Below are 111,094 nucleotides of genomic sequence, written 5' to 3' on the forward strand. Positions count from 1 at the left end.
CGGATGTAGGCGTCCTCGTCCAGCCCGGCGCGATGCGCCTTGGAGGCAGTGCGTTTCTTCATGCGGTCGTCGTCGAGCGAGGCGATGGAGAAGTCCGGCGAAAGCTCGAAGGCGCGGTCCTGGATCGGCACGTCATAGGCGCGCATCGTCATCGAGGTGTGGTCGTTGAAGGCAATGGCGGGCATGAGCGGCCCCGCGAGCGCCCACTCGATGGTCTCGAGCGCCTCGAAGGCGAAGGTCTCCCACCGCAGCTGCACGCGGTTCTCGACCGTGAGGCGCGGCGCGAGATCGCGCATGACCTGCATGAGCTGGCGCCCGCGTGCCACGTCGCGCAGGCCCGGCTCCCAGCCCAGCGTGATCGCGTGATAGGCGGTGGCGATGCCGTTGGCGGCAAGCTGGCGGTCGGTGTCGATCACCGCCGCCTCCTGCGGAAAGAAGACGCCGGGGCGGGGCATGAGCTGGCGCTCGAAGGCATCGCCGTGCAGGTCGATCAGCGCGGGCGCGAGGATGCGGCCGCGCGCGTCGATCACCTCGCCCTGCGCCGGGCCGCCGATCTCGGCGATGCGGCCGCCTGCGACGGTCACGTTGGTCTCGGCGATCTCGCCGGGCAGGTAGACGCGGGCGCCCTGGAAGGTGACGGTCATCAGAGGCGCTCCATCGTCAGGTGCCAGTGCCACGAGCCCGGCTTGTCGTGTTCGCGATCCTCGAGGCGCAGCACCTCGAAGCCCTGGAAGAGCGCCAGCAGCTCGGCGGCCGAGCAGAAGTAGTGCGGGTGGATCTTGTCGGTCCCGGGCGCCTCGAAGACCCAGGCGTTGCGGCCGATCTCGCGGCCCGGGTATTTCGCCTGTTCGTGCGGCAGGCGGCGTTTCGACAGCATGGTGCCGAGGTAGGTGCCGCCGGGCGCCAGCACGCGGCGGATCTCGGCGATGGTGCGCAGCAGCACGTCCTCGTCGCCGTGGTAGATCACGTTCCAGCTCAGCACGTGGTCGAAGCGCTGGTCCTCGAAGGGCAGGGCGTCCATGCGGGCGGTCACGGTCTCGACCCCGCCGGCGCGGTCGATCTCGGCCAGCCCGTCGGGCGCGGCGTCGAGCGCCACGACCTCGAAGCCCTGCCGCGCGAGCCAGAGCGCGTGCCGCCCCACACCGGCGCCAAGATCGAGGATGCGCGCGCCGGGCGCCAGCGTCTCCGCCCAGTCGAGGACATCGGCCTCGGGGCTCAGCCACTTGCTGCCGGCCTCGAGGCCGGCCCATTCGTCGTTCCAGTGCTGGTCTGCGGTATCGGTCTTCAACGTTGGTCTCCGATGATCTGCGTGCGGGCGCGCCCGCTGAGTTGTTCGATGGCGATGACCACCACGGCGATCATCAGGATGACGGTCATGGCGGTGGGGTAATCGAACAGGTCGAAGCCGACCTTGAGTTCGATCCCGATGCCGCCGGCGCCGACGAGCCCGAGGATGGTCGATGAGCGCACGGCCTTTTCCAGCGCGTAGAGGCCGGTCGAGATGAAGGCTGGCATGGCGCCGGGGATGGTGGCGCAGGCCACCACGTCGATGCGCCGCGCGCCGGTCGCGGTGAGGCTCTCGGCCGGGCCCTTGTCGGTGGCCTCCATGTCGTCCGCGAAGAAACGACCGCAGAAGCCGATGGTGTCGACCACGATGGCGAGCATGCCTGCGAAGGGGCCGAGCCCGACGGCGACGACGAAGACCAGCGCCCAGGCGATGTCGGGCACCGCGCGGACGAAGCCGAGCGCGACGCGCACCGCCTGGTTGACCGCGGGGCCGGCGATGAGGCCGCGGGCGGCGAGCAACGCCACTGGCAGCGACAGGATCACGCCGATCACGGCGCCCGCGACGGCGATCTGCAGGGTCTCGACCATCTTCCAGCCCAGCCGCGCGAGCACGTCGGGCGCGAGGTTCGGCGGAAAGGCGCGCGAGGCGAAGTCGGCGAAGCGCGGCGGCGCGGTCGCCACCTTCTCCAGCGAGAAGCCGGCGCCGGCGAGGCACCACAGGACAAGCGACAGCCCCAGCGCGTAGCCCAGGAAGGCCAGCGCCGAGGGACGTTCGTAACGGGCGGGGGAGAGGTCAGTCATAAAGCCCTCGCAGGTCGCTGGTCGAAAGCGAGGCCGCCGTCGCGTCGAGCTTCATGCGGCCGCCCGCCAGGCCCAGCACGCGGTCGCCGTAGCGCAGCGCGTGGTCGGTGTTGTGCGAGGTGAAGACGACAGTCACGCCCTCGTCCCGCGCAAGGCGGAAGAAGAGCTGCATCACGTCCTCGCCCGCCGCCGGGTCGAGCGAGGCGCAGGGTTCGTCGGCAAAGAGGATCTCGGGCGCGCCGACGATGGCGCGGGCGATGGCCACGCGCTGCGACTGGCCGCCCGAGAGGCGGTCGGCGCGGCGCAGGGCGAACTCGGCGAGGCCCACCTTGTCGAGCGCCGCCATCGCCGCCTCGCGCGAGGCGCGCGGCGCCAGCGCGTGGCTCCAGTGCGCCACGCCGGGGTGGCGGCCGAGCAGCCCGTGCAGGACGTTCGACAGCACCGAGAGGCGCGGCACGAGGTTGTGTTTCTGCGAAACCAGCCCGGTGCGGGCGCGCAATGCGCGCAGCCGGGCGGCGCGGGCGGCGGTCGCATCCTCGCCCAGCAGGGTGACGGTGCCCTCGCTCACGGGAATGAGGCCCATGAGGCAGCGCAGCAACGTCGACTTGCCCGCGCCGTTGGCGCCCACGAGCGCGACGGCCTCGCCACGCGCGAGGCGAAAGCCCACATCCGCGAAGATGGGCGTGTCGCCGAAGCGCTTGGCCACGCCGCGTGCCTCGATGTCGACGGGCGAGATCGTGACGCGAGGCGCGCCGGGCGGCTCCGGCCGCGCATGGCGCGCGGCCGGGTCTTTCAGCGCCAGATCAGTCACCGATGAACCGGTCGAACTGGGGGTAGCCGGCGTTGGCATACATGGCGCGGACGTAGTCGTAGGCATCGTCCTCGATCGCGACGAGGTCCATGCCGACGTACTTGTCGTTCTCGGCGTGGGCCGTGATGCCGGCGATGATCTCCTGCTTGTTCTCGAGGATCGCGTCGCGCACCATCGTGGCGGCCTCTTCGGGCACGTGGGCGCCGACCATGATCATGTCGTTGGGCAGGTCGCCCGAGCGCGCGATCATCTTGAAGAAGCCGTAGGGCAGGTCGGTCTCGGCGTTGCGCACGTTCAGCCAGCTGCCGGCGTTGGAGCCGATGGCGTCGACGTCGCCCGCCTTGAGCGCCTCGTGGGCGATGTTGCGCGAGGTGTGGGTCTTTTCGATGTCGTTGACCGGGTCGATGCCGTGGTCGGCCAGCACCTGCATCGGGCAGAGCATGTTCGAGGTCGAGCCGATGTCGCCGAAGGCCACCTTCTTGCCCTTCAGGTCGGCGGGCACGTTGATGCCGCTGTCGGAGCGCACGATGATCGCGCAGTGATAGTCGGGGCGGCCGAGGCCGATCAGGGGCCTTGCTTCGGTCAGCTTGTTGATGACGACGTATTCGGCGGGGCCCGAGACGACGAAGTCGACGGTCTCGCCGCGCAGGGCCTCGGCGGCGGCGGTGCGCGAGTTCACCGGGAAGAACTCGAAGGTCTCGCCGGTGGCGGACTCGAGCGCCTCCTTGAAGGGGCCCCACTCGGTCTGCAGGCGCTCCATGCCCTCGACGTCGGTCACGGCGAGGTTCCAGGTCTCGGCGGCGGCGCCCAGCGCCGACGCGGTGGCCAGTCCAAGGCCAAGGATCAGGGATTCGAATTTCATGACAGCCTCCATGGGAAATTCATTCGGATGAATCGCCGAGGGCTGTGGCAGTGGTGCAAAGCCTGCGTGAACTGTTTGTGACAGATGGCGGCGCCGGCGGACCGCGCGGGCTCAACCCTGATCAGCCCGAGACGCCGCCGCGCCTCGCGCACGACATTGTTCTCCATGCCGAAATACGATCTCCCCCTCGAATTTGGCACACTCCCGGGATCAGGCTGCGGGACAAATGACCGGCTTGGCCAGAGAGGCGGGGGCGGTGCGGCGAGGGTCCGGGTTGCGCCGGGATGACCGCCTGCCGGCCCCGCAGGTTGTATGCCGCTCATCCGGATTGTGTGGCGCCTACGCCTTTTTGCCGACCATACTTCGCCGAATGGAATGGTATCAATTGGGGGCCCGCGTAAGCGGTATTTCAACCCGGTTTTCATCAAGAGGGTGGATTGATGCCTGACCTTTATTTCGATCTTTCGGAACGCATCGTGGGAGGGGAATCCGGCTCCGGCCAGCCGATCACGCTGCGCCTGTCGGAGGCGGCGCCGCGTGACGTCACCGTGACCGTGCAGGTGCTGGCCGGTACGGCGTTCCCGCAGTCCGACATGGATTTCAACTTCTACTCGGCCGTCCAGCAGATCACGACTGTCACCATCCCGACGGGCGAGACCTCGCACACGTTCTATATCGAACACAATTCGAACGAAGCCGGCGAGCTTGACGAGAACTACGTTCTCGAGCTGACCGATCCGGTCAATGCGACCCTGACCGGCGGGGTCGACGTGCTGCGCGGCGACGGGCATCATTCTCGACGACGGACGCGGGCTTTTCGTGAGCGATCCGACGATCCTCGAGGGCGACGGCGCCGGACGCTTCGCCGAGTTCGAGGTGCAGCTGTCGCGCGCCGCGCTGGAGGATCTGACCTTCTCCTACGAGACGCGCGACGGCTCGGCCACCGCCGGCAGCGACTACACCGCGGAAAGCGGCACGCTGACCTTCGTGGCGGGTCAGACCGTGGCCTATGTGCGCGTGCCCATCCTGGGCGACACGGCCAGCGAGTCCTCCGAGACCTTCATGCTGGCGGTGACACCGGCGGATGCGACGACCCGAGGGGCCATCCTGAACGAGGCGCAGGACAACGTCGGAACCGCGCTTCTGCGCGACGACGACGGCGGCGATCTGCCGGTCGTCACGCTCGAGACCACGAACGGGCCAGAAAGCGGAGGCGGGCAGGTCCACGCGATCCGGCTCTCGGCGCCCGCGGCCCGCGACGTGACCGTCACGGTCCAGGTGATCGGCGGCACGGCGCTGCCGCAGTCCGACATGGACTTCAATTTCTACAGCGCGGTGTCCCAGGTCATCACCGTCACCGTTCCCGCCGGCGAGACGACCCAGACCTTCTCGATCGAGCACAACACGAACGAGGCCGGCGAGGTCGACGAGAACTACGTCCTCGAGGTCACGGACCCGGTCAACGCCACGCTGGCCGGGGGCACCGACGTGCTGCGCGGCACGGCGGTGATCCTCGATACCGAGCGGGGGCTCTTCGTGAGCGATCCGACGATCCTCGAAGGGGACGGCGGCGGACGTTTCGCCGAGTTCGAGGTGCGGATCTCGCGCACGAGCGTCGAGACGCTGACCTTCAGCTACGACACGATCGACGGCTCGGCCCGCGCGGGCGAGGACTATGTGGCGCGCAGCGGGACGCTGACCTTCGTGCCGGGGCAGACCGTGGCCCATGTCCGCGTGCCGATCAACGGCGACACCCGGCCCGAGAGTTCCGAGACCTTCATGCTCTCGGTCGTGCCGGCCGATACCGCCACCGAGGCGGCCATCTACAACGGGACCGAGGACAGCGTCGGCACGGCGCTGCTGCGCGACGACGACGGAGCCGGCACGCCGGTGCTGACGCTCGAGACCACGGACGGGCCGGAAAGCGGCGCGGGGCAGCTGCACACGCTGCGCCTCTCGGAGGCCTCGAGCCGCGATGTCACCGCCACGGTGCAGGTCGTCGCGGGCACCGCGGACCCGGCGTCGGACGTGGACTTCAACTTCTACTCGGCGGTGCAGCGGACGATCACCGTGACCATCCCCGCCGGGGAGACCACGCAGACCTTCGCCATCGAGCACAACTCCGAGGGCGGTGCCGAGATCGACGAGCATTACATCCTCGAGGTGACCGATCCCGAGAACGCCGTGCTTGCCGGCGGCGTGGATGCGCTGCGCGGCACGGCGGTGATCCTCGGGGACGGGCGGGCGCTTTTCGTCAGCGACCCGACCGTGCGCGAGGGAGACAGCATCGCGCCCTACGCGGAGTTCGAGATCCGCGTCTCGCGCCCGGCCGAGGTGCCGCTGGTCTTCAACGCGCGCACCTTCGACGTGAGCGCCGAGGCGGGGTCGGACTACACGGCCTACACCGGCACGATCTCCTTCGCCCCGGGCCAGACGGTGGCTTACGTGCGGGTGCCGCTGCTCGATGACGGCGATCTCGAGGCGGTCGAGACCTTCAGTCTCTCGGTGACGCCGAACCCGGCCACTGCCGCCCTGCTGCCGGGGGCCTATGTCGACAACGTCGGGTCGGCGACGATCCTCGACAACGACGCGGCGCCCACGACGATCGAGGGCGGCGCCGGCGACGATCCGCTCGACGGCACCTCCGGGCGCGACGTGATCCTGGGGCTCGGGGGCAACGACACGCTGGACGGGATGGCGGGCAACGACACGCTGGATGGCGGGCCGGGGTTCGACGTCCTGTTCGGCGGTACGGGCAACGACGTGCTGATCGGCGGGACAGGGGCCAACGTCCTCGACGGCGGGCTGGGCACCGACACCGCGAACTACGCGTCGGCTTCCGGACGGGTCCTGGTCGACCTGCAGCTCGACCTGACCGGGGCAGGCTTCCTGAAGTTCTTCGATGCGGGCTTCGTCCAGGGCGACACCTACGTCAGCATCGAGAACGTGGTGGGTGGTGACTATGCCGACAACCTGCGCGGGGATGCGGAGGACAACCGGCTGGCGGGCGGCGCGGTGTCGGACCGGCTCTATGGCCGGGCCGGCGACGACCGGCTGTTCGGCGGCACCGGGGCGGATGCGCTCTACGGCAACCTCGGGCGTGACGTGATGACCGGGGGAGGCGATGCGGGCCGACGCGACCGCTACATCTACTTCCAGCCCGAGGAGTCGCGACCGGGCGACGGAAACCGCGACGTCATCACCGATTTCGTTGCCGGCGAGGATCGGATCGAGCTGTCGCGCTTCGACGCCGATACCACGCAGGGATTCAAGCAGGCCTTCGTGTTCATTGGAGACGCGGCGTTCAGCGCGGCCGGTCAGCTGGGCTATCGCCACGAGGGGGGCAACACCATCGTGCAGGCCGACTTCGATGGCGACGCGGTGGCGGACTTCGAGATCGAACTGCGGGGGATCATGGACCTGACGGCCGACGATTTCCTCATCTGAGGCCCGCGGTCGCGGGGCGGCGGTGCCGCCCCGTGCCCTGGCGCTAGGCCTGTTCCGGGGGCACCCAGCCGAGCTGTTTCGAGATCGCCTCGGCATGGCTGACGACATAGGGCGCCAGTTCGTGCTGGCGTTCCTCGGACATGCGCTTGGCCGGGCCGCTGGAGGAGACCGAAGCGATGACCCGGCCGGCGGAATTCCTGATCGGCGCGGCCACGCAGCGGACGTTCAGCTTGTGCTCTTCGCGGTCGAGCGCGTAGCCGCATGCGCGGATCTCCTCGAGTTCGCGGCGCAGGGCCTCGGGCTCGACGAGGGTGTGCGCGGTGAACCTGTCCTGCCCTGCGGCGATCACGCGGTCGATGATGGGTTGCGGCTGGAAGGCGAGCGTCGCCTTGCCGACGCCGGTGCAGTAGCAGGGCGAGATTTCCATCACGATGGTGTCGTTCTGATCGCCGGTCGGCCCGCCGGTGGCGCGTTCGACGAAGACCATGCGCTCGCCGTCGAAGACGCAGAGATGCACGCTTTCCGAGGTGAGGCTGTTCAGCGTCTCGCAGAAGGGACGCGCCTTGCGCTGCAGGTCGAGGTTGTTCAGCACGGTCGCGCCCAGCTGGAACAGCCGCATGCCCAGCCGGTACTGGTCGCGCGAGCGTTCCTGCTCGAGAAAGCCGACTTCCTTGAGTGCCAGGATCGAGCGGTGGGCGGTCGAGCGGGGCAGCCCCGTGCGCTCGGCGATCTCGGAGACGCTGAGCGATCGCTCGGTTGTCGAGAAACAGTCGAGCACGCCGACCATCTTGCCCAGAGACTTCACGTTCTTGGTTTCCACGGCGCGCCCTCCTTGTTCCGCATTGCGGGATGTTAGTCGAGGAAGCAGGGTAGCTCAATAGCCGCGTGGTTCCGGAATGTGGGATAGATATTATCCACTTCGTGGAATTCAGTGTTTCTGCGTTGCAGAATACTGGAAATAATTTCGTTAATTATCAGTGTTGCGCATGCAGAAAGTGATGGACCATTCCACATTGCGGGACTGGTTTGAAAATTTCTTTTGACGAATTCTCACGCTGCGATCTAGCGTCTGTTCCGAGATACGGGAATGGAGGACCTACCCATGAGCAAGAAGATCTACGGCATCATCCCGCCGATCGTGACGCCCTTCGACAGCGCGGGCGATATCGACGAGGCGGCACTGCGCGAGAACGTGCAGTTCGTCATCTCCCGCGGGGTGCATGGCATCTGCTTCGGCGGCAGCACCGGCGAGGGGCACACGCTGACCTCCGACGAGCTCGAGCGCGTGGCCGAGATCTGCGCCGAGGAAGCGCAGGGCCGCGTGCCGGTGATCGCGGGCATCATCACCAACTCGACCCGCGACGCCGCGCACAAGGCGAAGCTGATGACGAAATACGCCATCGACGCGCTGCAGATCACCCCGGTGCACTACGTATTCCGCCCCGACGAAACGGCGACCTACAACCACTTCAAGGTCCTGAGCGAGACCACGGATCTGCCGATCCTGATCTACAACGTGGTGCCCTGGAACTACCTGTCGCCCCAGCTTCTCGTGAAGATCATGAACGAGATCCCGAACGTGAAGGGCGTCAAGCAGAGCGCGGGCGATCTCAAGCTCTTCGCCGACCTGATGATCACGGCGCCCGACGACGCGCTGATCTTCTCGGCCGTGGACGCGCTGCTCTATCCGTCCTTCGCCATGGGCTCGCACGGGACCATCGCGGCGAACCCGGCCGCCGTGCCGGGCGTCTGCGTCGCGCTCTGGGACGCCGTGCAGGCCGGCAACCACACGCTGGCCAAGGAGATCCACGAGGCGCTGCTGCGCTTCTGGAACACCATCTCGGACGACAACCTGCCCGCGAACGTCAAGTTCGCCCTGTCCGAGCAGGGCGTCTCGACCGGTCTGCCGCGTGCGCCGATGCCGGCCACCAACGCGGCCCAGGCCGAGCGCATCCGCGCGGCACTGCCCGAGGTGCTGAAGTACGAGAAGAAGGTGGCAGAGCTCGCCTGATCCGACGGAGCGGGCGCCCCGGAGGAGGGGGCGCCCGCGACCGATGACGACCACCGCGTAAGGGAGGACGCGATGCCCAAGCTGATGAATGACGCCGACGCCTACGTGGACGAGGTGCTGGACGGTCTGATCCTGACCGATGCCCGTCTCGCCCGCGAGGGGCGCGCGGTGACCCTAGCCGAGGGCGCGCGCAAGGGCGTCGCCATCGTCTCCGGGGGCGGCTCGGGGCATTTCCCGCTATTCGTCGGCTACACCGCGCCGGGCTTTATCGACGCCTGCGCCGTGGGCGACGTCTTTGCCGGCCCCTCGGTCGCCGCCTGCGAGAGCGCGATCCGCGCCGCCGACCGGGGGCAGGGCGCGCTGCTGCTCTACGGCAACTACGGCGGCGACAAGATGAATTTCGACATGGCCTCGGAGATGGTCGAGCTCGACGACATCCGCTGCGAGACGGTCCTCGGGACCGACGACATCGCCAGCGGCGGCGCCGAAGAGGCGGACAAGCGCCGCGGAGTTGCGGGGCTCGTGCTGCTCTACAAGATTGCCGGTGCTGCGGCCGACCGGGGTGACGACCTGGACACGGTGGCCCGCATCACGCGCGAGGCGGGCGCGAACCTGCGGACCGTGGGCATCGCCACCTCGTCCTGCACGCTGCCAGGTGCGCCGGGGCCATCCTTCACGCTCGAGGCCGGCAAGGTCGAGCTGGGCATGGGCATCCACGGCGAGCCCGGCCTCTGGCGAGACGACCTGCGAGGCGCCGATGCGCTGGCCGACGAGATGGTCGAGCGGCTGCTCGCGGATCCGGTGGCGCAGCGGTCCGGTCGGGTCTGCCTGATGCTGAATTCGCTGGGCGCAACGCCGCTCGAGGAACTGCTGATCCTCTACCGCCGCGCCGCCGCGCGGCTGGAGGAGGCCGGCATCACGGTGGCGCTGCCGATGATCGGGCATTTCGCGACCTCGATGGAGATGGGCGGCATGTCGATGTCGCTGATGCACCTCGACGAGGAGCGCGAGGCACTGCTGCGCGCGCCCTCCGACTGCCGTTACTGGAGGGTCTGAGCCATGGGCATCACCGTTTCCACCGTGAACGCGGCCATTGTCGCCGCCGCGCAGGCCGCGCGGCGGGCCGAGGTCGAGCTCAACGCCGCCGATGCGCGCATGGGTGACGGCGACACCGGCGTCACCGTGCGCCGCGTGTTCGAGGCGCTCGAGGCCGCGCGCCCGGGCGGCGAGGACCTGGGGCAGGCCTTCGCGGAGCTGGCCAAGGTCTGCTCGGGCGCGACCGGATCGAGCCTCGGGACGCTGGTGACCGTGGCGATGATGACGCTTGCCAAGCCGCTGAAGGGGCAGGTGGACCTGCCCTGGGCCGAGCTGCCGGCGCTGCTGGCCGATGTCCGTGACCGGATGCTGGCGCGCGGGGGCGCGCGCCTTGGCGACAAGACCATGGTCGACATGCTCGACGCCGTGATCCGCGCGACCGACGGGCTGGATGCGCCCGAGGCAATGGCGATCGCCGCGCTGCGGGCCGCCGACGAGACGCTGGAGGACTTCCGAGATCGTCCGAACCGCATCGGCCGCGCCCGGATGTTCGCCGACCGCACGGTCGGGATGGACGATCCCGGGATGCTGGCCTTTCACCGCCTGCTGCGCGCCGTGACCGGCGCGGAGGTGCCGCATGCCTGATCTCGCACCGCTCCCGACCCCGCTCGACGAGGCCACCGAGGCGCTGCGCGCGCTGCTGGGCGACCGGCTGGTGACCTCCGGCGGCGACCGCAGGCAGCACAGCCACGGCGAGGGCCTGCCGGATGCCGGGCTGCCCGACATGGTGGCCTATCCCGAGACCACCGAGGAGGTGGCGGAGCTGGCCCGCATCTGCACCGCGCACCGCATCGCCATGGTGCCCTACGGCGCGGGCTCGTCGCTCGAGGGGCAGGTCGCGGCGCTGAACGGCGGCGTGAGCGTGGACCTGACGCGGATGAACCGCGTGCTCGAGGTCTCGCCCGGCTCGCTCGACTGCCATGTGCAGGCGGGGGTGACCCGGATGCAGCTCAATGCGCACCTGCGCGACACGGGGCTGTTCTTTCCGCTCGACCCGGGCGCCGACGCGACGCTGGGCGGGATGGCGGCGACGCGCGCCTCGGGCACCAACGCGGTGGGTTACGGCACCATGCGCGAGGTGGTCCTTGCGCTGACGGTGGTCACGCCCGATGGGCGTATCATCCGCACCGGCAGCCGGGCCCGCAAGTCGGCCACCGGCTACGACCTCACGCGGCTCTACGTCGGCTCCGAGGGCACGCTGGGCTTCATCACCGAGCTGCGCCTGCGGCTGGTCGGCCAGCCCGAGGCCGTGGTTTCGGCGGTGAGCCAGTTTCCCTCGCTCGAGGCGGCGGTGAACACGGCCACTATGGCGCGGCAGATGGACCTGCGGGTCGTCCGTCTGGAGCTGCTGGACGAGGTCCAGACCGATGCCTGCATCCGCTACTCGAAGCTCGAGGGGATGGCGCCCAAGCCCACGCTCTTCGTCGAGTTTCACGGCACGCCCGCGGCGGTCCGCGAGCAGGCCGAGTTGTTTCACGAGCTGGCCCGCGACATGGGCGCGCTCAGCTGGGACGAGGCCGAGACGCCCGAGGCGCGCACCGCGCTCTGGACCGCGCGGCACCATGCCTACGAGGCCTGCATCGCGCTGGTGCCGGGCTCGCGCAACATGGGCACCGACGCCTGCGTGCCGATCGAGCACCTGGCCGCCTGCCTGATCGAGACGCAGGCCGACGTCCGCGACAGCGGGCTGACCGCGCCGATCGTGGGTCACGTCGGCGATGGCAATTTCCATCTTGGCATCCTCTTCGATCCCGAGGACAAGGACCAGCGCGCCCGCGCGGATGCGCTGGCCGAACGGGTCAGCCTTCGGGCGATCCGCTACGGCGGCACCTGCTCGGGCGAGCACGGAGTCGGTCTTCACAAGACCAGGTACCTTGCCGCCGAACACGGCGAGGCGCTGGAGATCATGCGCGCGCTCAAGGCCGCGCTTGACTCGCTGGGGCTGATGAACCCCGGCAAGCTCATTCCGGAGCGGGAGGCCCCGCCGACCGGATGATGGTGGCGCCGAGGCGGGAGAGGAGCCCGCAAGGCGCGCAACACAGACCTGCCGGAAAGAGAGAAACCGGCAAGAGGGAGGAACGACATGACCTACGGAATGAAAGCCGCACTGCTGGCCTCGGCCATGCTCGTCGCGGGGCCGCTGGCCGCGCAGGAGCGTCTCAAGGCCACCTGGACCGACCCGGACGACCCGACCACGGCGCCGGTCACCGCCTACATGCACGTGCTCGAGGACCAGGTCGAGCGCCTGACCGGCGACGCCTACGACGTCGAGCTCTACCCCAACGGTCAGCTGGGCGACCAGCGCGCCATGGTGCAGCAGGTTTCGCGCGGCTCGCTGCATTTCGCCAACATCGCCTCGGGCGTGCTGGCCTCGCTGGGCTACCCCGAGCTGGGCATCGTCGACATGCCGTTCCTCTTCAAGAGCCGCGCGCATTTCAACGCGACGATGAACCGCGACAATCCCTTCATCGCCAAGCTGCTCGACGACGTGGCCGCCGAAACCGGCGTGCGCGTGATCTCGCTGCATCCCTACGGCTTCCGCAACATGACGACCAAGGACACCGCCGTCATGGAGCCCGCCGACATGGACGGCCTGCGGATGCGCACCATGGAGGTCGTGCCGCACCAGAAGATGATGGAGGCGCTGGGCGCCACGCCCGTGCCGATCCCCTATCTCGAGCTCTACACCTCGCTGCAGACCGGCGTCGTGGACGGCCAGGAGAACCCGCCCTCGAACATCATCATGCAGCGCTTCTACCAGGTGCAGGGCCACATGACCGAGACGCAGCACGTCATGACCGTGGGCGCCGTCATCACCAACGAAGAGTGGTGGCAGGGTCTCGACGAGGGCGAGCGCAAGGCGATCCTTGCCGCCGACGCCGAGGCGAGCCTTGCGCATGACGGCATCGGCGCGGTGCAGGACCTGCTGGGCGTGCAGACGCTGCGCGACGAGGGCGTCGAGGTGCACACCCCCGGCCCCGAGCAGATGGAGGCCTTCCGCGCGGCCACCGTCGAGCCGACCAAGGCCTGGGCTTCCGAGCAGTTCGGCGAGGAATTCGTCAGCGAGTTCTTTGCCCACATGGCCGGGTTCGACGCGCGCTTCTGATTGCGCCCGCGTTCCGCCGCCCGCCGACCTGCGGGCGGCGTCCTTCATTCAAAGAGCAGGTGAAAGATGACTCCCAAGGGGCCGCTCAAGGCGCTGGACCGCGCGTTCCAGCTGGTATTCAGCAATCTGGTGGTGGTGGCGCTGTTCGTCATGGTCGTCGTCGTCCTGACGCTGATCATCGGGCGGTCCGTCTTCGGCGTCGCCTTCTTCTGGGGCGAGGAGCTGGCACGCTACACCATGATCTTCATGGCCTTCATCGGCGGCGCGGTCGCCCTTCGGGCCGACCAGCATCCGCGACTGACGATCTTCACCGCCTACCTGCCTGAGCGGGCGCGCGTCTGGATCGAGCGGGTGCTCGCCGGGCTGATGGCCGTCACGCTGGCGGTGCTCTTCTGGCAGGGGCTGGACGTCGCGATCCTTGATGGTCGCATGAAGACCCCCGCTCTGCGCATTCCCTATTTCTGGATCTTCCTCGCCGTTCCCATCGGGGCGGCCGCGATGCTGATCATGCTGTTCTTCAAGCAGATCATGCCGCCGCTCATCGAGATCGACGAGGAAGCCGACGTCAAGGAGGTCACCGAATGAACGCCGCCTTCGCCTGGATGCTGATCTCCTTCGGGCTGCTCACCGTCGGGGGCTTTCCGCTCTCCTTCGGGATGCTGCTCTCGTGCATCGTCTACTTCGTCTTCGCCGGCGAGCCGCTCTACCTCGTGGCGCAGCAGTTCTTCAACGGGATCGACTTCTTCACGATCATGGCGATCCCCTTCTTCATGCTGGCGGGCGAGCTGATGGTCGCCTCGGGCACGGCCGACCGGCTGCTGAAATTCGCCCAGCTCATCGTGGGCCGCCTGCGCGGCGGCACGGGCTATGTGAACATCCTCGCCTCGATGCTCTTCGGCGGCTGCTCGGGCTCGTCCATCGCGGACATCGCCGCGCTGGGACGGATGCAGACCGAGATGATGGAGCGCTCGGGCTTCAAGCGCGAGTTCGCGGCGGCGCTGACCGTCTCGACCTCGATCAAGGGCGCGATCATCCCGCCGTCGATCCCCATCGTCCTGGTGGGCGCGGTGACCGGCACCTCGATCGGCGGCATGCTCATCGGCGGTCTCGTGCCCGGCCTGCTGGTGGCCGTCGCCATGGTGATCGCGGTCTTCATGACGACGCGGCGCAACAACATCCAGGCCTCGGACCGGAAGACCTCGCGCGAGGCGGCCCGCATCCTGCTGGCCTCGATGCCGTTCCTGGCCATGCCGGGGATCATCCTGGGCGGCATCCTGTCGGGCATCTTCACCCCGACCGAGGCCTCGGCGGCGGCCGTGGGCTGGGGCTTCCTGCTGCTGCTGGCCGAGACGAAGATGCGGCCCGACCCCAAGCTGCTGTGGCGCATCTTCCTGCGCTCGGGCACGCTCTCGGCGGCGGTGCTGATGCTGACCGGTGCGTCGAACGTCTTTTCCTGGGTGCTCGCGACGGAGCAGGTGCCGGCTCTGGTGGCGCAGACGATCTTCGCGATCACCGAGAACCCGATCCTCGTGCTGCTGATCATCAACGTCTTCCTGCTGATCTGGGGGCTCTTCATGGACATGCTGCCGGCGATCTTCATCGTCCTGCCGATCCTGATGCCGCTCACCAACGAGCTGGGCATCGACCCGGTGCACTTCGGGGTCTTCGCGACCTTCAACCTGGTGATCGGGCTCATCACGCCGCCCTACGGCACGGCGCTCTTTACCGGGTCCATCGTTCTGGGGATCCCGATCGAGCGCATGGTCAAGCACATGCTGCCCTTCTTCCTGGCGGCGCTCGGGGTGCTGATGCTGATCACCTACGTGCCCGAGACGGTGCTCTACCTGCCACGGCTGATGGACCTGCTCTGAGCCCGCACATCCAGCACAAGAAGACGCGCGCCAACTGCGGTTGGCGCGCGTTTCGCTGTTCGGGCGCGGGGCGAGCGCGAGGTTTACCTCGCGCAGAAGGAGTTCGGCCGCGCCGACCCCAGGGTCAGTTTGTCGGTGGCCAGTAGCATCAGACGCGCTTGAAGCCTTGAGGATGCGACGCGGCGAGGTCCGGATCGCGATGCAGCAGAAGGCGGTCTCGGGCTTCCTGCGACAGGCGCTGAGCGGGTTCCTGAAGGAGAACCCGCGCATCGTCCCCTCGGTGCGCATGCTGGAGTCGGACCGCGTGCGCCAGATGGTGATCGAGAACGAGGCGGATTTCGGACCGACCTTCTGCCCGCGCCCCGTGCCCGGCGTGACCGTCCTGCGCGAGCTGCCCTTCCGCGTGCTGGCGCTGGTGCCGGACGCGGCCTTGGCCCTGCGCGCCGCCTCGCTGCCGAAGCTGACGCTCGCGCCGATTTCGGCAAACGACAATTCCGCTGCGCTGGCCTCGGTGCTGGCAAGGCGTCACTTCGAGCCGTTCGTCGACGAGGTGCGGGGCCGCGCCGGTTGACGCTGCGCCCGGCGGGGCGCGGGCTTTCACAGCGCGACCGCGATGCGTTAGGCTTCGTTCAGCGCAGTGGCGCGCCGTGCACTGGGAGAGAGCGACGATGGCGGACGGAACGGCGAGACGGACGAGGGTGACCTCGAGCCACTGGGGCGCCTTCGAGGTCGATGTCGAGGGCGGCCGGATCGTCGCGACCCGCCCCTTCTCCGAGGATCCGCACCCCTCGCGTATCCCCGACATCCTGCCGGCCGCCGTGCATCACCATACGCGCGTGGCGCGTCCCTCGGTCCGGCGCGGCTGGCTCGAGACGCGCCGGGGCGGCGGACGCGGCAGCGACGAGTTCGTCGAACTGCCCTGGGACGAGGCGCTGGACATGGCGGCGCAGGAGATCGACCGCGTCCGCCGCACCCACGGCAACGAGGCGATCTTCGGCGGCTCCTACGGCTGGGGCTCGGCCGGGCGCTTTCACCATGCGCAAAGCCAGGTGCACCGGTTCCTGAACAGTATCGGCGGCTATGTCGCCTCGGCCGGCAGCTATTCGACCGGCTGCGCGCAGGCGATCATGCCGCATGTGCTGGGCTGCAATTTCCTGACCTTCCTCTACGAGTACCAGGACGGCTGGCCGACGATCCACGACAACACCGAGACGCTGGTGATGTTCGGAGGGATCAACGCCAAGAACGCGCAGGTCAGCATGGGGGGCGTCACCGAGCACGAGACCACCGGCTGGTTCGAGCGCTTCGCGGCCAAGGACATGCGCTGCATCAACGTGGGCCCGCAGCGCGGCGACGCGCCCGAGGGCTGCGAGTGGTTGCCGGTCCGGCCCGGTTCGGATACCGCGCTGATGCTGGCGCTGGCCCATGTGCTGGAGGACGAGGGCCTGAACGACCACGCGTTCCTCGCGCGCTGCACGGTCGGGTTCGAGCGCTTCCGCCCCTACCTCATGGGCGAAAGCGACGGCACGCCCAAGAGCCCGGAGTGGGCCGCGCCGATCTGCGGCGTGGCGCCCGAGGCGATCCGCGAACTGGCGCGCCGGATGGCCGCGACCCGGACCTTCATCACGCTGGCGTGGTCGCTGCAGCGGGCGGAGCATGGCGAACAGCCCTACTGGATGTCGGCCGTGCTGGCCGCGATGCTGGGGCAGGTCGGCCTGCCGGGCGGCGGCGTCGGCTATGGCTACGGCGCCATCGGGGGCGTGGGCAAGTCTCTGAAGCGGGTGCGCGGCATGACGTTGCCGCAGTTGCAGAACCCGATCGAGACGGTGATCCCGGTCGCCCGCATCGGCGACATGCTGCGCCATCCGGGCGAGCCCTACGATTTCAACGGCCGGCGCGGGCCTTACCCGGATATCCGGCTGATCTACTGGGCGGGCGGCAACCCCTATCACCACCACCAGGACCTGAACGCGCTGCAGGAGGCCTGGCAGCGCCCCGAGACGATCATCGTCAACGAGCCCTGGTGGACCGCCACGGCCAAGCGGGCCGACATCGTCTTTCCCGCGACCACGCCCTACGAGCGCGAGGACATCGGGCGGACGAACCTCGACGACTATCTCTTCCACATGCCGCAGCTTGTGCCGCCGGTGGGCGAGGCGCGCGACGACTACGCGATCTTCGCCGGACTGGCCGAGCGTTTGGGGGCCGGTCCGACCTTCACGGAGGGGCGCGACGCGGAAGAATGGATCGCCGGGCTTTATGACGACTACCGGGCGAACGCCGCGCGCGAGGGGGTGGAGGTGCCCGACCTCGAGACCCTGAAGGAGCGCAACTGGGTGCGCCTGCCGGTCCGCGAGGACGGGCCGAACCGTCGCTACCTCGCGCCCTTCCGCGAGGACCCCGAAGGCGCGCGGCTTGGCACGCCGTCGGGCCGGATCGAAATCTTTTCCGAGGCCATCGACGGCTTCGGCTACGACGACTGCCCCGGCCATCCGGTCTGGCTGCCGCCCTCGGAATGGCTGGGCGCGGCCGGGGCCGAGGCGCCGCTGCACCTCGTCTCGCCGCAGCCCGGTGACAAGCTCCACAGCCAGCTCGAAAGCGCCTTGGCCGACGTCGAGGGCGCGCGGCCGGAAACGCTGGTGATCCACCCCGAGGACGCAGCCGCGCGGGGCGTTGCCACGGGCGACCTGCTGCGCGTCTTCAACGCGCGCGGGGCCTGCCGGGCGCGGGCGCTTGTCTCCGAGGGCATCCATCGCGGCGTGGTCGCGTTGCCAACGGGCGCCTGGTTCGGCGACCCGGGCACCAACATCGACCCGGACGGCAATCCCAACGTGCTGACCCGCGACATGGGAACCTCGCGGCTGGGGCAGGGGTGCAGCGCCCATACCGCCCTGGTCGAGGTCGCACGGCTCTCGGCCTAGTCCGGCTCGGATGAGGGGGGCGGGCAAGGCCGCCCGGGAAAAGCGACCCGGCGACGGCGCCCCGCGCGGCGCGTCGCGGTCGCCGCAAGGGGCATCAGTCCGACTGCCGGCGGAACTCCGAGGGGGTGACGCCGAAGGTGGTCTTGAAGGTGCGGCTGAAGAAGGCCGCGTCGCCGAAACCCGCGCGGTGCGCGATGTCCAGCACCGGCAGCCGCGTGTAGCTGAGCAGGCGCTTGGCCTCGAGCATGCGGCGACGGCGCACCAGCTCGTTTGGCGAGGTGCCCAGAACGCGTTTGCAGATGCGCGTCAGGTGCGGGGCGGAGACGCCCACCGCGCGGGCGTAGTCCTCGACCGTGACGCTTTCCGCGAAGCGCGCCTCGACCTCTTCGCAGAAGGCCTGCGCCTGCGCTTCATGCCGGCTGAGCTCGGTCCCTGCGCGCCCGGTGTCGACCTGCACGGTGCGGCGCAGCTCCTCGATCAGCGTCAGCACGAGGGCGTGGCTCAGCGCCCTGAGCAGCGGCTCGCGTTCGCTGCCGACCGAGTGGTAGGCCTGCCGCAACTGCCGCATCAGCGCGTCGACGTCGGCGAACCGGGGTGTCGCCGAGCGGGCGAGGAATCCCGCGAGCGGCTGCGTCACCTGGCGCACCCGGTCGAGCACGGGCGCCTCGATCTCGTCCAGGGGAATGGTCAGCACGTCGCCGTTGATGTCCTCGGGAAAGCGGAAGGCATGCGGCGTGCCGGGCGGCACGACGAGGATCAGAGGCTCGCCCGTGCGATGGTCGCCGTCGCCCACGCGAAAGCTCACGCCGGCGGTGCGGAAGAGGAAGACCTGCAACAGGCGGCTGTGGCGATGAAGTCGAATTGTCCAATCGAGCTTGCTGCTGCGCTCGAAGATCGTCTCGAGGTGAATCGGGTCCGAAAGCGCGCCGGACAGGAGCTCACCGTATAGCTCGTAGGTCGGAATCAGGCGCGCCATGGGGCCTCCAAAGCGGTGGCAGACCGGATGCATTGTCCGGATATGATCGAATAGTGCAAGTTTTTGTGGGTCGCGTTCATTTCCAGCGAGAGCCCAAAGGTTATTTTCACCTGCACCATTAAGGGAGGACCACCATGACCAAGACCCCTCGCACCATGTTTGGACTGGCCGCGACCGTGAGCGCGATTGCCGTCTCCGCGCCCGCCTTCGCGCAGGATTTCCAGTTCTCGATCCACCATTTCCTGAGCCCCAAGTCGCCAACGCAGACCATGCTGCTGGAGCCCTGGGCCGAGTCCATCGAGGAAGCCTCGGACGGGCGGATCGCCTTCGAGATCTTTCCCGCGATGTCGCTGGGCGGCGCGCCGCCGGAGCTGTTCAGCCAGGTGCGCGACGGTGTCGTCGACCTTGCCTGGACGCTTCCGGGCTACACCCCCGGCACCTTCCCGCATCTCGAGGTCTTCGAGCTTCCGGACGTGCATGGCGGTGACGCGCGGGCGACCAACCTCGCGATCAACGACATGATGGAAGACCTCGCCGCCGACTTCGAGGACGTCCACCCGATCCTCGTGCACGTCCACACCGGCAACGCGCTGCACCTCGCCGGCGACGCCATCGGCGGCATCGAGGACATGGAGGGCCTCAAGATCCGCAGCCCCTCGCGCACCGGCGCCTGGCTGATCGAGGAACTGGGCGCCGAGCCCGTTGCGATGCCGGTACCGGCCCTGCCACAGGCGCTGTCGAAAAAGGTCGTGGACGCCGCGCTCGTGCCTTTCGAGGTGGCCATCCCGCTGGGCCTGTCGGAGCTGACCAGCGCCTCGGTCGAACTGGAGGGCGGCCAGCGCTTCGGCACCTCGACCTTCATCTTCGCGATGAACAAGGACAGCTACGAGTCGCTGCCAGAGGACCTGCAGAAGGTCATCGACGATCATTCCGGCCGCGCGCTGGCCGAGGAGATGGGCGTCGAGTGGAACGACATCGAGCCGGTCGGCAAGCAGATGGCAAGGGACGCGGGCAACTCCGTGGTCGAGCTTTCGGCCGAGGCCTCGGCGGCCTTCGACGCGCCCTTCGAGGCGGTGGCCCAGCGCTGGCTCTCCGAGGCCGCGGACATGGGCATCGACGGCGAGGCGCTGCTCGAGAAGGCCCGCGACGCGGTGGCCTCGCACAGCGAGTGAACCCGACATGACCATGCGATCCCTGATTTCCGGGGTCATCGCGACATGGGCGCTGGCGGGCGGCATGCTGCTGCTCGTCATCGTCCTCGCGACGGCCGTCAACGCCGCCGGCTTCACGGCGGACATGATCGCCGGGCTCTGGGGCGGCGATGTCCCGGGCCTGTCGGGATACGAGGACGGGGTGACGATGCTGATCGGCGTCGCGGCCCTGGCCATGTTCCCTTACTGCCAGCTTCACAGCGGGCATGCCGCGGTCGACATCTTCATGGATCGGGCACCCGCCCGCGTGCGCCGCGGGGTGGCCATCCTCTCGGGGCTGCTGGTCACGGCGCTCGCGCTGACCATGGCGGTGATGCTGGTCTTCGGCACGCTCGAGACGCGCTCGGACAACGTCGAGACCGCCGTGCTTGGCTGGCCCGTCTGGATCTTCATGCCGACCGCGGTGCTGTCGTGCCTGCTCTGGGCCGTCGCCGCGTTGATGGAAACCTTCGGACCGGAGGCACGCCATGCATAACGAGATGATCGGCGTCTACGGGCTGATCGGGCTCTTCGCGATGATCATGCTGCGGATACCCGTGGCGCTCGCGATGATCCTGACCGGCATCATCGGCACCTGGGTGCTGAGCCTCGCCTCTCCATTCATCAAGTTCGCGCCCTACCTGCTGCAGTTCAAGACGGCGCTCTGGAACAGCGTGGCGAGCTACGATCTCTCGGTCGTGCCGCTCTTCGTGCTGATGGGCTTCCTGGCCGCGGAAACCGGGCTCAGCCGCGATCTTTTCCAGGGGCTCAGCGTGCTGACCCGCCGGATCCGCGGCGGCGTGGCCATGGCGACGATCCTGGCCTGCGGCGGCTTCGGCGCCGTCAGTGGCTCGTCCATCGCGACCGCCTCGACCATGAGCCGGGTCGCGCTGCCCGAGTTGCGGCGCCTCGACTACGACGAGGGCCTCTCGACCGGCGTTCTGGCGGCGGGCGGCACGCTGGGCATCCTGATCCCGCCGTCGGTTGCGCTGGTGATCTACGCCATCGTGGTCGAAGCCTCGATCCTCGAGATGTTCCAGGCCGCGATCATTCCCGGCATCCTCGCCGTGGTGCTCTTCCTGCTGGTCATCCGGTTGCGCATCGCCCGCAACCGGGGCCTTGCGCCGGACCTGACCCCGATCGACCCCGAGGAGGTGCGCCGTTCGCTGCGCCGGTTGTGGCCGGTGGGGCTGATCTTCGGCTCGATCATTCTCGGGCTGGGCATGGGGCTCTTCACGCCGACGCCGGCGGCCGCGGTCGGAGTGTTCCTGATCCTGGCCTACGGGCTGGTGCTGCGCTTGGGCACCGGCTCGGCGGACGGGCTGACATGGCCGCGCCTCAGGGACGCGCTGCTCGCCACAGCCAGGACCGCCTCGATGATCTACTTCATCCTGTTCTCGGCCGACATCCTCAAGGGCTTCTTCGCCCGCACCGGCCTTCCGGCGGCGATGTCGGACTGGGCGGCCGCCTCGTCGCTGGATCCCTACGTGATCCTCGTCGCGATGCTGCTGATCCTGATCCTGCTGGGCTGCTTCATGGAGAGCCTCTCGATGATCCTGGTCATCGTGCCCTTCTTCTGGCCGGTGCTCATCCAGCTCAACGGCGGCGACTACATCACCGCCGAGACCGCGGCCTTCGGAATGTCCAACGCCGACCTGCGGATCTGGTTCGGCATCCTCGCGCTGATCGTGGTCGAGCTGGGGCTCATCACGCCGCCCGTGGGCATGAACGTCTTCGTCATCAAGTCCTTCTCGCCGAAGACGCCGATCACGCGGATCTTCGGGGGCGTCGCGCCCTTCTTCGCCATCGAGCTGGTGCGGGTGGCCATCCTCGTGATGGTGCCGGGCCTCACACTCATCCTGACACGCCTGCTGTAGGGAATTCCGACATGACCAAATCCATCAAGACCAAGGTGTGCATCATCGGCTCGGGACCCAGCGGGCTGCTGCTGTCGCAACTGCTGGCGAATGCCGGGATCGAGAGCGTCGTTCTCGATCGCCGCGACCGGGCCTACATCGAGGGGCGCATCAGGGCCGGGGTGCTCGAGCAGGGCACGGTCGCCGCGCTCGAGGAAGCCGGGGTCGCCGACCGGCTGCACCGCGAGGGCCTGCCGCACGATGGCTTCGAGCTGGCCTTCGACGGTGCCCGTCATCGCATCGACCTTGCCGGGCTTACCGGCAAGTCGGTCATGGTCTACGGCCAGACCGAGGTGACGAAGGACCTCTTCGACAAGCGCGTCGAGCAGGGCCAGCAGTTCTTCTTCGACGTCGAGGAGGTGAGCCCGCGCGATCTGAAGACCGGAACGCCCGAGGTCCGCTTCCTGCACGCGGGCGAGGAGGTGATCGTCAGCTGCGACTACGTGGCGGGCTGCGACGGCTACCACGGCGTGTCGCGGCAGGCCATTCCGGACGACGTGCTGCGCACCTACGAGCGGGTCTATCCCTTCGGCTGGCTGGGCATCATGGTCGAGCAGCCCCCGGTGAACCACGAGCTCATCTACGCCAATCATCGGCGCGGTTTCGCCCTGGCCTCGATGCGCTCGGCGACGCGCAGCCGCTACTACATCCAGTGCGATCTTTCCGACAAGGTCGAGGACTGGAGCGACGCGCGCTTCTGGGAGGAGTTCGCGACGCGGCTCGGCCCCGAGACGGCGGACCATCTGCGAACGGGGCCTTCGTTCGAGAAATCCATCGCGCCGCTGCGCTCCTTCGTGGCAGAGCCCATGCGTTACGGTAACCTGCTGCTGGCGGGGGATGCCGCGCATATCGTGCCGCCGACGGGCGCCAAGGGCCTGAACCTCGCGGTCGCCGATGTGCGCCTGCTGGCCCGCGCGCTGACCGAGCATTACGCCGGCAACGACGCCTATCTCGAAAGCTACTCCGAGACGGTGCTGGCCCGGGTCTGGAAGGTCGAGCGGTTCTCTTGGCAGCTTTCGACGCTGATGCACCAGTTCCCCGAGAATTCGCCCTTCGAGGCGCGCATGCAGCGGGCCGAGTTCGACTATGTTGCGAGTTCCGAGGCCGCCTCGCGCAGCATCGCCGAGAACTACGTCGGCCTGCCGCTGGACTGACCTGCCGCCGCGGCAGGGGCAGGGGATCGGTGTGGCCCGGCGGCCGCGCCGATCTAGTCTTTCCGTCAGCGGGCCCTGGGCGGGGCCGACACGAGCGAATGGAAAGATGACTTCATGAGACAGATCACGATCAAGGCGCCCGGCGGGCTCGACAACCTCCTCCCGTCGGACGCTCCCGAGGCGCCGGCGCCCGGGGTGGGAGAGATCACCGTGCGCCTGCATGCGAACGCTCTGAACTTCCATGACTACATGGTCGCGAAGCGTGAAAACGGCGCCGCCGACGGGCGCATCCCCATGGCGGACGGCGCTGGTACGGTCGAGGCCGTGGGCGAGGGTGTCGAGAGCCTCGCGGTCGGCGATCACGTCGTGTCCTGCTTCTTCCCCGACTGGCAGGAGGGCGACGACCGCCCGTCCGATTTCTCGCGCGTGCCGGGCGACGGCATAGACGGCTATGCCCGCGAGGCGGTGACCCTGCCGCAGGGCTGGGTCACGCGCGCACCTGCGGGCTGGAGCCACGAGGAAGCCGCGACCATCACCACCGCGGGCCTGACCGCGTGGCGCGCGCTGGTGGTCGACGGCGGGCTGAAACCCGGCGACACCGTCGCGGTGCTGGGCACCGGGGGCGTGTCGATCTATGCGCTGCAGCTGGCCAAGGCGATGGGCGCGCGGGTCATCGCGACCTCGTCCTCGGACGCCAAGCTCGAACGGCTGAAAGCGCTCGGCGCCGATCATGTCATCAACTACCGCACCACCCCCGAGTGGGGCGCCGAGATGCAGAACCTGACCGGCGGGCGCGGCGTCGATATCGTGGTCGAGGTCGGCGGACCAGCGACGCTGGAACAGTCGATCATCGCGGGGCGGCCCGGGGCGCACCTTGCGCTGATCGGCGTCCTGACGGGGGTCAGCGGCGAGATCCCGACAGCCAACCTGATGCGCAAGCAGCAGCGGCTGCAGGGCCTGATCGTCGGCTCGCGCAAGCACCAGGAGGATTTCGTCGCCGCGCTCGAGGGGCTGGGCATCCGCCCGGTGGTGGACAGGACCTTCGACCTCGCCCAGCTCGCCGATGCCTTCCGCTACCAGGAAAGCGGCGATCACTTCGGCAAGATCTGCGTCACCATGTGAAGGCGCCTTGGCGGCGGCGCAGGCGGCGCCGTGCGCCCGCCTTGCGCCGGTCCGTCAGTGCGTGTGACCGGCGTGACCATGGTGGCCTGCGTTCGCGGCTTCGACCGATACGAACAGGCCGATCTCGCCCAGGCTGGTCTCGAGATGCATCTCGAACGTCTCCCCTTCGGCGAGGCCGCGCGCGAGGCCCGTCAGGCGGATGGCCATGCCCTCGGGTTCGAGATGCATCTCGCGTCCCGGCGCGAGGGGCATCGGCGGGAGCACGGTGTAGACCGCCTCGCCGTTCTTCAATTCGAAGCCGACGAGGTGAGCCGTTTCGGCGAGGCCGGTTTCCGCCCCGTCGAGCGTGACTGGCTCCGCGGTGATGTTCTCGAGCTCGACGTAGACCATTGCCGTGTCGGAGGTCGTCGCCGGCGTCCAGGCGTGGAGCGCGCGGAGGCCGGCCCCTTCGCTCAGGTGGTGGTCATGGTCCTCCTCCGTCTGCGCGGAGGCAGGCATGCAAAGGCAGATGGCGAGCAGCAACATGCGCGTCATGGATTGTCCCTTCTCAGGCACGGAGACCTCCGACCACGGGCTGTCGGAGGACGATGGCGGCCGGGAGGAGCGAAAGCAGCAGAGTCGCGCTGACGAAACCGGCGAGGAAGTGGATCTCGCTCCAGCCGAGCGGGGCGCTCACGAGAATGTCGGTCCGCGCGGTGACGGCGCGCGAGAGCAGCGCCGCGGCGCCGAGCCCGGTGCCGAGCCCCAGCGCCGCGCCTGCAAGGAGCAGGGTGGCTCCGAAGGACCAGACGACGGCGAAGACGAAGCGCGCCGGCGCCCCGAGCGCGCGCAGGAGGGCGATCTGGCGCCGGAACAGGCGCGACAGGATGAAAAGCCCGAGCAGGACGCTCGCAGCCACGAGGATCTGTGTCACCAGCGCCATCAGGGACATGGCCTGCCGGACATCGCCCATGACGCGGAAAAGGTTCGAGAGCACCGTGCCGGGGAAGAAGGCCATCGTCTCGGCGTCGCGGGTGAACTCCGAACGCAGGGCGTAGTTGGCCCAGAGCTCGTCGGAATGGGTGACGATTACCGGGGTGCCGGGGAAATAGGCGGCGTCGAACGGCGGGCCGATCTGCTCCGCGCGCTCCGGAGCATGCCCGTTGGCAAGGCCGTGCACTTCCCAGACCGCTTCGACGGGCACGAGGATCGCGCGGTCCCAGGGCGTGCCGGTGGGGGCCATGTGTCCCACGACGGTCAGTTCCGAATCGCCGTGGGCGTCGTCCTCGGCGGCGTCGCCGTGCCCGTGCGCGGGGGTGAAATGGTCTCCGGTTTCGAGCGGCACCAGCGCGCCGGTCACGGCCTCCGAGCTGGTCTGCCACATCCGGCCCGTGATGCGGTCTTCGGAGAGATAGCGGACGAAGTCGGCGGTTGTGCCCACCATGGGCGCCGTGCCGTAGCTGTCGCCGAATGCGAGCGGCGCGGCGACCGAGACGTCCTCGTGACCCGCGATCTCGTCATACACCTCGCCCGGGAGCAGGGGCATGTCCGAGGGCTGAAGGTAGACGGCGGCGAACATCGCGGTCAGCTCGCTCCCGGGGGCGGCGACCACGAGGTCGAACTTGTCGGCGGCCTGCGCGGTGCCGCGCCGCAGCCCGCGCTCCTGGGCCAGCAGGCCGATGCCCATGCCGACCGAAATGGCGATCAGCAGCACGAACATCGATGCCGGCCAGCGGAACCGCCAGAGGATCGCGCGCACCAGCGGCCAGGGCGCATAGCCGCGAAGGGTCAGGATACCCACGACCAGCGCGGGCAGGAGCAGGAGCAGCGTCCAGAGGATATCCTGCGTCAGCACCGGAAGGTCTGCCCAGAGCGCGCTCATGCCGGCACCTCGTGGGACGACAGCGCGCCGTCGGATACCGTCAGGACCCGGTCCATGCGCTCGATCAGGTGCAGGTCGTGGCTGACCGCCACCAGCGTCGTGCCGGTCTCGCGGGTCATTGCGACGAGGTCCTCGATCAGCCGGTCGGCCGCTGCACGGTCGAGGCTGGCGGTGGGCTCGTCCGCCAACAGGATCGGCGCCTCGGCGGCCACGGCGCGGGCGATGGCGACGCGCTGGCGCTCGCCGCCGGAAAAGCTCGCCACGCTGCGCACCCCGGCGTCCAGCCCCAGCCGGGTCAGCCGTTCGGCGGAGCGGGCGCGCAGCGCCGCGCGTTCGGAGCGCTTGCGGAAGAGCGCGGTGACCGAGGCGTTGGCGAGCGCGTCGAGTTCCTCGAACAGCAGGAAATCCTGGAAGATCATGCCGATGTGCCCGGCCCGAAAGGCCGCCCGGCGCTCGGGCCCGAGCGACAGGAGGTCCGTGTCGCCCCAGCGCACGCTGCCGCTGGCGCGTTCGAGCAGCCCGGCCAGTGCGTAGAGGAGCGTGGATTTGCCGGCCCCGGACGCGCCGCGCACGCCGATGAGCGCGCCGGCAGGCGCCTCCAGTTCGGGGATGGACAGCAGGCGGCGGTTGCGATCCGAGGTCACGTCAAGCGCACGGACGGAAAGGGGCAGTCCCATGCGCGGTCTCAGACGTAGCTTGCGTCGGTCAGCCGGACCATGCTGAGAAACCCGGTGTCCGGATCGCGGTAGGCCCCGGTTTCGAGCACGCCGGTGGTGGTGATCTTCACGTTGAACGGCGAGACGTCGACGATCCGCTTGGTGTAGACGGCAAGGATGTCGTTGGGCCACTCGGCCTCGGACTCGCAGAAGGGGCAGACCGCCATCGGCATCTTGGTCAGCACGAAGAAGCGGCTTTCGGCCTTGAGCGGCGGGGCCATGAAGCCATCGACGGAGATGCGCTCACCGACAAGGTTGGCGGCAAGATCGGACAGGCCCGTGCCGCGACGCTCGTAGAGTTCCCGCAGGCGGAGCGTTTCATCCGCCGCGCGTCCGGGGCGCGCCAGCATCGGCGCGGCAAGTCCTGCGATCAGGAAGGTTCGTCTGGTCTGCATCCCGGTCTCCTTGGTCTTCGAGGTGTTCCGGGGTCAGGGCCCCTTGCGGGGCGTCCGGAACGGGGCAGGGGGCCCGCAAGGGGCCCCCTGCGACGATCAGGTCCGCACGATCACTCGGCGGTGACGGCGTGATGCATCACGTGGAAGATCACGTTCTGCTCGAGCGTGCTGTCGAACAGGTGCGCCCAGGGGCCCTTGGCGTAGACGGCGACGTCCTCGCCCGAGTGGCTTTCCGACGACTTGGGCACCAGCGCCTGCTGGACGTAGTCGAGGTCGGTCGCGTCTTCCTGGGTGATCTCGGGGCGGCCCTCCGGGGCAGCGAAGGTGCCGTCTTCCTGCTCGACGAGGACCGAGCCCGCGCCATTGAGGTAGCCGACCACGGTGAAGGGCTTGCCGTCAGAGCCGAGCACCAGCTCGTCCGAGTGCTTGTCGCCGTGCTGCGCGATGTCGTAGCACAGGCCCATGATGTCCGAGCCGCGGCCGCAGTAGCCGTTGAGCGCCAGTGCGTGCTCGTGGTCGGCGGTGACGATGATCAGCGTGTCTTCGTCATCGGTCATCTCGTCGGCCATGGCCACGGCCTCGGCGTAGGCGACACCGTCGCGCACGACGCGGGCGGCGTTGCCGGCGTGGTTGGCGTGGTCGACGCGGCCGGCCTCGATCTCGAGGTAGTAGCCGTTCTCGTTCTGCGACAGGAACTCGATGGCCTTTTTCGTCATGTCGGCGAGCGAGGGCTCGTCGTCATCGGCGCGGTCGGCCTCGTATTCCATGTGGCTGTCGTTGAACAGCGCCAGGACCGGGGCGTCGGTGGTGAGCGCGTCGAAGGTTTCGGTGTTCCAGGCGTACTGGGCGCCGAGACCGGTGGCGCGGTCGATCAGGTTCACGCCGTCGGCGCGACGGCCCGAGCCGCCCTCGTCGGTCTCGACACCTTCCGGCACGAAGTGACGGCGGCCGCCACCCATGGCGAAGTCGATCATGCCCGCTTCCATCTGGTCGATGAGCTGCGTCGCGATGTCGGTCTGGATGCCGTCGCACTCTTCCGGGACGCTGTCTTCCCAGTTGCGGTTCGCGGTCTTCGAATAGACGGCGGCCGGTGTCGCGTGGGTGACGCGCGCGGTCGAGACGAAGCCGACCGACTTGTCCATGCCGGTGACGATCTCGCCGAAGGTGGTCAGCTCGTTGCCTTCAACGGTCGAGCAGTCGTCGTGGATCGCGTCGCCGCCGAGGTTGATCAGGTTGAAACGCTGCTTGACGCCGGTGTTCATCGCGCCCGCCGTCGGGGCCGAGTCCGGGGTCTGGGCGTTGATGTTGTAGGTCTTGATGAGCGCCGACGACCAGTCGGGCGTCTCGTAGGGCAGGACGTTCTCTTCGCCGAGCATGCCTTTCTGCTGACCGTCGAAGAGGCGCGTGATGTAGTTCGTGCCGACGCCGTTGCCGTCTGCCACGAGAACGATGATGTTCTTTGCGGTGTTGGTGTTGGGCTGACGGTCGATCATGGCTTGAACGGCGCTCTGGCCGTCGGTGAACCATTGGCTCTCGGCCTGGGGCAGGTCCTGTGCGATGGCGCCGGTGGCAGCGAAGAGCGCCAGGGCCGAAACGGAAAGGGTGGTCTTCATGAGAATCCTCTGAACACGGGTATTGGTGGTCGCCACATGGGCGGACATGCGCCTGAAACACCCTTTGGGTAACATCCGTGTGACGACCCGCGGATTGCTCCGCGTTTGTCATCTTCGCCCGTTGGACCATGAGCTCTGGAAACTGCCGATGACGCGATCAGCGGGCGTCGGGTCCGGAGCCGCGCGGTGGCCTGTTCAGCTGGCGCGCTCTTCGATGGCCCGGGCAATGATCCGGCCGTCCTCGCGGGCAATGGTCGTCTCTGACCCGGTGCGCCGGATATGCACGGCCTCGCCGGCATCGAGATTGCCCAGGTAGACAAGCTCGCGCATGCGGATCGGGGACAGGCCCGGGGCCGCGGTCTCGGCAAGGCGGCTGAAGCTGGGGAAATAGAGCAGACCGACCGCGTTGAAATCGAGCGCAGGGCAGGGCTCGATCCGGCAGGTGTCGTCCAGCGCCATTCTATGGCCGCGCAACCCGCGAGAGACGTCCGTCGCCCGCGCGGCGAGGGCGGTCAGATCTGGCCCGGCAGCGGGAAAAGCGCCCTCGCGATCCGGTCGGGCGCGGACGATCCGGCAGTTCGAGCCGGTCTCGTCATGTGTCACGAAGGTCGAGAGCATCAGCAGCGTGCCAACAATCCGCCCGCCGACCGTGAACACGTGCCGGGAGCCGGTTCGTGCCCCGCCGAGGCCGGCAATCTCGGAGCGGATGAAAAGGTCTTGCCCCAGCAGCTCGCCGGTGGGCGCCAGCTCCAGGCGTGTCGCGCAAAAGGCGGCGTAGAGCGGCCTGCCATCCTCGGCGCGAAAGCGCAGGCCGTCCTGGCCGAGCGCCGAGGCGATGAGCGTCCAGTGAATGTCGCCGCAGGCCGCCAGCAGCCATTGCTCGGAAATCCCGTGGGGGCAAAGCTGCTGCATCCCGAGCATCTGCCGCGTCTCGGCCGCGACACCTCTCTCGTCCGCACGTCCGTCCAGCATCAGCCGACCCGCCGGGCCGGGACGGCCAGTTGCTCCGCGATGCGCCCGGCCAGGTAGCGGCTGTCCTCCTCGATCCCGAGAAAACGGCCCGAGCCCCAGGTGTTCAGCCAGCCCAGGCCGATGAAATGCAGCCCCTTGTGGTCAGTTACACCCCGGTGGAAGACCGGCTTGCCACGCTCGTCGAAGACGTCGGCCTTGATCCACGAATAATCCGGTCGAAAGCCGATGGCCCAGAGGACCGAGGTGATGCCGGCCTCGGCGAGGTCGATCCGCGTGCGTTCCTTCTTGGGTTCCCAGACCTTGACGAAGGGCGGCTCTTCGGGCGCCTCGATCCCCTCGCGGGCGATGTAGGCGTCGATCTGGTCGCGGATGCCGACATAGGAGCGGTCGGCGTCGTCGAGGTTCTTCGCAAGGTCCGGCAGGAAGGTGACTTCGGTCCCGTCCATCCCGGCGAGCGAGCCGTAGAGCGCGACCCCGTGGTCGACATGGAAGCGGCGCAGGTCGATCTCCTTGCCGCCGTCGCGGCCGGACATGTAGTGGTTCGTCTGGGTGAGCGCCTTTACAGGGTCGGGATGGGCGTCGATGGTGATGTCGTAGTGACCCGCGTCATAAAGCCAGTCGGTCGCATCGCGGCCACGATACCGGCGGGGGCTGCGCGGAGCCGGGCCGACCGCTAGATGCACCTCGCGGCCCGCGCGCACGAAATCCTCCATGACCTGCACGCCCGACTGCCCGGTGCCGACGATCAGCACGCCGCCGTCGGGCAGCTGTTCGGGCCGGCGGTAGTCGACCGAATGCATCTGCACGATGTCAGGCGACAGGTCCCTGGCGTAGTCCGGCTCGATCGGGGTGTCGTAGCCACCGGTCGCGATCACCACCTGGTCGCAGGTCCAGTCGCCGGCCGATGTCTCGACCCGGAAGCCGCCCTGGGCGCGCGGCGCGACGCGGGTGACCTCGACATGCTCGCGGATGTCGGGGCGGGTCTTCTCGGCGAAGGCGCGAAGATAGTCCGTGATCTCGTCCCGAAGCATGAAGCCGTCGGGGTCGGTGCCGCCATATTCGCGGTCATAGTGGAAGTCGGGCAGGCGGCACTGCCAGTTCGGCGTGACGAGGCAAAAGCTGTCCCAGCGGTTGACCCGCCACGAATGAAAGGCCTCGTTGCGCTCGAAGATGATGCTCTCGATGCCTTTCTGCCGCAGGCACCACGCCATCGAGAGGCCGGCCTGTCCGCCGCCTACGATGATCACGGGAATATGGCCCTCTGTCATGGTCATGCTCATTGGCTGATGTCGAGACAGGCGACCGTCGCGCCGTCCTGTCCGGCGAAGTCGGTGATGCGGGTCTCGATCCGGTCAAGCTGCGCCATGGCCGAGGTGCAGGCAAAGCCGTATTTCGCCGCGACCCTGTTCGAGGCCCGCTCCATGGCGACGCGCGAGCGGGTCAGGAAATCGTCGACCGGGTAGCATTGTCCGGGTTCGAACAGTTCGGTGACGACCGAGGACGGGGAATAGAGCCGCTCTTCGGCGCCGTCGGGCCAGCGAACGGTCCAGTAGGTTTCAGGCATGGGGGCCTCCAAGATCGAGATAGGGGGTGGCGGCGTGGTCCCAGAAGGTGGCCGCGCCCGTTTCGCCGGTCAGGCGCAGGGCGCTGCCCTGGGTGACCGAGCCGATGGCGGCGGCCTCGATGCCGCGATGGGCGAAGCGTTGGCAGACGGCGCCGACGTCGCTGGGCTCGACCGACAGCAGGAAGCCGAAGCTGGGGAAGCTGCGCAGCCAGCGGTGCAGCGGAACGCCCGGCGGCGGCCGGAGCGCGCCGGTGTCGATGTCGATGCCCACGCCCGAGCATTCCGCCAGCATCAGCGCGGTGCCCACGATGCCGCCCTGGCTGATGTCCTTGCCCGCGCGGATGAGGCCGTCTTCCGCCAGCGCTGGCAGCAGCGCGAGGTCGCCACGCAACCGCGGGCCGGGCGCGTCGAGCGCGGCGCAGAAATTGTCGAAGTTGCGATAGCGGCCCCGGTGGTCGATGGCGGCGATCAGCACGTCGCCGGGCGCCGCATCGAAGCTGGTGACGAGCCGCTCGGCCCGTCCGAAAACCGAAGCCGCGATGCCGAGCTGCGGCGCGGCGAGGTTCGTGTGTCCGCCGACCACCGGAACGCCATAGGCGGCCGAAGCGTCGCGCAGGCCCTGCAGCAGTGGCGCGGCCGTCGCCTGGTCCGGGGCCCAGACCTGGTCGATCAGCGCCACGGACCGCCCGCCCATGGCCGCGATGTCCGAAAGGTTCACCATCATCGCGCACCAGCCGGCAAACCAAGGGTCGTCCTCCACGAAACCGGGGATGAAACCTTCGCCGGCCAGCAGGTCGTAGCCGCCGTCGCGCGCAAGCGGCGCGGCGTCGTCCCCGGGGCTGCCTTCCGAAGCCGCGTCCAGTCCCAGTGTCCGGGTCGCGTGCGCGATGCCCAGTTTCGACCGGATCGAGGGATGCGCCCGCAGCTCTTCGGCCAGCGTCTCGAGGCTCATGCGCGCGCCTCGCGCAGCCTCGGGCGGTGATACCAGCCTGCGACCGGGTCGGCGCAGGGCGGATAATGCGCGAGATCCGCCTCCATCCGCATGTGCGGCGCGCCGTGGATCGCGACCTCTTCGAGCGGATTCCAGTGCAGGCGGCGAAAGAGCGTCACGTTCTGCATCTGCACATGGGCGAGAAACCGGTCGCAGCCGCGCGCGTTGGCGGTGCAGACGGCCAGCCGGATCAGCTCGGCCCCGAGCCGGCCCACCGCGCGGAAGTCGCTGTCCACCGCAAGGCGGGAGCCCCACCACAGGCGCGGGGCCTCCTCGTGGATGCGCACCGTGCCGACCACCTGGTCGGCCTCGTGCGCATAGGTCGAGAGCGCCACGAGATGGGTGGCGATCAGGTCGATCCCGTCGCGATCGTGCCCTTGAAAGATCCTCTGTTCCTCGACGAAGACCCGGTGCCGCAGCGCCTGCGCGCCCTCGGCCTCGAACCGTTTTGAGGCGGCACGGATATAGTAGCCCGGGCTCTGGTAGTCGCGCGGTTCGAACTCGATCATGCGGGCACCTTGAGCTTTTCGTAGGTGGCCAGCGCCGAGCAGGCGCCGCACTTGCCGCAGCCGGCCTTCATCTCTGACGACAGGATACCGGCGCGGGCGATCATCTGGCCCAGTGGGCGCAGGATCTGCTCCATGAATTCGGAGGAGGGCGCCGGATGGCTTTCCAGCGGGGTGCCCGAGATCGGCACGAAAGGCACCACAAAGGGATATACGCCCATTTCGCAGAGCTTTTCGCTCATTTCGAGGATCGCCACGGGCGTGTCCCCGAGACCCGCGAGGATGTAGGTCGAGACCTGCCCGCGCCCGAAGACCTTCACCGCCGCCTCGAAACTGGAGAGGTATTTCTCCAGCGGGACGCTCGCCTTGCCGGGCATGATGCGTTGGCGCACCTCCGGGGTCACGGCCTCGAGATGCATGCCAAGGGAGTCGATGCCGGCGTCGTGCATCCGCCGATGCCAGGCGTCGTCCTCGGGCGGCTCGCACTGGCCCTGCAGGGGCAGGTCGATGGCGGCCCTGATCGCCTCGGCGCTTTCGCAGAGCACCTTCGCGCCGCGGTCCTTGCCCGCGGGCGTGCCGGTGGTCAGCACCATGTGGGTCACGCCGTCCAGCTCGACCGCGGCCTTGGCCACTTCGGCCAGTTGCTGCGGCGTCTTGTGGGCGATGGTGCGCCCGGCGGCGAGGCTCTGCCCGATCGAGCAGAACTGGCAGGTCTTCTTGCGGCTCTCGTAGCGGATGCAGGTCTGAAGCACGGTCGTCGCCAGCACGTCCTTTGAATGCAGCGCGGCGATGTGGCTGTAGGGGATGCCGTCCGCGGTCCTGCGCTGGTAGAACCGCGCCGGCGTCGGAAAGCGCACCACGGCCACTTCGGAGCCGTCGCGGGTGACGCGGGCCGCGCCGGTGTCGTCGGGCGCCTCGACAAGATACGGGCTGTCGAAGCTGGGCGCGGTATGGACCGGGATCATCACCGTGCGCTCGCCGATGGAGATCGCCTTGTGGTCCGAGGGCCCTGCGCCGCCGCGGCGGCTTTCCTGCCCGGCGCGGGGATCGACGAGGCGCATCCCGTGGGTCTGCAATTCGTTGATGAGCTGGGCGTGGTCAGACATCCTCGCTGTCCTCCTGCGGTTCCGGGGCGAGATCGGTGGCGTGGCGCGTCCGGGCCGGGCGCGCATCGTGGTTCAGCGACAGCAGTTCGGGCCGGGCGTAGTGGCCGACGCTGTCCATCATGCGCTTGCGCTTGGCGACGAGCTTCATGTCGAGGTCGGCGATCAGGATGCCTTCGCCCTCGGTCAGGGGCTCGGCGAGGTGGCGCCCCTCGGGCGAGATGATGCAGGTCATGCATCCGCTGCGCATGGCCTTCTGCAGCTTGGGATCGGGGTGGATCTGCGCGATCTGCTCTTCGGTCAGCCAGCCGGTGGCGTTGACCACGAAGCAGCCGGACTCCAGCGCGTGGTGGCGCATGGTCACCTCGATCTGGTCGCGGAACACGTCGCCCACGAGGCTGCCGGGGTAATGCCCCGCGTGAATCTCTTCGTGCTGGGTCATCAGGGCGTAGCGGGCGAGGGGGTTGTAGTGCTCCCAGCAGGCCAGCGCGCCCACGCGGCCGACGCGGGTGTCGACCACCTTGAGCCCGGCGCCATCGCCCTGACCCCAGACCATGCGTTCGTGATAGGTCGGTGTGATCTTGCGCCGCTTGAGCTTCAGCGTGCCGTCGGCGTCGAAGATGAGTTGCGCGTTGTAGAGCGAGCCGTGGTCGCGCTCGTTCACGCCCAGCACCACCACGACGCCGCGCTTGGCCGCGGCATCGGCCACCGCCTGCGTTTCGGGCGAGGGCACGACGACCGCTTCCTTCATCAGCTCGAGATGCGGCGCGCCCTGCTGCGCCGGGGGCAGCACGAAGCTGAAATAGGGATAGTAGGGCACGAAGGTCTCGGGAAAGACGATGAACTCCGCGCCCTTGTCGGCGGCCTCGGCGATGGCATTCAGCACACGCTCGATGGTCCCGGCGCGTCCGTTGAGGTCCGGGGCGATCTGGACGGCGGCGGCGCGGATGGTGTCGGTTCTCATGGGAGTGCCTCCGGGGTCGTGACAGGTGCCGGGCCGAGGGACGGAGGCGGCCCGGCAGCCGGAGGCGAGGGGCGCCCCCGGCGGGGAGAGGGCCGCGTGGCCTCAGACGGTCCAGGTGTCGAGGATCACCGCGTCGGCCTTCTTGTGCAGCAGGATGCAGTCGAGCACGTCCTGCGGCGCGATCGGCGTGATCCCGGGCAGCAGCGAGGGTTCGCCGTGGCCGTAGAGCGCCTGCAGCGCGAAGCGGCAGGCATAGACCTTGCCGCCTTCGCCCATGAACTTCTTGAGGTTCGCCGCGAAGTTCTGGTGTCCGGGGAAGGCCTCGTCGCCCAGCGTCGGGAAACCGCGCTGGATGCCCAGCGTCACGCCGGGGCCGTAAAGCAGGATCGAGGTCTCGTACCCTTTGCGATTGAGGCGGATCGCGTTGAGAATGTTCACGAGGCCGATCGAGCCCTCGAATGCGACGGTGTGGAAGGTGACGAGCGCCTTCTCTCCCTCGTCGGCCTTGACGTCCTCGAAGACCTTTTCCTCGTAGTCGACGAAGAAATCCCCGTCCTTGTGTGCTTCCGTGGTGACTGCCGGCATGTTGCCCTCCTTGCTGGTCGTGCAAACAGGGATGGCGCTGCAAAATTGATTGCATCAATAGGCAGTTCAATATGCATACAATAAACTTGCCCTGGATCGCTGGCGCTACGCCGGGATGCCGAATTAATACGCGTATGACGGCGCGAAGTGCCGTATTTTGCGCATCTCGAAAGGGCACCTGCCGGGCGGTCCGGTCAGTGATTCTGAACGCCCATACAATTTCCCCTTCAATCGGCGGTTGGTCTGGCATAGACATTCCAAAAATCGAAGGCAGGACTGATGATCGACTGGGTTCCCGACACGCTCGATGGTGGCAAGCCGCGCTATCAGGCGATTGCAGATGCCATCGCGGGCGACATCCGCAGCGGGCGGCTGGCCGACGGGATGCGCCTGCCGCCGCAGCGCCGGCTGGCGGCGGCGCTGGGGATCGACTTCACAACCGTCTCGCGCGCCTATTCCGAGGCTCAGGCGCGCGGCCATATCGAGAGCCACGTCGGGCGCGGAACCTTCGTGAAGGGGCGCGTCGTAACCGACCGACCCGACCCATCGCGCACCGGCGAGGCCGACCTGTCGATGAACATGCCGCCCGAGCCGATGGACCCCGAATTGCGGCAACGGATGCAGGAGGGGCTGGGCTATGTCTCGGCCAACCTCGTCGACCTGCTGCGTTACCAGTCTCCGACCGGCTCCGAGCGCGACCGGGTCGCCGCGTCGAGCTGGCTCAGCATGCGCGGCATGGTGCCCGCGCTTGAACGGGTCGCGGTCACGCCGGGTGCCCATGCCACCATGGCCGCGATCCTGTCCATCATCACGCGCCCCGGCGACACGGTGCTCTGCGAGGCGATCACCTATCCCGGCTTCCGCAACGTGGCCGGGCGCTTCCGCCTGAACCTCGTCGGCATCGAGATGGACGAGGACGGCATCCTGCCCGACGCGCTGGAGGCGGCGATCCGGACCCACGGGCCCAAGGCGCTCTACCTCAACCCCACTCTGCAGAACCCCACGACCCTGACCATGCCCGAGGCCCGCCGGCTCGAGGTGGCCGAGGTGCTTCGGCGGCACGAGCTGATGCTGATCGAGGACGACGCCTACGGCTTCATCCCGGCAAAGTCTCCGGCGCCGATCGCGCTGTCTGCGCCCGACCTGACCTGGCACATCGGGGGGCTCGCCAAGTGCATCGGCGCCGGCCTGCGCCTGGCTTTCACGATCGCGCCGACGCCTCGCTGTGCCTATCACCTCGTGCAGGCGATCCGCGCGCTGTCGGTCATGCCGTCGCCGCTCTCGATGGCGCTGGTCACGCAATGGATCGAGGACGGAACGGCCGACGGCATCCGCCGCTTCATTCGCGCCGAAAGCGCCGCGCGACAGGAGATTGCCGCAGAGGTGCTCGCGCAGGTCTCGTATCGGGGCGCCGGGAATGCCTTCAACATCTGGCTGGATTTGCCCGCGGGCGTAGGCCGGGCCGATGTCGTCGCCCGCATGGCGCCCCGCAAGATCGGATTGATGCCCTCGGATGCATTTACCGTGCTGGGCAGCCCCGGCGAGCAGCTGCGCGTCTGCCTCGGGGGGCCGAGCTCGCGCGAGGCCCTGCGGGAAAACCTGAACTTGATGGCGAATGCGCTGGTCCCGAACAGTTTCATGGGGTGATGTGCCGGGCGTGATCGCGGTTGGGGCTGCGGGAGCAGAGATCGGCTGCGGATCAGACGCATCATCCGGGCATGACCTTGGCCTTACTGGCAGAACGCGGTTTCGTTGCCGACTGACCGGATCATGTTCGACACCTCTTCCAGCACGCCGAGTGTCGAGCCCTTGTTTCTCCCGATGAAGACCTCCTGCATTGGCAGGTGCACGCCGGTTTCGATGACCTGGACGCTGTCCTGTCGCAGCTGCTGTTGCAGCAGCCGCTTGGGCAGGATCCCGAGACCGGATCCGGCTTCGACCAGCCTCACGATGACGCCGAGACTGTCGCAGAAGTTCATGCGCAGCGGGTGGTGAAGCGTGCCGCTCAGGGCGTTGGTCGTCAGGTGATAGATGTTCGACGGCGGGGGCGTCGACAGGATCCTCTGCCGCAACAGGTCTGCGTCCGTTGCCCCCTCGCGCGGCAGTCCGAGGCGCGGTGACGTAAGCCAGGCGACCGACTGGCGCCCCAGCAGTTCCAGGTCGAGGTTCTCGCGTTTCGGCGGCGTGGAGAGCATCGCGATGTCGAGCAAACCCTCGGACAGCTGACCGGCCAGATCGTGGCTGGTGTTCACGGCAATCGAGATGCGGGTTTCTGGAAAGCGCTCGTCCAGCGCATCCAGCAATGCGGGCAGGGCCACGACATCGGCAAGACCCGGGAATTCGACCCCGAGCGGCTGGAGCAATGGGCCGAACGTCCCCACCGCTTTGGCCAGCCCTCGTTCCGGCACTCCGCCTACAGCGTGCACGTCTGCCGCTCGGTCGGACTCCCCGAAGAGATCGCGCACATCTGCATGGGTCACTCGCTCGAGGGTGCGCATGTCGGCCACAGCACCGAGTGCTTCATCATCCGGCAGGCCGACCACGCCTGGTGGCACGTCGCGGCCGCGCTGGGCCTGTGCGATCCGGATACCATCGCCTTTGCCGGCACCTCGCTGCGGGTGCGCCCGGTCGGCGAAAGCTGAGGCGGGGCAGGGCGGCCGCGGAGCAGGCACATGGATTACAATTTCCAATTCGGCGCACTCGCGGCCTACATGCCCGATCTGGTGTCGGGTCTGGGCCTCACGCTTCTGCTGTCCTTTGTCGGCATCTTCGGCGGGCTGGCCCTGGGCATTCTCGGCGCGGTCGCGTTGGTGCGGGCGCCGGGGCCGCTGAACTGGGCCGTGCGGATCTACGTCGAGATCATGCGCAACACGCCCATGCTGGTGCAGATCTTCGTGATCTTCTTCGGGCTGCCCAGCCTTGGCGTGAGGCTGTCGCCGTTCACCTCCGTTCTGATCGCCATCGTGCTGAACAACTGCGGCTACGTGACCGAGATCGTTCGCGTCGGCATCCAGTCGATCCACAAGAGCCAGGTCGAGGCGGCCGAGAGCCTTGGCCTGACGCCGGTCCAGACCATGCGCTTCGTGGTGCTGCCGCCAGCGCTGGAAAAGGTGATGACGCCGGTGATTTCGCAGTCGGTGCTGCTGATGCTGTCGACGAGCCTCGTCTCGGCCATCGGGGTCGCTGGACGTGGCCGCCGGAGAGGTGATCGCCCTCATCGGCCGCAGCGGGTCGGGCAAGAGCACGCTGCTGCGTTGCCTGAACGGGCTGGAGACCATCGAGGACGGCAGCATCCGGATCGCCGGCCACGCGATGACGCGCAACCCGGCGGACCTGCGCGCGCTGCGCCGCGACGTCGGTATCGTGTTCCAGAGCTACAACCTCTTCCCGCATTTGTCGGCGGGCGAGAACATCATGCTGGCGCCGGTGCAGGCCAAGGGCATGTCGAAATCCGCCGCCCGGGCCGAGGCGCAACGGTGCCTCGATCTCGTCGGGCTCGGCGACAGGTTCGCCTCCTGTCCCGACATGCTGTCGGGCGGCCAGCAACAGCGCGTCGCGATCGCGCGGTCGCTTGCCATGCAGCCGGCGGTGATGCTCTTCGACGAGGTCACCTCGGCGCTGGACCCGGAATTGACCGAAGAGGTGCTGAACGCGATCGAGAACCTCGCGGCGCAGGGCATGACCATGGTTCTCGTCACGCACGAGATGGGGTTCGCCCGGCGGGTTGCCGACCGGACCGTGTACATGCGCGATGGCGTGATCCACGAGCAGGGGCCGTCCGAACAGCTGTTCACCGAGCCACGCACGCCGGAGTTGCGTGCGTTTCTGAAGACCGAGCTGGAGTGAGGGTGATGTCGGTTCGAGAAGGAATTTCGTTGTCGGGCTGCGGCACGATGGGGCAGGCCATCGGCGGGCGTCTCCTGGCGTGCGGTCATGCGCTCACCGTCTTCGACCCGAACGCCGCCCATGCCGAGCCATTGGCCGCGATGGGCGCCCGAATGGCCGGGTCCTCTGCCGAAGCGGCGTCCTCCGCCCGCTTCCACGTGCTGAGCCTCAACTCGGCGCGCATCGTGGAACAGGCCGTCTTTGGCCCGAAGGGGCTCTGCGAGGGTGCCCGCGAGGATTTCTCGCCGACCGGCCGGATCGACAACATGGTCAAGGACCTCTCCGCGGTTCAGGATCTTGCGCGGTCGACAGGCACGGCGATGCCGCTGACCGGCCTGTGCTGCGAGATCCACCGGCTTCTCGTCAGTGCCGGGCTGGGCCCGGCGGACAACGCGGCCCTCATTTCGTTCTACGACGGTCCGAGGAATTAGCGAGGCGAGCCGACTTCGGCTGTCTGGAAGGGGCGCTGGCGCGACCGTGGAAGCCGCAAGGTCCGAGCTCGGAGCGGGGCTATCCCGGGCCTGTTTGACCCTGCGCAAGGCGCGGCCCCTCTGCCTGGCTATACTGGGGCCGGAGACCGAAGGAGGGCTGGCATCATGACGGAACGCGAAGACTGCATCGAGAAAGCCCGTGCCCATCTCGCGGACTGGACCGCCGAGATCGAGGCGATGGAAGCGCGCATGAACCAGGCTCCCGACGCGGCGAAGGTCTACTACGCCAAGACGCTGACGTTCATGCGTCAGCGCCGCGACGATGCCGAGGCGGAACTCGCGAAGGTGCAATCGGCGGACGAGGGCGCATGGCCGGCCATCCAGGCCGATTTCCACGAGGCCTGGGAGGAGATCGCGTCGGCGATCCGGGATACCCGGTCCCGGTTCTAGCCGGGCCGGGCTGCAGCACATCGCGTTGGGCAAGCCCTTAGGGACGCAGTTTCGTCGAAAGCGTCAACGCCCCGGCGCGGCAATGAGAGCCTCAAAGCGACCTCCCGCGCTGGTCTGAGCCATGCCCGCCATTTGATCGCGGCACGCCGCGACGGCCATCACTGCCGCCAGCAGCGAAGCCTCGGCTTGCTCGCGCCGCGGTAAGACCTCCACGGGTCAGGGAGGGCCCGGACCCGCAACAGGCATGCCCCCTGATCGAAGGCAATCCGGGGCATGTCACGATGTCCAACAATTCATTGCATCGCTTGGCGTATCATATACCATCCGCGTCGGAGGAGACGATCACATTGGAAACAACCATCGGCCAACAGCCGATTGACCGGCTGAAACTGTCGGAACGAGCGCGTGAGTCGATCCGCGAGCGGATCATTTCGGGCCAGTTCTCGATGGGCGAAAAGCTGACCGAGTCCGGGCTGGCGCGCCTGCTCGGCGTCAGCAAGAGTCCCGTGCGCGAGGCGCTTCTGCAGCTTGAGCGCGAGGGCCTGATCGTGCTGTCGGCCAATCGCACGACCCATGTGTTCTCGATGGGGGCCTCGGAGATCGCCGAACTGGGCGAGCTTCGCCAGATCCTGGAAAGCGAGGCGATGCGTCTGGCTTGCTTGCGGAACCCCGGACCGCTGGGACAGGCGCTCGTGGCTATCGTTGCGCGGATGGAGCAGGCGCTGTCCCGGGATCAGAGCGAAGCCTACAAGCTGCTGGATCAGGAATTCCACAGGGCGATTTTCGAGCATTGCGGGAACAGCTACGTCCGGGCGAACTTCCGGATGCTGTCCTTTCGCGTCCAGGCGCTGCGCAACCGGCTCTCTATGGACCCCGAACTGAACGCGCGCTCGCTCAAGGAGCACCAGGGAATCCGGGACCTGGTCCTGTCGGGACGCCATGACGAGGCGTTGGCGCTGCTTCAGAGCCACATCTGCGAGACCACGACCAACTACCTGGACCTTGTTGCAGAGCCCGATGCGGACAAGGCGGGTGCCGTGCCGGCGATCCGTGTCGCGACCGAGGAGATGGAGCGCTTCTCTCGCGCATCTCTCGAGGCGGTGGGGGCGGACCCGGCGACGGTGGAGGCTGTGACCCGCGCGCTGATGCATGCTTCGACGCTTGGCGTGGACACGCACGGCTTCCGGCTGTTGCCGCATTACCTCAAGGCGCTGTCCGGCGGGCGGGTCAACCGGGCGCCGTCTCCGCGCATCACGGCCGGAACGGGCGGCGCCTGCGTGCTGGATGCGGACAATGCGCACGGTGCGCTGGCGGCCTACGAGGCGGTCGGGATCGCGGTAAAGCGTGCGCGGGAGTTCGGCCTGGGCGCCGTGGCCATCCGCGGATCGTCGCATTTCGGCGCTGCGGGCGCCTATGCGACGGCAATCGCGGAACAGGGCATGATGGGACTGGCCTTCTGCAACTCGGATGCCTTCGTGCGACTGCACGGCGGGGCAGAGCGGTTTCACGGCACCAATCCCATCGCGGCCGCGGCCCCGGCCGAGGAGGGGCCGCCGTGGCTGCTCGACATGGCAACGAGTGCGATCCCGTTCAACCGGGTCATGTTGAGCCGGAGCCTGGGCCTGCCGCTGCCGGAGAGCGTCGCCTCGGACGCGCAGGGCGTGAACGTGACGGACCCCGCCGAGGTCGAGATGCTGGCGCCGCTGGGCGGCGCGCTCTTCGGCTACAAGGGGGCCGGGCTGGCCGGGCTGTCGGAGATCCTGTCCTCGGCGTTCTCGGACGCGCCGCTCAGCGCGGAACTGCTGCCGATGGTTTCGGACGACATGTCGACGCCGCGTGGTCTCGGGGCCTTCGTCATGGCACTGGACCCGGAGGCCTTTGCCGGCACGGCGGTCTTCCGGGCCGTCATGAGCCGTTACCTGGATGCGATCCGCGGGTCGGAGGTGGCCGCGGATCAGCGGGTGATGGCGCCGGGGGACCGCGAGTGGGAGGAGGCGGAAAACCGGCGCAAGACCGGCATCAAGCTCGACGAGACAACGGTGACGGACCTCGGCGCTTTCGCCGGGGAGCACGGAGTGGACCCGCTGCGGACCATTTCCGTGGGGAGTTGACGAAAAACGATCGGAATAGGGAGGAAAAACCGATGACGTTTACCTTGAAGCAGACGACGATCCTGGCGGGCGCGGTGGCGCTCGCGACGGCGGCATCCGGGGCGACGGCCCAGGAGGCCGAGCGCGTCCTGAAGTTCGCGCATGTCTACGAGACGAGCGAACCCTATCACTCCTGCGCCGTGGATGCGAACGGCCCCCTGATGGAAGCGACCGAAAACCGCTACGGGATCGAGGTCTACCCGGCCTCGTCGCTGGGCAAGGAAGTGGACATCAACGAGGGCCTCGGCCTCGGTACCGTCGACATCATCTACACCGGACAGCTCTTCGCGGGCCGCGCCTATGGCCCCATCGCCATCGGCGGCGCGCCCTACATGTTCCGTGACTACGACCACTGGGATGCGTTCCGCAACTCGGACCTCTTCGGAGAGCTGTCGCAGGGCTACACGGACGCGACCGGCAACCACATCGTGGCGATGACCTACTACGGCAACCGCCACGTCACGTCGAACAAGCCGATCACCACCCCCGAGGACATGGAAGGGCTCAAGATCCGCGTGCCGAACGCGCCGCTCTACATGATGTTCCCCGAGGCCACGGGCGGCAACCCGACCCCGATCGCCTTTGCCGAGGTCTATCTCGCGCTGCAGCAGGGCACCGTGGACGCGCAGGAAAACCCGCTTCCGACGATCCAGGCCAAGAAGTTCTACGAGGTGCAGTCGGACATCAACCTGACCGGCCACATCACCGACGCGCTGCTGACGATCGTGGGGGGGCCGACCTGGAACGGCATGTCCGAAGCCGACCGCGAGGCGCTCGTCGGAGTGCTCGAGGACACGGCGGTCTGCGCCACCGACGCCATCCGGGAGTCCGAGGCCGAATTGACCCAGTGGTTCCGTGACGAGGGCGTGAACGTGAACGAGGTCGACCGCGGGCCGTTCATCGAGGCGGTCAAGGCCATGCACAACGGCGAGATGGCGACCTGGGACCAGGAGACCTACGACCGTCTCCAGGCCATCGGGCAATAACGCCACGAGATCCGGACCGGCAGGGCCGCTGTCCCTGCCGGTTTCTTCTGCCAATGTCATTTCCGACCGGGGCCGTCGCATGCAAGACAGATCGCACCATCCCGACTCCGAACCGCCGGAAGAGCCTGACATCCACTTCCAGGAGGAAGAGATCGACCTGTCGGACATCCAGTGGGATGACGTGCCGGTCTTCGTGATCTTCTGGATCCTGGCCTTTGTCGTGTTCCTGCAGTTCTTCACCCGCTACGTTCTGAACGACTCGCTGGGCTGGACCGAGGAAATCGCCCGCTTCCTGCTGATCGCGGTGACCTTCACCGGGGCCGTCATGGCCGTCCGGAAGGAGTCGCACATCGCGGTCGAGTTCCTCTATCGCTGGATTCCTCGCACGGGCCGCAGGATCGCGCAGGCCGTCATCGATGCCGTCACCATCGGCTTCTTCGGCCTGCTGACCGTCCTGACCGTCCGTCTCGCCGGGCGCACGCAGCAGATGATGGTCTCGATCGACGTGCCGAAGTCCTACGTCTACTGGTTCGTGGCCCTGTGTTTCGCGGGAATGACCGTCTACGCGCTGGTCAACGGCTGGCGCCACCTGCGCACCGGAACGTCCAAGCTGATCGATCCGAAACGCCACGCCGAGGGCGTGCCCCGCATGGACTAGGAGGTCCCAACTTGGAAATCGCCCTTCTTTTCGTGGCCCTCTTCGGGCTCATCATCATCGGTGTGCCCGTCGCCATTGCCCTGGCGGGGTCCTCGGCGCTTTACGTGCTGGTCAGCGGCTCGGTGCCGTCGATCATCGTGTCGCACCGCATGATCAACGGTGTGGACAGCTTTCCGCTGCTGGCCGTGCCCTTCTTCATCCTCGCCGGGAACCTCATGAACACCGCCGGGATCACCGAGCGGATCTTCAAGTTCGCCCTCTCCATCGTCGGCTGGATGCGCGGCGGCCTGGGGCACGTGAACGTCGGGGCCTCGGTCATCTTCGCCGGCATGTCCGGAGCCGCAGTGGCCGATGCCGGCGGGCTGGGCGCCATCGAGATCAAGGCGATGAAGGACGCGAAATACGATCCCGAGTTCGCCGTCGGCATCACCGCCGCATCCTCGACCATCGGGCCGATCATTCCGCCGTCGCTGCCGATGGTGATCTACGGCGTGGTCGCCAGCGCCTCGATCGGCCAGCTTTTCGCGGCCGGCTTCATCCCGGGGCTGGTGATGGCGCTCGCGCTCATGGTGATGGTCGCGATGATGGCTCGCCGCCGCGGCTATCCGCGGGACCAGAAGTTCCGGTTCACCATGCTTTACAAGACCTTCGGCCGCGCCTTCCTGTCGCTGCTGACACCGGTCATCATCGTGGGCGGCATCCTCACAGGGGCGTTTACCCCGACCGAGGCCGCGGTGGCGGCATGCGCCTGGGCCATGTTCCTCGGCCTGATCGTCTACCGGACGCTCAACTGGCGCCGGTTCGTGCGGGTCAGCTATGACACCATCGAGACGACGGCCGTCGTGCTGCTGGTCGTGGGCGCCGCGTCGATCTTTGCCTGGATCCTGACCTCGAACCGGGTGCCCGAGACCGTCGCCAGTCTGCTGCTGACGATGTCCGAACGGCCCTGGGTGATCCTGCTGCTGGTCAACCTGATCCTGATCGTCGTCGGCTGCTTCATGGAGACCGTGGCCGCGATCACGATCATGGTTCCGGTGCTTCTGCCCGTGGCCACGACCATCGGCGTCGATCCGGTGCACTTCGGCGTCATCATGGTGCTGAACCTCATGCTCGGACTGCTGACGCCCCCCGTGGGGATGGTGCTCTACGTGCTGGCCCGGATCGCCAAGATCCCCTTCGAGCGGGCGGTCGTCGGGACCGCGCCGTTCCTCGTGCCGCTGGTGCTGGTGCTGCTGCTCATCACCTACGTCCCGGCGATCACGCTCTGGCTGCCGACGCTGATCTACCGGTAAGCGCGCGGGCGGTCGCAGAAATCCGCTGGGCAGGTCATCGCGCGCAGCGTCCATGCGCGCGATGACGCGAGCGCCGAGGGAAGCCGGATGAAGATCAAAACGCTCATCGGCCATGTGCTACGATGCTACATGCCCCGGGAAGATGCTGCGCCCCGAGGGTCCCGGCAGCCTTGTTGCGCGGTTCCAGGCCCAGGCTGCCGCGATCAGGGGCATGGCCGTTGCCGCGAGGGGATCAGTTGGGTCAGCGGCCTCCTGGCCCGCGGCAGGGACGGTTCACGACGAAGGCTTTCCGGCCCCCGCTGGGCGCGCTGAAGTCCGGCACGGTCCAGTCGAGACCGGCCTGCGGCAGAAGGCTCTCGCCGAACCCTGTTGCCTTCCGGAACACTTTGCCGAACACGGCTTTCACCGGCAGGCACGGGAGGAGCAGCACACTCGAGCGTCAGGACTGGCCGTCGTTGTATGCCTCGGTCTCGCGCTCGGCTTCCGCCTGTTCCGCCGCCCAGGCACCGGCCGCCTGCACGGCGACGGGCGAGGCGGACGGTACGACGCCGAGATAGCTCTCGGTCTCGTCGGAGGGCATCACCGGGCGCTGCGTCATGCGGTAGAGCGCGTAGAGGGCGATGGCGGCAAAGGTCGCGCCAAGGGCCAGCCAGAAGGCGAAGGGATCGAAGGCATTCATCGTCCAGCCGGTCACCAGCGGTCCCAGGATGGCGCCGATGCCGAAGGTCAGGACGAGGCCTCCCGAGGCCGCCGGCATGTCCTCGGCGTCGAGCGCGTCATTGGTGTAGGCAAGGAAGAGCGCATAGAGCGGGGTCGTCACCCCGCCGGCGAAGAAGGCTGCCCCCATCAGCGGCCAGAGGTCGTCGCCGCTGACCCAGCCCAACCCGCAGCAGACCGCGCCCAGCAGCGAGGCGCCGAAGATCAGCTTGCGCCGGTCCATGCGGTCCGAAAGCCAGCCGATCGGGTATTGCAGCACCAGCGCCCCGGCGAAGAGCATCGCCACGAAGAGCGAAATCTGCGCGGCGCTCATGTCGATCTGCGACCCGAAGACCGCGCCCATGCCGGACTGCGTCGCGTAGACGCCGCCCAGCAGGAAGATCCCGACCGTGCCCAGCGGCGATCCTCGGAACAGCGTCAGCAACGGCATGGGCCGCGTGACGGCCGCTGCGGGCACAGGCGAAACCGACAGCAGGATCGGCGCGAAGGAAACCGAGACCAGGATCGAGGCGCCGATGAAAAGCGCCGAGGTCGCCGCGTCGCCGAGGTTCAGCAGCCCCTGCGCGCCGATGATGCCCAGCGTCTGCGCGATCATGTAGGCCGCCAGCACCTTGCCGCGTGTCTCGTTGGTGGAGGCGTCGTTCAGCCAGCTCTCGGCGGTGACGTAGATTCCCGACATGCAGAAGCCGATGAGCAGACGCAGGAGGGTCCAGGCCCAGGGCTCTGTCACCAGCGGAAAGGCAACAAGCCCCGCCGACATGAAGCTGCCCAACGCGGCGAAGACCCGGACGTGCCCGACCCGCCGGATCAGCACCGGGCTCAGCCGGGCGCCCGACAGGAAGCCTGCGAAGTAGCCCGAGGTGACGATGGCCAGTTCCGTTGCGGAAAAACCCTCGATCCCGCCGCGCAGACCGATCAGCGTGAAATGCATGCCGTTGCCCAGCATGATCAGCACGATGCCGAGAAGGAGGGCCCAGACGCCCGACAAGACCTGGATCATGAAGATACCTCGCGCTACAGTCGGCTGCTCCGTCGTGATCCACCAGCGCATTCTCGACGGCTGTCTGTCAATGCGATGACGCGGTCGGACTTGCCGTCACGCGAAGGCAGCCGTCCTTGCCGGCTTGCGGCTCGTTTCGGGGGCGCGGAAGGGGCGGAAATGCCAGCTCAGCCGCCTGGCGGCCGCTTAAGAGTTTTCGAACATGGCGACGTTGATCAGGCGGGCGGTAGGGCCTTCGGTCATGTCGACTCTCGTCTCTGCTGCTTGTCGGACATTGATACGAGGCGCGGGATGTATTCATGTCCGGGCACGGAACAGGAAGCCCTGGGTGAGGGCAGGGCGGCCATGGAGGTGATGCCGGGGCCCCGCTCTTGGCAGACGCGGAACCTTGTAATGCTGCGGCTTGAGGTCTTCGGTTTCACCTGGTCCAGCGCTTGCCATGCGCCTGTGGGTTGCTGAAAGCCCGAGCGCCGGCTGAAGGCGCTGGCGCTCGGCCTCGTCTCCGACGTCACCTCGATTGCTTCGGAAGGTCGACATGAACACGGGCTGGCGTATGCTCAAGGTCTTAGCCCATCCGAGGTTAAGATCTCAGCGCTCGGATAGTCCGGGGTTCCTTTTTGCGTCGCTCGTTTCGGGTCAGGCAGAATTTTTGGTAAAGGAAATTATATGCCCCTTACTCCTCAGAATTGGCTGGATAAATTCAGGATCAATTCGACTGACGCAGGTCCTGGCGGAGATACGCAGGACGACCCGGTAACGATCCAGCTTTCGAATGGCAACATCGTGGTGTTCTGGCACGACGATTCGGATGCAGGAGCGGGCGAGGTGCCTAGCATCGACATCATCGGCCAGATATTGAACCCCATCGGTAACCCCGTCGGTGAGGAATTCCTGGCCGCGCAGAGGACCGCCGGAAACGATTCGGGGCACTTCGATGCCGCCGCGCTCGAGGATGGCCGGTTCGTGGTGGTCTTCGAGGACGATCCAGGTACGCCCACCGGAATCGTCCTGCGCTCGACCGAGTGGCAGACCGATGATAATGGCGTCACGGTGCAGACGACCAGCCTTCTTGCCGGCCCCCCGGGCGGGGGAGCTTCCGTGCGCCTGCCGTCTGTCGCGGCACAGGACGACGGCAGCTACATGGCAGCCTACCTCGACACCCAGGACATGACGGTTCAGGTCGTGCCCGTCGCGGCCGATGGCACCGCGGGTGCCGCTCGGGCCGCGCTCGACAATCTCCGCTACACATTTGTCCCCACCGATATCGCGGCGCTGGCCGACGGCGGATACGTCGTCACCTACGACTCCGACGATTTTTTTGAAGATGGCAGCCTGGCCGAAGACGTTTCGATCGTTTTCAGGATGCTGGACGGCAATGGGGCCTTTGTCTCCGATCAGAAAATCGTGGACGTTACCGGCTATGATGGCGAGGACAATTCCGGGCCCACGGTGACCGGATTGGCCTGGGGCGGTTTCGTCGTCGCCTGGACCGACCCCATGGATTCACCGTATAATCCCTACTCTTACGTCAAGCTGCAGGTTTTTTCTGAGGCGGGATACTCGATCGGTATTCCAAGAGTCGTCGCGAGATTCTCCGGGTTATTCTCTGTCGATTACGATCCCGAGATTTTTGCGCTGGCCGACAGCAGCTTCGTTGTCGCCTACAACTCTTTCCAGGATGGCGTGATCGCCATGCAACGTTTTACCCGAAACGGCTCACTTATGGGAGAAGAGGTGATCGCCTTCCATGGTCAGGAGACTCATGTCTCGGGCGTGGGGCTGGCCGACGGGCGCTTCTTCCTGGGCTTCGCCGGAAGCCGAAACGTCTACGGACAGGTCTTCGATCCGCGCGACGCGCCCAGCACGCGGGGCATCTACGGACCCGATCAATGGGTGATTGGCACCCCCGGCGATGACACCATTGTCTCGCGGATCGGGGTCGAGTTCACCTATGGCTGGGCCGGAGATGACGAGATCATCGCCGCCACAACGCCCGGCCTCTACCACGGCGATGCGGGTGATGACACGATCCGGGTCGTGTCAGACCTCGACGGCGATGTCTATGACGGTGGCGCGGGCATAGATACCATCGACTGGTCCGCGGCCATGGTCGAGGGAGGGATCTTCGATCTTCAGGCGGGGACCGCCGGAGACGGCCTCGAGGTCGAGGTCATGAGCGGTTTCGAGAACCTTCTCGGCACCGGAGCGGCAGACACCATTCTCGGAACACGGGGTCCGAACCGGCTCGAGGGGCGTGGCGGGGCAGACCGACTGGAGGGCGGAAGAGGGCGCGACAGGCTCGAGGGAGGAACCCACGATGACACGCTCAAGGGCGACAGGGGTGACGATTTCATCGATGGCGGAAGCGGCTACGACACGGCGGTTTTCTCCGGCAGTTACGCAGGTCATGCAATCGACCTCGAAGCGGGATTTGCGACGGGATACTTGGGCAACGATACGCTCGCAAACGTCGAGCATGTCTTCGGCAGTTCGGGACCGGACGAGATCACCGGCACCGAGACGCACGGCAACCGGCTGGAGGGCTCGAACGGGAACGACACGATCTACGGCCTCGACGGGCGCGACACGATCCTGGGCGGCAACAGCGACGACCGGCTCTACGGCGGCGACGACGTGGACCGTCTCTACGGCGGGGCGCAGGACGACTTCCTCGACGGCGGCGGCGCGACCGACTTCCTCGAGGGCGGCGCGGGGGCGGACACCTTCGTGCTGCGCTCGATCGACGACACCGGGGTGGGCCGCTACAAGCGCGACGAGATCCGCGACTTCGACGCCGCCGAGGGCGACGTGATCAACGTCTTCCTGGTGGATGCGGATGCCACGACGGCGGGCAACCAGGCCTTCACCTACGCGGGCACCTCGTTCACCGGCACGGCGGGCGAGCTGATCCTCAACGACTACGTGCTCTCGGGCGTGGACGTGACCATCGCCTCGATGGACGTGGACGGCGACGCGGTGATCGACGGCCAGCTCTACATCGTCGGCGGCGCGGTGATCGGCGACTTCGTGCTCTGACGCCGGTCTTTTTCGTGAGAGAGCGTTCCATCGCGCGGCGCCGCGGTCAGTGCCTATCGGAAGGCAGTCCTCTGCGGCCGCCGCGAGGGCACGCCTGACAATGCCTTCAGTCGTAGTAAGTGTCAGTGCCGCGGGCATGGAGTCGATTTTCGACTGCAAGCCCTTGATTCTCACTCAAGATATGGCAGGGTGCCTGTATTGTGCGAGGTTCACTGGGTAATATCAGTGTCACTGTTTTGCGGTGGACGAATGGCGGCGGGACGTTTCTCGCTCGCCTGTATCGGATCAATTTATCCGTCGCATGTGCCGGGGTCGCTCCTGGCCTGTCCGCCTTGAAGTCGAGGCAACATCTGGCGTTGCAAGGCGACAGATCTGCCAGGGCTGTCTACCGGAGCATTCTGCTCTCTTTCGCGGCCATGCTTTCGATGGCATCGGCCCTGGCCAGTGTCGCGGCCTGCACCGTGGCCGGCGGGTCTGGGCCGGTGACATCTGTCGCGGGCGAGGCCGGCGCCACGCATCGGCCGGTGTCGGCAGCGGGCCTCGATGGTGCCGCGGTCATTCAGCCTGCCGGCGACGCCTTTCCAAGGGGTTCGTCAAAGGATCCCGGGACCGGGGCGAATACGGCCCGCGACGGAAACATAGCGATCCGCGAGGAATTCGACGCGGCGCTGGAGGCGGGCACGGCGGACGCCCTCGAATTGTTCATCCGGCGCCACCCGGATCATCCTCTCGCGGCCGAGGCGCGTCGACGCCTTACCGCTGTCCGACAGGGCACAGGAGCGACCGAATACTAGACCTCTTTGAATTTCCGAAGGAGATTATCCATGCTCGATCTGAAACTTGACCATTTCAAAAATGTTTTCGCAGAGGACGACGGCCCCTCGTGGCAGAGGGTCACGCCATTCCGGTCCGGCGCGACATTCGAGGGCGGCGGACCCGTGACCTCGACCGGCGGCCGCCTCGAGTTCCCCGGTTTCACCCGGTCGGACGGGTTGTTCGAAACCGACAGCGGCGACGGCAACCCGACGATGAGCGTGTCCGCCACGGGCAACCAGTATATCGACGGGCTCCTGACATCGGACGCCTGGGCCGATGCGACGATCCAGTATTCCTTCCCGACGGCGACGGGTGTCTACAGTTACGGCGCGGGCACCTACATGACGGGGTTCAACGCCCTCACCGCCCAGCAGGAGACCGCGGCCGATTTCGCACTGGCCCTCGGCGGACCGAGCGGCACCGACGGCTTTTCGGTCGAAGGCATCACGAACCTTGGCGTGGTGTTCGATGCCAGCCCGGATTCCACCTCCGGCATCAAGGAGGAAATCCGCCTCGCGAATACGACCTGGTCCGGAGTCGGCACCGCCGAAGTCGCGGATTTTCCCGGCAACTACATATCCACGACCCTGGACGACAACGGCGACGTCTGGTTCGGGACGTATGCGAGCAACATCTACCGGACGCCCACCGCAGGCAATTTTGCATGGCACACGCATATCCACGAGATCGGCCATGCGCTCGGCCTGAAGCACGGGCATGAAAACAGCGTCTACGGCCCGCTGCCGGCGGACCGGGACTCGATGGAATACACTGTCATGACCTACCGGTCCTACATCAACGATCCACTGTCCGGGGGGTATTCGAACGAGACCTGGGGCTATGCCCAGACCTGGATGATGCTGGACATCCAGGCTCTGCAAGAGATCTACGGCGCCGACTACACGACGAATTCCGGCAACACGGTCTACAGCTGGGACCCGGGCAGCGGAAATACCGTCGTGAACGGCGATGTCGCGATCGCGCCGGGGGGCAACCGCATCTTTGCAACCATTTGGGACGGCGGGGGCACCGACACCTACGACCTCAGCGCCTATTCGAACGATCTCGAGCTCGATCTGCGTCCCGGGGAGCATTCGCTATTCAGTTCGACGCAGCAGGCCAACCTCGGCGATGGCAACTTCGCGCGCGGCAACATCTTCAATGCGCTGCTCCACGACGGCAACACCGCCTCGCTGATCGAAAACGCCATCGGCGGGTCGGGCGATGACGTGATCGTCGGCAACCAGGCCGCGAATGCCCTGACCGGTGGTGCCGGCGACGACTCGATGTCCGGGCGCGAGGGCGACGACGACTTCATCTATGACGATGCCTCCGCGGTCGGCAACGACACCATTTCAGGCGGCACCGGCACGAACGACGAGATCGTGATCCAGGGGGCCGGCACCTTCGACCTGAGCTCGACACTGGTCCAGATCAGCGGGATCGAGCGGATCCGCTTCGATCAGGCGGGGGCCGGATCGACGCTGCGGATCAGTGCGCAGGAGGTCGACCAGTCCTCCGAACTCGACGACGTGCTGATCGACGGCTGGAACAACACCGGCACCGGCGCGGAACGGGTCGAAGTCGTTGCCGGACCCTACACGGTCATCGATCTCTCGGCCTGGACCTTCACTGGCTGGAACCCAGAACACGGCGACCGCGTCGCGATCCTCGGTGACGGGTCCAATGAAGCCATCACCGGCACGAGCGAGGCCGACGAGATCATCTCCGGAGCGGGCGTGGACACGCTCGACGGCGGCGCCGGCGACGACAGCATCGACAGCGGCCAGGGCTTCGACAGTGTCATCGGCGGACTCGGCAACGACACGATCTTCAACGCCACCAGTGATGGCTTCGACAGTATCGACGGCGGCGGCGGTCTCGGTGACCTTCTGGACATCGAGGATAGCTACATCGCCACAATCACCTATGATCTCGTGGCCGGGACCTGGGGCACGACGGGCGGTGCGACGCGCACGATCGCGAACGTCGAGAACATCGACGGCGGCGGCGGCGCGGAAAGCATCATCGGTGACGGCGCCGACAACACCTTCTGGGGCCGGGGTGGCGACGATACCATTGACGGCGGTTCCGGCGACGACACGATCGACGGCGGCGACGGCGGTGACGTGATCCGGGGCGGCTGGGGCATCGACTCGATCACTGGCGGGCTCGGCAACGACAATCTGCGCGGCGGTAGCACCTTCGACGACACGTTGCTGGGCCAGGACGGCAACGACACGCTCGAGGCGGTCGGCGGCGGGCTCATCGACGGCGGGGTCGACGACGACCTCTTCGTGGTGCTGAATGGCAATCTCATCGGCGATACCGACACCTCCGACGGTGACCTCTTCGACGGCGGCAGCGGCATCGACACGTTCGACATGAGCGCGGAAGGCTCCAACGGCTTCACCGTCGATCTCGGCGCCGGGACGATCGACCGTGGCACCGTTGGCTCCAACACCGTCGGCATCGCCGGGTTCGAGCACCTGATCGGGTCGAACCAGGCCGACGACTTCGACGCCGGCGGCGGTTTGAACGTCACGCTCGAGGGCAATGACGGCAACGACACGCTGACCGGCGGGCTCAACGACCAGACGATCGCGGGCGGCGACGGCGACGACCTCATCGACGGCGGCTTCGCGGCCGGCTCGTTCGTGGGCGACAACCTCTCCGGCGGCAACGGCGACGACACCATCACCGGCGCGAGCGCCAACGACACCATCAGCGGCAACGCCGACGACGACAGCCTCTACGGCAACGCCGGCAACGACACGCTTCTGGGCGGCGGTGGCAACGACCGCATGGAGGGCGGCGACGACAACGACGTGCTCTTCGGCAGCAGCAACAGCGACTCGCTGCACGGCGGTCTGGGCGACGACACCCTCGACGGCGGCGGCGGCTACGACACTGCGGTTTACGCCGGGATCTATGCTCCGGTGACGGTCAACCTCGAGTCTGGCATCGCCTCGGGCGGGGCGGGCAGTGACGTTCTGTCGAACATCGAGCATGTTTTCGGCTCGGCCTCGAACGACACGATCTACGGCACCAACACCCACGGCAACCGGCTCGAGGGATCGGCCGGCAACGACACGATCTACGGTCTCGACGGGCGCGACACGATCCTGGGCGGCAACAGCGACGACCGGCTCTACGGCGGCGACGACGTCGACAAGCTGCTGGGCGGGGCGCAGGACGACTTCCTCGACGGCGGCGGCGCGACCGACTTCCTGACCGGGGGCACCGGCGCGGACACCTTCGTGCTGCGCTCGATCGATGACACCGGGGTGGGCCGCTGGAACCGCGACCAGATCCGCGATTTCGACGCCACCGAGGGCGACGAGATCAGCCTCTACCTCGTGGATGCGGACGCAACGACTGGTGGCAACCAGGCCTTCACCTACGCCGGCACCTCGTTCACCGGCACGGCGGGCGAGCTGATCCTGAACGACTACGTGCTGTCCGGCGTGGACGTGACCATCGCCTCGATGGACGTGGATGGCGACGCGGTGATCGACGGGCAGCTCTACATCGTCGGCGGCGCGGTGATCGGCGACTTCGTGCTCTGATCCGCGCACCCTTCGCGGAACAGCGGGACCGGCCCCCCGGGGCCGGTCCTGTTCGTCGGAGGGCGTCAAACCGCGTGGCGTAGCTGTCAGTCCGAGGAGGCTCTCAGGAACGCGCGCTGAGTGCGGCTATGGTGCTGGGTGCGGCGTAGCCCCCAAAAGCCACGACCGCACTCAGGAGCGCTTCTTGGCGCTCTGACGGGCATGCGGGCGCCCCGGGGGCACCCGCAACGATCTTCCGCGGCGACCGATCCACCAATCAGACCATGCGCTCGACCTTGCCGTCCCAGACATGGACGAGAACGCCGAACATGTCTCCCTGGCTGCGCCGCTCGGCTAGGCAGAGTTGCTTGAACCGCTCGACGACCGGGGAGGGCGCCCGGATGTTGAACTGCACCTCTTCCTGCACCGTCGGCACCGAGCCGGTCAGCACGGCCCAGATCTCCGGCATGTAGTCGGTCATCGCCGTTCGCGTGAGCACCAGCGGGTCGATGCCCGTGGCCCTGGAAAAGGGCGGGATCCGCTCCACGGGCATACGCATCTCGCCATGCTTGAGCATGGAGACCACGTTGGGCCTTTCGAAGCCGGTCTCTTCGGCGATCTCACGCTGGGTCTTCCCGCAGGCGTCGATGGTGTCGGCGATCAGGCGGGTGGTGGGGCTGTCGGTCATGTCGGACCTCGTCTCTCTGTTGCTTGCGGGACAGTGATACGAGGCGCGGGATGCGTCCGTGTCTGGGCGCGGAGCAGGAAGTCCTAGGTGGGGGCAGGGTGGCCATGGAGGCCATGCCGGGTCGCTGACCATCTTGGGTGCGGAACGTTGGAGATAAGGTGTCGCACGAATGGGGCGGCAGAAGCTATTTGACGCGGTGTCGATTTGGGCTGCCATACGAACTTGGTCAAATGCCCAAAGGTTGAACTGTCTGTCGAGCTTGCCAAATCTTTGCGCTTCGACGAGCCTATTCGCGGCGCGCTTGGCTCCGCCCAAGTCTCAAACGGCTTTCGCCCAGCCATGACGAGGCAAGAAACACGGCTGGGCGAATGACCCTCCTGCGTCGCGGGAGGGAAACGGTTTCCTATGCTCAGCAGTCCTCTGCGGGCAGCATCGTGACGTCGGAATACCGTCCGTCCGAGGTGGTGATGCGGGCGCAGGCGCCGGTCGAGCGGTTGAACCACCAGCTCGTCAGGCCCTGGCTGCGGATGTTCTCGTATCCCAGCGCTTGCAGCCCGCCCTCGGCCTGCCCGGCGCGGGCGCCCTCGAAGGAGCTCACGTCGTATTCGCTGCCCGCGGCGGGGCGGCCCTGCTCCGGCGCGGTGGTGTTGCCCGAGCCGGTGTCTTCGACACAGCCTGCGAGGGTGGCGAGGCCGAAGCTGGCGGCGAGGAGGGTATGCAGTTTCATGTAATATTCCAGTCTCTTGGTCTGTGGTGTCGTTGTCTGGCGGCAGTGACCGCCCTCAGTTCGCGAATTCGCTGAACACGGTGACGCTGCCGTCGGGCTCGAGGCGGCAGGTGTAGTTCGCGCCGTTTGCCGACAGCGTGAGGATCGGTCCGCCGCCGGTGCGGATGCGGTCGAGGATCGCGACCGCGCCCTGCGGACTGCCGGTCATGCGCGAGGCCTGGGCGCGGCAGGGAGTTTCCATGGCGGCGAATTGCGGGTCTGTCCCCGAGAGCCCGTCGTCGCGCGGGGGCTCGGTGGTCTCGACGCAACCGGCGAGTGCGAGCAGTGCGGCGCCTGCCAGGGCGTGCGGCGTGTGGCGTGGCATGGTGGTGTTCCTTTCATTGGGGGCCGGGACGTCCGGCGCTCAGGCGGCCTTGCGGATCATGCGCACGATCAGGATGAGCGCGATGGCGCCCACGAGCGCGGCGATGAAGCTGCCGAGCGCGCCTCCGAAGGAGATGCCCAGAAGCGGCAGCACGTAGCCCGCCAGGATCGAGCCGCCGATGCCGAAGAGCACGTCTCCCCAGAAGCCCGAGCCGCTGCCGGTGACGATGAGGCTTGCCAGCCAGCCGACCACCGCGCCGATCACGATGGTCAGCAGCAGCCCGATCACGCCACCGAGGACCGCGCCGGCGACTTCGCCGCCGCCTGCTTCCTGTGCGAGAACCGGTGTCGCGGCGAGCACCGCGAGACCGGCGAATGAGAGATGTCGCATGTCAGTTCAGCCCCATGTAGACGGCGAATTTCGCGTCGCCCGTGCCGCGGTTGATGACCTCGACGACGTGGTCCCCGGCCAGGAAGGTGTTGACCGTGAGCGCCTGCGATGCGGGCGTCTGGGGCGCGAGACGCGAGCCGTCGGGATGAAAGACCTGGTATTCGATCGCGGGATCGGTGTTCACGAACTCCACGTCGAGCGTCTGGCCCGCCCCGGCGCCCAGCACGTAGCGCGCGGAACTGCCGGGCGTGAGCGTGCCCGTGACCTGCTGGCCCGAGGTGCCGGTCGCGAAACGGATGACCTCGGTCGTGGTCGTGGGCTCTGCCGATGCGCTTGAGCCGCCCGAGGCCTGGCCCGACATCGTGACCTCGGCCCAGCTGCCATCGTTCGAGACGAGGCATCGCCAGGACGTGCCGCTGGCGTCCTCGAGCATCACCAGCGAATTGGCCTCGGAGAATTCGGTGCTCAGCACCGTGCCGCCCTGCGCACCCTGTTCACTACGCAGCGTGTCGATGCAACGATCGATGGAGTCCTGCCCCACGTCGGCGGCCTGCACCGCGCCGGCCGCCAGCACCGCCCATGCCACCGTGGCGCCTGTTCTGATCTTCATGGTCCCACCCTCTCAAGGTCCCAAGGTACTTCCGGCCCGCCGGACGGGCGGACCGGGCTGCCAGACGGGCCGGCGCTCCCGAGCCGGCGTCGTCGCCCGGATGCATTGGCACCCGGGCTGCCGTCGTCTCAGCCGGCGGCGCGACCCCGCGCTGCGGGCTGCGCCGCCGCGACGAGCTGCGCCCGGATCGCCGGCGGCACGAGGCGCGCCGAGGAGACGCGCGGGAGCGGCATCTCGGCGATGGTGCGTTCCTCGCCGTAAAGCTCGAGATACGCACCGTAGTTGTCGAAGGCCCGCCGCTGGACGTAGTCCACGTAGGTCTCGGCCGCCGCGCCGTTGGCGAGGATCACGTCGTGATCCTCGGTCTCGACATGGTAATAGGTCACCCGTTCGGGCAGGCTGCCCATCGGCTCCCAGGCGACGGTGGTGCCGTTGACCAGCGCGCCCGCGTTGATGGCAAGACCGTCAAGGATCAGTGCGTGGTCCGCCGTCAGCACGAGGTCACTGTGCGGCAGGCCTTTGCCGAGGGCACCAGCCGCGACGCGGACAGGGACGAACCGCTCGGCTGGGGTGAAGAGCTTGTGCACGGTCTGGCGCCCGAGCCATTTGACCGGAACGGTGCGACCGCTGGCGGTGGTCACGAGGTCGCCGACCTCAAGCGTCTCGACCGCGCGTTCGCCCTCTGGCGTTGCAATGAGCGTGCCGGCGGCGAAACAGATCGTGCTGTTCTCGTCGACGAAGGCCGGCCAGGCATCTCCGCCGCTCAAGGGCGTATCCGTCAGCCAGAGGTCCTCGAAATTGCCGCTGGTAAAGTTCACCGCGATTATCCCGCCGGCACCGTCGCTTCCCACGTATACGAACGTGTCCGTTGAACCCGTGATCGTGAACGAATCCCCGGCGCTCAAGGTATCGGGATCGGTATCCCCGACTGGGCCATCCGCGATCTTGGTGATGATGATTGGTCCTCCAAGGACGAGATCCACGGCGGATTCGTTTCCGTCCGTATCGATGCCCGCGTTCGCGTAAACGCCTGTTGCCATGGTTCGTATTCCTGCGTTTTCAAATGTCAGATCTATTTTGTTGAGTTGCTTCCTGCCGAGGGATTGTCCTCGCCCGAAACAGGCGTTGTGTGTTCAAGGGTCCGGGAAAGTTGATCCGTGAAAATCGTTTTCCCGATCGCTGTCACTGGATCGAGATGTCCATATGAAACCCGGAGGTCTTCCCGGTGTCGGCATCGTTGCCCATCTGGTCGACACGGATGGCGTAGTGCCCGTTCGAGGGCAGGTCCACGGTGATGCTGTTGCCGTCCATCGGCCCCACGTAAATGGCCTCGCCCGAGGAGCCGGACGGCAGGATGTTGAAATAGACGGTGCCGTTGCGGTTGGACTCGTCGACGGTCAGTTCGACGAAAATCTCCTGGCCCGCCTTCGCGCCTGTGTCCGTGTCGATGAACCGCCTGCGCGGCGTTACCTTCTTCATTCATCGGCTGCATTCTGGCAATGAAATCAACTTTACCAAACGTCAGCACGAAAGGCGCCGGATCAGAACGGCAAAAATATGCGTTTCATCGAGAATCTTGCTTTGCGCGCGGTTTGTCTGACGCAATGCGGACGTCATGGGCCGTGGAGCAGCCGGACTGGGGCTTCTACGGATTGCGTCTGTCGTCTCAGACCATCACGGGCTGCATAGCGTCGATCCGGGTGCCCCGTATCAACTCTTTGGTGTGTTCGGGCTTGTCGCGACTGACGTAGTCGACAAGTTCCAGCGTCACTTCGTCGTTGTCCGGAAAGCGCACGAAAGAGGTGATCATCCCGAAGATCCAGACGACCCGGCCCTCCACGAAGATGGGCTCATAGACGGTCATGTTGCCGGCCCCGCGGATGTTCGCCACGAACCGGAAGAAGAGCGCATTGCCGTCGAGCAGGCCCGAGGCGCGGACGTGATCGCCCAGGGCCAGGCGCGCCATCCCGAGCCGCCGCAGATACTGGTCCAGCGTCATGTGGGCGAACTGGCGCTGGAGCATGTTGTGGCGCTTGTCCAGGAAGGCATCCGCCATGGCCGAGGAATCCCGGGTCACGAGCTCGCGCCGGGGGAGTTCACCTGGCATCCCGAGCGGCAGCCCTACGGGCCGGTGGCCGTCGTGGTCTCGCTGGACGAACAGAGGGTGCACGTCTACCGCAACGGCGTGCGCATCGCGGTCTCGACCTGTTCGACCGGCAAGCAGGGCCATACAACTCCGACTGGCGTCTTCGTCGTGTTGCAGAAGGACCGCGACCACCGGTCCTCCACCTACAACAATGCGCCGATGCCGAACATGAACCGGCTGACCTGGGACGGCATCGCGCTGCACGCGGGCAACCTGCCGGGCTACCCGGCCTCGCACGGCTGCGTGCGCCTGCCGCTCGACTTCTCCGCGCGGCTCTTCGACGTCACGCACCTCGGCACCCCGGTCATCATCGCGGACAGCCACACGGCGCCGTCTTCGGTCGTGCATCCCGGCATGATCCTGTCGGGCTACGCCGGGGATGAGTTCGAGCACGTGCTCGCAACGCTCGAGCCGAAGAAGCATCCCGCGGACTGGGCGCTTGACGAGGCGCACCCGGTGACCTCGATGATCGCCTCCTCGACCGACGAGCGCATCGTGATCGTCGAGAACGACCGGGAGGTCGCACAGGGGCCGTTGGTCTGGGATGGGGCGCCGCTGGGCTCGCATGTCTACGTCCTGCGCGGTGCGCACGAGGAAGGGCAGGGCATGCACTGGGAGGCGCTGACCTATGGTGCCGACGGCAGCGACGGGATGCATGACCTGCGCCGGGTCAAGTCGGACGATGCCTTCGGCCAGACGATGCGCAACTACGTCCATCCGGGCATGCTCTTCGTCTTCACCGACCTGCCGCTGCATCCCGACAGCCGGTCGGGCCGCGACTTCGTCATCATGTCGTGAGGGGAATGCCATGACCGAGACCCGCAATAAGATGGCCCTCCGAGCCGTGATTTGCGCGCTTCTGCCACTGGCCCTGTTGGCCTGCGTCGCCAAGGATCCCGGCGGCGAGGGCAACGTGCTGGCCGACGTCGCCGTGGCGGAGGCCGAAGGATGATCCGGCGGTGGCTGCTGGCGGCTGGCCTGGTGGCGGCTGCGGGGCAGGGCAGTGCGCAGGAGGCCGAGGGACCGCGCGGCCTGTCGCGCGACCTTGGCACGGCGGACCGCGTGGCGGTGAGCGGCCTTTCGGGGCGGCTCAACATCCGCGAGGCGCCGGCGCTGGACGGCGCGATCGTCGACCGCGCGCGCGTCGGCACGCTCTTTGGCAACGCGGGCTGCGAGACGCGCGGCGCCCGCGATTGGTGCGAACTTTTGTTCCTCGATGACAGCGGCCGGCGCGGCTGGGCCGCGGCCGACTACCTCGCGCCCGCCACCGTGCGGACCCGCGCCGAAGCCGGCGAGTTCGACCGCATCGGCAAGCTGGATTGCATGCCGGCGGGCGAGGCCGACTGGACGCGATGCGATTTCGGCCTGGCGCAAGGGGGCGACGGGACGGCCGCGGTCGTGGTCTACCTTTCCGCCGAGACCGAACCGTTGCTGCTCTGGGATGGGGCATCGCTTTGGCTCGCCGAAGAGAGCGGCGACAGTCGGCTCGACGCGGTGGCCGAGGCCGAGGGCCTTGCGGTCTCGGTCGGGGGAGCTGAGATCGCGCTTCCATTGTCGGTTCTGACCGGGTCCTGAACGCGCCGGCCGCGACGCCGGGTCAGCCGAAGCTGAAGTTGCGCGGGTCGTTCACCTCGGCGGCGGTCAGGTCGCCGGCCAGGAACAGGCGCCCGTGAGCGGCGAAGCGCAGTTCCACGCCGTCCTGTCGTTGCACGATGCTGACGTCTCCGAGCCCGTCGATCCCTGTCAGCGAGACGCGGATGCGGTCCTGACGCGGCTCGAAGTCGGTGATCGTGTCGCCCTGCGCGAGATGCCCCTCGTTGATTACGAAGATGTCGCCGCCCGCCCAACCTGTGACAGTGTCCGCGCCTTCGCCGCCGATCAGGCGGTCGCGCCCGATCTGGCCGTTGAGCACGTCGTCGCCCTCGCGCCCGCGCACCACGTCGTCGCCGTCGCTACCGAGCACGGTGTCGTCGCCGCGATCCCCGGACATGTAGTCGTCGCCGGCGTTGCCCTTGATGTAGTCGTCGCCCGACCAGCCGTAGATGCTGTCGCTGCCGTCGCCGCCATAGGCGGAATCGTCGCCCGCGAGTGCGTCGATCCGGTCGTCGCCGCCCCCGGCGCGGATGACGTCGACCCGGTCGGTGCCCCGCAGCGGGTCGTCGGCGTCTGTGCCTGGCGGGGTTTCGTCGGGCGGTGTGGCCGTGCCGCCCTCGATCTCGAAGGTGATTTCCATGACCTCGAAGGGATGCAACTCGAGCGAGACGGTCGCGCTGTCGAACGCGACATCGGTCAGTCGCGCGCGCACGTCGTTCTCGTTGTAGTAGTAGCGCTGGCCTTTCACGAAGACCGAGTCCGCGGTCTGGTAGCCTTCGCCGGGCACGAAATGCACCCCGTCCGAGCTGTCGCCCGAGAGGTCGATGCCGACCTTCACGCCGCTGGCCGCGGTGAACTCGGGCACGAGGCGCGAGAAGTCGATGTCGAGGTCTACCACCTCGAGCGAGCGCGAGGCGACATAGACGACCGTCCTGTCGTTGCCCTCGTAGGCGTTGATCTCAACGGCAGGCTCGTCGGTGTTGAACTCCAACTCCAGCAGTTCCAGCCCCACGAGGCTCGAGGACATCAGGTCGAAGGTCGCGCCGTTGATCGTGTTGAGGATGCGGTCCTGTCCGTCGACGACAGGTGGCTCCTGCTGTCGGCCCGAGAGGTCGTTGTCGGTGTTGTGCTTGACCGGCCAGACGTGGGCCGTGTCGGTGCCCAGCTCGACCATGTTCTCGACCTGTTCGAGCATGACCGAAGCGGCGCGCATGCCGCCCTCGGTCACGTTGGTGGTGCGCACGTTCCACTCGGTGATCCAGACCTCGAGATCCTTGTCGAAGCGTTCGGTCCAGGTCGAGAGGTCGCGGTCGATGAAGCCCAGCTCGCCGCTGCTGTCGTCGAATTCCACCTCGGGGCGGGCGTAGTAGTAGTGCTCCACGACCCCGTCGATGACATCGCGCGCCTCGTCTCCGAGCTGGGCGATGATCTGCTGGTTCGAGCTGTCGACCCGCTGGGCGAAGGGGCGGTCGTCGACCGAGACGTGGAACTCGGACCCTGCAAAGGGCGAGCCCATCTGCACCACAACGCTGGGCTGGTCGCCCGCGGGGATCCCCGCCGCGTCGAGTCCGGCCCCAATGGCCCGCGCGGCGATATCGGCCTTGGTGCCGTATTCGGTCTCACCGATCTCCCAGTATTCGTTGCCGATCTCGAAGGCCTCGATCACGTCCCCGTAGTCGCGCATCGCGCGTTCGACGAAGGCCGCGATGTCGTCGGCATAGGCGCGGTATTCGGGGATGGTGAAGGCCTTGGTCGGGATCACCAGCGTGACCTGGATCGCGTCGCCCGTGCGACCGTCGCCGTCCGGGTCACGGGCATAGTCCAGCATCTCGACCAGCTCGTCGCGCAGTTCCATCTCGCCGTCCGCCCCGCGCTCCATCCGGACGATGTCGAGATATCCGTCGCCGTCTTCCTCCTCGAGCCCGCTGTCCGCCTGGCCGGCCGGGTAGCGCAGGTGCCGGATGTCCAACTCGTCCACGGCGAGTTGGTAGTTCTCGCTGGGGGCCCCTTGGTCGGTGTTGACGCTGAAGACCGCGTTCCCGCCGAAGAGGCCCGAGGTGACCTCTAGGCCGGTCGCGGTGGCCGAGCGCACCGCGAGGTCCGCGGAAATGCGCTCGGCGCCCTCGAGGGCGCCTCGGCCTTCCAGCACGATCTCGGTGTTCTCCGTTGTGTCGGCCTCGGCCTCTTCGGACTGCGTCGCGGGCGCGGGCGCGGGCGCGGGCGCCGCGAAGGGAGCCGATTGTGCCGGTTGCAGGTTGCCGATCCAATCTCCCGGGTCGGCAAGCGCGTCGGCGCTCGCGCCCTCGAGGATCGCAATCACCTCGCCGCCGAAGACCAGCACCGCGCCGGTGCCGTCCTCCGAGGCGACGATCTCGAGGTCCGTGGTGACCGCCTCCGCCGGAAGCGGCTCGCCGGCCGCGTCGAGCAGCGTGAGCGTCTCGCCAGTGCCATCGTGATCGACGATGGTGACAGGCGGGGCGCCCGCGCCGTCGAGCAGCACGATCTCGAAGGTGTCGTCCCCGACCGACCCGGCCACGATGTCCCCGGCATCGGCGCGCAGCGTGTCGTCGCCGCCGCCGCCCACCAGTGTGTCGCCGCGTGCATCCTCGGCGATCTCGTCATCCGTGCCGATCACGAGGTCGTCGCCTTCCTGGGCGTCGAGGTAGTCGTCGCCGCCCATGCCGTCGAGCGCGTCCGCCCCGGCGCCGGCGAAGATCTCGTCGTCGCCAGGCGTGCCTTCGAGCGAGTCATCGCCATCGTAATAGCCCGAGTCGCCGGGATTGAAGTTGCCGATCCAGATCGTCTGGTAGAACAGTTCGTCCGCAGTGTGCCCTTCGATCACGGCAACGACCTGGCTTCCGAAGTAGACGCCAGCACCCCTTCCGTCCGGAAGATCGCCGATACCCGACGAGGTAGGTGCCATCGAAGAAGGCCGATTTGGGGATCAGGTTACCCTCTTCGTCGAGGAAGTTCACCCGGTCGAAGGGGGCGTCGGGCGTCGGGCGGGAGAAGTCGAGATATGGATAACGACGGGCTCCGCCTCCGGACCGCCAAGCTGCACGTTGAATACATCCGCGCCGTCGCCGCCGGTCAATTCGTCTCCGTCAAAGCCCAGCAGCCAGTCATCGCCCGTGCCGCCGGCCAGCGTGTCCGGGTCCGCTTCGCCGTCGAGCGTGTCGTCGCCCGCGCCGCCTTCGAGCAGATCCTGTCCGCCGCCGCCAAGCAGCAGATCGTCCGCATCGCCGCCCGTGAGCGTGTCATCCCCCTCAGCGCCTTGCAGCGGATCGGCGCCCTCGGGGGCGGTTCCCGGGGACTCGATTTCGAGATCCATCGGCGGGCTGGCATCGCTCGCCTCGTCGTCGTCAGTGCCCCGTGTGATGTCGTAAAACGCCAAGCCCAAGAGAGCCGGCATCAAAATGGCAAACAGCAGCATCTCGGAATTCCCCTTGGAAATCAGTCCGCCGGACCTCGCAACGAATTCCGAGACCATACAGCAAGACACAATTTGGCCAGATTTCTTTTGGCTGAACAGTCTGTTTCGCCCCCTGGGGCAATGAAGAAGCCGCCCGGGCACGCGAGAACGCTGCGCGAACGGTCGCACTATGTCGTGTCGCTGATCCGCCTTGACTTGTTGAAGATGTCCTCGGGGGAGGCGGCAATTTGGCCCCCTCAGAACGAGCGATCGTAAGCGTTGGCTGCGCCCCACGCGCGTTCAGCTTGACGGCGGGAAGTTCCACGGCAGGAGATCGTCGATCCGACCTTGCGGATAGCCAGCGGCGATGGCCTCAAGGGTGGCCTTGAGATAGGCGAATGGTTCGACGCCGTTGATCTTTGCGGTTTCGATCAGTGACGCGATGCGGCCCCAGGCCCTGCCGCCCTCGTCGTGACCGGCGAACAACGCATTTTTTCTGTTCAGAGCGATAGGGCGGATCAGCGACACGACATAGTGCGACCGTTCGCGCAGCGTTCTCGCGTGCCCGGGCGGCTTCTTCATTGCCCCAGGGGGCGAAACAGACTGTTCAGCCAAAAGAAATCTGGCCAAATTGCCGCCTCCCCCGAGGACATCTTCAACAAGTCAAGGCGGATCAGGTTTTCGACGCCGTTGNGCTGCGCGCGAGGCCCATTTCTCCGGCCCGGACAAGTTCTGGGGCGTCATGCGGAAGGCGCCGAAGGGCGCTGCGCTGGACCCCATCGACGAGCACATCAATCGGATTATCGCGATGGTGCGGGCGCGGGTGGAGCATCCATTCCGCGTGCTCAAGCGCCAATTCGGGTATCTGAAGACCCGCTACCGTGGCCTCGCGAAGAACCGCGCGCAGCTCTTCACGCTGTTCGCCCTCGGCAACCTCTTTCTCGTGCGACGGAGGTTGATGGCGTGAGGCGGAGTCTGTCCTCAGACGCGGTATTGGGCGCTCGAGATCCACAGATCAGGTGCAACAAGCCCGGTCCGCAGCGCATCTGCCGCTTTCAAAACGCGAGGGCCCGGTAATCGGCGCAGCCGAAGCGGTAGATCAGACGTTCCTAAAGAACAAGACGAGTTTCTGTTCGCGATCTGGGGACCACAGGTACAGGACAGCGTGAAAACCTTTGCCTCGCTTTGCTTTCGCAAAAAGGGCTCGTCCAGAATGGTTCAAGAGTTCGTGCAACTGGACGACGACATGTGCGTTGTAGATGTCTTGCGGTCTTACAGTCGGCACGAATGGGACCAATACTTCAGCCCGAATGTCTACACCCGGAAAAACCGAAAACTCAGCAGCGTGTTCCACACATGTTGGTTCGGCTGGTGCGACGTGGACGAAGCCGATCCTTTTGCGTTCAACCCCGAACCATCGATCGTGTGGCAAACATCACCGGGTCGCACGCAGGCCTTATGGGTTTGGGGAGATCCCCACACGCCTGAAACGGCGTCTGCTTACTCGAAAGCTCTCGCGTATAGGTATGGTGGCGACAAGGGAGGCAGCGCAGCGAACAAGCTCTTGCGCATACCAGGTTCCTATAATCACAAGCCGGGATATGGAAAACCTTTCATTCCTCTCCTGAAGTTCGATTTCTCGGAGGTATCAGAACGACCGAAACTCCTGCCCAGACAAAGAGGCGAATACAAAGCCAATTTTTTCGGTCGGGACTTGGACCCCCATGCACATTCCAAAATGGAGGTTTGGAAAAAGTATCGGCGCAAGCTGGACGCTTCCACTAGCTCTCTGATCAGGCACAACACTGTCCGCGCCCCAGATAGATCAAACCGGATTTTCGCAATGGTGGCAGGGCTGCATGAAGCCGGTGCCACACTTGACGAAATCGCAAGTGTGATCTGGGCCAGCCCGTATTTTCGCGACAAGCACGGCGACAACTTGAGTCGTCTTGTTCGCGAGATTCACTCGATCATCGGTAAAGTGGAGGACGCTAGATGAGTCCGAAAAAGAAAGAGCTCTTTGTCGATCTGGTCACCATCGATCCGAAGGAGGTCGAATGGCTCTGGGAACCGTTCATCCCGTTCAGTATGATAACGATCATGGAGGGCGACCCCGGCGTGGGCAAATCCTTCCTCGCCATGCAGCTTGCCGCGCAAATCAGCATCGGTGGGGAATTGCCCGAAGGGCAGAAGCTGGATCGCGGTCGCGTGCTCTACCTGAGCGCCGAGGATGACGCGGCCTACACGATCAGGCCGCGCATCGATGCGATGGGGGGCGATCCGTCGCGCATCCGCGTGCAGGGCGATTTCCTGTCGCTCGACGAGAAGGGGCTGAATGCCCTCATGCGCGAGGTGAGGCGCAAGCCACCGGACCTGCTGATCCTCGACCCCTTGTTCGCATACGTGCCGAGTGGGCAGGACATGTATAAGCCGAACGTGATCCGGCAGCTTCTGTCCTTCCTCAAGGACATTGCCGAGACCGGCGAGACGGCCGTGCTGATCGTCCGTCACCTGACCAAAGCCAAGCATGACAAGGCCATCTATAGGGGAGGTGGATCGATGGACGTGATCGGCGCGGCACGGTCGGCGTTTCTGGTGTGCGAACATCCGAACGACAGTTCGACCAAGCTTGTCGTCCATATCAAGCACAACATCGCGAAGCGGGGTCAGACCCAGAGCTACGAGATTTACGCCGATGATGGGGGCATGGCGACGCTGAACTGGCTGGGGCCGTCAGACATCACCATCGATGACCTGATTTCGTCCGAGGGTGGCAAGCCGCAGATGTCGGCGCTCGACGAGGCGATGCAGTTCCTGCGCGTGTTCCTCAAGAACGGGCCAGAGCCAACGACCAAGGTCGAGAAGGAAGCTGCCGCGCGCGACATATCCGAGAAGACGCTGGAACGCGCCCGGCGATCCTTGGGCGTGGTGTCGAAGAAGAAGGGAAAAAGCTGGGTGCTGTCGCTACCAGACGAAGAATGACCACAGGTAGGATATGAAGTGCGCCAAGAACGCCAACAGCGCCATCGTGTTTGTTGGCGCACTTCAACCCCTCAACATCGCCACGAACATGCATGACGGCCTTGGCGTTCTTGACGGTCTTGAAATCGGCTAGGGGCCGAAAACCTCGGTGGTATGCATGACCCCTTGTTCGTCCACAGGGCGCGCGCCGATAAAAAAACGCCTCCCCCCATCCCCCTGTGGTCGCCCTGTGACAGCGCCGCGCGGATCACCCCGGACCGACCCGTTGACTATCTATCAGTCTGTCGGATGCGAGCCGGAGCCAAATTGCCGAGTCTTATCATGCGGTCCGCATTCGCGGTGGGTTTCGGTATCGAGCGCCGGGTGCCACTCGGGTGGCAAACTGCTCGGGCGGTCATTCTTGCACCCACCCCTTGCGATGGTAGTGGCGCAGCACGATGGCGCGATTGAACAGGGGCAACCCGATCCACAGGCCGTTGGCCGTGATCAGCGACAAGATCGCCCACAGGAACATGCCCTTGAACAGGTAGTAGAACGGGCCGAACAGCAGGCACCAGAGCCGGTGCCAGTTTCCCAGGATGGTTTTCGTCTGGCCGTTGAAGGCCCATGTCGCGCGTATCGTCATTGCCTATTTCCTCGCTGGCTGGTTGCAATGCCAGCGCAATAAGATCGGGGACCATCGCCCGTCAGGGAATTCCCGAACTGTCGGGTGCGACCACAGGGGGTAGCCATGTCCGTGCAGATGCCGGGATGATCGCCATGAGCGCGGCGCACAGCGCGCCAGCCGGGATTGCGACGGGATCACCATGCCCGAGGCACGCCCCGGCGCTGCTGGCTCAATACAACGCCGCCGCGCGCGCGTTTCGCTCTCGATCCTCGGGGTTAGTTGCAGGCACCGTCAGTTTCGCCCCGGAGCGCGGCACAGATCGGCAACCCATCGATCTTGGTGGTCGAGCGCGTCGCCAAGGCCCTCGGCGTGGACGTCTCGGAAATCTTCAAGCCGAACTAGGGTTATCCCTGACACGCTCTGGCCTTGCGTCTTATCGATCTTCATCAGTAACTTAGGAGATCGACATGACCGATATCGTGACGCTCAAGGCCATCTGCGACGAACTCAAGATCGACCCGCGCGAGGCCCGCGAACGCCTGCGCGCCGCCGCCAGTGACGCCAAGACCAACCCCGAACTGGCGAAGGCGAGGAAGCCGCGCACCCCGTGGCAGTGGGTTAAGGGGTCAGTCGCCGAGAAGGAGGCACGAAAAGTGCTTTCGTCCCCAACTGAGACCTCTTAATCCAGCATTCGAGAGCCCTCAGCTAGAAGCTTGACTTATTGGGGAAAAATCATGACTCTACCTCAACTCTGAAACGAGTTGGGGTAGTCCCTTGGCATTTGAGTATCGAAGAGACTGGGACGGTAAAGAGTGGCAGCGCTTTTCAAAGCAGCTTGTCCAAGTTCGGCATCGGCCCCAAAATGTGCAAGACGTTCCCGATAGGGTTCAGGGCGACGCTGGCCTCGAGTTCATCACATCTGACGGGTGCTGTTATCAGAGCTATGCGCCGGACGAAACCTCCGACGTTGCAAAAGCCGCCAGCGCAATGAAGGCAAAGGGTGCGCGAGACCTCCGCAAACTCGTAAAGAACAGAGAAATAGTCTCAAAAATCCTCGGACATCGGAAAATTTCCCGTTGGATTCTATTTTGCCCTTTCTTGGACAACAAGGATGTTATCTCGCATCTTCAGACGGTGGCAAAGGAAGTGAAGGAAGCAGGGCTGGACTTCTTGGCAACAGATTTCTGTGCTCTCGTGCAAAGCCAAGAGGATTTTGAAACCGAGTACCAACAGCTTCGTGCGAAGGCTGTAGGTGCACCATTGCCCATCACGAAGCCGACTTCAGGTCAACTTGAAGACGCGCACAGCAAGCTTGATCAGCGTGTCGAGGACAAGCTCAAACGTGCGTTTCCTTTTGATGATGATGAGAAGGCTGAAAAAAGAAAGAAAATATACGTTTATGCGCACGTCGAACGCGAGAATGTTCTTTCAGACTTGCGAGACGAATTCCCTGATTTTTGGGAAGCCTCAACTGAGTGCATTGACTCTGAGGAGCGCCGCCTTGAAATGGCCGGCGCTGAGGGCGATACCGCGCCTAAGCAGATAAATTCCTCCATAGATCGTGTCGCTAATGCCTTAAAGAGCCAAGTGCCCGGGCTTTCGGAGAGGCAAGTTGCCTCGATTTCGCAAGGTCAAGTTGGGACTTGGCTCATCGAATGCCCGTTGGATTTTCAGGAGCCTAACGGGAAATGAGCTATAAGATTCATACAGATCGAGACTTTTCTTTTGAACGTAAGCCTTCGCCCGTACCGGGCGACTTACGAATAGGCTGGCGCATACCTCTGACACTTCTGATGCTGAACTGCTCGCGTGGGAAGAAAGCATCGCTTGCAAAACTTAACCTCTTGAACGACGCACTGCGTTCGGAAAGATCGCGAGAAAAGTTGAGCAAAATCATACGCGGCGAAACTGCGCTCATAGAGTGGCGAATGCGTGTTGAGCCTGCGTTTGCTCGGAATATGGACCTATTAACTGGCGGGCAGCTGGCCGAATGGAAGGTGGCAAACGGAAAAGCAGCGATTTGCCTTACTAACAAGGGGAAGGATATTGCAGATAGACTTGAGAACGACGAAGAGAGCTTTATGTCAGAAAAGGCATTTCTTAGGGAATACGCGAGCAAGATCACAGAAGGTTTTGTGACACAAATCTTGCTAGCGAATAAGGCCCCATCATGATCCAAGTTTGTTCTCTGAAGCTTAGGTCGATCACAGCAAGAACCGTGTATGGCGTCGATCTTGATTTCACTTCCGGTCTCAACATTGTCCAAGCAGACAACACGTCTGGCAAGTCAACCTGCCTGCAGGCCATTATCTATGTTCTGGGTTTGGAGCGTTCGTTGAGTGCGAATTTGTCTGTCCCATTGCCATTTGCAATGAGAGAGCGAATTCATGAAACTAAAGATGACCCATATGAAGAGGTGCTTCAGTCCTATGTTGAAATTGAGGTTTGCAACCATAGGGACGAGAAGCTTCGTATCCGGCGAAGCATAGTCGGGGACGCCGACCCGAAACTCATTTCAACATGGTCGACAGAGGAAGCCGAAGACGATGGTCCGGTCAGGGAAACTCAGCGAGACTTTTTTGTCCATGATCCGGGATCAGCTACCAGAGAAAGTGGGTTCCATCACTTCCTAGCGGATTTCTTGGGATGGGAGTTGCCGGATGTTCCTAGGTTCGATGGGACCGAGTGTCCACTGTACGTCGAAACCCTATTCCCGATGTTCTTTGTTGAACAGAAGCGTGGTTGGTCCACAGTTCAAGGGCCGTTACCGACGCATTTTAGAATACAAGACATCAACAGGCGAGTCCTTGAATTTGTTCTGAATTTAGATGCCGGTAAGGTGCGTAGGGAGAGGGCTGAACTGAATAAGCGCATTGGCTTCCTTGAAAGCGACTGGACCGACAAGAGACGGGTGCTGTCGAAAGGCGGCGTCGACTTGATCCGATTTATCGGTGTGCCGAAAACCCCGACTGCCGAATTTTCGCACCAAGCAGCGATTTCTCTGGAAGTCTTCACGGATGGAGAGTGGTTGCCTTTGGAGCTAGCCTCTAAGGAACTTCAGGATGAAATCGAAAAACTAAACAACATCGAGCTAGTTTCCACGGAGGAGGCTGAGGCCAGTACACAACAAGCACTAGAAGTGGCCCAGTTAAAGTATGATGAACTTGGAGCAATGTTCGAAGTTGCAAGAACTGATTTCCGAGCGGTTCTTGAAGAAAACAGGGCATTGAAGAAGCGCCTTGAGGTGCTTGATATCGATCTAAAACGACATCAAGACACCAAGAAACTGATGGCTCTCGGGTCGGAGGTTGCCGATGCCGTAGCATTCGAAAGCTGTCCGACCTGCCATCAACATTTGAACCAAGAACTTCTTCCACCAAGTTCCTCGGGGGCGATGGCTCTGGATGAAAACATAGCCTTTATCAAGTCGCAGCAACTCATGTACAAGTCAGCGCTAGCGGCCACTGAAGAGAGACTTGGGGAGCTTCGTCTACGAGGCCGGTCCATCGAGCAAGACTATAAAGAAGCGCAAAGCGAGCTTCGTAGCCTGAAACGTGCGCTTGTGCGCCCAGCATCCAGCGTAAGCAGGGCAACAATTGAAAAATCGGTTCGGTTGCAAGCACGCGTGGATCAGTGGCAGGAGATGCAGGAACGTGCTGACGGTCTTGTAGACGATTTGGTCGCAATTGCAAAAGAATGGGCGATACTTTCTTCGCGACTTAAGGAATTGCGAACGGGAGACGACTTTTCCTCGGAGGACAAGAACAAGATTTCACGCCTCCAGTCCCTCATCCAAGGCCACCTGAAAACATTTGATTTCCATTCCTTCCCGCCTTCTGAAATCACCTTGGCTAGGGACAACTTTAGACCACAGGTGCTGGTATTTGATAAGGATTCCGGCGGAGAAATCGAGAAAGACATCGGCTTTGAAGCATCTGCCAGCGATGGCATTCGCCTCAAGTGGTCGTACTATCTTTCTCTTCTAGAGCTGGATGAGAACTACGACACCAACCATGCAGGGCTGGTGGTGTTCGATGAACCAGGGCAACAGGCGGCCGATCCCGTAAACCTTACCAGCTTGTTTCAAGAGTCGGCCAAGGTAAGACCGGATCGACACCAGATCTTGATCGCAACCTCGGAAAAGGAACATGCCATCAAAGAGGGGCTTGGTGATCGTCCATACAATTTGATCTCATTCAGCGGCTACATCTTGAAACCGTTGAGCTGATCGAGATTGGCCGGGACTCGATGCACAATTTTCGGAAACATCGCTAATGACCAATTTCCAGCGTGAAGGATCGATCAGCAACGCCCATGTTGGCCGTGATTTCGAGGCCCGCGCCCGTGCCATCCTCGCGGCCCACGGCATTCGGTTGCAAGTGAACCATAAGGTGCCCTGTGGTCTGGGGAACGAAAAGAAGCTGCACACCTTTGACCTCGGCGCGGAAGAGCCGCCCGTGATCGTTGAGTGCAAATCTCAGACGTGGACAAAGGGCGACGTGGTTCCCAGCGCCAAGATGAAGAACTGGGCCGAGGCAATGTTCTATTTCCACATGGCCCCACCGATGTACCGCAAGATATTCTTTGTCGAGCAGAGCTTACGCGTCCGCACGGGCGAGAGCCTGCTCGTCTATTTCCGCCGCACGCAAAGCCACATGATCCCGCCGGACGTGGAGTTCTGGGAACTGCCGCGCGACAGCGACGATGTTGAGATTTTCGGGAGTATTGCCGATGGACGCTGACGATCACCCGGTTGAGGTCATTTTGAAGGCTGCACGACGGTACATGGTGCCGCTCTATCAGCGCAAGTACCAGTGGGACGACAACGATCTGACGCCCTTCTGGGAAGACGTCTCCGCGAAGGCATCGGAGGTGTTGGAAGGTGCAAGCAAGTTTGAGCATTACATGGGCGCGCTGATCCTCGCCCCAGTTGATAGCGGCGCAAAATATGCCTTCACCCCGACAGTGCAGGTCGTGGATGGCCAGCAGCGATTGACCACCTTTCAACTGTTTCTCGCCGCGCTGCGAGAGGTGGCACGACATCACGGGCAGCATGACTTCATCGACCACATCAACGGCTATTTGACCAATGTGCCTCAAAGCAAAGACACTGACCCGCTGACGCGGTTCAAGTTGACCCCGACCCCCATTGACCGTGATCTGTTCCACGACATCATCGATTTGACGGCAAAGGAAGCCGACAAGAAGTACGCCTCTCTTTTCCATGGCAGGCGGATTCCCAAAAATCGGCCACAGAAGGCGTATCGCGCCTATCACCTGTTCCGCCAGTGGATCGAAGATTTCGTCCAGCACGGCCCGCAGGACTTCGAGGGCGGCTCAGACGAGCCAGAAGACGCCGAGGATCATATCGACGAGGGTATCACGCCCGAGGACGTGTCGGCGCGTCTGGAGGCGCTCTTGAGCGCGCTGCTGGATCGTTTGAAGCTGGTGGTCATCACGCTTGGCGAAAGCGATGACGCTCAGGTGATCTTCGAGACGTTAAACTCGAAGGGCAAGCCACTGTTAGCGATGGACCTCGTTCGCAACAACATCTTCCACCGCGCCGAGAAGCAGAAGGCCAAGGTTGAGACGCTGTACAAAAAGCTGTGGGACCCGCTCGATCACCCGTGGTGGCGTGAGCCTGCACCGAATGCGCGCCCCACGCGTCCGCGCCTCGATCATTTCCTTGCGCACATGCTCGCCGCCGAAACCGGCCAGAAGATTTCGATCCGCGAACTATACGCCGAGTATCGAGATTTCGCTGTGCCAAAGGGTCGCCCGCGTTTCGAGAACGTCGAGGATGAACTGAAGCTGCTTGAGAAGTATGCGCCCGTCTATCGCACACTAGAGGGCAAAGAGGATTGCGATCCGTCCCTGAAATGGCTTGGGCGAAAGTTGACGACATGGCAGGTGACCACCGTTTACCCGGTGGCCTTGCAGATGGGGCAGGAGGACTTGCCGCCAGAGGAACGGGAGCAACTAGCGCAACTGATCTACTCCTATCTGGTGCGCCGAACGCTCTGCAATCTGACGACGAAGAACCTCAACAAGGTGTTCCAATCTATTGCCGCTGAGTTCCTTGAGAACGGCGTGTCCGTTGCAAGCTTCAAGGGCTACTTCTCGAAGAAGGCGGGGGTAAGCAGCCGGTTCCCGACCGACCGCGACGTTCGGTACGGCATCTTGAACGAGAATGCCTATGCGATTTCGCCGCGCCCACGACTGACGGACATCCTGTGGGAACTGGAACTCGCCAGCAGGTCGAAACTTGCCGAGCAATCCGACCAGCCCCCGAACCTGTGGGTCGAGCATGTCATGCCGCGGTCGTGGGGTAACGACTGGCCCTACGAGGATGGGACGATCGGGCACCATGCAGATGGTGATGAATATGCCATCGCGCGCAACGCCATCCTGCACACGCTGGGCAACCTCACGCTGTTGACGGGCGGCCTGAACATCTCGTCGGGGAACAAGGGTTTTGATGAGAAGAAGGCAAAGTTCGCCGAACACACTGGCTTGTTCCTCAATAAGTGGTTCACCGGGAAAACGCGCTGGACCGAAAATGAAATCCGCGAGCGAGGCGAACGGTTCGCAGACCTTGCCGTTTCGCGCTGGGTCGGATTGGACGGAAGCTGACTATTTCAACAACACAACAACGCTGAACATGCCGCATGGATCGGCAACGAGTCCGACATGCTACCCAAATGATACCCACGGCAAAATATCTGCCTATCTAGCGACAATGGCGACGCGACAAGACATTGTTTTAATTTGATTTAAATGGTGCCCGGGGGCGGAATCGAACCACCGACACGAGGATTTTCAATCCACTGCTCTACCCCTGAGCTACCCGGGCACCGGGGAAGGGCGCTGCCCTTCGGGTGCAGCGGGGATAGCCGACGCTCCGGGGAGTGTCCAGAGGGTTTTGAAGGAAAATCCCGCCACCGGCGCCCGTGGCATCATGATGCTTTTCTCCGGGAGCCAGCAGGGGTAGACGAGAGCGCATGGCGCTGCGCTTCACCTCTCTCGACCAGATCCTGTCGCACGGGTTCGACACCGTCATCGACGTCCGCAGCCCGGCCGAATTCGCCGAGGATCACGTGCCCGGCGCGATCAACCTGCCGGTGCTCGACAACGAGGAGCGCGCCCGCGTCGGCACGATCTACAAGCAGCAGTCGCCCTTCCTCGCGCGCAAGCTCGGGGCCGCGCTGGTGTTCCGCAACGCGGCCGCGCATATCGAGGGGCCGCTCGCTCATCATGAAGGCGGCTGGCGGCCGCTGGTCTATTGCTGGCGGGGCGGTCAGCGCTCTGGGGCGCTCACCTGGATGCTGCAGCAGATCGGCTGGCGGGCAGATGTGGTCGAGGGCGGGTACCGAACCTACCGGCGGCTCGTGAGCCATGCGCTTTACGACGCCCCGCTGCGGCACAGGCTGGTTCAACTTGGTGGGCACACAGGCACGGCCAAGACCGCATTGCTGCCGCGGCTCGAGTCGCGCGGGCTGCAGGTGATCGACCTCGAAGGGCTGGCGCGGCATCGCGGCTCGCTCTTGGGAGACATGCCGGGTGGACAGCCGAGCCAGAAGGAATTCGAGACGAACCTGGCCGTGGCGCTCGAGCGGCTCGATCCGGCACGGCCAGTGGTGGTCGAGGCCGAGAGCAGCAAGATCGGGCAGATCCTTCTGCCGCCATCGCTCTGGGCCGCGATGAAGGATGCGCCCTGGATCGAGGTCTCGGCGCCCATTGATGAACGCGCGGCCTACCTCGATGCGGCCTATGACGACATCCTGTCGGACGGCGAGCGGCTCAAGGCGCAGCTGGCGCCGCTGCGCTATCATCGCGGGCATGCGCTGGTCGACGCTTGGGAGGGCCTGATCGACGCGGGCGAGCGGATCGCGCTCTGCCGCTCGCTGGCCGCCGATCATTATGACCCGGCCTACGACAAGTCGATGTCCGCCGTGCGCCCCTCCGTCCTGCAGCGCTTCGAGGCCGACAGCCTCGACGGTGCCGGTCTCGACGCGCTGGCCGACCGCATTGCCGAGGGGCTTCAGACCACCGAAATCTGACCCGGCCGGCTGGTGAGCCGGCCGATGCAGGCGGCAGTGACGCCGGCCGCGTGCAGCGCCGCGAGCGCCGCCGGACCGTCGGGAACCGCCGCGAGCAGACCGCCGGCGGTCTGCGGATCGAAAAGCAGGTCGGCGCGCGGCCCCTCGGGCAGGCCCGGCAGGGCCTCGCGGTTGCGTGGATAAAGGGTCGAGCGCACGCCCCGCGCCGAGAGTGTTGCGGCGCCCTCCAGCAGCGGCACGCCGGCGAGGTCGATCTCCGCACCCGTGCCAGAGGCCGCGCAGATGTTGGCGAGATGGCCGGCCAGGCCGAAGCCGGTGACGTCGGTCATCGCATGGGCATCGCGCAGCGCGCGGGCGGCGTCTGTCTGCGGGGCGGTCATGCGGTCCATGGCTGCGGCGATCCACGCGCCTTCCGCCTGGCCCGCCATCTCTGCGGCCATGAGCACGCCGGTGCCCAGCGGCTTGGTCAGGATCAGCGCATCGCCGGGCCGGCCGCCGGCAAGCGTGATCGGATCGCGCTCGCAAAGCCCGGTGATGGTGAAGCCGATGGTCATCTCGGCGCCCATCGAGGAATGGCCGCCGACGATCTCGGCGCCGGTCTCGCGGAAGATGCCCGAGGCGGCGTCGAGGATCTCGGTCAGCGTGCGTTCGGCCAGCGCTTCGGACATGCGGGGCAGGACGAGGTTGGCGGTCGCGGCCTGCGGTGCGGCACCCATGGCCCAGATGTCGCCAAGCGCGTGGACGGCCGCGATGCGGGCCATGACCCAGGGATCCTCGACGAAGGCGCGCAGATGGTCGGTTGTCATCACCTGCCGCTGCCCGCCCACGGTGAGCAGGGCCGCGTCGTCGCCGGGCAGGGCGGTAATGTCGTCGCGCGCGGAGGGTGGCAGGCGGTCCAGCGCAGCCGCGAGGGCACCGCTGCCCACCTTGGCGCCGCAGCCGCCGCACATGGGTTTGCCCCCAAGCGCCTCCTCGGCCCCGGCGGCACGAGGCACGGGCAGGGCGGGCGTCGCCATGGCGGGCAACTCGTGGAATCGGTCCATGAAGCGGCGGTCGATGCGGTCCTTCCACCGCCACATGAGCGGGCCCGAGAGGGCGAGGCCGAAGCGATTCCCCAGCGCGGACCGTTCGCCCAGCGAGATCAGCTTGAGATAGTCGCGCTGCGGCTTGTATGAGCGCAGGTCGTTGGTGCCGGCGAGGCGGGCGCGCAGGTTGTCGAGGAGCACCGGAGCCTGCCGCACGGCGTAGACCCCGGCCTTTGGGCGGGGCGTGTCCGCCATGTGAGCGCAGTCGCCGCAGGCGAAGACATTTTCCGCCGAGCTTTGCAGCGTGGGGGCCACGCGGATGAAACCGTCGTGCAGGTCGAGGCCGGTTCGCGTCATCCAGCCATGCGGCCGTGCACCCGCCGCGCCCGTGACGAAGTCGGCCTCGATCCCGCGGCCGTCTACGAGTTCCAGCCCCTCGGCCGTGACACGCGCGATCGGGGCGTCTTCCACGAGGGTCACGCCTTGCGCCTCGAGAGCGGCACGCAGCCGCGACGCGGCGGGCGCGCGCAGGGTCGCGAGGGCCGTGCCGCTGTCGACGAGGTGCACCTGTGCCGGACGGCGGGCCTGTCGCAGCGCGTGGGCCATGGCCATCGAAAGCTCCGCACCCGCGACTCCGCCACCGATCGACGGCGACCGAGGCAGGACCCGTGCCCTCGCGGTAATGCGCCCAGCGGGTGGCGAAGGAGCCGAGAGGCTTGGCAGGCACCGCGTGCTCGGCAAAGCCCGGCAGGTCGGGCATGGCCGAGGTGATGCCGACGTCGACCGAGGCCACGTCATAGGCCACCGGCGGGCGGCCGGGCACATGAACCTGGCCGCGCAACGGGTCGATCCCCTCGGCCGCGCCGAGGATGACGCGCGCGCCCGCGAAGCGCGCGAGACGGACGAGGTCGATGTCCAGGTCCGCGCGCGCGTAGTGACCAGCAACGAAGCCCGGCAGCATGCCGGAGTAGGGCGCGGTGGGCCCGGGGTTGATCAGCGTCACCCGCGCGCCGGGCAGCGGCTTCATGCCCCACATGCGCAGGACCAGTGCATGGGTGTGTCCGCCGCCGATCAGCACGAGGTCGCGGGTCAGGGGCAGGGAGGGGTCTTGCATCGGCGGGTCTCCTTCTGGGAGAGCCCTTTAGCATGCAGGATCGGCGGCGCCCATGCGCCCGGAGCGCGCGCCCGATGCGTCCCGCGAGAGGGACCGCCTCAGATGGAGACCTTTGCCAGCAGCTCGTCGCGGCCGATCTCGCCGGCGCGACCGGAGAGTGCGACCTCGCCGCGGGTCACGGCGACGAAGCTGTCGGCCAGGTCCCACATGAAGTCGAAATACTGCTCGACCAGCACCACCGCCATCTCGCCGCCGTCGCGCAGCTGCGCGATCACCCGTCCGATCTGCTGGATGATGTTCGGCTGGATGCCCTCGGTCGGCTCGTCCAGCAACAGCACGCGCGGCCGCGTGATGAGCGCCCGCGCGATGGCAAGCTGCTGCTGCTGCCCGCCCGAAAGGTCGCCGCCCCGGCGGTTCAGGAAGTCCTTGAGGATCGGGAAGAGCTCGAAGATGTGCTCGGGCACGCCGTGCTCGGCCCGGTCGAGGCAGGCAAAGCCGGTCTCGAGGTTTTCCTGTACGGTCATCAGCGGAAAGATCTCGCGCCCCTGCGGGACGTAGGCGATGCCCGCGCGCGCCGCCTGGAAGGCGTTGAGGTGGCCCAGCGGTCGGCCGTCGAGCGTGATGCTGCCCCCCGAGTAGGGATGCCGCCCGGCAATGGCCTTGAGGAGCGAGGTCTTGCCCACGCCGTTCGTTCCGGTCACGGCGGTGACCTTGCCCGCCTCGGCGCCGAGCGAAATCCCGTGCAGGATCTGGCTCTGTCCGTAATGCAGGGTAAGGTTCTCGACACTCAGCATCGGTCAACTCCCGTCGCGAATTCCTTGGAAGGAACTTGCAGATCAATTCCAAAAGACGTGCGCCCGCTCATGATCAGCGTCCCAGGTAGACGTCGATGACCTGGCTGTCCGAGGTCACGTGGTCCAGCGAGCCTTCGGCCAGGACCGAGCCCTCGTGCAGCACGGTCACCTTGCAGTTCAGCCTGCGGACGAATTCCATGTCGTGTTCGACCACCACCACCGCGTGCTTCTCGGCGGCGCGGCGCAGCAGGTCCGTGGTGTGCTCGCGCTCGGCCGGGGTCATGCCGGCGGCGGGTTCGTCCACCAGCAGCAGGCGCGGGGCCTGCGCCAGCAGCATCCCGATCTCGAGCCACTGCTTCTGGCCGTGGCTCAGCTCGCCCGCCGGGCGGGCCAGCTCTGCCGTGAGCCCGATCTCCTCTGCGATGGATTCGATCCGCGCGGCGCCCTCGCTGTTCTTGCGGTAGAGCAGCACGTCGAACGGACTGCGCTTGTTCTTCAGCGCCATCGCGAGATTTTCGCGCACCGACTGCGCTTCGAAGACTGTGGGCTTCTGGAACTTGCGGCCGACGCCGGCGCGGGCGATGTCGCTTTCGCTCATCTTGAGCAGCGAGTACGAGCGTTCGCCGTAGATGACACGACCCTCGTCGGGCCGGGTCTTGCCGGTGATGATGTCCATGAACGTGGTCTTGCCGGCGCCGTTCGGCCCGATGATGGCGCGCAGTTCCGGCTCGCCGATCTGGAAGCTCAGGTTGTTGATCGCCTTGAAGCCGTCGAAGCTGACCGAGACGCCGGACATTTCGAGAAGGGTGCTCATTTCTCTTCCTCCCCTTCGGACTTGCGTCGCGCGCCCTTGTCGGGGCCATAGCCGCCCACGCGGGCCGGCATGACCGGGTGGGTCCGGCCCATCAGGTCGAAGAGCCCGCCGATGCCCTTGGGCGCCAGCAGCGTGACCGCGACGAAGCTCACGCCCAGCAGGACGAGCCACCAGTCGGTCCACTGGATCGTGTAGAAGCCGAGCGGGATGTCGGGTGCGCCGCCGCTGGTGAACCAGGACGACAGCAGCGAGACCACGCCCGCGCCGATCGCCGCGCCGTAGAGCCGGCCGCGACCGCCGATGGCGACCCAGACCGCGAGGTAGATCGAGGCGATGGGCGCGATCTCGTTGGGATTGATGATGCCGGCCTGCGGGTAGTAGAGCGCGCCGGCGATGCCGGCGACGATGCCGGTCAGGGTGAAGACGAAGAGCTTGTAGCTCTCGACGTGGTAGCCGAGGAAACGCACCCGGCTTTCGTTGTCGCGGATGCCGCGGATGACCGAGCCCATCTTGCCCGAGACCACCCAGGCAAAGAGCAGGTAACCCGCCGCCAGCGCCGCGGCCGAGCCCCAGAAGAACCAGATCGAGACCAGGCTCTGCGGCACGGCATCGAGGCCCGGCAGGTTCTGCAGGCCGGAAAGCCCGTTGTTGCCGCGCAGCCCGCTGTCGTTCTGGAAGAGGTAGAGCGAGAGCGCGAGCGTCATGGCCTGCGTCAGGATCGACAGGTAGACGCCGGTGACGCGGCTGCGGAAGGCGAGCCAGCCGAAGACGAGGGCCAGGATCCCGGGCACCAGCACCACCAGCGCCATCTGCGCCCAGAAGCTGGAGGCAAAGAACCAGATCGCGGGAAACTCCGAGGCGCCCACCACGCCGAAGATCTGCGTGCCGACGGCGTCGTGGATCTCCTGCGGCGTCGGGGGGATCGCGGCGGCGGCGAGGCTTTCGGCGACGATGATCTCGGTCCGCGCGTACATCAGCCACATGCCGATCATGTAGCCGCCGAGCCCGAAGAAGGCCATGTGCCCGAGGCTGAGGATGCCCGTGTAGCCCCAGACCACGTCCATGGCGACGGCCACCAGCATCAGGCAGAGCGTGCGGCCCAGCGTCTTGACAAAGCTCGTGGAGATCGCGCCGGTGCCGGCGCCGGTCGAGAGCACGGTCACCACCAGGGTGAAGACCGCGAGGGCGAGCAGGAACCAGAAAATCGAGCGGTTCTCGGTGAGGAAGGTTTTGCGGGTCATGGCATGGCCCTCGTCGGTTCGGGTTGCGCCGCGGCTGGGCCGCGTCGCCGGGGGGCGCGCGCCTGCGGCGCGCGCGGGCGTCCGCTGGCGCGAACGCCCGGTGCGTATTTGGAGAAAGATGAAGGGGCGGGAGCGGTTCTGGTCATCGGGTCAGTCTCCGGCCGCGCGGCCCTTAAGGGCGACGATGCCCTTGGGACGGAACTGAATGAAGAAGATCACGAAGAGGATCATGTAGGTCTGGGCCGCGAGGGTGTTGGAGGGGTTGAACCACTCGATGCCCTTCTGCAGCACGCCGATCAGCGTGGCGCCCGCCAGCGTGCCCCAGACGTTTCCGACGCCGCCGACGACCACCGTCATGAAGCTTTGCACGATGTAGTTGGCGCCCATCTCGGAGGTCACCTGCGCGTAGAGGCCGATGGCGACGCCCGCGATGCCGGCGATGCCGGAGCCGAGGCCGAAGGTCAGCATGTTGATGCGGTCGGGGTTGATGCCCATCGAGCCCGCCATGCCTGGGTTCTGCGTCACGGCGCGGACCTCGAGCCCCAGTCGCGTGCGGTTGAGCACGAAGAGGATGAGGGCGAGGAAGATCAGCGCCAGCACGAAGATCGCGATGCGGATGTTCGAAATGGCGATCACGTCGTTCACGACCCAGGCGCCGTCGAGCCAGCCGGGCGAGGTGAGCGGGCGGGCCTGCGTGCCGAAGATGTTCTTGGCCAGCTGCTGCAGCATGATCGAGATGCCGAAGGTGGCGAGCAGCGTTTCGAGCGGGCGGTGGTAGAGCCAGCGGATCACCAGCCGTTCCAGTGCGACACCGGCGCCGAAGGTGACCGCGAAGGCCAGCGGCAGCGCCACGATCAGCGACATGGTGTAGTCGGGGATGATCTGCTGCACGACGTAGCCGGTATAGGCGCCCATCATGATGAACTCGCCATGGGCCATGTTGATGACGCCCATGACGCCGAAGGTGATGGCGAGCCCGATGGCCGCGAGGAAGTAGATCGAGGCGAGCGAGAGCGCGTCGAGCCCGAGGTCGGCCATCTGGTTGAGAAAGACCCGGGTCTCGACCTCGTCGAGGGCCGTGCGGGCGGCGTCGGTGATCGCCGGGTCGGGCTCGTCGTATTCGAGGTAGAAGACGTGCGAGGCTAGCGCCTCGGCGCGGCTCTCATCGGTGACCAGCGGCGGCACGGTGCCGGCCTCGGCGAGCGCGGCATAGGCGCGGGCGCGGCCCGCCTCGGTGCCCAGTTGGCCCACGGGCACGCCGCCGACGCGGCCGTCCGCGAGGTTGGCGGTCAGTGCGGCCTTGATTTCCTCGCGGCTCTGCGCGGCGGGTGCGAGGCCCTCGTCGACGAGGCGGGCGTAGGCCTCGGCCGCGGGCAGCGCGTCGCTGCCGGGCTCCAGCTCGGTCGCGATGTTGGCGTCTTCGGGCAGGCTTTCGGCCACGCGCTGTTGGGTCTCGAGGATCTGGCTCAGGGAGGCGCGGGCCTCGAGGCTGAGGCCGCTCGCGAGCGACGAGATGGCCTCGATGCGGTCCTCGGTGCTGTCGGCGAAGCGGGCCGAGAGGATGGCGGCGAGGCGTTCCTTGCGGGCACGGATCGCGGGATCCTGCTCGCCCTCGATGGAATTGCGCAGGGGGGCGAGCTGTTCGGCGTTGGGCCGGCGGGCGAGGGCGTCGAGCGCGTCGCTGCGCACAGCCGGATCGGGGTCGGAGAGCTGGAACTGCACGAGCGCGGAGCCGATCACGCGGCGGACGCCGCCGTTGGGACGGATCTCCTCGACCGCGTCCTCGGGAGCGGAACCGGCGGGCTCGCCGGTGGCGATGTTCGTCAGGGCGTAGGTCTCGCCCTCGTCCTCGGCATAGTAGAAGCGGCCGTCCTCGGTGTTGAGATAGACCTCGCGGTCGGCCCAGCGTTCAAGGAAAGTGGCGGCGGAGGGCAGGCCGGAGGCGACCAGATCGTCGATCACGGCACCCACGGTGCGGCGGCCTGGGTCGGCGACCTCTTCGGCATGGGTCTGCAGGATCGACTGCAGATCGCTGGCGGCATCGTCCTGCTGCGCGCGGCCGGTGCCCGGAAGGGCGGCGCAGGCGCAAAGGACAAGCGCGAAGACGATCGGGAGAACGCGCGGCATCGGCGACCTTCGGAATTACGGGAGGGCAGGGATGCGGCGGGCGCGCAAGGGAGACGCGCGCCCGCCATGAGAGGCGTCAGATCAGTAGTTGGACTTGATCTGGACGCATGTCTCGGTCTCGGTGTTGTACATACCGCACTCGAGCTCTTGCCAGTCGGACTTCAGCGGCGCCGATTCCGGCAGGAAGTCGGTCCATGCGTCGCCCGGAACTTCCTCGGTCTGGGTGATGATGTCGAACTGGCCGTCGGCACGGATCTCGCCGATGAGGACCGGCTTCGACAGGTGATGGTTGGTGTTCATCACCGCGGTGCCGCCCGTCAGGTTCGGGAATTCCTGGCCCCACATCGCCTCGCGCACGGCATCGACGTCGGTGGTGCCGGCCTCTTCCGCGGCGTTCACCCACATGTTGAAGCCGATGTAGTGGGCCTCCATCGGGTCGTTGGTCACGCGGCTGTCGTCACCGATGTACTCGTGCCACTGGGCGATGAATTCCTCGTTCTCCGGCGTGTCGGCCGACATGAAGTAGTTCCAAGCGGCGAGGTGGCCGACGAGGTTCGAGGTGTCGAAGCCCGAGAGCTCTTCCTCGCCAACCGAGAAGGCGACGACCGGGATGTCGGCGGCATCGACGCCCTGCGCGGCCAGCTCCTTGTAGAAGCCCACGTTTGCGTCGCCGTTGATGGTCGAGATCACGCCCACCAGGCTGCCGTCCGCGGACAGGTCCTGCACGTCCGACACGATGGTCGACCAGTCCGAGTGGCCGAAGGGCGTGTAGTTGACGAAGATGTCCTCCTCGGCGATGCCGTTGTCCATCAGGTAGGACTCGAGGATGTTGTTCGTCGTGCGCGGGTAGACGTAGTCGGTGCCGAGCAGGGCGAACTTCTCGATGCCGAGTTCCTCGAGGAAGTAGTCCACGGCCGGGATTGCCTGCTGGTTCGGCGCGGCGCCGGTGTAGAACACGTTCTTCGAGCTTTCCTCGCCCTCGTACTGCACGGGGTAGAAGAAGAGGCCGTTCAGCTCTTCGATGACCGGCAGCACGGCCTTGCGCGAGGCCGAGGTCCAGGAGCCGAAGATCACGTCGACGTCGTCGGTCGTCAGCAGCTCGCGGGCTTTCTCCGCGAAGAGCGGCCAGTCGGAAGCCGGGTCCTTGACGACCGCCTCGAGATCGCAGCCCAGCACGCCGCCGGCCTCGTTCTGCTTCTCGATCAGCATCTCCATCGTGTCCTTGAGCGTGGTCTCGGAGATCGCCATCGTGCCCGAGAGCGAGTGCAGCACGCCCACCTTGATGGGGCATTCCACGTCCTGCGCCGATGCGGCGCCCGCGGCAACGAGCGCTGCCGCTGCCACGCCGGTGAGTTTCAGTGTCCTGGTCATGTCGTTCGGTCCATCCCTGTGGTTGCGGCACCGCTCCGGACCGCCCCGGAGGCGATCCGCGTCGGGGCGAGCCCGAGGCTCGCGCGCCGCTGGTGGTTCTTGTCTTGCCGGCGAGGGCCTTCAATCCGTTTCGGCCTGTCCCCCCGGCTCCCCGTCTGCGCCCTCATCGGGCACGGGACTCCCGATAAATGACGCGACGTCGCTGGCCACGCCCAATTTGTCCGCAGTGGCCGCGCCGGCGTTGCTCTTGATTAAAAAGCGTGCGGAAAACTGGTGTGCGGCTGATGAATTGTGCAATATTTGCGCAAGCGGTGTTCGCTCGTCGGCCACCTGGCCGCTGGTCGCCGGGGCATGAGAGCTTGAGCTGGGTGTCTCGCCCATTTTTTCATCGCGCCTTGGGGCGGAATTTCCTTTTTCCGGAAGAAGGCTTTTACTAGGCGGCGGAAAGGTGAAGTTTGGGGTGGAGAGCGAAGGGGAAAAAATGAGCGCCAACGACACGGGCATCTTCAACGAGATGTTGAGCGGCGACCAGGTTCGCGCCGCCTATACCAACCTCGAGCAATGGCACCGGTCCATGCCGGCCGAATTGCGCAGCCTGAAACAATCGGAAGCCGAGGCGCTGTTCCGCCGGGTGGGGATCACCTTCGCCGTCTATGGCGAGGGCGGAGATCCCGAGCGCCTGATTCCCTTCGACATGTTCCCCCGGGTGCTGACCGACCCGGAATGGCGTCGGCTCGACCGCGGGGTGCGGCAACGCGCGGCGGCGCTCAACGCGTTCCTCTGCGACGTCTACGACCGGCGCGAGATCATCCGCGCGGGGCGCATTCCCGAGCACCTGGTGACGAACAACGAGGCCTACGAAAAGGCGGTCGCGGGCTTCCGCCCGCCGCGGGGCGTATTCAGCCACATCGTGGGCGTCGACCTCGTGCGCACCGGGCCCGACCAGTTCTACGTGCTCGAGGACAACTGCCGCACGCCCTCGGGCGTCAGCTACATGCTGCAGAACCGCGAGATCATGATGCGCATGTTCCCGCAGCTCTTCATGGAAAACCGGATCCGCCCGGTCGACGGCTACGCCGGCCAACTGAAGAAGACGCTGGCCTCGGTCGCGCCCAAGAAATGCCAGGGCGAGCCGCGCATCGCGATCCTGACGCCCGGGCAGTTCAACTCGGCTTACTACGAGCACTCCTTCCTTGCCGATCTCATGGGGGTCGAACTGGTCGAGGGGCAGGACCTTTTCGTCGAGGGCGATTTCGTCTGGATGAAGACCACCGAGGGCCCCAAGAAGGTCGACGTCATCTATCGCCGGATCGACGACGCCTTCCTTGACCCCCTGTGCTTCCGTCCGGACTCCATGCTGGGCGTGCCCGGGTTGATGGACGTCTACCGCTCGGGCGGCGTGACGATCTGTTCGGCGCCGGGCGCGGGCGTCGCCGACGACAAGGCGATCTACACCTACGTGCCCGAGATGGTGCGCTTCTACCTGGGCGAGGAGCCGGTGCTGGAAAACGTGCCCACGTGGCAGTGCGCCAAGAAGGACGACTGCAAATACGTGCTGGAGCACCTCGACGAACTGGTGGTGAAAGAGGTGCACGGCTCGGGCGGCTATGGCATGCTGGTCGGACCCAAGGCCGACAAGTCGACCCTCGAGGCCTTCGAGGCCAAGATCCGCGACAGACCCGAGAACTACATCGCGCAGCCCACGCTGTCGCTCTCGGCCTGCCCGACCTTCGTCGAGGAGGGGATCGCGCCGCGCCACGTCGACCTGAGGCCCTTCTGCCTCGTTGGCGAGTCGATCGAGCTTGTGCCGGGCGGGCTGACCCGCGTTGCGCTCAAGGAGGGGTCTCTGGTGGTCAACTCGTCGCAGGGCGGCGGGGTCAAGGACACCTGGGTGCTGGCGGAGTGACGGGATGCTGAGCCGAACTGCAGATCACCTCTACTGGATGTCGCGCTATCTCGAGCGCGCCGAAACCACCGCGCGCCTGCTCGAGGTGGGCGCGCGCAACGCACTGCTGCCCGACCTCTCTGGCGGCTACCGCAACGACTGGGAGGCCGTGCTGCGCGCCAAGGGCGGTTACGAGCTTTTCAAGGAGAAATACGACGAGGCCAACCAGCGCAACATCGGGACATTCCTGTTTTTCGATGCCGAGAACCCCTCGTCGGTGCTGTCCTGCATCAACGCCGCGCGCGAGAATGCGCGGGTGGTGCGCACCGCGCTGACTTCGCCGGTCTGGGATGCGATCAACACCTCCTACCAGGACCTCAAGCAGCTTCAGAGGACCGAGCGGAGCAAGCTTTCGCTCAACGACCTCTCGGAATGGACGATGCGGGTCTGCCACCTCGTGCGCGGCGCGATCTCGGCGACGCAGCTGCGCAACGACGGGTATTCCTTCATCGGGCTCGGCACCTCGATCGAGCGCGCGGACAACACCGCGCGGCTGATCGATGTGAAGTACTACGTGCTGCTGCCGAGCGTCTCCTACGTCGGCTCGGGACTGGATCAGAGCCAGTGGGCGCTGCTGCTGCAATCGATGACCGCACAGCGGGCTTTCAACTGGACCTACACCGGCGAGATCACGGCCTCCAAGATCGCGCACCTGCTGATCCTCAACCGGCAGTTCCCGCGCTCGCTGCTGTCCTGCGTGCAGTGGACCTGCGATCACCTCGACGACATCGCGGCCGCGTACCAGATGCCCACGCGGGCGCAGGACGTGGCACACCAGCTGCTCGACGATCTCAGCCGGGCAGAGGTCGAGGACATCTTCGACGAGGGCCTTCACGAGTTCCTGGCGCGCTTCATGGCCCGCAACGCCGGGCTCGCCAACACGATACAGGACGTGTACCTTCACGGGATGCCCGCATGAAACTCAGCGTCCGACATACCACCCGCTATTTCTTCGACGCGCCCGCCCGCGGCATCGTGCAGTCGCTGCGGCTCTGGCCGGCGGACTGCGCCTCGCAGAAGGTGCTGTCCTGGGACGTCTCCGCCGAGGGCGCGCTCTTTGGCGCGCATTTCACCGATGGGGCAGGGGACCGAACGGCGCTTGCCAGCTGGCGTGGGCCGCTCGAAAGCGTCACGCTGGAAGTCACGGGCGAGGTCGAGACCGTCGATCTCTTCGGCGTGCTGCGCGATCATCGCGAAAAACTCCCGGCCTCGGCCTATCTGCGCCAGACGCGGCCCATCGCTGCGGACAAGGGCCTGCGCGAATTGTCGGCGGAGGCCCTGCGCGGCATGGACGGTGCAAGCGCGCTCGATCGGGCCCATGCGCTGTCCCGGGCGGTGCGCGGCGCCATCGACTACGCGCCGGGCGAGACCCGTGCGCATACCACGGCGGCCGAGGCGCTCGACCGGGGCAAGGGAGTCTGCCAGGATCACACGCACGCCCTGATCGCCGTGGCGCATGTCGCGGGTATCCCGGCGCGCTACGTCGTGGGCTATCTGCATGCGGACGAGGAGGGCGCGTCTCACGAGGCGAGCCATGCCTGGGCCGAACTGCACGTGCCCGAACTGGGATGGGTGGGCTTCGATCCCTCGAACGCCTGCTGCCCGGACGAGCGCTACATCCGCCTGGGTTCGGGATTCGATGCCCAGGATGCCTCTCCGATCCGCGGCGTGGTGCAGGGATCGCAGCCGACCGAGCGCCTCGAGGTTGAGGTGGTCGTGACGGCGAGCCAGCAACAGCAGCAGTAAAGCATTCCGTCATGCGCTCCACGCCCCATTGCCGCGAGGGCGGGCGGGTAGTATTGCGATGGGCGCGCCAGACCGGCGCGAGGGAGTCGCGATGACATACTGCGTGGGATTGCTGCTGGACGCCGGGGTCGTGCTCCTGTCCGACACGCGGACCAATGCGGGCCTCGACAACATCGCGACCTATCGCAAGATGTTTCTCTTCGAGACCCCGGGCGAGCGGGCCATCGGGATCATGACCGCTGGGTCCCTGTCGGTCACGCAGACCACCATGGCGCGGCTCGAGGATGCGCTGGATGATCCCGACAGCGACCGCTCCATACTGCGTGCGCCGACGATGCTCCAGGTGGCGGAAATCGTGGGGACGACTTTGTCCGACGTGACCTCCGAGGTTTCGGGCAAGATGGGCCGCATGAGCCAGACCGCGCGGGCGACCATGCTGGTGGCCGGCCAGCGCAAGGGCGGTCCGATGCGGATGTTCCTGATCTATCCCGAGGGCAATTTCATCGAGGCGACCACCGACACCCCCTTCCTTCAGATCGGCGAGCACAAGTACGGCAAGCCGATCCTTGACCGGGTCATTACGCCGCAGACCACGTTGGCCGAAGCCGAGAAGGCGGTTCTTCTGTCGATGGACTCGACCCTTCGTTCGAACCTCAGCGTCGGGATGCCGCTGGACTTCGCGGTGATCGAACGCGATGCGCTGCGGATTTCCCGCACGCGGCGCATCGACGCCGATGATGAGGGGTTCTCGCGGATGAGTAATGCCTGGTCCGAGGCGCTGCGCAACGCCTTCCAGGAGATCGATCCGATCTGATCGCTTGCCCGGCACGGGATCAGAAGAGCGTGACTTCGCCGCCGGCCGCCGCTTGCGGTCCGGGCGGTGCGATGGGTGCGACCTTCTCGACTTCGCCCGGGACGATGTAGAGTTTCACGCGGCCGTCCGCCGCCCAGAACCGGATCCGACGCGCGGCATTGCCGCCAGTGCTTTCCGAGGCAAGCGGGATGGCTTCGTTTTCCAGAAACTCACGCGCGAAGGCCACGTTCGAGGCGCCGATGTCGCGCAACTGGCGGACCATGTTGGCCCCCCCGAAGAGCTTGGCGACCATGCGGCTCTTGCGCGCCCCGCGCTTGAGCATTCCGTTGATGAGCAGTTCCATGGAGTAGGCGCCGTAGCGTACGTTTTCGCCCTCCTTCCCGGCGCGCTGCGGAAGGAGGAAGTGGTTCATGCCGCCGATACCCGCCGAAGGATCCGTCAGGCAGACGGCAACGCAGGACCCCAGAACGGTGGAAAAGACGTCACCGGTCGCGTTCGAGATGCGGTATTCGCCTTGTATCACGTTGACGATACGGTCTGGTGTCATGGTCATTTCGCGGTCATTCCCGATGTCTTGGCCGGTGCCGGAGCACTGCAGGCGCGCAGCAGGGCGGGACCGATCTGGTCAAGCGGCAGGCAGGACTGAGCCGCACCGAGGTCAATGGCTGCGCGCGGCATGCCGAAGACGACGCTGCTTGCCTCGTCCTGGGCAATGGTCGTCGCGCCGGCATCGCGCAGCCTTTTCATACCGGCCGCGCCATCGCGTCCCATGCCGGTCAGCAGCGCGGCAGCGGCCCGCGGCGCGCCCGGTACGGCGCTCTCGAACAGGCAGTCGACCGACGGCATATGGCCCGACACCGGCTCGCTTCCGACGAGTTCCGTCCGCAGAGGTCTACCGCCCTTAAGTATCAGGTGCGCGCGACTTCCTGCGGCGATGACGATTTCGCCAGGGTGAACTTGGTCCCGATCTACAGCGCGCCTGACCCGCGCTGCGCATTGTCGATCCAGCAGACGCGCCAGGCTTTCCCCGAAGCCGCCGCCGGTGTGCTGAACGATGAAGGTCGGCGGACAATCCGATGGAAAGGCCGCCAGAATTCTCAGCAACGCATCGACGCCGCCGGTCGAGGCTCCGATGAGTATGAAGCGCCCATTGTCTGTCCTGGCGGCGGAAGGGCCGGTTCCGGCCTGTGCGCCACCGGCTGATGGCGCGCGCGCGCGCTGGCGAGCCGAGTGCGTCAATGAGCGGATCTTGTCGATAATTTCCTGCACGGGAAGATCGATTTCGATCGAGAAGATATCGGATTTTCGCACCCAGGGGGCTGGTGCGTCGCGACCGGGCGCATCGCGCTGCCCGGTGATCACGAGCCAGCGAACGTCGAGCGTGGCGAACAGCGCGCGCATGACCTCGAATTCCTCACGCCGGGCGAGGCTTTCGTCAATCAGTACGGCTTTGGGTTCCTGCTCTTCGACTTCGGCGTAGGTTTCCATGAGGTCTCTGGTCCGCGCGACGACACTGATGTCCGACACTGTAGCGAACTGTGCGGCGAGACGGTCGCGAAGTGCCTGGTCGGGATGCGCGATAACGAGGGTGATCTGCTTCATCGTCGAACCTTTCTGGCTATCGCTCGGCGTCTGGGTCGTAGCGCCGGGCCAAGGGCGATTGCCTCGTTGCGGGCTTTGCGGTGCGGCAACAGCAGCACTTTCGGGTGCCTGTCTGTCAGAACATTTCCGGTACGTTCGGTTTGAGTTCCTCGTCCTGCGTGCCTGCCAGCCGCAATGCCATGTCGCGCAGGGTCACAGAGGAGAGTTCCTCAGCAAGATCTAGGCCCCCTCCTTCGGCAAACGTCGCGACAGGCGCTCGGTGTAGCTAGCGAGCGCGTCCGTCGATTGTGCCAATACGTCAAGTTCTTGCAGAGCGGTGATTGCTGCGGTGCCGATGCGGTTGCTTTCGCCCGAATAAATGTGATCCATCCCATGCTCGAGCCTTTCCAGCCGGTGCTGCAGATGGCGAATCTCGCGCGACAAGAGCCATGCCGCGTCGCTTGCCGAGAGGTGGGAAGCGCGTTGGGTCATGGTGTCAGAGCCGCCCCACGACACTTTCGATGCACTGCTTCATCGACAGGGAGGTAAAAGGTTTCTTGATCATGTTGTTCAGGCCGAGCTGCTTGGCTTGGGCAACCATTTCCGGAGTGGGTTTCCCGGTAACCAGTATGAAGCCAATTCGCTGCGTTGACTTGTTCTGGCGGACAGCCTTGAGCAAGCCGAGCCCATCCATGTTCGGCATGTTGAAGTCTGACAGGACAAGATGGACGGGGTTTGCCGAAAGGCGCGCCAGAGCCTTCTGACCGTCATTTTCCGTCTGATAATTCTTGATCCCGATCTCGTCGAGCGCCTGCGTGATAAGGCCACGACTTGTCGCCATGTCGTCGACGACCATAATTCGTAGGGAATCTTTGAGGCTCATGTTTCCCTCCCTTTAGTTGTCGATTGTTCTGATGGCACGATCTTGCGATAGGCAGTGACCCCGACCGAACGGAAGCTCGCGGTCGCCGGCCCCGAAACTCGCTCGCTGTGACCTATGAATAGATATCCGCCGGGCCGGAGCATCTCGGCAAAGCGTGTCCAGAGCTTCTGCTGGGTGTCTTGGTCGAAGTAGATCGCCACATTGCGGCAGAAGATCCCGTCGAAGGGCCCGCGGAAGGGCCAGGTCGTCATGAGGTTGAGCTCGGCAAACGTGACCAGTTTTCCGACATCGTCGGTCATTTCAAAATGGTCCGGATCGCTGTTGCAGCGACGGGTAAATTGCCTGGAAAGGTGCGCAGGGATCGCACTTTGCTCTTCCTTTGGGTAGCGACCGTTTTGCGCCCGCCGGACGATTGCCGGATCGATGTCGGTTGCGAGAACCCTGACGTCGCGGCGATCAATGTCAGCGAGGCTATCCCGTAGCGTCATTGCGATCGAGTAAGCTTCCTGCCCGGAAGAGCACCCAGCCGACCAGAGACGGATGCGTCCGTGATGCCCACAATCCGGCAGCAGCTCGGATGCAAGCATGTCGAAGTGATGCCTTTCCCGGAAAAAGCTCGTCACGTTAGTCGTCAATGCAGTGATCAGTTCAAGGCGCTCGTCAGCCTCGGCATCGTCGTTTAACAGTGCCATGTAATCTTGGAATTTTTCGACGCCGCGGGCGCGGAGGCGCCTGGCGAGGCGTGAATATACCAGAGGTTTCTTGCTGTCCGCGAGGCTCAAGCCATACTCGGCGCGAGCAAGTCGCGCGAGATCCCGGAAGTCGGCGTCTGAAAAGCCGAATTCGCCCGTTCCAGTTTCAGCGGTAGCGAGTATCACACGACTGCTCCGCGGTCGTTGTCGAGCACTGCGTCCAAGTTGACCACGCGCACAACATTGTCGCCAACTGAGATCACTCCCAGAATTGCCTGGCGTGCGGCCTCGGACTTGATGTCAGGCGTTTCCTGAATGGCGGATTTGTTCACCGACAGAATCTCTGAGACGGATTCGACCAGAAGGCCAATTGTCGTATCCCCACAGGCCGCAACTATGACGACGTTCCGTTCGTTGTCGGAGGTCTGGCCCAATCCGAAACGAGCGGAAAGATCGAAGATCGGGATCACCGCGCCACGTAGGTTCATCACACCGAGCACGTCGTCCGGCGTATGCGGCAGCCGTGTTACAGGTGTCCAGCGGCGAATCTCGCGGATTTGCGTGATCTCGAGGCAGAAACTTTGGTTCCCCGCCGAAAAGGTGATGAATTCGAATTGGGCTTCGGTCGGTCCTTCATTTGCATCAAGCATGGCGGAGTTCCGTTCTGGGTTGTGGAGTGGTGAAGAGGACGGGGGCCGCGGGATGCAGTTTCACGACTTCGTCGGGATCAAGGATCAGAGCGATCTTGCCGTCGCCAAGAATGGTCGCGGCCGAGACACCGGGGATGGCGCCATAGTTGCTCTCCAGGCTCTTGATCACGACCTGGCGCTGATCGTGGATGGCATCGACCCTCAGCGCGGCGAGTCCCTGCGCCTCTGTACCGACCAGCAGGAGCACACCGCCGCCGATGTCGTTTGACGACGACGCTAGGCCGAGGTTTCCGGCGACGTCCACGATCGGGACATAGGCGCCGCGGACAGCGATGACCCGGCCATCTGTCCCGATCTGGTGCAGGTCGCGGCGGTTCGGGCGAATGGTCTCGATGATCGAGGAAATCGGGATCACCATGGTCTGGTCGGAAACGCTGATGACGAAGCCGTCCATCACCGCGAGCGTCAACGGAAGCACGATGGTGAAGGTCGTGCCTGCTCCGGGAAGCGATGAGATGGAAACACGCCCGCCCAGTGCCGCAACCGCGTTGCGCACGACATCCATGCCGACGCCGCGACCCGAAAGATTGGAAACGGCGCTGGCCGTCGAAAATCCGGGCAGGAATAGCAGGTTGTCGATGTCCTGGTCCGAGAGTTCGGCATCCGGCGCGATCAGACCCTTCTCGACGGCTTTCTCGAAGATGCGTTTGCGATCGAGGCCGGCGCCGTCATCGATGATCTCGATGAAGACGCTACCGGACCGATGCGATGCTGAAAGGCGGATCGTCCCGGCCGGCTCCTTGCCGATCTCGGTTCGCCGATCAGGGCTTTCGAGACCGTGGTCGACCGCGTTGCGCACCATATGGGTGAGCGGGTCGGCCAGCCGTTCGATCACGGTCTTGTCGACTTCGGTGGAATCACCCTCGGTCACGAGCTTGGCCTTCTTGCCTGTGGCCTCCGAGGCTTCCCTGACGATTCGTGACATCCGCTGGAACAGTGGCTTCACAGGTTGTGCCCGAATCGCCATCACGCCTTCCTGGATGTCGCGCGCGAGAAGCTTGTAGGCCTCGAGTTCGTTGGTGAGATGCGAGACCGCGGGCAGTTCCAGCTCCTCGATCCGTTGGGAGATCATTGCCTGGTTGATGATAAGCTCGCCAACCGTGTTGATGAGGCGATCGACGCGATCGAGGTCGACGCGCAGGGTTGGACGTGGGCCCCGCGGTTCGTTGGCTCCTTGGACCGGGGCTGTCGCAGGTCTGGCATCCTCGACCGTATCCTGCGTCGTCTGCGGCAAGGCCGCTTCGATGCCGGAGGGCGCCAAGGACGTGACGGTTTCGGCTGTCGAGTCTTCGACCTCTGGCTCCGGCTGCTGTTCCGGCGATTGCCCTGATACCCGGATGTCGAGGTCACAAAGCGATTCCACGAACTCGAAGACCTCGTGCAAGACCATTTCGTCTTCGGCTGTGTCGAGGGTCAGCTGCCAGGAGAGCACGGCGTCGTTGGGATCGAACGCGTCGAATTCGGGCAACTCCGAGAGATCGGCGGTCACCTCGAGCGTCCCGAGTTCCGCCAGCGCATCGAAGAGCAGCAGCGGCTCGTGGCCGTTGGCGTAAAGCGCGGCGGTCGGCCGGAAACGGAGCTCGAAGCGGCGCAGCGCGGGCTCAGCGGGCTCGATGGACATGGGCGCCGCTTCAAAATCCAGGCTCAAGGCGTCGAAGCTGAAATCGTCCTGCTTGTCGGACTCTCCGAGGTAGGCCTCGAGTTCCTTCAGAATGGTGCTTTCGGTTTCGCTATCCGGCTCACGCTCGTCACGGGCCGCCTCGACGAGGTCGGCCAGCTGGTCGCCCGAGCGATGGAACAGGCGCATGAGCGCTTCGTCCACCTCGAGGTCATGCGAGCGGACCTTGTCCATCACCGTCTCGAAGGCATGTGCGAAGGCGACCAGCCGATCGAGCCCGAAGGCGCCCGCGCCACCCTTGATGGAATGAACCGCGCGGAAGACCGCGTTCACGACCTCCATGTCGCCCGTGTTTTCCTCCATGGCCGACAGGCCTTCGACCAGCGCTTCGAGGAGCTCCTCGCATTCCTCGAAAAACGTGTCCCGGATCGAGTTTCTCGACATGGTTACACCACGTGTCCAGTAAGCCGCCGCAGCACCGAAACGAGCGAGCCGTCGTCGAAGGGCTTGACGATCCAGCCCGTGGCACCGGCGTTTCGCGCTCGGGTCTTGAGGTCTGCACCGCTTTCGGTGGTGAGCACGATGATCGGAACCGTGGTGCGGTTCGGCCCGGTGCGCAGGGTCTCGATCACGCCGAAGCCGTCCATGTTCGGCATGTTGATGTCTGTGATGACGACATCGGGCTCAACCTCGGTGAACTGCTCGACACCTTCGACCCCGTCGCAGGCGGAATGGTATTCGAACCCGGCGCCCTCCAGCGAGACGCGCAGCAGGTTCCGGATCGTGCGGGAATCGTCGATCGCGAGGACTTTGGTCATTGCATCGGGTCCTTGTCGAAATGATCGGGGGCGAGTCCGAGTCGTTCCAGACCCGCCTGGAACGAGACCGATGTATCGGTCACCCGGAAAGCGACCCCCTCGGCCGCCCATTGCGCCTGTGCCACGAGGAGGATCTGAAGCCGGTGTGCATCGACCCGCAGGACGTCACGTACGGAGATCGACACCGGGGCATGCCGCGCCCCTAGCAGGAAGGGGACGAGGGGATCCTCCCCATTGCGGTTCCGCACCGGGTCGAGGGCGTGAAAATGGACATCGGGCATGGCGGAATCGGCACCTCCTGCAGCGTCGTCTGCCGGCCGGGGCGTCGCGGAGGGAGCCCCGTGCGGCTGGGGCCAGACATACGGGCGGTGTCTTAACAAAGCGTTCTGGAAACACGGCTTTCCGCGCGGCCTTGCAACTGCCCGCCGGATTGCCGATCACTTGTGCAACGGGGGTGCCAGGGGAGGACGACGGCATGACACGACACGGTGGACGGTTGCTGGTGGAATGTCTGGCCGCACTGGGCGCGACGCGCGCCTTCGGGGTGCCCGGCGAAAGCTATCTTGCGGTGCTGGATGCGTTGCACGACACGCCGGGGGCCCCGGATTACGTGCTGTGCCGGCAGGAGGGCGGGGCGGCCTTCATGGCGGCGGCCCACGGCAAACTGACCGGGCAGCCGGGTCTTTGCATGGTCACGCGCGGACCGGGGGCGACCAATGCCTCGATCGGGGTGCACACCGCGATGCAGGATTCCTCGCCGATGATTCTCCTTGTCGGGCAGATCGCGACGGACACCCGCGACCGCGAGGCCTTCCAGGAGGTCGACTACCGCGCGGTCTTCGGCACCATGGCGAAATGGGTGACCGAGATCGACCAGGTCGAGCGCATCCCCGAGATCCTGTCGCGCGCCTGGCTCACGGCGACCACGGGCCGGCCGGGGCCGGTGGTGATCGCGCTGCCCGAGGACATGCTCATGCAGGAGACCGCGACCCCGCCCATCTCGGGCCTGCCACGCGTCCTGCCGCCAGCGCCGGCGCCGGGCGCCGTGGACGAGGCGATGGAGATCCTTCAGGGGGCCGAGAAACCGCTGATCATGTTCGGCGGCAGCAACTGGGACGACGAGGCGCGTGGCGCGTTGCGGCGTTTTGCCGAAGCCTCGGACATCCCGGTTCTGGCCTCCTTCCGCTACCAGGACCAGTTCGACAGCGCCTCACCGGTCTTTGCCGGCGATGCCGGGGTCGGGATGCCGGCCACGACCAAGGCGCTCATCCGCGACGCGGACACGATCCTCGCGCTGGGCATCCGCTTCGGCGAGAACATGACCGACGGCTATTCGCTGCTCGAGGTGCCCGAGCCGCGGCAGAAGGTGATCCACGTGCATGTCTCGGACCGCGAGATCGGCAAGGTCTACGCGCCGACGCTCGGCGTGCATGCCGCGCCCGAGGAATTCGCGCGTGCGCTGACCGGCCCGGTCACCGGTCCCTGGGCCGCCTGGCGCGAGACGGCGCGTGCCGACTACCTGGGCTTCATCGACCGTGCACCGGCGCAACCGGGACCGGTCGACATGGTCGCGGTCTGCGCCTGGCTGCGCGAACGCCTTGCCGGCGAGACGATCCTGACCAACGGGGCCGGCAACTTCACGGTCTGGCCGACAAGGTTCTTCCGCTTCGGTCCGGGCATGCGCCTGCTCGCGCCGCAATCGGGCGCCATGGGCTATGGCATCCCGGCGGCTATCGCGGCCAAGCTCGAGCGACCCGAAGCGACGGTGATCTGCGTCGCCGGCGACGGCGATTGCCAGATGACCGGGCAGGAGCTGGCGACAGCCCGGCAGGCCGGCGCGGCAGTGATCGTGCTTGTTGTGAACAATGGCACCTACGGCACGATCCGGGCGCACCAGGAGCGCGAGTTCCCTGCGCGCGTCAGCGGCACCGAGATCGTGAATCCCGATTTTGCGGCCTGGGCGCGCGCCTGCGGCCGTTCACGGCGAGCGCGTGGAGCGGACCGAGGATTTCGCCGCAGCCTTCAAACGTGCGGAGGCCTCGCCGACGGGGGCGCTGCTCGAACTGGAAGTCTCGAAGGAGGCACTGACCCCATACCGCACGCTGAGCCAGATCCGGGGGGCGGCGCAGGGCTGACCGTACGGCCGCGGCGCCTGGCGCGGGCCCTGTCGGGATCGAGCCGCCAAAACTGCCAGCCTGCAAAGGTGCGCGGCCCGTTCCCGGTCGCGTGCCGGGCGCTCCGTCACCATCCGGGCCGTGGGGCGCCGGCATCGCTCGGCAACACGCGCAACGGCGCACCGAGACCTCCGAGCGCCTTTCGCCTCCAATGGCTCAAGGGCGTTGCGACAAGGTGGCGCCTGACCTTAGGCTCATGGCCACAAGGAGAGGCAACATGGCAATCGGACGTTCACCCCGGCGCAGCGAAATTGCGGTCGCGGTCTTCACGGGGGCCTACGTGCTCCTGTTTGCCGCCTCGTTCCTTCTGCGCGGCAACTACGAGTTCATCGTCTACGTGATCACGATGCTGGGCCTGATCGGTCTCGTCGGCGGCAGCCTGCGGTCGGCCGAGTATCCGGTCTCGATGCTCTGGGCGCTGTCCGGCTGGGGGCTGCTGCACATGGCGGGCGGGGGCGTGCCGGTGGGGGAGAGCGTTCTCTACTCGGCGCAGGTCATTCCGATCACGCCGGAGAACGGCGAAATGACGCTTCTCAAATACGACCAGCTCGTCCATGCTTACGGCTTCGGCGTGACCGCATGGGTGCTCTGGTACCTGATGCGCCGGCACTTTCCGGTTCTGGGCGGGACGAAGACGATTTTCGTCTACCCGGCGCTGGGCGCGATGGGACTTGGGGCGACCAACGAGATCATCGAGTTCATTGCGGTGTTGTCCGTCCCGGAAACGAACGTCGGAGGCTACTACAATACCGCGCTGGACCTGGTGTTCAACGCATTGGGCGCAATCGGCGCCATGATGGTGATCGCGCTGACCGGCAGCGGTCGTGACAGGCGGGAGCGCCGAGAGACGTCCCGGACCTGATCGGTTCCGTCTCCGACTTCAGGTGGGAGGCACGCAATCAGCCCGGATGTCTTGGACCGGATCCTCCGGCGAGCAGGATTGGCCCGACACGGGGTAGGTCCCGGGTTGTGGTCCATCGCAGGCGGTCAACGCCAGCAGACCGGACAGCAAGGTGGCGATTGGGAAAGCTCTCATGGCGGGCGTCCTTTTCCTCTGCGGGACAAGCCGCGTGCATGGAATTTGCGGACAGATCCGCAGAACACCGCGAGAGCCCTTTGACGGCTTTCGGGTAACTGGCGTCTGTCCGGATCCGGGCAAGCGGCGGAACGGAGCCCAATCATGCGGTCCCCGCGCCTTGGCGTCGTTGACGAACGTCAAGACATCACAGGGCCTTCGGCCTCTGGGCCTGCCGTGGTGATGACTGCGTTCGGAGTCTCGATTTCGCGGGAAAGTAATGTGGAGGCGAGTACCGGAATCGAACCGGTGTACACGGATTTGCAATCCACACGGAAATCCAGCCTTTTCAGGGGGGATGTGTTTCAAAAACACCCCCGACAAATCGTGAACAGACCGCGAAAGTTTCAAATGCCGATTTGACCGGGGCAAACGAAAACCCCGGCGCGCTGGCGGGCGCGGCCGGGGCTGAGGTCAAGGCTCTGGAGAACCTTCACGACGAAGGTACCGCATCGCCGGCGGCGCGTCACCCCATCATCGCGCGGCACTGGGGGGCGCTGGTATGAGCAATCGCAGGACACGCCGCGCATGGGCCGCGGCGCTCCGCAAGCACACCCGCCCGGGCCGCGTTCTTCACGCTGAGATCCGTCACGACAACGCTTGCCTGATCCACTCGCCCGCCCGTGTCTGCACCTGCGATCCAGACCGCGTGCTTCGGGACGATGACGGCAAGGTGTTGGAGACGGTCAATGGCGCCGGGCCCTTCGACCCGCTGGAAATGAGGGGGGCCACAGGATGACGAAAGCAACCTCTTTCTCGAGCATGATGCAGCGCCGGCACCTCGGGGTATCTCGAGCGCTGGGATACGCCCTCACGCTCGGAACGCACGAGGCATGGTCAGACTTCCGCCGTGTGATCGCTATACGCCTCTCCGAGGAGGAGTGCGCAGGGCTGGCATTCTGGGCGCTTCGATCGCTCTCCGATGACCACGCGGCAGCGACCATGCAGGCGGTGGCGGATCTTCTGGATATTCCGTCACCGGCCGGAGCGCCGATTGCGCCCTTGGGCGACCTGATGGACCAGGCAGCATTCTGGGCCGATATGGCTGACCCAGCTGAGGCCGAGGCGTATTGCCTCTGCACGTTCAATCGGATGCCATCGGCTCGGCAGGCCGCCTTCCTCGACTACGTTCAAGGGAGGAATGCGGCTTGATGCGACCTTTCGCGGACTACGATGCGCAAGATCAGGCGCACCGGCAGGAACATCTAGGGCACCCAGGCGATAAGCCAGGGAGAGTCTGAAAAACCTCGCGCCTTGGCCGGGTTGAGGTAGACTGGGCGAGACGAAGAAGGATGCCCACCGATGCCCAAGCAACCTGCGTTTCCCGGTCTCCGCCACGCGATGAAGAAGAAGCAGACCCGGCGTGAGAAGTTTCTCGCGGAGATGGACGCGGTGGTGCCTTGGATGCGTCTGCTGGCGCTGATCGAGCCTCATTATCCGAAGGTCGGGCCGAAGGGCGGTCGGCCGCCGATGCCACTGGAGACGATGCTGCGGGTGTATTTCCTGCAGCAATGGTATGCGCTGAGCGATCCCATGGCTGAGGAGATGCTCTACGACAGCGAGTCCATGCGCCGGTTCGCAGGCATCGAACTCGGTGATGATCGTGTCCCGGATGAGACGACGATCCTGAACTTCAGACACCTGCTGGAGAAGCACGCGCTGACGGAGCGTTTGTTCGTTGAAGTGAACAAACATCTGGCCGATCAGGGCATCACGCTGCGCTCGGGCACACTGGTCGATGCGACGATCATCGACGCGCCGTCCTCGACCAAGAACGAAGCCGGGGCGCGCGATCCGGAGATGTCGTCAACGAAGAAGGGCAATGACTGGTTCTTCGGGATGAAGGCGCACGTTGGCGTCGATGCCGAGAGCGGCATCGTGCATAGCCTCGAGACCACCACGGCGAAGGTGCATGACAGCCAGGTCTGGGATGAGCTCCTCCATGGCGAGGAGACGTCGGTGTGGGCGGACAAGGGCTATGTCAGCGCTGCGCGCGAGGCCCATTTCTCCGGCCCGGACAAGTTCTGGGGCGTCATGCGGAAGGCGCCGAAGGGCGCTGCGCTGGACCCCATCGACGAGCACATCAATCGGATTATCGCGATGGTGCGGGCGCGGGTGGAGCATCCATTCCGCGTGCTCAAGCGCCAATTCGGGTATCTGAAGACCCGCTACCGTGGCCTCGCGAAGAACCGCGCGCAACTCTTCACGCTGTTCGCCCTCGGCAACCTGTTCCTCGTACGAAGAAAGCTGATGCCATGAGCCGGACTCTGTCCGAGGACCCCGTTTCGGGGCCTCAACAATGCCAAATCCGGCGAAATCAAATGCGCCTCGGGCTCACGCACCGATTTCACAGCCCGGATGGCCGGATGTCGGCGAAGCCGAAGCCGTAGTTCAGACCTTCCCCAGAAACTGGGCGGCGGTCTCGGTTCTATTCCGCGGCATCCCTCAAAGGGAGGCCAGTCAAGCCACGCGAGTGGCTGGTTCATGGGCTCATCCCTCAGAAGACCGTGACCCTGTTCGGCGGCGATGGCGGCACCGGCAAGAGCCTACTGTCTCTGCAACTGGCCGTGGCCGTTGCGACCGGAGGCGGCTGGATCGGCAGGGGCGTTAGCGAGGGCCGCGTAATCTACATGAGTGCCGAGGACGACGAGGATGAGCTGCACCGCCGTGTGGACGACATTCTGCGGGCTGAGCGCCGCGACTATGACGACCTGCCCGGCCTCACCCTGCGCTCTCTGGCGGGCGAGGATGCGCTCCTGGCGCTCGAGGGCCAAGTGCAGCTCATACAGTCCGAACTCTTCAAGGAACTGGACCGCCGCGCTGCCGACGAGAGTCCCGCGCTGATCGTCATCGACACCTTGGCTGACGTCTACCCGGCCAACGAGAACGACCGGGCCAAGGTTCGCCAATTCATCGGGATTCTGCGCAGTCTCGCGATCAAGCGCGGATGTGCGGTCCTGCTACTGGGGCATCCGTCGCTCACCGGCATTTCCAGCGGCACTGGCGCCTCGGGCTCAACCGCCTGGAACAACTCCGTGCGCTCGCGCCTCTACCTGTCCCGGATCATGGACGATGGTTTCGAGGCGGATCCCGACCGCCGTGTCATGACCACGATGAAGGCCAACTACGGCCGCGTGGGGGAGGAGACGCACATGAAGTGGCATGACGGTGTGTTCGTCGCTGAGGTGTCCGAGCAGGGCCTCGACAAGCTTGCGGCAGGGGCCAAGGCGCAGCGTGTCTTCATGAAGCTTCTGGCAGCCTATACCGCGCAGGGCAGACAGGTGAACCACGCGGGCGGTTCACGCTATGCCCCCAAGCTGTTTGCTGAACACCCCGACAACGAAGGTATGACCAAGCGCGCGCTCAAGGCGGCGATGGAAGGGCTATTGGCGACGGGAAAGATCAGGATCGAGACTGCGGGGCCAGCGTCCAGGCGCACCTCTTACATCGTGGAGGCAGGCTGATGAACGCCTGCAATACCCCCTTCATCCCCCCTACGAAAGTGGGTTCGGTAGTGCCTTCACCCCCCCTGCAATACCCGCTTCATCCCCCTAGCCAAACACACCCCCATACCCCCAAGGGCTGTGCGCACGCCCTGAGAGGCGTTGCGCGCCCTGGGAAATGCCGGAAGGAGGCAGAGAGCATGTCGCAACAGAACCCACCGCTCGACCGCTGGCGCTTCGACGCCATCACGACCGGCCCGGAGAAGCTCTGGGGCTTGAGCGCAATCGCAACGGCCATCGGCGTGAGCGTCGACAAGGCCCGACGCCTGGCACGTCTACCCGACTGCCCGATCTACCGCCCGGACGGCCAGCGCTACTTCGCGCTCCGCTCCGAGCTGAACGCATGGCTGAAAAGGAAATGACCATGAGCAAGGCACGTATCGAGATCACCAAGGGTATGGTCGACTGGCAGGAGCATTTCACCGACGCTGGGCGCAGACCGGTACTCGATATGATCGGGCGCGAGGTCTTCTTCATCGACATGGTCGAAGAGGATGGTAGCAGGCTCAACCTCTGGATCGTCGACACCTACGAGAAGGCGATCTTCTATGCCGAGAGTGCAGCGCACTCCGAGGGCTACGCGGTGGATGACCTGGTGTTGGCTGAGGGCAAGTGACACCCGGGGCGGGGGGTGGTCCCGGACTTTGGGCCACCCTTGGGGACCGGCGCGGGGAGGCGCGCGCAAGATCGGCCCGAATCTGGATTTTCGCCGGTCATGAAAACCCACGAAAACCAATGAAAACCTGCAGTCTGCAATCTGCACATGCCCGCCTGGTGGCGCGACACTGTGGGCATGTGGCCATTCAAGCGCAAATCCCAGACCGAGACCGAGACGAAGGGGCTCGCCGAACCGGGCGATGACCTCTACGCGCTCTTCGGCATCACGCCGACCGCGACCACCGGTACGGTGGTGACGCCCGACGCGGCGCTGCGGGTGCCGGCGGTGGGCTCCGCGATCCGCGTCATCTCCGAGGCAGTGGCCACGCTCGACGTGAGCGTGAAGCGCATCCAGGCGGACGGAACCGAGATCGCCGCGCCCGGTCACCCGGTCCTGCCGCTGCTCCGCGACGAGGCGAACGACTGGACCGATGGCTTCTCGCTGATCCGGGATCTCGTGATCGATGCCCTCTCCGACGACAAGGGCGGGGTGGCCTACGTCAACCGCCTGGGCGACGGGCGCATCGCCGAGATCATCCGATACCGCCGGGGCGTGATCGACGTGCAGTTCGACCAGACCACCGGCGAGCCGAGCTACAAGATAGACAGCCGCACGGTGCCGGCCTCGGACATCATCCACCTTCGCAGTCCCTTCGGACGTGCGCCGCTCTCGCTGGCCCGCGAGGCCATCGGCGTGGCGCTGGCGCTCGACCTCCACGCGGCCCGCCTCTTTGGCCGTGGTGCCCGCCCCTCGGGCGCCCTGAAGTTCCCGAAGGGCATGGGCGAGGAGAGCGTGAAGAAAGCCCGCGCCGCCTGGCGGACGACCCACGAGGGCGAGGACAGCGGCGGGCAGACGGCGATCCTCTACGACGGCGCCGAGTTCGAGCCCTTCACGTTCAACTCGACCGACAGCCAGTTCCTCGAGAACCGCAAGTTCCAGATCCTCGAGATCGCCCGCGCCTTCCGCGTGCCGCCGTCCATGCTCTTCGACCACGACCGCGCGACCTGGTCGAACACGGAGCAGATGGGCCGCGAGTTCCTGAGCTACACGCTGGAGCCCTGGCTGCGCGCCACCGAGGGCGCCCTGCGGCGCGCGCTCTTCACCCCCGAGGAGCGCGGCACCTATGCCGTCCGCTTCGACCGTGACGACCTGACCCGCGCCGATCTCTCGACCCGCTCGACCGTGATCAACTCGCTGATCGCGTCCCAGGTCATCAACCCGAACGAAGGCCGGTCCTGGCTGGGCCTGGCGCCCCGCGAAGGCGGCGATGCCTTCCTGAACCCGAACATCAGCGAGGCCCCGGGCGGGTCCAGCGCCGACGAGGAGACCGACGATGCAGCTTGACGATATCCGCGCCTTCTCCGCCGACCAGGAGCGCGGCGCGTGGTTCGATCTTCTCGACCCCGTGACGGGCGGGCAGACCGGCATCCGCATGAAGCTGGCGGGGCCGGACAGCGAGATCCAGAACCGTGCCCGCCTGCGACTGGCCGACGATCTGTCCGAGGTGGCGGACGCCGAGGGCCGGGTCACCGCCGAGGCGCGGGAGCGCGCCCGGATCGAGAGCCTCGCGCGCTGCGTGCTCGCCTGGGAGATCTCCGAGGATGGCGAGCCGGTGCCCTTCACGCAGGCCAATGTGGTCCGCCTGCTCAAGGCGGCCGCGTGGGTCCAGGCGCAGGTGGACGGCTTCGCCTCCGACCGCGCCGCATTCCGGAGGGCCGGTTGATGGAGCGCGTCTACCTGGAGACCAAGCTCGACGCTTCGGACGATGGAAGCATTGAGGGGCTGGCATGGCCCTACGCGCAGGGCGACCGCGTCGGAGACTGGATCAGCAAGGGGGCTTTCACCGGCACCTCGCTCCCGATGCCCATGCTCTTTGCGCACGACCAGAAGGAGCCCGTGGGCGTCTGGGAGGCCGCCGAGGATCGCGATGACGGGCTGCACCTCAAGGGCCGCCTGCTGGTCGACGACGTGGTCCGTGCCCGCGAGGTCAGCGCTCTGGTGCGCTCCGGCGCGGTTCGCGGCATCTCCATCGGTTTCCGAACCAAGAAAGCGACACCCCGACCGCGCGGCGGCCGGACGATCCAGGAACTGGAGCTCCTCGAGGCGAGCCTCGTGGCAATCCCCATGCATCCCGGCGCGAGGGTCACCTCCGCCAAGACGGCGGTGCGGGCCCTGGGCCTCGCCGCCACCCTGCAACGCGCCGCGGCGCAGCTCGCAAAAAAGGAATCCTGATGCGACACATGAGCAAGACCGAGCTGCTGGGCAGCGCGGCGATCACCCTGAAAGACGGCGGCGAAGACGATCCCGACGATATCGTCACCAAGGCCATCGGCGATCTCACTGCGACCGTGAACAAGCGGCTCGATGACATCGAGGCGAAGACCGACACCACGAAGATCGAGGAACGGCTCGATAAGATCGAGGCGAAGTCGAACCGCGCCAAGGGCGGCGATGACGCCGACCCCGACGAGCAGGCCGAGGTCGAGAAGAAGGCCTTCGGCACCTACCTGCGCCTCGGCAACCAGACCCCGCCCGACGAGATCAAGGCGCTGACCGTCTCGAACGATCCGCAGGCGGGCTATCTCGCGCCGGCGGAGATGAGCACCGAGTTCGTCCGCAACCTGGTCGAGTACTCGCCGATCCGCTCCATCGCCAGCGTTCGCGGCATCACGGGCCCCTCGGTGAAGTACCCCAAGCGCACCGGCGTCACGAACGCGCAATGGGAAGGCGAGGCCGAGGAATCGGAAGAGAGCGCGCCCGCCTTCGGTCAGCTCGAGGTGCTGCCGCACAAGCTCACCACCTTCACGGACATCTCGAACGAGCTGCTCTCGGACAGCGGCGGCACGGCCGAGGCCGAGGTCCGCATGGCGCTGGCCGAGGACTTCGGGAAGAAGGAGGGCACGGCGTTCGTCAACGGGACCGGCTCCGGGCAGCCCGAGGGCCTGATGACCCATGCCGACATCGCGGAGACCATCAACGGTTCCACGTCCGCGCTTTCGGCCGACAAGATGATCGACCTGATGTACGCGCTGCCGGCGATGTACCGGAACGCGGGCACGTGGCTGATGAACGGCACGACCCTCGCCGCGGTGCGTAAGCTGAAGGACGGCGACGGCCGCTTCCTCTGGCAGCCCAGCTTCCAGGCGGGCCAGCCCGAGACGATCCTCGGCCGTCCCGTGGTCGAAGCGGTGGACATGCCGGACATCGCCTCCGGGGCCTTCCCGATCCTCTACGGCGACTTCTCCGCCTACCGGATCGTGGACCGTCTCTCCATGTCGATCCTCTCCGATCCGTACACGCAGGCGCGCAAGGGCGTGACCCGCATGCACGCCACCCGCCGCGTCGGCGGCCGCGTCCTGCAGGCCGCGCGCTTCCGCAAGCTCAAGATGTCCACCAGCTGAGGAGAATGATCCATGCGTGACATCGCATCCAACATCGGCCCGGTACAGGCGGTCGCACCGCAGGTGCTCTCGGCCACGAACACCTCGGCCGCCATCGATCTCCTCGGCTTCAACGCCGCGGCGGTGGTGGTCAACACCGGCGCCATCGTCTCCTCCGGCGACTTCACCGCGAAGCTGCAGGAGAGCGACACGACCACCTCGGGCGATTTCACCGACGTGGCGGCCGAGCACCTGGTCGGGAGCTTCCCGGCCAGCCTCGCGGCCGACAGCGTCGTGAAGGTCGGCTATATCGGCCATAAGCGGTACGTCCGCACGGTCATCACGCAGAACAGCGGCACCTCCATCGCCGCCGGCGCGGTGATCGTGAAGGGGCACCCCGCAGACGCCCCGGTCAGCTGATGCCCTCGCGCGGGCCTCGCATCTGTGGTTGCGGCAGCCGGGTTGCCCCCGGTGCGCGCTGCCCTTGCGAGGTCCGGCGGGACGCAGAGCGCAAGGCCCGTCACGACCGGAAGCGACCGAACAGCAGCCAGCGCGGCTACGGCGGCACTTGGGAGCGCATGGCGAAGGCCTTCCTCCAGCGCCGCGAGAACCGCCGCTGCAAGTGGCCCGGCTGTGACCAGCGAGCCCGGCACGTCGATCACATCATTCCGCACAAGGGCGACCCGGCCCTCAGGGATGACCCGTCCAACTGGCAGGGCCTCTGCGCCCATCATCACAACAGCGCCAAGCAAAGACTGGAACGGCGCACCTACAAGAGGACCTGAACCATGCCCGTATTCGCAACGGCTGGCGCCAAGCTTTCCATCGGCAGCGCCCTGGCAGCAAAGACCGCCGACTTCGTGGCCAGCGACTTCGACTCCGAAACCTGGACCCAGATCAAGGAGCTCGAATCCCTGGGCAGCTTCGGCGACACCGCACAGGAGATCACGTTTGAATCGATCTCCGACCTTCGCACGAAGCGCTTCAAGGGAACGCGTTCCGCAGGCACCATGGAAGTGGTCTGTGGGATCGACTACGCCGACGCCGGGCAGCTTGCCGCCATCGCGGCGGAGAAGACCGACGACAACTACGCGTTCAAGCTGGAGTTCGATGACGCACCGGAAGGCGGCACGCCCTCGGAGCGCTACTTCGTGGCCATGGTGGGCGGTGCCTCGGAGCAGCTCGACACGGCGAACAACGTCATGAAGCTGAACCTGACGCTCTGGATCAACTCCAACGTGGTGCGCGTGAACGCGGCCGAGGCGGTCTGAGGCTGATCCATGGCCATCGTGACGGTTTCCGAGATCAAGGAGCAGCTATCGTTCACCGATGACATCGGATCGGTGGATGATCCGCTGCTTCAGCGTAAGCTCGACGCGGCTCAGAACCATGTCGAGCGCCTTCTCGGGTTCAAGATCGAGGAGACCTTCGGCGGCGAGGATCAGGACCCGGTTCCGCCAGCGCTGATCGAAGCCGTCAGCCAGCTGGCGGCATGGTGGTATGAGCAGCGCGAGGCGGCGGGCGACGGCGCCCGCGAGATCCCCTTCGGCGTGCGCGAGATCGTCACCGAGTACCGGGAGTTCACGTTCTGATGGCAGATGATGGCGGCCTGTCGAAGTTCCAGAAGCGGATGAAGGCGATCCCCAAGGCGGCGCGCGAGGCGGTGCAGCCCGCGCTCGCGACGGGCGGTTACGAGATCCAGGAGGCCATGGAGCGCCTCGCGCCGGAGGACACCGGCGACCTCGTCGGATCGATTGCCGTGACGCTGCCGGGGCATGCCACCCCGCCGTACTCCATGCCGGGCGGTTCCTATGTCGTGCCCGAGAACCAGGTCGCGGTGACGGCGGGCAACACCGATGTGCGCTACGCCCACCTGGTCGAGTACGGCACGCGCCTGGCGCCTGCAAAGCCCTTCTTCTGGCCGGGCTTCCGGATCGCCCGCAAGCGCGCCGAGAACCGCGTCAAACGCGCGATCTCCAAGGCCATCCGGGAGGCGCGCTGATGTCCGCAGATCTTGCCGTTCAGAAGGCCATCCGCGCCCGTCTCGTCGCGATCACGGCGGTGACGGACCTCGTGCCCGCGTCCAGCATCATCGACCGCAACTCGAGCCCGGCACCGCGCCCGAGCATCGTGATCGGCGATGCCCAGGTGATCGATGAGGGCAACAGCATCGCCCGGACTCGCGAACGGATCTTCCACACCGTGCACGTCTGGAAGACCGAGCCCTCGCGCGAGGGCGTGAAGGAGATCATGGCCGCGATCCGCACGGCCCTGCGCAGCGGGCGTCTCGACCTCGGGCCGGGCTACCACTGCGCCGACTGGCGGGTGAGCAACATGCGCGCGCTGTCCGACCCGGACGGGGAGACCTCGCACGGCGTCATGGTCGTGGACGTGCTGGCCGAGGAGGTCTCGTCATGAAGGCGGGCAAGATGGTGCACGTGATCGAGATCCAGCAGTCCGCGACCACGGTCAACGACGCGGGCACTCCGAAGAAGACCTGGTCGAAGCTGGCCACGCTGCGCGCCGAGCTGATTGAGCAGAGTACCGAGGAGTTCCTGCACAACGCGGGCGACACCAGCGTCATGACGCTCGCCTTCCGCACCCGCTACCTCGCGGGCATCACCGATGAACACCGCGTGAGCTTCGACGGGCAGGCCTTCGATATCGAGAAGATCGTGACCATCGGGCGGCGCCGGGGGCTGGAGTTGCGATGCAAGGCGGTGTCGCCATGAGGGGAACGAAGCCGCAGCTGATGACCGATTCCGAGGCGCTGGAGCATATCCCGGCGCCTGACTGGTTCTCGGTGCACGCCCGCGCGGAATGGGACCGGGTCATGCCGATCCTCTCGGAACGGCGCATCCTCACCGATGCGGACCTCGGGAGCCTCGAAAACTACTGCCTGGCCATCGGCACCGTCCGCGAGATGGAGACGCACCTGCAGGAGCACGGGCACATCCTGATCGACATCGAGGGCAAGATGAAGCGCAACCCGGCTGTGGGCGTGCAGTCCGATGCCATGACCCGCGCGCGCCTGCTGGCGGCCGAGCTGGGCCTCACGCCGGTCTCGCGGTCCCGACCCGCGATCCGAGAGGACGAGCCGGAGGAAGGCGATGACCCGCTCAACGTATCCTGAATGGATCTACGACGGCTCGGAGATCCCGGACCCGCTGGGCTTCGGCGAGCGGGCCGTGAAGTTCCTGCGCATGCTGCGCCATCCGAAGTCGGGTAAGGCCTTCCAGCTGGACCCGTGGCAGGAGCGCATCGTGCGGCGCATCTACGGCCCGCGCCACGAGGATGGATCGCGGATCGTGAAGACGGTGGTCGGGCTCATTCCGAGAGGGAACAGGAAGACCTCTCTGGCCGCCGCGCTGGAGGCGCTGCACACGGTTGGGCCGGAGGCGGTCCCCGGGGGCGAGGTCATCACCTCGGCATCGGACCGCAAACAGGCGCGCATCGCCTACGAGGAACTGCGCGGACTGATGCTCGCTCACCCGCGCATCGCGTCCCATGTGCGCCCGCTCGACTACCGCAACCGCATCGTCTACCCCAAGCTCCGCAGCTTCTGCGAGGCCATCAGCGCGGATGCCGGGACCCAGCACGGCCGCACGCCGGTCTTCGTGCTGGCTGACGAGCTTCACGCCTGGAAGAAGCGCGAACTCTGGGACGTGCTGCGCTCCGGCCTGGTGAAGACGCCCGGCTCGCTTCTCGTGGTCGCGACGACCGCAGGGCGGGGGCAGGAGAACATCGCGTGGGACATCGTGGATGACGCCCGCCGCGTGGCGCGCGGGGAGGTGGATGACCCGTCCATCCTGCCGGTGCTTTTCGAGGCCGAGCGGGATTGCGACTGGCAGGACGAGGAGGTCTGGTTCCGCGTGAACCCCGGCCTGCGCCACGGGTATCCCGACATCGAGGGCCTGCGGCAGCTCGCGCGGGAAGGAGAGCGTCGGATCGGGGACCGCGAGGCTTTCCGCCAGCTGAACCTGAACATCTGGCTCGACCACGCCACCGATCCCTTTGTCGAGATGCACATCTACGACGAGGGCCGGGGCGCGGTCGATCTCGACGACCTGGAGGCGCGGCAGCCGCCCTGCTGGCTGGGCGTGGACCTCTCCAGCAACTCGGACCTGACCGTCATCGTGGCGTGCTGGCGCGACGGCGACGACGGCTTCCAGGTGGCGCCCTTCTTCTTCTGCCCGGAGGACAACCTGCGCGCCCGCGAAGACCTCTCCGGGGTGCCGTACACGACCTGGGCGGACGAGGGGCTGATCACGCCGACGCCGGGCAACGTGGTGGATTTCCGGGCCGTGGAAGACCAGGTGCGCGAGCTTTGCGCCCGCTTCAACGTGCAGGAGATCGCATTCGACCCGCACCTCGCGCGGAACATGCTCAATGATCTGCTGGAAGACGGCTTTCCGGCGGTCGAATTCCGGCAAGGGTGGGTCTCCATGGCACCGGCGGTGAAGGAACTGGAGCGTGCCATCATAGGCCGGAGGTTCCGCCACGGAGGCCACCCGGTGCTGCGCTGGAACTTCTCCAACATCGAGGTGCGCACGGACAGCGCCGGGAACCGCGCGTTCCACAAGGGCAAGAGCCGGGACAAGATCGACGGGGCCGTCGCGGCGG

At 66.0% G+C, this 111,094-nt stretch carries 108 protein-coding genes, 2 tRNA genes and 6 pseudogenes (2 of these 116 only partly in view); 64 read left to right on the top strand and 52 right to left on the bottom strand.

Going from position 1 to position 111,094, the window contains the following annotated elements:
- The 5 genes in view from SALMUC_RS03945 to SALMUC_RS03965 are tightly spaced (each overlapping or abutting the next) and all read right to left on the bottom strand, a layout consistent with a single transcriptional unit that may run on beyond the window.
- Positions 1–644 carry the 5' portion of an alpha-D-ribose 1-methylphosphonate 5-triphosphate diphosphatase gene (locus SALMUC_RS03945; protein ID WP_020039839.1) on the bottom strand. The gene continues 610 nt to the left of window position 1, outside the view, so 644 of the gene's 1,254 nt are visible here — the first part of the coding sequence; its start codon is at positions 642–644; its stop codon lies beyond the left edge, outside the window.
- Positions 644–1,288 carry a class I SAM-dependent methyltransferase gene (locus SALMUC_RS03950; protein WP_020039840.1) on the bottom strand — a complete coding sequence of 215 codons (645 nt, stop codon included), beginning with the start codon at positions 1,286–1,288 and terminating at the stop codon, positions 644–646. Before SALMUC_RS03950 ends, SALMUC_RS03945 begins: the two co-directional genes overlap by 1 nt.
- On the bottom strand, positions 1,285–2,088 hold the full coding sequence (gene phnE / locus SALMUC_RS03955; protein WP_020039841.1) for a phosphonate ABC transporter, permease protein PhnE: 804 nt from the start codon (positions 2,086–2,088) through the stop codon (positions 1,285–1,287). Before phnE ends, SALMUC_RS03950 begins: the two co-directional genes overlap by 4 nt.
- Positions 2,081–2,899, bottom strand: a complete 819-nt coding sequence (locus SALMUC_RS03960; protein ID WP_020039842.1) for a phosphonate ABC transporter ATP-binding protein — start codon at positions 2,897–2,899, stop codon at positions 2,081–2,083. The genes phnE and SALMUC_RS03960 overlap by 8 nt, the downstream gene beginning before the upstream one ends.
- On the bottom strand, positions 2,892–3,761 hold the full coding sequence (locus tag SALMUC_RS03965) for a PhnD/SsuA/transferrin family substrate-binding protein (protein WP_051155875.1): 870 nt from the start codon (positions 3,759–3,761) through the stop codon (positions 2,892–2,894). Before SALMUC_RS03965 ends, SALMUC_RS03960 begins: the two co-directional genes overlap by 8 nt.
- An 819-nt stretch (positions 3,762–4,580) precedes the next feature.
- On the opposite strand from SALMUC_RS03965, the gene SALMUC_RS03970 reads away from it, so the two are divergent.
- Complete coding sequence (locus SALMUC_RS03970; protein WP_021119804.1) at positions 4,581–7,208, top strand: Calx-beta domain-containing protein; 2,628 nt, start codon at positions 4,581–4,583, stop codon at positions 7,206–7,208.
- Between the two features lie 43 nt (positions 7,209–7,251).
- On the opposite strand, the gene SALMUC_RS03975 is transcribed toward SALMUC_RS03970, so the two are convergent.
- Positions 7,252–8,028: an IclR family transcriptional regulator gene (locus SALMUC_RS03975; protein ID WP_020039845.1), complete on the bottom strand. Its 777-nt coding sequence runs from the start codon at positions 8,026–8,028 to the stop codon at positions 7,252–7,254.
- A gap of 282 nt (positions 8,029–8,310) precedes the next feature.
- On the opposite strand from SALMUC_RS03975, the gene SALMUC_RS03980 reads away from it, so the two are divergent.
- The 9 genes from SALMUC_RS03980 to SALMUC_RS04020 all read left to right on the top strand — a co-directional run bounded on the left by SALMUC_RS03980 (position 8,311) and on the right by SALMUC_RS04020 (position 18,212).
- Complete coding sequence (locus SALMUC_RS03980) at positions 8,311–9,219, top strand: dihydrodipicolinate synthase family protein (protein WP_020039846.1); 909 nt, start codon at positions 8,311–8,313, stop codon at positions 9,217–9,219.
- A gap of 72 nt (positions 9,220–9,291) precedes the next feature.
- On the top strand, positions 9,292–10,275 hold the full coding sequence (locus SALMUC_RS03985; protein ID WP_020039847.1) for a dihydroxyacetone kinase subunit DhaK: 984 nt from the start codon (positions 9,292–9,294) through the stop codon (positions 10,273–10,275).
- Positions 10,276–10,278: 3 nt separating this feature from the next.
- Positions 10,279–10,899, top strand: a complete 621-nt coding sequence (locus SALMUC_RS03990; RefSeq protein WP_020039848.1) for a DAK2 domain-containing protein — start codon at positions 10,279–10,281, stop codon at positions 10,897–10,899.
- Complete coding sequence (locus tag SALMUC_RS03995) at positions 10,892–12,310, top strand: FAD-binding oxidoreductase (RefSeq protein ID WP_020039849.1); 1,419 nt, start codon at positions 10,892–10,894, stop codon at positions 12,308–12,310. The genes SALMUC_RS03990 and SALMUC_RS03995 overlap by 8 nt, the downstream gene beginning before the upstream one ends.
- Positions 12,311–12,397: 87 nt before the next feature.
- Positions 12,398–13,420, top strand: a complete 1,023-nt coding sequence (locus SALMUC_RS04000; protein ID WP_020039850.1) for a TRAP transporter substrate-binding protein — start codon at positions 12,398–12,400, stop codon at positions 13,418–13,420.
- A 66-nt stretch (positions 13,421–13,486) separates the two neighbouring features.
- Entirely contained in the window at positions 13,487–14,005 is a 519-nt protein-coding gene (locus tag SALMUC_RS04005; protein WP_020039851.1) for a TRAP transporter small permease, read from the top strand.
- The gene (locus SALMUC_RS04010) at positions 14,002–15,291 is read left to right on the top strand and encodes a TRAP transporter large permease (protein WP_020039852.1); all 1,290 of its coding nucleotides are present in this window, start codon (positions 14,002–14,004) and stop codon (positions 15,289–15,291) included. The genes SALMUC_RS04005 and SALMUC_RS04010 overlap by 4 nt, the downstream gene beginning before the upstream one ends.
- Positions 15,292–15,463: 172 nt before the next feature.
- Positions 15,464–15,862: a LysR substrate-binding domain-containing protein gene (locus SALMUC_RS04015; RefSeq protein ID WP_020039853.1), complete on the top strand. Its 399-nt coding sequence runs from the start codon at positions 15,464–15,466 to the stop codon at positions 15,860–15,862.
- A gap of 97 nt (positions 15,863–15,959) precedes the next feature.
- Positions 15,960–18,212, top strand: a complete 2,253-nt coding sequence (locus tag SALMUC_RS04020) for a molybdopterin-dependent oxidoreductase (protein ID WP_037371000.1) — start codon at positions 15,960–15,962, stop codon at positions 18,210–18,212.
- Between the two features lie 94 nt (positions 18,213–18,306).
- On the opposite strand, the gene SALMUC_RS04025 is transcribed toward SALMUC_RS04020, so the two are convergent.
- Positions 18,307–19,188 carry a helix-turn-helix domain-containing protein gene (locus SALMUC_RS04025; protein ID WP_020039855.1) on the bottom strand — a complete coding sequence of 294 codons (882 nt, stop codon included), beginning with the start codon at positions 19,186–19,188 and terminating at the stop codon, positions 18,307–18,309.
- Between the two features lie 134 nt (positions 19,189–19,322).
- On the opposite strand from SALMUC_RS04025, the gene SALMUC_RS04030 reads away from it, so the two are divergent.
- The 5 genes from SALMUC_RS04030 to SALMUC_RS04050 all read left to right on the top strand — a co-directional run bounded on the left by SALMUC_RS04030 (position 19,323) and on the right by SALMUC_RS04050 (position 24,570).
- Entirely contained in the window at positions 19,323–20,360 is a 1,038-nt protein-coding gene (locus tag SALMUC_RS04030; protein WP_020039856.1) for a TRAP transporter substrate-binding protein, read from the top strand.
- A gap of 7 nt (positions 20,361–20,367) precedes the next feature.
- On the top strand, positions 20,368–20,874 hold the full coding sequence (locus SALMUC_RS04035) for a TRAP transporter small permease (protein ID WP_020039857.1): 507 nt from the start codon (positions 20,368–20,370) through the stop codon (positions 20,872–20,874).
- Positions 20,867–22,255 carry a TRAP transporter large permease gene (locus tag SALMUC_RS04040; protein ID WP_020039858.1) on the top strand — a complete coding sequence of 463 codons (1,389 nt, stop codon included), beginning with the start codon at positions 20,867–20,869 and terminating at the stop codon, positions 22,253–22,255. The genes SALMUC_RS04035 and SALMUC_RS04040 overlap by 8 nt, the downstream gene beginning before the upstream one ends.
- An 11-nt stretch (positions 22,256–22,266) precedes the next feature.
- The gene (pobA, locus tag SALMUC_RS04045) at positions 22,267–23,448 is read left to right on the top strand and encodes a 4-hydroxybenzoate 3-monooxygenase (RefSeq protein ID WP_020039859.1); all 1,182 of its coding nucleotides are present in this window, start codon (positions 22,267–22,269) and stop codon (positions 23,446–23,448) included.
- 114 nt (positions 23,449–23,562) lie between these two features.
- The gene (locus SALMUC_RS04050; protein WP_020039860.1) at positions 23,563–24,570 is read left to right on the top strand and encodes a zinc-dependent alcohol dehydrogenase family protein; all 1,008 of its coding nucleotides are present in this window, start codon (positions 23,563–23,565) and stop codon (positions 24,568–24,570) included.
- 54 nt (positions 24,571–24,624) lie between these two features.
- On the opposite strand, the gene SALMUC_RS04055 is transcribed toward SALMUC_RS04050, so the two are convergent.
- The 13 genes from SALMUC_RS04055 to SALMUC_RS04115 form a co-directional block, all read right to left on the bottom strand.
- Complete coding sequence (locus SALMUC_RS04055; RefSeq protein ID WP_020039861.1) at positions 24,625–25,104, bottom strand: copper chaperone PCu(A)C; 480 nt, start codon at positions 25,102–25,104, stop codon at positions 24,625–24,627.
- Positions 25,105–25,117: 13 nt separating this feature from the next.
- Positions 25,118–26,431: an FtsX-like permease family protein gene (locus SALMUC_RS04060; protein WP_020039862.1), complete on the bottom strand. Its 1,314-nt coding sequence runs from the start codon at positions 26,429–26,431 to the stop codon at positions 25,118–25,120.
- Entirely contained in the window at positions 26,428–27,108 is a 681-nt protein-coding gene (locus SALMUC_RS04065; RefSeq protein WP_020039863.1) for an ABC transporter ATP-binding protein, read from the bottom strand. Before SALMUC_RS04065 ends, SALMUC_RS04060 begins: the two co-directional genes overlap by 4 nt.
- Before the next feature lie 8 nt (positions 27,109–27,116).
- Positions 27,117–27,542: a hypothetical protein gene (locus tag SALMUC_RS04070; protein WP_020039864.1), complete on the bottom strand. Its 426-nt coding sequence runs from the start codon at positions 27,540–27,542 to the stop codon at positions 27,117–27,119.
- Positions 27,543–27,652: 110 nt separating this feature from the next.
- Positions 27,653–29,155, bottom strand: coding sequence for an alkaline phosphatase (locus SALMUC_RS04075; protein WP_020039865.1), 1,503 nt, complete (start codon positions 29,153–29,155; stop codon positions 27,653–27,655).
- 195 nt (positions 29,156–29,350) lie between these two features.
- On the bottom strand, positions 29,351–30,127 hold the full coding sequence (locus tag SALMUC_RS04080) for a Pnap_2097 family protein (protein WP_020039866.1): 777 nt from the start codon (positions 30,125–30,127) through the stop codon (positions 29,351–29,353).
- Positions 30,127–31,395: an MSMEG_0569 family flavin-dependent oxidoreductase gene (locus tag SALMUC_RS04085; RefSeq protein ID WP_037371158.1), complete on the bottom strand. Its 1,269-nt coding sequence runs from the start codon at positions 31,393–31,395 to the stop codon at positions 30,127–30,129. The genes SALMUC_RS04080 and SALMUC_RS04085 overlap by 1 nt, the downstream gene beginning before the upstream one ends.
- An 8-nt stretch (positions 31,396–31,403) precedes the next feature.
- Positions 31,404–31,691, bottom strand: coding sequence for an MSMEG_0570 family nitrogen starvation response protein (locus tag SALMUC_RS04090; RefSeq protein WP_020039868.1), 288 nt, complete (start codon positions 31,689–31,691; stop codon positions 31,404–31,406).
- Positions 31,684–32,643, bottom strand: coding sequence for a sll0787 family AIR synthase-like protein (locus SALMUC_RS04095; protein WP_020039869.1), 960 nt, complete (start codon positions 32,641–32,643; stop codon positions 31,684–31,686). The genes SALMUC_RS04090 and SALMUC_RS04095 overlap by 8 nt, the downstream gene beginning before the upstream one ends.
- Positions 32,640–33,191 (bottom strand): MSMEG_0567/Sll0786 family nitrogen starvation N-acetyltransferase, encoded by a 552-nt coding sequence (locus SALMUC_RS04100; RefSeq protein ID WP_020039870.1) that lies wholly within the window; start codon positions 33,189–33,191, stop codon positions 32,640–32,642. Before SALMUC_RS04100 ends, SALMUC_RS04095 begins: the two co-directional genes overlap by 4 nt.
- Positions 33,188–34,294, bottom strand: coding sequence for an MSMEG_0568 family radical SAM protein (locus SALMUC_RS04105; RefSeq protein WP_020039871.1), 1,107 nt, complete (start codon positions 34,292–34,294; stop codon positions 33,188–33,190). The genes SALMUC_RS04100 and SALMUC_RS04105 overlap by 4 nt, the downstream gene beginning before the upstream one ends.
- Positions 34,287–35,255 (bottom strand): Nit6803 family nitrilase, encoded by a 969-nt coding sequence (locus SALMUC_RS04110; RefSeq protein WP_020039872.1) that lies wholly within the window; start codon positions 35,253–35,255, stop codon positions 34,287–34,289. The genes SALMUC_RS04105 and SALMUC_RS04110 overlap by 8 nt, the downstream gene beginning before the upstream one ends.
- Before the next feature lie 102 nt (positions 35,256–35,357).
- Complete coding sequence (locus tag SALMUC_RS04115; protein ID WP_020039873.1) at positions 35,358–35,840, bottom strand: MSMEG_0572/Sll0783 family nitrogen starvation response protein; 483 nt, start codon at positions 35,838–35,840, stop codon at positions 35,358–35,360.
- A 279-nt stretch (positions 35,841–36,119) separates the two neighbouring features.
- Here SALMUC_RS04115 and SALMUC_RS04120 point away from each other — a divergent pair, with 279 nt between their 5' ends.
- Positions 36,120–37,487, top strand: a complete 1,368-nt coding sequence (locus SALMUC_RS04120; RefSeq protein ID WP_020039874.1) for an aminotransferase-like domain-containing protein — start codon at positions 36,120–36,122, stop codon at positions 37,485–37,487.
- Between the two features lie 83 nt (positions 37,488–37,570).
- Here the strand turns inward: SALMUC_RS04120 and SALMUC_RS04125 are convergent, their stop codons facing one another.
- Positions 37,571–38,203 carry a substrate-binding domain-containing protein gene (locus SALMUC_RS04125; RefSeq protein ID WP_020039875.1) on the bottom strand — a complete coding sequence of 211 codons (633 nt, stop codon included), beginning with the start codon at positions 38,201–38,203 and terminating at the stop codon, positions 37,571–37,573.
- A 108-nt stretch (positions 38,204–38,311) separates the two neighbouring features.
- Between SALMUC_RS04125 and SALMUC_RS29455 the strand changes: the two genes are divergently transcribed.
- The 9 genes and pseudogenes from SALMUC_RS29455 (at position 38,312) to SALMUC_RS04170 (ending at position 45,692) form a co-directional block, all read left to right on the top strand.
- Entirely contained in the window at positions 38,312–38,482 is a 171-nt protein-coding gene (locus SALMUC_RS29455; protein ID WP_156883357.1) for a hypothetical protein, read from the top strand.
- 69 nt (positions 38,483–38,551) lie between these two features.
- A pseudogene (locus tag SALMUC_RS31760) lies at positions 38,552–38,959 on the top strand (amino acid ABC transporter permease); the annotation flags it as partial.
- A gap of 70 nt (positions 38,960–39,029) precedes the next feature.
- Positions 39,030–39,686, top strand: a complete 657-nt coding sequence (locus SALMUC_RS30915; RefSeq protein ID WP_020039879.1) for an amino acid ABC transporter ATP-binding protein — start codon at positions 39,030–39,032, stop codon at positions 39,684–39,686.
- A gap of 5 nt (positions 39,687–39,691) precedes the next feature.
- On the top strand, positions 39,692–40,156 hold the full coding sequence (locus SALMUC_RS30920) for an NAD(P)-binding domain-containing protein (RefSeq protein ID WP_084513908.1): 465 nt from the start codon (positions 39,692–39,694) through the stop codon (positions 40,154–40,156).
- 165 nt (positions 40,157–40,321) lie between these two features.
- Positions 40,322–40,606 carry a sll1863 family stress response protein gene (locus SALMUC_RS04150; protein WP_020039881.1) on the top strand — a complete coding sequence of 95 codons (285 nt, stop codon included), beginning with the start codon at positions 40,322–40,324 and terminating at the stop codon, positions 40,604–40,606.
- 347 nt (positions 40,607–40,953) lie between these two features.
- Complete coding sequence (locus SALMUC_RS27955) at positions 40,954–42,717, top strand: Ldh family oxidoreductase (protein ID WP_020039882.1); 1,764 nt, start codon at positions 40,954–40,956, stop codon at positions 42,715–42,717.
- A 32-nt stretch (positions 42,718–42,749) separates the two neighbouring features.
- A complete protein-coding gene (locus tag SALMUC_RS04160) occupies positions 42,750–43,742 on the top strand; it encodes a sialic acid TRAP transporter substrate-binding protein SiaP (protein ID WP_020039883.1) in 993 nt (330 codons plus the stop codon).
- A gap of 79 nt (positions 43,743–43,821) precedes the next feature.
- Positions 43,822–44,400: a TRAP transporter small permease gene (locus SALMUC_RS04165; protein WP_020039884.1), complete on the top strand. Its 579-nt coding sequence runs from the start codon at positions 43,822–43,824 to the stop codon at positions 44,398–44,400.
- An 11-nt stretch (positions 44,401–44,411) separates the two neighbouring features.
- Positions 44,412–45,692 carry a TRAP transporter large permease gene (locus SALMUC_RS04170; protein WP_020039885.1) on the top strand — a complete coding sequence of 427 codons (1,281 nt, stop codon included), beginning with the start codon at positions 44,412–44,414 and terminating at the stop codon, positions 45,690–45,692.
- A 439-nt stretch (positions 45,693–46,131) separates the two neighbouring features.
- Here the strand turns inward: SALMUC_RS04170 and SALMUC_RS04175 are convergent, their stop codons facing one another.
- Positions 46,132–47,409: an MFS transporter gene (locus tag SALMUC_RS04175; RefSeq protein WP_020039886.1), complete on the bottom strand. Its 1,278-nt coding sequence runs from the start codon at positions 47,407–47,409 to the stop codon at positions 46,132–46,134.
- An 825-nt stretch (positions 47,410–48,234) separates the two neighbouring features.
- Between SALMUC_RS04175 and SALMUC_RS27960 the strand changes: the two genes are divergently transcribed.
- Together SALMUC_RS27960 and SALMUC_RS31495 are read left to right on the top strand one after the other, a co-directional pair.
- The gene (locus SALMUC_RS27960; protein WP_156883360.1) at positions 48,235–50,445 is read left to right on the top strand and encodes a calcium-binding protein; all 2,211 of its coding nucleotides are present in this window, start codon (positions 48,235–48,237) and stop codon (positions 50,443–50,445) included.
- A gap of 824 nt (positions 50,446–51,269) precedes the next feature.
- On the top strand, positions 51,270–54,830 hold the full coding sequence (locus SALMUC_RS31495; RefSeq protein ID WP_020039889.1) for a M10 family metallopeptidase C-terminal domain-containing protein: 3,561 nt from the start codon (positions 51,270–51,272) through the stop codon (positions 54,828–54,830).
- A 256-nt stretch (positions 54,831–55,086) separates the two neighbouring features.
- Here the strand turns inward: SALMUC_RS31495 and SALMUC_RS04195 are convergent, their stop codons facing one another.
- From SALMUC_RS04195 to SALMUC_RS30940, 8 genes are all read right to left on the bottom strand, one after another.
- Complete coding sequence (locus tag SALMUC_RS04195) at positions 55,087–55,497, bottom strand: helix-turn-helix domain-containing protein (RefSeq protein ID WP_020039890.1); 411 nt, start codon at positions 55,495–55,497, stop codon at positions 55,087–55,089.
- 409 nt (positions 55,498–55,906) lie between these two features.
- Positions 55,907–56,224 carry a hypothetical protein gene (locus SALMUC_RS04200; RefSeq protein WP_020039891.1) on the bottom strand — a complete coding sequence of 106 codons (318 nt, stop codon included), beginning with the start codon at positions 56,222–56,224 and terminating at the stop codon, positions 55,907–55,909.
- Between the two features lie 55 nt (positions 56,225–56,279).
- A complete protein-coding gene (locus SALMUC_RS04205) occupies positions 56,280–56,588 on the bottom strand; it encodes a hypothetical protein (RefSeq protein ID WP_020039892.1) in 309 nt (102 codons plus the stop codon).
- 39 nt (positions 56,589–56,627) lie between these two features.
- Entirely contained in the window at positions 56,628–56,978 is a 351-nt protein-coding gene (locus SALMUC_RS04210; protein ID WP_020039893.1) for a GlsB/YeaQ/YmgE family stress response membrane protein, read from the bottom strand.
- A 1-nt stretch (position 56,979) separates the two neighbouring features.
- On the bottom strand, positions 56,980–57,588 hold the full coding sequence (locus SALMUC_RS04215) for a hypothetical protein (RefSeq protein WP_020039894.1): 609 nt from the start codon (positions 57,586–57,588) through the stop codon (positions 56,980–56,982).
- A gap of 128 nt (positions 57,589–57,716) precedes the next feature.
- A complete protein-coding gene (locus SALMUC_RS27970) occupies positions 57,717–58,628 on the bottom strand; it encodes a Hint domain-containing protein (protein WP_020039895.1) in 912 nt (303 codons plus the stop codon).
- Between the two features lie 142 nt (positions 58,629–58,770).
- Positions 58,771–59,067 carry a hypothetical protein gene (locus SALMUC_RS27975; protein WP_020039896.1) on the bottom strand — a complete coding sequence of 99 codons (297 nt, stop codon included), beginning with the start codon at positions 59,065–59,067 and terminating at the stop codon, positions 58,771–58,773.
- 187 nt (positions 59,068–59,254) lie between these two features.
- On the bottom strand, positions 59,255–59,644 hold the full coding sequence (locus tag SALMUC_RS30940; RefSeq protein WP_020039897.1) for a hypothetical protein: 390 nt from the start codon (positions 59,642–59,644) through the stop codon (positions 59,255–59,257).
- Between SALMUC_RS30940 and SALMUC_RS04235 the strand changes: the two genes are divergently transcribed.
- Genes SALMUC_RS04235 through SALMUC_RS04240 form a run of 3 tightly spaced genes read left to right on the top strand, consistent with a single transcriptional unit; the run spans position 59,615 to position 61,309 of the window.
- Entirely contained in the window at positions 59,615–60,532 is a 918-nt protein-coding gene (locus SALMUC_RS04235; protein ID WP_020039898.1) for a L,D-transpeptidase, read from the top strand. The genes SALMUC_RS30940 and SALMUC_RS04235 overlap by 30 nt on opposite strands.
- 10 nt (positions 60,533–60,542) lie before the next feature.
- Positions 60,543–60,686 (top strand): hypothetical protein, encoded by a 144-nt coding sequence (locus SALMUC_RS29465; RefSeq protein ID WP_020039899.1) that lies wholly within the window; start codon positions 60,543–60,545, stop codon positions 60,684–60,686.
- Complete coding sequence (locus SALMUC_RS04240; RefSeq protein WP_020039900.1) at positions 60,683–61,309, top strand: SH3 domain-containing protein; 627 nt, start codon at positions 60,683–60,685, stop codon at positions 61,307–61,309. Before SALMUC_RS29465 ends, SALMUC_RS04240 begins: the two co-directional genes overlap by 4 nt.
- A 22-nt stretch (positions 61,310–61,331) precedes the next feature.
- On the opposite strand, the gene SALMUC_RS27980 is transcribed toward SALMUC_RS04240, so the two are convergent.
- From SALMUC_RS27980 to SALMUC_RS04260, 3 genes and pseudogenes are all read right to left on the bottom strand, one after another.
- The gene (locus tag SALMUC_RS27980; protein ID WP_021119812.1) at positions 61,332–64,250 is read right to left on the bottom strand and encodes a calcium-binding protein; all 2,919 of its coding nucleotides are present in this window, start codon (positions 64,248–64,250) and stop codon (positions 61,332–61,334) included.
- Positions 64,251–64,298: 48 nt separating this feature from the next.
- Positions 64,299–64,760, bottom strand: a complete 462-nt coding sequence (locus SALMUC_RS27985; RefSeq protein ID WP_245584656.1) for a hypothetical protein — start codon at positions 64,758–64,760, stop codon at positions 64,299–64,301.
- Between the two features lie 279 nt (positions 64,761–65,039).
- Positions 65,040–65,258, bottom strand: a pseudogene (locus SALMUC_RS04260) (transposase domain-containing protein); the annotation flags it as partial.
- Between the two features lie 175 nt (positions 65,259–65,433).
- Between SALMUC_RS04260 and SALMUC_RS04265 the strand changes: the two are divergent.
- The 3 genes and pseudogenes from SALMUC_RS04265 to SALMUC_RS04275 form a co-directional block, all read left to right on the top strand.
- Positions 65,434–65,706 (top strand): annotated as a pseudogene (locus tag SALMUC_RS04265) (transposase); the annotation flags it as partial.
- Between the two features lie 198 nt (positions 65,707–65,904).
- Positions 65,905–66,738, top strand: coding sequence for a DNA-primase RepB domain-containing protein (locus SALMUC_RS04270; protein WP_245584657.1), 834 nt, complete (start codon positions 65,905–65,907; stop codon positions 66,736–66,738).
- Complete coding sequence (locus SALMUC_RS04275; RefSeq protein WP_020042635.1) at positions 66,735–67,721, top strand: AAA family ATPase; 987 nt, start codon at positions 66,735–66,737, stop codon at positions 67,719–67,721. Before SALMUC_RS04270 ends, SALMUC_RS04275 begins: the two co-directional genes overlap by 4 nt.
- 394 nt (positions 67,722–68,115) lie before the next feature.
- On the opposite strand, the gene SALMUC_RS04280 is transcribed toward SALMUC_RS04275, so the two are convergent.
- Positions 68,116–68,346 carry a hypothetical protein gene (locus tag SALMUC_RS04280; protein WP_020042637.1) on the bottom strand — a complete coding sequence of 77 codons (231 nt, stop codon included), beginning with the start codon at positions 68,344–68,346 and terminating at the stop codon, positions 68,116–68,118.
- A 449-nt stretch (positions 68,347–68,795) separates the two neighbouring features.
- On the opposite strand from SALMUC_RS04280, the gene SALMUC_RS04285 reads away from it, so the two are divergent.
- From SALMUC_RS04285 to SALMUC_RS04300, 6 genes are all read left to right on the top strand, one after another.
- The gene (locus SALMUC_RS04285) at positions 68,796–69,011 is read left to right on the top strand and encodes a hypothetical protein (RefSeq protein ID WP_020042638.1); all 216 of its coding nucleotides are present in this window, start codon (positions 68,796–68,798) and stop codon (positions 69,009–69,011) included.
- Between the two features lie 91 nt (positions 69,012–69,102).
- On the top strand, positions 69,103–70,020 hold the full coding sequence (locus SALMUC_RS29475; protein ID WP_156883361.1) for a hypothetical protein: 918 nt from the start codon (positions 69,103–69,105) through the stop codon (positions 70,018–70,020).
- Positions 70,017–70,502, top strand: a complete 486-nt coding sequence (locus SALMUC_RS29480; RefSeq protein WP_156883362.1) for a hypothetical protein — start codon at positions 70,017–70,019, stop codon at positions 70,500–70,502. The genes SALMUC_RS29475 and SALMUC_RS29480 overlap by 4 nt, the downstream gene beginning before the upstream one ends.
- Positions 70,503–70,546: 44 nt before the next feature.
- Entirely contained in the window at positions 70,547–72,556 is a 2,010-nt protein-coding gene (locus tag SALMUC_RS29485; protein ID WP_217626324.1) for an ATP-binding protein, read from the top strand.
- A 46-nt stretch (positions 72,557–72,602) separates the two neighbouring features.
- Positions 72,603–73,070 carry a hypothetical protein gene (locus SALMUC_RS04295; RefSeq protein WP_020042641.1) on the top strand — a complete coding sequence of 156 codons (468 nt, stop codon included), beginning with the start codon at positions 72,603–72,605 and terminating at the stop codon, positions 73,068–73,070.
- The gene (locus SALMUC_RS04300) at positions 73,060–74,961 is read left to right on the top strand and encodes a DUF262 domain-containing protein (RefSeq protein WP_020042642.1); all 1,902 of its coding nucleotides are present in this window, start codon (positions 73,060–73,062) and stop codon (positions 74,959–74,961) included. Before SALMUC_RS04295 ends, SALMUC_RS04300 begins: the two co-directional genes overlap by 11 nt.
- A gap of 145 nt (positions 74,962–75,106) precedes the next feature.
- Here the strand turns inward: SALMUC_RS04300 and SALMUC_RS04305 are convergent.
- Positions 75,107–75,181, bottom strand: a tRNA-Phe gene (locus SALMUC_RS04305).
- Positions 75,182–75,329: 148 nt separating this feature from the next.
- Here SALMUC_RS04305 and mnmH point away from each other — a divergent pair.
- Entirely contained in the window at positions 75,330–76,388 is a 1,059-nt protein-coding gene (mnmH, locus tag SALMUC_RS04310; RefSeq protein ID WP_020042643.1) for a tRNA 2-selenouridine(34) synthase MnmH, read from the top strand.
- On the opposite strand, the pseudogene selD reads toward mnmH, so the two are convergent.
- From selD to SALMUC_RS29490, 7 genes and pseudogenes are all read right to left on the bottom strand, one after another.
- Positions 76,370–78,527: pseudogene (selD, locus tag SALMUC_RS04315) on the bottom strand (selenide, water dikinase SelD). The gene mnmH and the pseudogene selD overlap by 19 nt on opposite strands.
- Positions 78,528–78,625: 98 nt before the next feature.
- Positions 78,626–79,321: an urea ABC transporter ATP-binding subunit UrtE gene (gene urtE, locus SALMUC_RS04320; protein WP_020042645.1), complete on the bottom strand. Its 696-nt coding sequence runs from the start codon at positions 79,319–79,321 to the stop codon at positions 78,626–78,628.
- 73 nt (positions 79,322–79,394) lie between these two features.
- On the bottom strand, positions 79,395–80,135 hold the full coding sequence (gene urtD / locus SALMUC_RS04325) for an urea ABC transporter ATP-binding protein UrtD (protein WP_020042646.1): 741 nt from the start codon (positions 80,133–80,135) through the stop codon (positions 79,395–79,397).
- Positions 80,132–81,376 (bottom strand): urea ABC transporter permease subunit UrtC, encoded by a 1,245-nt coding sequence (gene urtC, locus SALMUC_RS04330; protein WP_020042647.1) that lies wholly within the window; start codon positions 81,374–81,376, stop codon positions 80,132–80,134. The genes urtD and urtC overlap by 4 nt, the downstream gene beginning before the upstream one ends.
- Positions 81,377–81,526: 150 nt before the next feature.
- Positions 81,527–83,503: an urea ABC transporter permease subunit UrtB gene (urtB, locus tag SALMUC_RS04335; RefSeq protein WP_020042648.1), complete on the bottom strand. Its 1,977-nt coding sequence runs from the start codon at positions 83,501–83,503 to the stop codon at positions 81,527–81,529.
- Positions 83,504–83,584: 81 nt separating this feature from the next.
- Positions 83,585–84,874 carry an urea ABC transporter substrate-binding protein gene (gene urtA, locus SALMUC_RS04340; RefSeq protein ID WP_020042649.1) on the bottom strand — a complete coding sequence of 430 codons (1,290 nt, stop codon included), beginning with the start codon at positions 84,872–84,874 and terminating at the stop codon, positions 83,585–83,587.
- Between the two features lie 120 nt (positions 84,875–84,994).
- Positions 84,995–85,366: a hypothetical protein gene (locus tag SALMUC_RS29490; RefSeq protein WP_156883363.1), complete on the bottom strand. Its 372-nt coding sequence runs from the start codon at positions 85,364–85,366 to the stop codon at positions 84,995–84,997.
- Between SALMUC_RS29490 and SALMUC_RS04345 the strand changes: the two genes are divergently transcribed.
- From SALMUC_RS04345 to SALMUC_RS04360, 4 genes are all read left to right on the top strand, one after another.
- Positions 85,356–86,780, top strand: a complete 1,425-nt coding sequence (locus SALMUC_RS04345; RefSeq protein ID WP_020042650.1) for a circularly permuted type 2 ATP-grasp protein — start codon at positions 85,356–85,358, stop codon at positions 86,778–86,780. The two genes, SALMUC_RS29490 and SALMUC_RS04345, sit on opposite strands and share 11 nt — an antisense overlap.
- A gap of 4 nt (positions 86,781–86,784) precedes the next feature.
- Complete coding sequence (locus SALMUC_RS04350) at positions 86,785–87,738, top strand: alpha-E domain-containing protein (RefSeq protein ID WP_020042651.1); 954 nt, start codon at positions 86,785–86,787, stop codon at positions 87,736–87,738.
- On the top strand, positions 87,735–88,565 hold the full coding sequence (locus SALMUC_RS04355) for a transglutaminase family protein (protein WP_020042652.1): 831 nt from the start codon (positions 87,735–87,737) through the stop codon (positions 88,563–88,565). The genes SALMUC_RS04350 and SALMUC_RS04355 overlap by 4 nt, the downstream gene beginning before the upstream one ends.
- 91 nt (positions 88,566–88,656) lie before the next feature.
- Positions 88,657–89,379 (top strand): proteasome-type protease, encoded by a 723-nt coding sequence (locus SALMUC_RS04360; RefSeq protein ID WP_020042653.1) that lies wholly within the window; start codon positions 88,657–88,659, stop codon positions 89,377–89,379.
- A 19-nt stretch (positions 89,380–89,398) separates the two neighbouring features.
- On the opposite strand, the gene SALMUC_RS04365 is transcribed toward SALMUC_RS04360, so the two are convergent.
- The 9 genes from SALMUC_RS04365 to SALMUC_RS04405 all read right to left on the bottom strand — a co-directional run bounded on the left by SALMUC_RS04365 (position 89,399) and on the right by SALMUC_RS04405 (position 95,962).
- Positions 89,399–89,932, bottom strand: coding sequence for a chemotaxis protein CheD (locus SALMUC_RS04365; RefSeq protein WP_020042654.1), 534 nt, complete (start codon positions 89,930–89,932; stop codon positions 89,399–89,401).
- The gene (locus SALMUC_RS04370) at positions 89,929–90,981 is read right to left on the bottom strand and encodes a chemotaxis protein CheB (RefSeq protein ID WP_020042655.1); all 1,053 of its coding nucleotides are present in this window, start codon (positions 90,979–90,981) and stop codon (positions 89,929–89,931) included. Before SALMUC_RS04370 ends, SALMUC_RS04365 begins: the two co-directional genes overlap by 4 nt.
- A gap of 219 nt (positions 90,982–91,200) precedes the next feature.
- Positions 91,201–91,452 (bottom strand): hypothetical protein, encoded by a 252-nt coding sequence (locus SALMUC_RS04375; RefSeq protein ID WP_245584658.1) that lies wholly within the window; start codon positions 91,450–91,452, stop codon positions 91,201–91,203.
- A gap of 4 nt (positions 91,453–91,456) precedes the next feature.
- Positions 91,457–91,843 (bottom strand): response regulator, encoded by a 387-nt coding sequence (locus tag SALMUC_RS04380; RefSeq protein ID WP_020042657.1) that lies wholly within the window; start codon positions 91,841–91,843, stop codon positions 91,457–91,459.
- Positions 91,840–92,721: a CheR family methyltransferase gene (locus tag SALMUC_RS04385; protein WP_020042658.1), complete on the bottom strand. Its 882-nt coding sequence runs from the start codon at positions 92,719–92,721 to the stop codon at positions 91,840–91,842. Before SALMUC_RS04385 ends, SALMUC_RS04380 begins: the two co-directional genes overlap by 4 nt.
- Positions 92,718–93,185 (bottom strand): chemotaxis protein CheW, encoded by a 468-nt coding sequence (locus SALMUC_RS04390; RefSeq protein ID WP_020042659.1) that lies wholly within the window; start codon positions 93,183–93,185, stop codon positions 92,718–92,720. Before SALMUC_RS04390 ends, SALMUC_RS04385 begins: the two co-directional genes overlap by 4 nt.
- A complete protein-coding gene (locus SALMUC_RS04395; RefSeq protein ID WP_020042660.1) occupies positions 93,178–95,307 on the bottom strand; it encodes a chemotaxis protein CheA in 2,130 nt (709 codons plus the stop codon). Before SALMUC_RS04395 ends, SALMUC_RS04390 begins: the two co-directional genes overlap by 8 nt.
- Positions 95,308–95,309: 2 nt before the next feature.
- A complete protein-coding gene (locus SALMUC_RS04400; RefSeq protein ID WP_020042661.1) occupies positions 95,310–95,681 on the bottom strand; it encodes a response regulator in 372 nt (123 codons plus the stop codon).
- Positions 95,678–95,962, bottom strand: a complete 285-nt coding sequence (locus tag SALMUC_RS04405) for a hypothetical protein (protein ID WP_020042662.1) — start codon at positions 95,960–95,962, stop codon at positions 95,678–95,680. Before SALMUC_RS04405 ends, SALMUC_RS04400 begins: the two co-directional genes overlap by 4 nt.
- Positions 95,963–96,156: 194 nt before the next feature.
- On the opposite strand from SALMUC_RS04405, the pseudogene SALMUC_RS04410 reads away from it, so the two are divergent.
- Positions 96,157–97,816: pseudogene (locus tag SALMUC_RS04410) on the top strand (thiamine pyrophosphate-binding protein).
- 319 nt (positions 97,817–98,135) lie between these two features.
- The gene (locus SALMUC_RS04415) at positions 98,136–98,717 is read left to right on the top strand and encodes a DUF2238 domain-containing protein (RefSeq protein ID WP_245584670.1); all 582 of its coding nucleotides are present in this window, start codon (positions 98,136–98,138) and stop codon (positions 98,715–98,717) included.
- Positions 98,718–99,153: 436 nt separating this feature from the next.
- On the opposite strand, the gene SALMUC_RS29495 is transcribed toward SALMUC_RS04415, so the two are convergent.
- A tRNA-Phe gene (locus SALMUC_RS29495) sits at positions 99,154–99,248 on the bottom strand.
- A 417-nt stretch (positions 99,249–99,665) separates the two neighbouring features.
- Between SALMUC_RS29495 and SALMUC_RS04420 the strand changes: the two genes are divergently transcribed.
- From SALMUC_RS04420 to SALMUC_RS04505, 18 genes and pseudogenes are all read left to right on the top strand, one after another.
- Complete coding sequence (locus SALMUC_RS04420) at positions 99,666–100,082, top strand: hypothetical protein (RefSeq protein ID WP_156883364.1); 417 nt, start codon at positions 99,666–99,668, stop codon at positions 100,080–100,082.
- A 150-nt stretch (positions 100,083–100,232) separates the two neighbouring features.
- On the top strand, positions 100,233–101,189 hold the full coding sequence (locus SALMUC_RS04425) for an IS5 family transposase (RefSeq protein ID WP_021119830.1): 957 nt from the start codon (positions 100,233–100,235) through the stop codon (positions 101,187–101,189).
- A gap of 185 nt (positions 101,190–101,374) precedes the next feature.
- Positions 101,375–102,394, top strand: a pseudogene (locus SALMUC_RS04430) (AAA family ATPase); the annotation flags it as partial.
- A gap of 179 nt (positions 102,395–102,573) precedes the next feature.
- A complete protein-coding gene (locus SALMUC_RS04435; RefSeq protein ID WP_020041303.1) occupies positions 102,574–102,795 on the top strand; it encodes a hypothetical protein in 222 nt (73 codons plus the stop codon).
- A gap of 2 nt (positions 102,796–102,797) precedes the next feature.
- The gene (locus SALMUC_RS04440) at positions 102,798–103,049 is read left to right on the top strand and encodes a hypothetical protein (protein WP_021119831.1); all 252 of its coding nucleotides are present in this window, start codon (positions 102,798–102,800) and stop codon (positions 103,047–103,049) included.
- 177 nt (positions 103,050–103,226) lie between these two features.
- Positions 103,227–104,435: a phage portal protein gene (locus SALMUC_RS04445; protein ID WP_037371179.1), complete on the top strand. Its 1,209-nt coding sequence runs from the start codon at positions 103,227–103,229 to the stop codon at positions 104,433–104,435.
- The gene (locus tag SALMUC_RS04450) at positions 104,425–104,814 is read left to right on the top strand and encodes a hypothetical protein (protein ID WP_020041306.1); all 390 of its coding nucleotides are present in this window, start codon (positions 104,425–104,427) and stop codon (positions 104,812–104,814) included. Before SALMUC_RS04445 ends, SALMUC_RS04450 begins: the two co-directional genes overlap by 11 nt.
- The gene (locus tag SALMUC_RS04455; RefSeq protein ID WP_020041307.1) at positions 104,814–105,323 is read left to right on the top strand and encodes an HK97 family phage prohead protease; all 510 of its coding nucleotides are present in this window, start codon (positions 104,814–104,816) and stop codon (positions 105,321–105,323) included. Before SALMUC_RS04450 ends, SALMUC_RS04455 begins: the two co-directional genes overlap by 1 nt.
- An 8-nt stretch (positions 105,324–105,331) precedes the next feature.
- On the top strand, positions 105,332–106,492 hold the full coding sequence (locus SALMUC_RS04460; RefSeq protein ID WP_245584659.1) for a phage major capsid protein: 1,161 nt from the start codon (positions 105,332–105,334) through the stop codon (positions 106,490–106,492).
- A gap of 12 nt (positions 106,493–106,504) precedes the next feature.
- Positions 106,505–106,891 (top strand): hypothetical protein, encoded by a 387-nt coding sequence (locus SALMUC_RS04465; RefSeq protein WP_020041309.1) that lies wholly within the window; start codon positions 106,505–106,507, stop codon positions 106,889–106,891.
- A 158-nt stretch (positions 106,892–107,049) separates the two neighbouring features.
- Positions 107,050–107,256 carry an HNH endonuclease gene (locus SALMUC_RS30945; protein ID WP_020041310.1) on the top strand — a complete coding sequence of 69 codons (207 nt, stop codon included), beginning with the start codon at positions 107,050–107,052 and terminating at the stop codon, positions 107,254–107,256.
- A gap of 3 nt (positions 107,257–107,259) precedes the next feature.
- Positions 107,260–107,742: a hypothetical protein gene (locus tag SALMUC_RS04475; RefSeq protein ID WP_020041311.1), complete on the top strand. Its 483-nt coding sequence runs from the start codon at positions 107,260–107,262 to the stop codon at positions 107,740–107,742.
- A gap of 9 nt (positions 107,743–107,751) precedes the next feature.
- Positions 107,752–108,063 carry a head-tail connector protein gene (locus SALMUC_RS04480; protein ID WP_020041312.1) on the top strand — a complete coding sequence of 104 codons (312 nt, stop codon included), beginning with the start codon at positions 107,752–107,754 and terminating at the stop codon, positions 108,061–108,063.
- Positions 108,063–108,473 carry an HK97-gp10 family putative phage morphogenesis protein gene (locus SALMUC_RS04485; RefSeq protein WP_020041313.1) on the top strand — a complete coding sequence of 137 codons (411 nt, stop codon included), beginning with the start codon at positions 108,063–108,065 and terminating at the stop codon, positions 108,471–108,473. The genes SALMUC_RS04480 and SALMUC_RS04485 overlap by 1 nt, the downstream gene beginning before the upstream one ends.
- Positions 108,473–108,889 (top strand): DUF3168 domain-containing protein, encoded by a 417-nt coding sequence (locus SALMUC_RS04490; protein ID WP_020041314.1) that lies wholly within the window; start codon positions 108,473–108,475, stop codon positions 108,887–108,889. Before SALMUC_RS04485 ends, SALMUC_RS04490 begins: the two co-directional genes overlap by 1 nt.
- Entirely contained in the window at positions 108,886–109,203 is a 318-nt protein-coding gene (locus tag SALMUC_RS04495; RefSeq protein ID WP_020041315.1) for a phage head closure protein, read from the top strand. The genes SALMUC_RS04490 and SALMUC_RS04495 overlap by 4 nt, the downstream gene beginning before the upstream one ends.
- Positions 109,200–109,604, top strand: a complete 405-nt coding sequence (locus tag SALMUC_RS04500; RefSeq protein ID WP_020041316.1) for a phage terminase small subunit P27 family — start codon at positions 109,200–109,202, stop codon at positions 109,602–109,604. The genes SALMUC_RS04495 and SALMUC_RS04500 overlap by 4 nt, the downstream gene beginning before the upstream one ends.
- On the top strand, positions 109,582–111,094 hold the 5' portion of the coding sequence (locus tag SALMUC_RS04505) for a terminase large subunit (protein WP_020041317.1). Its footprint extends 86 nt past the window's final position; 1,513 of the gene's 1,599 nt are visible here — the first part of the coding sequence; its start codon is at positions 109,582–109,584; its stop codon lies off the right edge, out of view. Before SALMUC_RS04500 ends, SALMUC_RS04505 begins: the two co-directional genes overlap by 23 nt.

The sequence above is a fragment of the Salipiger mucosus DSM 16094 genome, from assembly GCF_000442255.1.
GTDB lineage: Bacteria > Pseudomonadota > Alphaproteobacteria > Rhodobacterales > Rhodobacteraceae > Salipiger > Salipiger mucosus.

What these genes read in the sequence shown, in the direction of transcription:
- SALMUC_RS04020 (WP_037371000.1), top strand. Translation starts at nt 15,960, where the DNA reads ATGGCGGACGGAACGGCGAGACGGACGAGGGTGACCTCGAGCCACTGG.
- SALMUC_RS04030 (WP_020039856.1), top strand. Translation starts at nt 19,323, where the DNA reads ATGACCAAGACCCCTCGCACCATGTTTGGACTGGCCGCGACCGTGAGC.
- SALMUC_RS04460 (WP_245584659.1), top strand. Translation starts at nt 105,332, where the DNA reads ATGAGCAAGACCGAGCTGCTGGGCAGCGCGGCGATCACCCTGAAAGAC.
- SALMUC_RS04480 (WP_020041312.1), top strand. Translation starts at nt 107,752, where the DNA reads ATGGCCATCGTGACGGTTTCCGAGATCAAGGAGCAGCTATCGTTCACC.
- SALMUC_RS04120 (WP_020039874.1), top strand. Translation starts at nt 36,120, where the DNA reads ATGATCGACTGGGTTCCCGACACGCTCGATGGTGGCAAGCCGCGCTAT.
- SALMUC_RS04485 (WP_020041313.1), top strand. Translation starts at nt 108,063, where the DNA reads ATGGCAGATGATGGCGGCCTGTCGAAGTTCCAGAAGCGGATGAAGGCG.
- SALMUC_RS04280 (WP_020042637.1), bottom strand. Translation starts at nt 68,346, where the DNA reads ATGACGATACGCGCGACATGGGCCTTCAACGGCCAGACGAAAACCATC.
- SALMUC_RS04445 (WP_037371179.1), top strand. Translation starts at nt 103,227, where the DNA reads ATGTGGCCATTCAAGCGCAAATCCCAGACCGAGACCGAGACGAAGGGG.
- SALMUC_RS04195 (WP_020039890.1), bottom strand. Translation starts at nt 55,497, where the DNA reads ATGACCGACAGCCCCACCACCCGCCTGATCGCCGACACCATCGACGCC.
- SALMUC_RS04165 (WP_020039884.1), top strand. Translation starts at nt 43,822, where the DNA reads ATGCAAGACAGATCGCACCATCCCGACTCCGAACCGCCGGAAGAGCCT.
- SALMUC_RS04450 (WP_020041306.1), top strand. Translation starts at nt 104,425, where the DNA reads ATGCAGCTTGACGATATCCGCGCCTTCTCCGCCGACCAGGAGCGCGGC.
- SALMUC_RS04050 (WP_020039860.1), top strand. Translation starts at nt 23,563, where the DNA reads ATGAGACAGATCACGATCAAGGCGCCCGGCGGGCTCGACAACCTCCTC.
- SALMUC_RS04005 (WP_020039851.1), top strand. Translation starts at nt 13,487, where the DNA reads ATGACTCCCAAGGGGCCGCTCAAGGCGCTGGACCGCGCGTTCCAGCTG.
- SALMUC_RS04095 (WP_020039869.1), bottom strand. Translation starts at nt 32,643, where the DNA reads ATGAGCCTCGAGACGCTGGCCGAAGAGCTGCGGGCGCATCCCTCGATC.
- SALMUC_RS04055 (WP_020039861.1), bottom strand. Translation starts at nt 25,104, where the DNA reads ATGACGCGCATGTTGCTGCTCGCCATCTGCCTTTGCATGCCTGCCTCC.
- SALMUC_RS03995 (WP_020039849.1), top strand. Translation starts at nt 10,892, where the DNA reads ATGCCTGATCTCGCACCGCTCCCGACCCCGCTCGACGAGGCCACCGAG.
- SALMUC_RS04475 (WP_020041311.1), top strand. Translation starts at nt 107,260, where the DNA reads ATGCCCGTATTCGCAACGGCTGGCGCCAAGCTTTCCATCGGCAGCGCC.
- urtA (WP_020042649.1), bottom strand. Translation starts at nt 84,874, where the DNA reads ATGACCAGGACACTGAAACTCACCGGCGTGGCAGCGGCAGCGCTCGTT.
- SALMUC_RS03965 (WP_051155875.1), bottom strand. Translation starts at nt 3,761, where the DNA reads ATGAAATTCGAATCCCTGATCCTTGGCCTTGGACTGGCCACCGCGTCG.
- SALMUC_RS04365 (WP_020042654.1), bottom strand. Translation starts at nt 89,932, where the DNA reads ATGACCATGACACCAGACCGTATCGTCAACGTGATACAAGGCGAATAC.
- SALMUC_RS04425 (WP_021119830.1), top strand. Translation starts at nt 100,233, where the DNA reads ATGCCCAAGCAACCTGCGTTTCCCGGTCTCCGCCACGCGATGAAGAAG.
- SALMUC_RS04075 (WP_020039865.1), bottom strand. Translation starts at nt 29,155, where the DNA reads ATGAAGACCACCCTTTCCGTTTCGGCCCTGGCGCTCTTCGCTGCCACC.
- pobA (WP_020039859.1), top strand. Translation starts at nt 22,267, where the DNA reads ATGACCAAATCCATCAAGACCAAGGTGTGCATCATCGGCTCGGGACCC.
- SALMUC_RS04405 (WP_020042662.1), bottom strand. Translation starts at nt 95,962, where the DNA reads ATGCCCGATGTCCATTTTCACGCCCTCGACCCGGTGCGGAACCGCAAT.
- urtE (WP_020042645.1), bottom strand. Translation starts at nt 79,321, where the DNA reads ATGCTGAGTGTCGAGAACCTTACCCTGCATTACGGACAGAGCCAGATC.
- SALMUC_RS04080 (WP_020039866.1), bottom strand. Translation starts at nt 30,127, where the DNA reads ATGCTGGACGGACGTGCGGACGAGAGAGGTGTCGCGGCCGAGACGCGG.
- urtC (WP_020042647.1), bottom strand. Translation starts at nt 81,376, where the DNA reads ATGACCCGCAAAACCTTCCTCACCGAGAACCGCTCGATTTTCTGGTTC.
- SALMUC_RS04495 (WP_020041315.1), top strand. Translation starts at nt 108,886, where the DNA reads ATGAAGGCGGGCAAGATGGTGCACGTGATCGAGATCCAGCAGTCCGCG.
- SALMUC_RS04390 (WP_020042659.1), bottom strand. Translation starts at nt 93,185, where the DNA reads ATGCTTGATGCAAATGAAGGACCGACCGAAGCCCAATTCGAATTCATC.
- SALMUC_RS04300 (WP_020042642.1), top strand. Translation starts at nt 73,060, where the DNA reads ATGGACGCTGACGATCACCCGGTTGAGGTCATTTTGAAGGCTGCACGA.
- urtB (WP_020042648.1), bottom strand. Translation starts at nt 83,503, where the DNA reads ATGCCGCGCGTTCTCCCGATCGTCTTCGCGCTTGTCCTTTGCGCCTGC.
- SALMUC_RS04500 (WP_020041316.1), top strand. Translation starts at nt 109,200, where the DNA reads ATGAGGGGAACGAAGCCGCAGCTGATGACCGATTCCGAGGCGCTGGAG.
- SALMUC_RS04275 (WP_020042635.1), top strand. Translation starts at nt 66,735, where the DNA reads ATGAGTCCGAAAAAGAAAGAGCTCTTTGTCGATCTGGTCACCATCGAT.
- SALMUC_RS04215 (WP_020039894.1), bottom strand. Translation starts at nt 57,588, where the DNA reads ATGAAGATCAGAACAGGCGCCACGGTGGCATGGGCGGTGCTGGCGGCC.
- SALMUC_RS31495 (WP_020039889.1), top strand. Translation starts at nt 51,270, where the DNA reads ATGCTCGATCTGAAACTTGACCATTTCAAAAATGTTTTCGCAGAGGAC.
- SALMUC_RS29455 (WP_156883357.1), top strand. Translation starts at nt 38,312, where the DNA reads ATGGGTCACTCGCTCGAGGGTGCGCATGTCGGCCACAGCACCGAGTGC.
- SALMUC_RS27970 (WP_020039895.1), bottom strand. Translation starts at nt 58,628, where the DNA reads ATGGCAACAGGCGTTTACGCGAACGCGGGCATCGATACGGACGGAAAC.
- SALMUC_RS04015 (WP_020039853.1), top strand. Translation starts at nt 15,464, where the DNA reads ATGCGACGCGGCGAGGTCCGGATCGCGATGCAGCAGAAGGCGGTCTCG.
- SALMUC_RS04295 (WP_020042641.1), top strand. Translation starts at nt 72,603, where the DNA reads ATGACCAATTTCCAGCGTGAAGGATCGATCAGCAACGCCCATGTTGGC.
- SALMUC_RS04360 (WP_020042653.1), top strand. Translation starts at nt 88,657, where the DNA reads ATGACATACTGCGTGGGATTGCTGCTGGACGCCGGGGTCGTGCTCCTG.
- SALMUC_RS04380 (WP_020042657.1), bottom strand. Translation starts at nt 91,843, where the DNA reads ATGAGCCTCAAAGATTCCCTACGAATTATGGTCGTCGACGACATGGCG.
- SALMUC_RS04285 (WP_020042638.1), top strand. Translation starts at nt 68,796, where the DNA reads ATGACCGATATCGTGACGCTCAAGGCCATCTGCGACGAACTCAAGATC.
- SALMUC_RS04060 (WP_020039862.1), bottom strand. Translation starts at nt 26,431, where the DNA reads ATGAGCGCGCTCTGGGCAGACCTTCCGGTGCTGACGCAGGATATCCTC.
- SALMUC_RS04345 (WP_020042650.1), top strand. Translation starts at nt 85,356, where the DNA reads ATGAGCGCCAACGACACGGGCATCTTCAACGAGATGTTGAGCGGCGAC.
- SALMUC_RS30920 (WP_084513908.1), top strand. Translation starts at nt 39,692, where the DNA reads ATGTCGGTTCGAGAAGGAATTTCGTTGTCGGGCTGCGGCACGATGGGG.
- SALMUC_RS29465 (WP_020039899.1), top strand. Translation starts at nt 60,543, where the DNA reads ATGACCGAGACCCGCAATAAGATGGCCCTCCGAGCCGTGATTTGCGCG.
- SALMUC_RS04025 (WP_020039855.1), bottom strand. Translation starts at nt 19,188, where the DNA reads ATGGCGCGCCTGATTCCGACCTACGAGCTATACGGTGAGCTCCTGTCC.
- SALMUC_RS04065 (WP_020039863.1), bottom strand. Translation starts at nt 27,108, where the DNA reads ATGGGACTGCCCCTTTCCGTCCGTGCGCTTGACGTGACCTCGGATCGC.
- SALMUC_RS04375 (WP_245584658.1), bottom strand. Translation starts at nt 91,452, where the DNA reads ATGACCCAACGCGCTTCCCACCTCTCGGCAAGCGACGCGGCATGGCTC.
- SALMUC_RS04070 (WP_020039864.1), bottom strand. Translation starts at nt 27,542, where the DNA reads ATGCAGACCAGACGAACCTTCCTGATCGCAGGACTTGCCGCGCCGATG.
- SALMUC_RS03985 (WP_020039847.1), top strand. Translation starts at nt 9,292, where the DNA reads ATGCCCAAGCTGATGAATGACGCCGACGCCTACGTGGACGAGGTGCTG.
- SALMUC_RS04395 (WP_020042660.1), bottom strand. Translation starts at nt 95,307, where the DNA reads ATGTCGAGAAACTCGATCCGGGACACGTTTTTCGAGGAATGCGAGGAG.
- SALMUC_RS04455 (WP_020041307.1), top strand. Translation starts at nt 104,814, where the DNA reads ATGGAGCGCGTCTACCTGGAGACCAAGCTCGACGCTTCGGACGATGGA.
- SALMUC_RS04210 (WP_020039893.1), bottom strand. Translation starts at nt 56,978, where the DNA reads ATGCGACATCTCTCATTCGCCGGTCTCGCGGTGCTCGCCGCGACACCG.
- SALMUC_RS04100 (WP_020039870.1), bottom strand. Translation starts at nt 33,191, where the DNA reads ATGATCGAGTTCGAACCGCGCGACTACCAGAGCCCGGGCTACTATATC.
- SALMUC_RS04200 (WP_020039891.1), bottom strand. Translation starts at nt 56,224, where the DNA reads ATGAAACTGCATACCCTCCTCGCCGCCAGCTTCGGCCTCGCCACCCTC.
- SALMUC_RS04115 (WP_020039873.1), bottom strand. Translation starts at nt 35,840, where the DNA reads ATGCCGGCAGTCACCACGGAAGCACACAAGGACGGGGATTTCTTCGTC.
- SALMUC_RS03990 (WP_020039848.1), top strand. Translation starts at nt 10,279, where the DNA reads ATGGGCATCACCGTTTCCACCGTGAACGCGGCCATTGTCGCCGCCGCG.
- SALMUC_RS04010 (WP_020039852.1), top strand. Translation starts at nt 14,002, where the DNA reads ATGAACGCCGCCTTCGCCTGGATGCTGATCTCCTTCGGGCTGCTCACC.
- SALMUC_RS04440 (WP_021119831.1), top strand. Translation starts at nt 102,798, where the DNA reads ATGAGCAAGGCACGTATCGAGATCACCAAGGGTATGGTCGACTGGCAG.
- SALMUC_RS30940 (WP_020039897.1), bottom strand. Translation starts at nt 59,644, where the DNA reads ATGGCGGATGCCTTCCTGGACAAGCGCCACAACATGCTCCAGCGCCAG.
- urtD (WP_020042646.1), bottom strand. Translation starts at nt 80,135, where the DNA reads ATGAGCACCCTTCTCGAAATGTCCGGCGTCTCGGTCAGCTTCGACGGC.
- SALMUC_RS27985 (WP_245584656.1), bottom strand. Translation starts at nt 64,760, where the DNA reads ATGCTGCTGTTTGCCATTTTGATGCCGGCTCTCTTGGGCTTGGCGTTT.
- SALMUC_RS30945 (WP_020041310.1), top strand. Translation starts at nt 107,050, where the DNA reads ATGGCGAAGGCCTTCCTCCAGCGCCGCGAGAACCGCCGCTGCAAGTGG.
- SALMUC_RS04240 (WP_020039900.1), top strand. Translation starts at nt 60,683, where the DNA reads ATGATCCGGCGGTGGCTGCTGGCGGCTGGCCTGGTGGCGGCTGCGGGG.
- SALMUC_RS04105 (WP_020039871.1), bottom strand. Translation starts at nt 34,294, where the DNA reads ATGTCTGACCACGCCCAGCTCATCAACGAATTGCAGACCCACGGGATG.
- phnE (WP_020039841.1), bottom strand. Translation starts at nt 2,088, where the DNA reads ATGACTGACCTCTCCCCCGCCCGTTACGAACGTCCCTCGGCGCTGGCC.
- SALMUC_RS04090 (WP_020039868.1), bottom strand. Translation starts at nt 31,691, where the DNA reads ATGCCTGAAACCTACTGGACCGTTCGCTGGCCCGACGGCGCCGAAGAG.
- mnmH (WP_020042643.1), top strand. Translation starts at nt 75,330, where the DNA reads ATGGCGCTGCGCTTCACCTCTCTCGACCAGATCCTGTCGCACGGGTTC.
- SALMUC_RS04160 (WP_020039883.1), top strand. Translation starts at nt 42,750, where the DNA reads ATGACGTTTACCTTGAAGCAGACGACGATCCTGGCGGGCGCGGTGGCG.
- SALMUC_RS04370 (WP_020042655.1), bottom strand. Translation starts at nt 90,981, where the DNA reads ATGAAGCAGATCACCCTCGTTATCGCGCATCCCGACCAGGCACTTCGC.
- SALMUC_RS04350 (WP_020042651.1), top strand. Translation starts at nt 86,785, where the DNA reads ATGCTGAGCCGAACTGCAGATCACCTCTACTGGATGTCGCGCTATCTC.
- SALMUC_RS04465 (WP_020041309.1), top strand. Translation starts at nt 106,505, where the DNA reads ATGCGTGACATCGCATCCAACATCGGCCCGGTACAGGCGGTCGCACCG.
- SALMUC_RS27975 (WP_020039896.1), bottom strand. Translation starts at nt 59,067, where the DNA reads ATGAAGAAGGTAACGCCGCGCAGGCGGTTCATCGACACGGACACAGGC.
- SALMUC_RS04175 (WP_020039886.1), bottom strand. Translation starts at nt 47,409, where the DNA reads ATGATCCAGGTCTTGTCGGGCGTCTGGGCCCTCCTTCTCGGCATCGTG.
- SALMUC_RS29480 (WP_156883362.1), top strand. Translation starts at nt 70,017, where the DNA reads ATGAGCTATAAGATTCATACAGATCGAGACTTTTCTTTTGAACGTAAG.
- SALMUC_RS27980 (WP_021119812.1), bottom strand. Translation starts at nt 64,250, where the DNA reads ATGGCACCTACCTCGTCGGGTATCGGCGATCTTCCGGACGGAAGGGGT.
- SALMUC_RS04490 (WP_020041314.1), top strand. Translation starts at nt 108,473, where the DNA reads ATGTCCGCAGATCTTGCCGTTCAGAAGGCCATCCGCGCCCGTCTCGTC.
- SALMUC_RS04085 (WP_037371158.1), bottom strand. Translation starts at nt 31,395, where the DNA reads ATGACAGAGGGCCATATTCCCGTGATCATCGTAGGCGGCGGACAGGCC.
- SALMUC_RS03980 (WP_020039846.1), top strand. Translation starts at nt 8,311, where the DNA reads ATGAGCAAGAAGATCTACGGCATCATCCCGCCGATCGTGACGCCCTTC.
- SALMUC_RS04110 (WP_020039872.1), bottom strand. Translation starts at nt 35,255, where the DNA reads ATGAGAACCGACACCATCCGCGCCGCCGCCGTCCAGATCGCCCCGGAC.
- SALMUC_RS04420 (WP_156883364.1), top strand. Translation starts at nt 99,666, where the DNA reads ATGACGAAAGCAACCTCTTTCTCGAGCATGATGCAGCGCCGGCACCTC.
- SALMUC_RS04035 (WP_020039857.1), top strand. Translation starts at nt 20,368, where the DNA reads ATGACCATGCGATCCCTGATTTCCGGGGTCATCGCGACATGGGCGCTG.
- SALMUC_RS04435 (WP_020041303.1), top strand. Translation starts at nt 102,574, where the DNA reads ATGTCGCAACAGAACCCACCGCTCGACCGCTGGCGCTTCGACGCCATC.
- SALMUC_RS04040 (WP_020039858.1), top strand. Translation starts at nt 20,867, where the DNA reads ATGCATAACGAGATGATCGGCGTCTACGGGCTGATCGGGCTCTTCGCG.
- SALMUC_RS04355 (WP_020042652.1), top strand. Translation starts at nt 87,735, where the DNA reads ATGAAACTCAGCGTCCGACATACCACCCGCTATTTCTTCGACGCGCCC.
- SALMUC_RS04000 (WP_020039850.1), top strand. Translation starts at nt 12,398, where the DNA reads ATGACCTACGGAATGAAAGCCGCACTGCTGGCCTCGGCCATGCTCGTC.
- SALMUC_RS04205 (WP_020039892.1), bottom strand. Translation starts at nt 56,588, where the DNA reads ATGCCACGCCACACGCCGCACGCCCTGGCAGGCGCCGCACTGCTCGCA.
- SALMUC_RS04400 (WP_020042661.1), bottom strand. Translation starts at nt 95,681, where the DNA reads ATGACCAAAGTCCTCGCGATCGACGATTCCCGCACGATCCGGAACCTG.
- SALMUC_RS04150 (WP_020039881.1), top strand. Translation starts at nt 40,322, where the DNA reads ATGACGGAACGCGAAGACTGCATCGAGAAAGCCCGTGCCCATCTCGCG.